The organism is Acinetobacter calcoaceticus (genome assembly GCF_900520355.1).
Classification (GTDB): domain Bacteria; phylum Pseudomonadota; class Gammaproteobacteria; order Pseudomonadales; family Moraxellaceae; genus Acinetobacter; species Acinetobacter calcoaceticus_C.
On the sequence record NZ_LS999521.1, the window covers coordinates 518,748 to 634,090 of the forward strand.

Sequence of the window (115,343 nt, forward strand, 5' to 3'; positions counted from 1 at the left end):
ATTCATTAATATGCAAAGCAACTTGATTTAGTTATATGTTTAGCTAAAATGAACAAAATTAAAGTAAGACTCAATCAGCCCATCTGTAAAGATTTGGAAAACGCATCGGCAACCAATAAGACCAATGCAAGTATCCATACCAGTTGTGCTGGCGACCATAGCAAGAGTGAACCACCTGATCCCTTCCCGAACTCAGAAGTGAAACCTCTTAGCGCTGATGGTAGTGTGGGGTTTCCCATGTGAGAGTAAGTCATCGCCAGCTCATTATTCTAAACACCCTCAACTGATGTTGGGGGTGTTTTTTTATGTGAAAATTAATCTAAAAATATAGGTAAGATTATAAATATAATTCAATTTATGATGAAATAGGATGAGTCTAAACTTATTTGTAAAATTTAAAATCTACTATGCAATGGATCTTGGTTGAAACATTCTCATTTTCTTATGAGGCGCAAATTGCAAAAACTCAATTAGAGGCTTTTGGAATTCCTGCACGTATTGAAAATGAACATACTATTAATATGGATTGGTTTTATTCCAATGCTTTAGGTGGGGTTCGTCTATTAGTCTCACAAAACTATGTTGATGAAGCAAAGTCTCTTCTTGAAAAGGATTTTAGTAATGAACTGGAACGAAAGTTTGGAGAGAATAAAGAGTGCTGCCCTAATTGTGGAGCTCAAGATATAGAAGCTTATACACAAGGGAAAAAATCAGCTTTTCTAGCGTTCATGTTCTTAGGGGTACCTTTGTTCTCTTTTAAAAATGGTAATAGATGTAAACGGTGTCAATATTTTTGGAACTAATTGTAAGGTACTAAAATATTATATTTATTCATTCTTTTAATTTATATGGCTATGTAATAAAGAAGCAATTAAACTCTACAAAGTGATAAAAAAATGAATTATTAGAAAGGGTATTATAAAAGTTATAAAGAATTATAAAAGGAAAAGAATATGGAATATAAGGGAAGTTGTCATTGTGGCCAGATTAAATTTGTAGCAGAAGGCGAGTTGTCAGAGGTTTTATCTTGCAATTGTTCCATATGTCAAAAGAAAGGTTCTTTACTTTGGTTCTTACCAAGTAAGCAAGTTAACATAACTTTAGAAACTCCCGAAATTTTAGCGAATTACACCTTTAATAAGCATGTGATTAATCATCATTTCTGTAAAATTTGTGGTATTCATCCTTATGCTCAAGGTACAGATGCAGAAGGTAATTCTATCTTTGCTATTAATGTTCGATACATAGATGACATAGATTTAAAAAAAATAAAAATAAATGATTTTGATGGGCGTTCAACTTAATAAATATAAGGATTTTCCAGTGGTAACTAAAAAGCAATTAGCTCCAAAGCAAATAGAAACACTGATTGAGTTACTAAAAGATAGATTTGAAAAGAATTCACATCGTCATAAAGAAATAGATTGGACTCATGTACAAGCTAAACTAATTCAATCGCCGAACAAACTGTGGTCATTGCAAGAAATGGAAAATACGGGAGGAGAGCCTGACGTAGTGGCTTATGACCAACAGAGTGATGAATATTTGTTTATAGATTGCTCTCCTGAAACACCAAAAGGCCGTAGAAGTCTTTGTTATGATAGTGAAGCTTTAGAGTCTAGAAAAGATCACCCGCCTAAAAATAATGCAATAGATGTGGCTAAGGGAATGGGAGTGAAGCTTCTGACTGAGGAACAATATCATCAATTACAAAAGTTAGGCGAGTTTGATCTTAAAACATCAAGTTGGCTTGCAACTCCAGATGAGATTCGACGATTAGATGGAGCACTTTTCGCTGATCGGCGTTATGGCCGTGTTTTTGTTTATCATAATGGGGCACAATCATACTATGCAGTTCGTGGATTTCGCTGCTGTTTAAGAGTTTGATCTTAAATTTGAATACAAAAAGATTTTATTTGATGTTTTCTGCCAAGAAATTGGAGGTTCTTGCAACTTTTGATTGATAGTAAACATGACAAGATATGCTCTGGAATTAAATAAAAACATCAGGACCTCTCTAAAAATGCAACCCAACCCAATTTACTATAATGAACAACACATTGCTTTTGCTGATAATGTTCGTCGATTTGTACAAAAAGAAATGGCACCTTTCGTTAATGAGTGGGATGAAGCTGAGACATTCCCGAGAGAACTATACAAAAAAGCTGCTGAGATTGGTTTATTGGGTTTAGGCTTTTCGGAAGAATATGGTGGTATTCCTGATGCTGATCCATTCTATTCATTGCTGGCTGGTATTGAGATGGCGAAGGCTGGCTCTGGTGGAGTACATATCTCATTGATGGTGCATACGATTGGTGCACCACCAATTCAGCATTTTGGTAGTGAAGAGTTAAAGGCAAAAGTTCTTCCAAGTATTATTTCCGGCGAAAAAATTTCTGCCTTAGCAATTACTGAACCAGGTGGTGGTTCAGATGTTGCTGCATTACAAACTAAAGCTGTTCGCGATGGTGATTATTATATTATTTCTGGTGAGAAGACATTTATCACATCGGGAATTCGTGCAGATTACTATACCGTTGCAGTGCGTACAGACCCGACTAAATCTGGTGCTGAAGGCATTTCAATGTTGTTAGTTGATGCGCACAGTGAAGGAATTACTAAAACGCCTTTAAAAAAAATGGGATGGTGGGCTTCAGATACAGCACATTTGCATTTTGACCAAGTACGAGTCCCTGCATCAAATCTTTTAGGTAAAGAGAATGCTGGTTTTAAAGTAATTATGAATAACTTTAATATGGAGCGTTTTTTCTTAGGTGTAGTGGCCTATGGTTATGCACAGGTATGTTATGAAGAAGCTTTAGATTGGGCTCAGCAACGTAAAACATTTGGTAAGCGATTAATTGATCATCAAGTAGTCCGTCATAAGTTGGTGGATATGGCAACACAATTGACTTCAACGCGCGCTTTACTTGAAGAAACTGCTTGGAAAATGACTCAACCAAAGTTACAGGGGCCAGAGCTCGTGGCTCAAATTTCAATGCTTAAAAATGTTGCTACCCGCACAATGCAATTTTGTGCAGATGCAGCTGTGCAAACATTGGGTGGTATGGGCTTTATGCGTGGAACTAAATCTGAACGTATTTACCGTGAAGTGAAGGTCAATATGATTGGTGGTGGCGCTGAAGAAATTATGAAAGATTTGATTAGCAAGCAATTGGGTTATTAAGTCTATTTATAAGGTGGCTTTTAATAAGCTGCCTTATCTCATTCTTACCTCATATAGATATTATGAGATTTCATTCCATGTTTCGTTTAAAATTGCCCAACGTTCATGATCTTTCCACTCTTTTCCACCTACTCGAAGATATTGTCGAGAAAAGCCCTCTTTGATAAAGCCTGCCTTGGCAATAAGACGAATTGAAGCAATATTTTCAGGTTGTATATTTGCTTCTAATCTATGTAAGTTTAGTTTTTCGAATGCTTCACTCAGTAATAATTTCAGGCCTGCTTTCATATATCCTTGGCGTTGATAGGGATGAAATACTTCATAACCTAAATAAGCCGAGTGAAAATAACCTCTGATAATGTTGGAAATATTAAATGTTCCTACAATTGCATGGTCTTTCTCTAGACAAACGAAATAGCGATGTTCTTGTGCTAGGTAGTGTTGAAAGTCGGCTGGTGGATAAGCCCAAGGTTGATGCAATTGCACACTATTTTCATATGCTATTTTAACTTCTGTTAGGTCATCCATTTGAGATTTACGTAAATACACTGAACTCATTTCAACGCCATCTCCCAAACCATTTCAGTTAATTCCTCAATTTTGACCTTTCCTTCAGATTTATACCAAGTCACTGTCCATGAAATCGCACCACCAACTAATCGGCGCCAAATAAAGGCATCATGCTTTATCTTGCCCTTTGTGCGTAATTTTTCAATAACATCTAACCAAATTTGTTCATACTCATTACGCATTTTCAAAAGGTAATCTTGTTTTTCTTTTGAAAGGGCAAACCATTCATATACCAAAACAGCCATCGCAGCACCTGTATCTCCAGTAATTGAGATAAGCTCTGCTTTAATGAGAGCCCGTAACTGTTGCTCTGGATCTGGAGATTGGGTTACGGCATCCTTTAAACGGGCAAGATTATAAGTGATGGTTTGTTCCATCACATGGGCAAGGATGTCATCTTTACTTTTGAAGTGATGGAATAAACTCCCCGATTGAATTCCAATAAATTGAGCCAGTTCACGCACAGTCGTTTTGTCATAGCCTTGCTTATGAAATAGGTACGCTGCACCTTGTAATAAACGGCCCCGTGGGCTGTCATCAAAGCAAGAGATATTTGGAATCTGTTCAATTGAAGTAGCAATCATGCGTGCAGTTTGACCCTTTAAATAAAAATGAATACTAAAAAATTTTGCTAAATCTCAACATTTTTTAGGGCTTATGTCGAGTTTGGAAGATTTAGTCACCATCAAGATAACATTTTGCTCTTTACAAACCAAGCGCTTGCTTGGTAGTGTTGAGTGTAATTTTTAAACAGAACAATGAGAAATAAGATGGCAAATAATCAGAAGGATGATGAGCGTGTCGTAAAAATAGGTTGCGCCTCTGGATTTTGGGGCGATACCAATACAGCAGCTTTCCAATTAGTGCATTTAACTGATATTGATTATTTGGTTTTTGATTATTTGTCAGAAATTACGATGTCGATTATGGCAAAAGCGAAAATGGTAGAGCCGAAACATGGCTATGCTTTGGACTTTGTTAGTCGAGTAATGGCTCCTCTGATTAAAAAAATTGCAGAAAAAAAGATTAAGGTGATTAGTAATGCTGGTGGGGTAAATCCGCTTGCTTGTCGGGATGCCTTACAAAAAATAATTAGTGAATATAGTTTAAACCTGAAAGTTGCTGTGGTTTTAGGTGATGATCTTTTAGCAAAGCAAGAACAGTTCAAACAACAAAATATTCAAGAAATGTTTAGCAGCCAGCCTTTGCCTGATCAGGTGGCGAGTAGTAATGCTTATTTAGGTGCTGTGGCCATTCGTGATGCTTTAAATTTAGGCGCAGATATTGTGATTACGGGTCGTGTTGTAGATTCGGCTGTGGTTCTTGCACCTTTGCTTCATGAATACCAGTGGTCTTTAGAGGATTATGACAAATTGGCGCAAGGCTCATTGGCAGGACACGTGATTGAATGTGGCGCTCAATGTACAGGCGGTAATTTTACTGATTGGCGCTTAGTGCAAGGCTTCGACAATATGGGTTTTCCAGTGGTTGAAGTCAGTGAGGACGGCTCATTTGTGGTCACTAAACCACAAGGTACAGGTGGTCTAGTTTCTACCGCCACAGTTGCAGAACAAATCGTATATGAAATTGGCAATCCACAAGCCTATTTATTACCAGATGTGATTGCTGATTTTAGTCAGGTGCGGCTAGAACAAGTCGGTGAGCATCGAGTGCATGTGACTGGTGCAACAGGGCAAGCACCTACAGCACAATATAAAGTGAGTGCAACTTATCCTGATGGCTATCGGGTTTTAGTCAGTTTTCTAATCGCAGGGCGTGAAGCACCACAAAAAGCGCAAGTCATTGCGGATGCCATTTTAACTAAATGTGAGCGTGTGCTGGCCATGCGTTCAGTACCTCCTTTTAGTGAAAATTCTGTTGAAATTTTAGGCATAGAAAGTACGTATGGAGCACATGCCCAAGCATTAAATAGCCGCGAAGTTGTAGTGAAAATAGCTGTAAAGCACATGTTTAAAGAAGCGTGTATGTTCTTTGCATCTGAAATTGCACAGGCTTCAACAGGAATGGCTCCAGCTTTGGCTGGTATTGTTGGCGGTCGGCCTAAAGCATCTCCAGTAATTAAACTATTTTCATTTTTAATTGATAAAAATCAGGTCAATGTCGAAGTCGATTTTGATGGGCAGCGCTATCCAGTTGAGGTTTCTCAAGGTTTTTCTAGAGAGCAAATTAATACATTAGAAGCTGGTGAAAGTTCAATTTATCAGGGAGATGAAATAGAAGTCCCTTTAATTGAAATTGCACATGCTCGTAGTGGTGATAAAGGCAATCATAGCAATATTGGGGTGATCGCCCGTAAAGCAGAATACTTACCTTGGGTTCGTGCAGCACTCACAGAGCAAGCTGTTACAAGCTATATGCAACATGTTTTGGATGCTGAGAAAGGAAGAGTGATTCGTTATGAGTTACCGGGTTTAAATGCGTTGAATTTTATGATGGAAAATGCCTTAGGGGGCGGTGGTGTGGCAAGCCTGCGTATTGACCCACAAGGCAAAGCATTTGCTCAACAATTATTGGATATGCCTGTAAAAGTTCCGGCAAATCTTTTAGAAAAATAAAATGAATGGATGAAATAAAGATGAGTTATCAATCAATTTTTAGACCTGATGCCTTTACCAATAAAGTCATTATTGTGACCGGTGGTGGTTCAGGAATTGGTCGCTGTACTGCACATGAGCTTGCCGCGTTAGGGGCTCAAGTCGTAATTACAGGACGCAAAATTGAAAAACTGGAAAAAGTAAGCCAAGAAATTACAGAAGATGGCGGACTCGTTCATTTTGTTGTGTGTGATAACCGAGAAGAAGAACAAGTGAAGAACATGATTGCTGAAGTGATTGAGAAGTTCGGCAAACTTGATGGTTTAGTTAATAACGCGGGCGGTCAGTTTCCTTCCGCATTAGAAAATATCTCTGCGAACGGCTTTGATGCAGTCGTGCGTAATAATCTGCATTCAACTTTCTATTTAATGCGTGAAGCTTATAACCAATGGATGGCAAAATATGGTGGCAGTATTGTCAACATGACTGCCGATATGTGGGGCGGCATGCCAGGAATGGGGCATTCAGGTGCTGCACGTTCGGGGGTTGATAACTTAACCAAAACAGCATCGGTCGAGTGGGGCAAATCTGGTGTTCGAGTGAATGCTGTAGCACCGGGTTGGATCGTTTCATCTGGAATGGACAATTATAGCGGTGATTTTGCCAAGGTGATTATTCCAAGTCTTGCTGGCAATGTGCCTTTAAAGCGTATGGGAACGGAGTCGGAAGTCTCATCAGCAATTTGCTATTTGTTATCTGATGCTGCGGCTTTTGTCTCCGGTGTGACCTTACGTATTGATGGTGCCGCATCGCAGGGAACCCGAATGTATCCGCTAAGCGATGTGACAAATAGCGAATCTTATAACGGTTTCCATCGTGCGTTTATCCCTGAAATTTTTAAAAAAGATAAGACTGAGGGAGAATGATAATGACCATTCTCCAATCCGAAATTGCTGTTGATAGCGAACAATATCAAAAAAATAAAGATGCTCTACTTGCTCAGTTGAGTGACATTCGTGCAATTCAGCAAAAAAGTATTGATAAATCTTACGCTGCCAAACCAAAGTTCGATAAAAAAGGCAAAATTTTGCCACATGAGCGTGTGCGATTATTATTAGATACCGATTCTCCTTTCATCGAACTTTGTGGTTTAGTTGGTTACAACATGCATGATGATAAAGATGGTTCGGAAGCTGGTGGCGGGGTGATTGCGGGCATTGGTTTTGTCAGTGGTGTGCGTTGCCTCGTCTCTGCAAGTAATAGTGCAATTAAGGGTGGCACCATGTCACCCATGGGTGTACAGAAAACCTTACGTTTACAAAAAATTGCCTTAGAACAAAAACTTCCGTTGATTACGCTAACCGAAAGTGGTGGCGCTAACTTAAATTATGCGGCAGAAGTATTTACCTACGGTGGTATGACCTTTGCCAATCAGGCACGTCTTTCAGCGGCAGGCATTCCGCAGCTTGCAGTTGTACATGGTAATGCAACTGCGGGTGGTGCTTATCAACCCGGTCTTTCGGATTATGTGATTGCGGTACGTAAACAAACCGAGATGTTACTTGCAGGTCCACCTTTACTTTTAGCTGCCACTGGCGAAGTGGCAACAGCTGAAGAGTTGGGCGGGGCAGAAATGCATGCGCAGGTTGCCGGAACCGCAGAATATTTGGCTGAAAATGATGCCGATGGGATTCGACTTGCACGTGAAATTTTTGAGCATTTGAACTGGAAAGAACAAATCAAACCAGTTGATGCGGTCTATAAAGAACCTCGTTACGATGCCGATGAATTATTAGGTGTTATCCCGAATGATCCTAAACAGCCATTTGATATGAAAGAGGTGGTTGCCCGAGTTGTTGATGACTCAGATTTTCTAGAATTTAAGCAGGAATATGATGATTTAACTGTTTGTGGCTGGGCAAAAATTGGCGGATTGCATATCGGTATTATCACCAATAATGGTCCGATTACTCCTCAAGGTGCGGCGAAAACAGCCCAGTTTATTCACCTGTGCGAACAGACGCAGCGCCCACTATTGTTTTTGCATAACACCACAGGTTTTATGGTGGGTACCGATGCAGAGCAAAACGGTATTATCAAACATGGTTCAAAATTAATTCAGGCTGTTGCCAATTGTACTGTGCCAAAAATTTCGATTGTGGTGGCTGGGTCATATGGGGCAGGAAACTACGCGATGTGTGGTCGAAGCTTATCACCCGATTTTATTTTTGCTTGGCCGAACTCGCATGTTGCCGTAATGGGTGCTGCTCAGGCTGGAAAAGTCTTACGTATTGTGGCCGAAGGTAAGCAAAAAGCATCTGGTCAGGAGCCTAATCCTCAAATGCTCGATTTTCTGGAGCAAAGTACAGCCATAAAATTGGAGCAGCAGTCTACCGCGCTTTTCAATACGGCTATGTTGCATGATGACGGCATTATTGACCCACGAGATACCCGAAAATTACTGATTTTCCTTTTACAAACCATTTATGAAGCACAGCAGCGGACATTGAATCCAAGCCGTTTTGGGGTGTCTCGCTTTTAAACAACTTTTACCGCAATTAAAAAAATTATCAGGAAGAATGTAATGAAATTTACTGCCGAACATGAAGCATTACGCCGTACAGCTCGTCAATTTGTTGAAAATGAGCTGAATCCGAATATTCCAGAATGGGAAGAGGTGGGGCGTTTCCCGATTCATGATGTATTTAAAAAGATGGGTGACCTTGGCTTATTAGGAATTTGTAAACCTGAAGAAAATGGTGGTTTAGCTTTAGATTATTCTTATAACCTTGTAGTTGCTGAAGAAATTGGACGTGCGACGTGTGGTGGAGTGCCTTTAGCCATTGGTGTTCAAACCGATATGGCAACACCAGCTCTCGCACGTTTTGGTCATAAAGAATTACGTGATGAGTTTTTAACACCAGCCATTGCTGGAGAATACGTGGCATCCATTGCAGTGTCCGAAGTCCATGCAGGTTCTGATGTGGCAGCCATTAAAACTACAGCCAAAAAAGACGGCGATGATTATGTCATCAATGGCAGCAAAATGTGGATTACTAACTCATTGCAAGCAGACTTCTTCTGTTTGTTAGCAAATACTTCTGACGATAAACCACACGTCAATAAATCGATGATTATTGTGCCGGCAAAAACTAAAGGCATCAGTTTTTCAGAACCGCTCAATAAATTAGGAATGCGTTCAACCACCACAGCACAAGTCTATTTAGATAATGTGCGTGTACCGCAACGTAATTTAGTCGGTGTCGAAGGCATGGGCTTTATGATGCAGATGATGCAATTTCAGGAAGAGCGTTTATGGGCATGTGCCAACTCTATTGGAGGGTTGGAAACGTTAATCCAAAAGACCATCGCCTATACTAAAGATCGTACTACTTTCGGTCAGCCACTCATTAATAATCAATATATCCATTTCCGCTTTGCTGAACTCATGACTGAAGTGGAAGCACTAAAAGCATTAACCTACCAAGCATGTGAGAAACACATTGCTGGTGAAGATGTCACGATGCTGGCTTCAATGGCAAAACTAAAATCAGGACGTTTAACCCGTGAAGTGGCAGATAGCTGTCTGCAATATTGGGGGGGCAATGGCTTTATGTGGGATAACCCAGCATCGCAGCTGTACCGTGATGGTCGCTTAGGGTCTATTGGTGGTGGAGCCGATGAGATTATGTTGGGGATTATTTGTAAGCTCATGGACATCTTGCCTAAAAAACAAAAATAAGGAGTAGGCAATGACACTTTCGGTTTCACTACAAACTTTAGCTATTGATGACAGCATTCAGTTAGAACAGGACGGTAGTATTTTATACCTCTGGTTAAATCGACCAGAGAGCCGTAATGCCATGAATTTGAATATGGTTAATGCTATTCAACAGGTCTTTACTGCTATTCGTGATGATCTTTCGATTCGTGCGGTCATCATCCGTGGTGAAGGCGGAACTTTCTGCGCAGGTGGTGACATTAAAGACATGGCAGCTTTGAGAGTTGAAGCGAGCAATGTTGGCAGCTTACAGCCTTATGCTGATTTTAACCGCCGTTTTGGTGCAATGCTTGAACAGATCGATGCTGCACCACAAACGGTTGTGGTGATTTTAGAAGGTGCGGTATTGGGTGGTGGTTTTGGTCTGGTATGTGTTTCCGATGTTGCCATTAGCCGTGACAATGCACAGTTTGGATTACCTGAAACTGGGCTAGGAATAATCCCTGCGCAGATTGCTCCTTTTGTAGTGAAGCGTATTGGGCTAACTCAGGCTAGACGACTTGCTTTGTTGGGGATGCGTTTTGAAGGACCTACGGCGCTCAGTGTCGGAGTAGTCCATCAGATTGCTCATAATGAATTAGAGCTAGAGCAAGAATTACAGGAAACTATTCAGCACATTAAACGTGCTGCACCACAAGCTTCACGTATGACCAAAGCACTATTACATCGAACACTCAATGAACCATTGAATCATTTGCTTGATGACGCAGCACAGCAGTTTGCTCAAGCGGTTGGTGGTGCTGAAGGGCAAGAGGGAACGATGGCTTTTATTCAAAAACGGTTGCCGAATTGGGCCGATGAGCAATAAAAGATAAGGATAAAAACAATGAAATTTTCAAAAGTACTAGTTGCCAATCGTGGTGAAATAGCAGTTCGGGTCATGCAAACTGCTAAGGCAATGGGCTATCAAACGGTGGCAGTTTATTCTGATGCGGACTGTAACGCTCGCCATGTACAAGAAGCTGATGAGGCAGTTTATATAGGAGCTTCTAAAGTATCTGAATCTTATCTTTCCATTGCTAAAATTATAGAAGCCTGCAAAAAAACAGGTGCTGATGCTGTGCACCCAGGTTATGGCTTTTTGTCAGAAAATACCGATTTTGCCCAAGCCTGTATCGATAACCAGATTACTTTTATCGGTCCGACAGCTTCTGCAATTGAGTTGATGGGAAGTAAGCGACTTTCAAAAATTGCCATGATTGAAGCAGGTGTACCTTGTGTGCTGGGCTACGAGGGAGATCGTCAAGACCTTGAATATTTGGCTACACAAGCAGAGCAGATTGGTTTTCCAATAATGGTGAAAGCTTCTGCGGGTGGTGGTGGCCGTGGTATGCGTTTGGTACAGCAGTCCTCCGAGCTTGTAGAGGCTTTACTAACTGCACGTTCAGAAGCTGAAAATGCATTTGGTTCAGGTGAGCTTATTTTAGAAAAAGCAGTGATTGCGCCGCGCCACGTTGAAATTCAGGTTTTTGGCGATACGCATGGCAATTATGTGTATTTGTTCGAGCGTGATTGTTCGATTCAACGCCGTCACCAAAAGGTTGTAGAAGAAGCACCGTGTCCGGTCATGACTCCTGAACTACGTCAGCAAATGGGCGAAGCGGCTGTGGCGGCTGCCAAAGCATGTGCTTACGTAGGCGCGGGAACTGTTGAGTTTTTGCTTGATGCATCGGGTGAATTCTATTTTCTAGAAATGAATACTCGCTTGCAGGTTGAGCATCCGGTTACTGAACTTATTACAGGATTAGATTTGGTTGAATGGCAATTGCGTGTCGCCAATGGTGAGCAGTTGCCATTGCAACAACATGAGTTAACTTTAAATGGACATGCAATTGAAGTCCGTTTGTATGCCGAAGATCCACGTCAAAATTTCTTGCCACAAACTGGTCAAGTTCTACGTTGGAAGCCCACAATTTTGCCAAATGTACGAATTGACCATGGCATGTTGGCAACAGATGAAGTTAGCCCTTTCTATGACCCGATGGTGGCAAAAGTGATTGCATACGGTAAAACCCGTGAAGATGCTATTCGTTTACTTGCTCGTGCTGTAGATGATTGTGTTTTGCTTGGTGTAAACAGCAATAAACAGTTCTTGGTTAATTTACTACGTCATCCAGTCATTGTCGCTGGTGATACCAATACGGCATTTATCCAACAGCATTTTCAAGATGATAGCAGCTTACATCATCAGGTTTTATCTTTAGAAATATTGGCTATTGCAGCAGCATTATTTAGCCAAAGTAAAGGGATTGTGGCATGGCAAACTGGGCTTGGTGTTCCATTACCTCTAAAACTTAAATATGATGATCAGCAAATCCAATTGCAGCTATCTTCTGAGAATAACCAGATTACTGTGCAGCTTTGTGACCAAACCATTTGTATTGAAGTCATTGAGAAAACAGCTGAGCAAATGATTTATGTAGTTGAGGGTGTACGCCGCCGTGTTCAATATGTATTAGATGGCGATCAGCTTTATTTAGATCGAGACAATGGCAATGTTACGATTCGCAATGTGAATTACGCTGCTCCAGAAACGGCTGATGTGGCTGGTGATGGTAAAATCCGTGCACCAATGGACGGTGCTGTGGTCAATATCTTGGTCAATAAAGGCGATCAAGTCGTGAAAGGGCAAACCTTGCTGATACTTGAAGCTATGAAAATCCAGCAACAGATTAGATCTGATGTGGATGGGGTAGTCGAAGATATTTTAGGTCAACAAGGGCAACAAGTTAAAAAACGGCAAATGTTATTTAGTATTCTGGTCTAATAAAAAAGCCACCTGTTATGGGTGGCTTTTAGTTGATTGCATAAACAAATTTTTAAGCAATGAATTGTGTATAAGCACAGTACAAATAGCCCAAAATTGCTAAAGCAACCACAGGGGCAATAATCTTTGACCATGTCGGTACAGAAATCTCAGCAGCTTGTTCTTCAATATGCAAGTCATCATGATGAGGTTGGGCTTGGTGAACCATTTGGTTGAACTCCTTCATTGTTGTATCCAATGATAGCTCTTCTTGTTCCACAGGTTTAGAACCAAGTAATTCTGTTAGATGGTTTGTTGACCAAACCCAATCTTCTGCCTGACCTGATAAATGTTCTACTTGACCTAAAATTAATTCTTTTAAGCCATTATGCCCAAAACCACCTGTTTCATCGAGCTGGTTAAGTTCTGCTAACTGCAAGGTTAAAATTTCAGAAATACTCTGTTCTAGTTCTGCATTTTTTAAAGCTGATTGATTATGCTTAGAAGTAGTTAAATGGCGAGCAACTTCCTGAATATAAAGTGGATCTGCCGCTTTAATTTCATGGTAAATTTTATTATCGTTCTGACGCCATAAACTAATCAGTTTTCCAAGCGTAAGAATATTCACTTCATCAATCAGCTTATTTTTTTCATTAACTGGATATTGATTTAAAAGCTGAGGCTTTTGAATTTTTATCTGCTCAGCAAAGTATTGGACTAAATCAAATGCCATGCTTTCTTCCTCTAAATTTAATCTAAAATTCTTAGTGATGGTTTTTTCTTGGTCGATGTTGATTCAGTTGTTTCTTCTACTTCTGACTCTACTGTATTTTCTACAGGTGCTACATTGGCATATTCTTCAGGATCAAAGAACAAACCTTGTCCATTTTCACGCGCATAAATACCTAAAACAGCTTGAATAGGGACATAGATATTTTTAGACGCGCCTCCAAAACGGGCAGAAAAAGTAACAGCTTCATTTGTAATAAGGAGTTGATGAACCGCATGAGGCACTATATTTAAAACAATTTGCCCATCTTTAACAAATTGCTGTGGCACATCGGTATGTGGCTGTGTCGCATCAACTAATAGATATGGAGTAAGCTGGTTATCACAAATCCATTCATAGATTGCACGAGCAAGATAAGGACGTGTAGGGGTTAAATCAATAGTTTGCTCAGACATATCATACTATTCCATATTTAATTGTTCATTGTAACGGTTTTTCTCTTGGGGCGTCATTGATTTAGCAAAAGAAGGTCGTTCAAAGATACGTTTACAATACAAAAGAATAGGTCGGCATTGCTGTTTTGGCAACTCGATTCCCATGCTATTAAGCCTGACGAAAATAGGGGCAAGCATACAATCTAAGATTGTAAAATTTTCAGACATAAAATAAGGAAAATGCTGAAATAAAGGAGTAAGTGAAATTAATGTTTCACGTAATTCTTTTTGAGCTTTTTGCTTTTGTTCGATATTTAAAGAATCTTCATGTTTTAACATGTGATCTGCTAGCTTAAACCAGTCGTTTTCGAGTCTCCATATATATTGACGTTGCTCTGCACGTAACATTGGAGCATCTGCGTAAAGTTTTCCTTGTCGATAACGGTCATCTAAATATTCAGCAATAATTGGCGCTGAAAATAATTTAAGATTTTGCTCGACCAACATAGGCAATTGGTTATAAGGATTTAAGCTCGCTAAATCTTCGTCTTCATGGTCAGTTACGATCAATTGATATTTGATTTGCTTTTCTGCTAATAAAAAACGAATCCAATGAGAACGGAAATCATCAGCATGACTGTAAAGGGTAATCCCCTGAATAGAGGTATTTTCGACCGACATATCACAAGACGACGTGGTTGAGTGAATCGATTAGGATACTAAAAATGCTGTAGGAAATCACGATTCTAAAGAGATACTTTGTTTATATTTATAAGTTTGCGTTTTATTGTTCTATTTTCATAATAAAAAAGCCTTGGGAAAATCCAAGGCTTTTTGTCCAACTCGGTAAACGAATTAACGTTTAGAGAATTGAGGACGCTTACGAGCTTTACGTAAACCAAGTTTCTTACGTTCAACTTCACGAGCATCACGAGTAACGAAACCAGCTTGACGAAGAACAGGTTTTAAAGTTTCGTCAGCAGCGATAAGCGCACGAGTAATACCGTGACGGATCGCGCCAGCTTGACCACCAATACCACCACCTTTAACAGTGATGTAAAGGTCAAACTTTTCAGTAACTTCTAAAAGTTCTAAAGGTTGACGAACAACCATACGAGCAGTTTCACGACCGAAATATTGCTCTAAAGTACGGTTGTTAATAACGAGTTTGCCTGTACCAGCTGACAAGAAAACACGTGCAGTTGCGGTCTTACGGCGACCTGTACCATAATTAGTAGCCATGTGCTGTATCCCTTAGATGTCCAAAACTTGTGGCTGTTGAGCAGCATGCGGATGCTCAGTACCAGCGTACACTTTCATTTTTTTGATCATTGCATAACCAAGAGGACCTTTTGGTAACATGCCTTTAACTGCTTTTTCAAGAACAGCTTCAGGCTTGTGAGCAATTAACTTCTCGAAGTTAGTCTCACGGATACCACCAGGGAAACCAGTATGGCGATAATATTTCTTATCAAGTGCTTTTTTACCAGTCACTTGAACTTGTTCAGCATTAATCACAACGATGTAATCGCCAGTGTCAACGTGAGGAGTATAAGAAGTCTTGTGCTTACCGCGTAAACGACGAGCGATTTCAGTCGCAAGGCGACCTAAAGTTTTGCCAGAAGCATCAACAACATACCAGTCATGTTGAACTTCAGCTGGCTTAGCGCTGAGAGTTTTCATTAAACCACTACCTATTATAGTTGGTTTGGACTATGGAATCTGTCCAAACAAAAGGAGCGAGCATTCTAAACGAGTTTGTTCAAAGTCACAAGAAAAATCCAGTTTAAGCCATATAATTTAATCCATAAACTGATGAATGCGGGATATGTTAAAATCAAACAAATTTTCGTTATGTGTCTGGGGTGATTGTGCTGCCTTTATATGTCACTTCTGGTGAGCCGGCTGGTATTGGTCCAGATATTTGCTTGAGCTTAGCTAAGCGAGTTGATGAACGCCCACTTGTTATTTTGGGTGACCGAAATTTATTAGAACAACGTGCCCGAAAACTTGGGATAGATATTCAATTTCTAGAATATACGGGACAAGCTGAATCGTCGTCTTCAGGTGAACTTTATATAGAGCATATACCTTTAGAAACGGTGGTTGTTGATGGGCAATTAAACTCAGCTAATGCGGCTTATGTATTAGAACAATTACGCCGTTCAGCTGATTATGCAATGTCTGGTAAAAGTGTGGGTGTAGCCACTGCTCCTGTGCAAAAGTCGGTCATTAATGATGCAGGTATTTTGTTTAGTGGCCACACTGAATATTATCAAGAATTTGCAGGGGTAGAGCGCGTCGTCATGATGCTTGCAACCAAAACTTTGCGTGTTGCCTTAGCGACTACACATTTGCCCTTAAGAGATGTTGCCGATGCAATTACTAAAGAGCGTTTGCATCAGGTCATTGATATTTTAATACATGATTTAAAAACTAAATTTAAAATTACAGATCCGCGCATATTAGTGTGTGGCTTAAATCCTCATGCGGGTGAAGATGGCTATTTGGGACGCGAAGAGATTGAGACCATTAATCCGGTGCTCGAAACTTATCGGGCGCAAGGAATTAAAATGAGTCTAAGCTTGCCTGCTGATACCTTATTTACCCCTGAGCATCTTAAAAATGCTGACGCTGTACTTGCCATGTACCATGATCAAGGTCTACCTGTGTTAAAATCACAAGGGTTTGGTGAGGCCATCAATATTACATTGGGTTTGCCGTTCATCCGAACTTCGGTCGATCATGGCACGGCATTGTCTTTGGCCGGGACCGGTTTGGCAAAAAGCTCAAGTTTAAATGTCGCTGTCGATTTAGCTTTATCTTTGGCAGCGAGCTAAATTTTTCATGTTGGAAATGTTCTATGTATCAAATTAATGCCCTAAACCCGAAAGATGAAGGGCATAAAGCTCGTAAACGTTTTGGTCAAAACTTCTTACATGATCAGCGAGTCATTGCCAAAATCGTGCGCTCGGTGAATCCGCGTGCAGGTGAAAATGTTGTCGAAATTGGACCTGGTTTGGCCGCATTAACATCTCCGTTAATTGGAGAGTGTGATGCATTAACAGTTGTTGAGCTAGATCGTGATTTAGCGGCAGGCTTACCAGAACGCGTTCCACATCCTGAACGTTTAACAATTATAGAAGCTGATGCATTAAAATATGATTTTAACGAGCTGGTAAAAGATGGTCGACCATTACGTGTGGTTGGTAATTTACCTTATAACATTTCAACTCCATTACTTTTTCATCTCTTGGAATTTGGCAGTAAAGTTAAAGACATGCACTTTATGCTCCAAAAAGAGGTGGTTGATCGTATTACTGCCGAACCAAACACAAAAGAATATGGTCGCTTGTCGGTAATGATTCAGTATTATTGCCAACCTACCTTTTTATTTGAAGTGCCAGCTGGTGCATTTAACCCGCCACCTAAAGTAACGAGTGCTGTTTTCCGCCTTGTTCCATATGAACAAAAACCAATTATTGCAAAAGATGAAAAAGCTTTAGCTCGTTTAGTTGGTCATGTATTTACCCAACGTCGTAAAACACTAAGAAATAGCCTTAAAGGTATGATCGCTGAAGATGGCTTTGAAAAAGCAGGCGTTGATCCGATGGCTCGTCCAGAAACTTTAACACTGACTCAATTTGTTGCTTTAGCCGATCAAATGGTGACATAAATGACTAAACGTTTTAATTATGTGATTGGCGATGTGCAAGGGTGTTTCGAAGCTCTGAAAGCCTTACTTAAAGAAATACGTTTTGATCCCGACCAAGATTTTTTATGGTTTGCGGGTGATTTGGTCGCTCGTGGCGAAAACTCAGTGGGTGCCTTACGTTTTGTTAAAAAACTTGCTGATCGTGGCGCTGCTGCAACGGTTCTTGGAAATCATGATCTGACTTTAATTGCTGGCGCGCGTGGTTTAAAAGAGATTAAAGAAAAAGATCGCACGCAGGATGTTATTGATGCAATTGATGGCGATGAGTTAATTGACTGGTTGCGTAAACAGCCATTATGTTTATTCCCAAACGAGCACACAATTCTTACTCATGCAGGCATACCTTGTATTTGGGATGCACAAAAAACTGCTACTTTGGCAAAAGAAGTTGAAGCGGTACTCGCAAATGAAGATTTAACTGTATTGGATGCTTTTTTAGCAGAAATGTATGGTTCAAAACCAGATTTGTGGGAAGACAACTTAACTGGTTCTGCGCGGTTACGTTGTATTACCAATTATTTGACCCGCATGCGTTTAACCAACGCAGAAGGGGCTTTAGAGTTCAGTTTTAAAGATGCTCTGGATGCGCCAATGCCAGAAGGCTATTTACCTTGGTTCGAATTTCCAAGTAAAGCTGCTCAGACTCATCAGATTATTTTTGGTCATTGGGCTGCGCTAGAAGGTAGAAGCATTAATGAGCAAATCCAGAATATTGATGGCGGCTGTGTTTGGGGCCGAAAATTAATGGCTTATCGCCTTGAAGATAAAGAAATCTTTGCTGTCGAAAATCCTGTGCAAGTATAGGGAAAGCAATGCTTTTCACGAGCGCAAGATGAGGGTTGTACCTAAGTTAAAATAAAAAAGCCGCATAAGCGGCTTTTTTTATTTTTAAATTTTATTCTAAGCGTAACCAAATTTGGTTTCGGCCTAATGCTGAAACGCCAAGATATCCACGCATATGAAGACGTTTACCAGTTGCGCTAAGTTTTGCTTTAAGCCCATAAACTTTGCCCGTATTCGGATCTAAAATTTTCCCACCTGTATAATTAAGCTCATCTGTCTTTTTTAAGCCAGTTGCAATATCCAAACCTAAAATAGGTTTATTGGTATATGGCGCAGGGCAGTTATCACAAATTTCTTTAGGCGTATAACCTGGACGTGGTGTAACTTTGATAATCTTTCCAGCATATGTCCCATTTGCTTCTTTTCGTATTTCTACCTGTGCTTTGGGCGCACCAGTCTTATCATCAATCGTTTGCCAAAGACCTGTAATGTCTGCTGCAAATGTGGCAGTATTAATCCCCAGTAAGAGCAAAGCTCCAATAAAAATTTTCCCCATCATTAAAAATCCTTTTAACATTGAAAGGTCATCTTATTTCGAATTTATATACCGTTCAATGTTTATTTAATAGGCTTGTTAATTATGGTGTTCCGAGTGACAACATTAATGTAGGTAGCCAAATTGCAGTAAATACGCCGTTCAAAGCCATACCAAATGCAGCGTAGCGGCCCGCAACTGATCCGCGCTGCCAAGCTTGAGCTGTTCCTATGGCATGAGCAGCTAAACCTAAGGCTAAACCGGAAGCACGCTCATCATGAATATGCTTAAGTAAAAATGGTGAAAATGCTGCCCCAATAACCCCGGATAAAATAACAATAAGGGTCACCAGTGTTTCAGGAGCATGCAATAACGTTGCGATATTTAGGGCAATTGGGGTAGTTACTGCACGTGTTGCAAATGCAAGAATGGTAGATTCCGACATATGCAACAAATAAGCGAGGCCCATAGGCAAAGCAACCGCGCTTATACTTGCAAAAAGTAAAATACCAATCACTGATTTAATTGGAAGGTCATCGTAACGCATTGCAGCTAAAGGAATGGCTAAGGCTACAGTCACATACCCCAATAAATGGCTAAATAACTCATTTACATAAAGACGATATTGTTCATAAGGGACTTGTAAAACTGAAAGTAACCCAATCACAATGAACATGCCGAAAACTAAAAGTGGAACTTGTGGAAAACGTCGGTTCAAAGGTTTTGCACACAGATAACCAATTAATGTGATTAAAAAACCATAGAAAATCGTAAACATTTTATTCTCCTTATAACCAACGTTTTGCCATTTTTGCATAGACCCACAAAGGTATAAGGGTGCTGACCACTAAAACAAAAAGGAACAGTGGAATTTCTTTACCCATATGCACCAACATAATTAAGGAGCCAGCACAAACGGGTAAAAAAGCAAATCCACTTTCTTTCATAATTTTATTATTGGTATCGACTATCCGAAGAGGGATTTTTTTGAACTTTCTCCAGAGAATCAAAATAGTGAGTAAGCTGATTAAGCCGACCAGATTACCTAATTCTGGATGACCAAAAGCACGCATGACGATGACAGAGCCTTCACGAAAACCAATAATGAGTAGTAAAGTTACTACCCATGCTGTCCAGTCTATACTTCTGATCTTATCCATATTTTTTTTCTCTAAAAGTTTACTTATCAAGTTTTAACTGATCTGACCCTTGATTTCAAACTCTTCCAAGGGACGGCTAAATTGACTAGCATGTTCTCCCAAGATTTCTTCCAAAGGTAGTTTTGCTTGGCGAATAAGCTTTTCTAGCTTATGTGGTGCAATCTTCACATCAATATGTAATAAGCCTGCATCATCATAATGTTCAGACTCAATCACATTTAAGGCATAAAGTTGGGTGCGAAATTTGCCATAAGCCGGTTTAAGAGTCAGTGAGAAATGTTGAATTTGGCCCATTAAACATTCTTGTACTGCTTGTTGCAGTAATTCTAGACCAAGGCCAGCATGAGCTGAAACATAAACTCGATCTGGGACATGTGGCTCGGCATAAATAATTTTGGCCTCTTCACCACTCAGGTCAATTTTGTTGTACACCCGAAGTACTGGAGCATCTGCACCAATTTCTTTTAATACACCTTCAACTGCTTCAATTTGATCAAGCATGTCATGGCTATTACTATCAATTACATGCAATAAAAGTGTGGCTTCTAGCGTTTCTTCAAGTGTTGCCTTGAATGATTCAACCAAATCATGCTGTAAGTTTCGTACAAAACCTACTGTATCTGCTAACACAACAGTACCGATCCCATCCCATTCTAAACGGCGTAATGTTGGATCGAGTGTTGCAAACAGTTGATCTGCTGCATAGACATCACTTTTCGCTAAAATATTAAATAGAGTTGATTTTCCAGCATTGGTATAACCAACGAGTGAAACAGTTGGAATAGCTGCCTTTTGTCTTGCAGCACGCCCTTGTATACGGGTTTGATGTACTTTTTCTAATTTATCTTTTAATTGGGCAATACGAACACGAATGAGGCGACGATCTGTTTCCAGTTGTGTTTCACCAGGACCACGTAAGCCAATACCACCTTTTTGCTGTTCAAAGTCGGCCGACCAACCGCGAATAAGACGCGTAGATAAATGCTTAAGCTGCGCAAGTTCGACTTGTAATTTACCTTCATGCGTACGAGCACGCAGCGCAAAAATATCTAAAATTAAACCAGTACGGTCAATAACTCGGCATTTTAATATTCTTTCTAAATTTCGTTCTTGAGCGGGTGATAAAGCATGGTCAAAAATCACCAGACTTGCTTCTAACTCCTGAACTCGCTCGGCAATTTCTTCGACTTTTCCTGATCCAATAAAAAATTTAGGATTGGGCTTATTTCGCTGAACCTTAATATGTTCAAGGATATCTGCACCAGCAGACTGTGCAAGTAGAGCAAACTCTTCGGCATCCAGATCATCTAATAATTGTACAGAAACACTCACTAAAATTGTGCGTTCACCGCCTTGATGCCGATCAACATATTCCACGTGGCTATAAATCCTGAAAATGGGAAAACTTTATTCTAGATGAAACTTAAGCAAAAGGGGAAAGCGTTTGTTCTTATCCTTTAGATTAGTTAAATGTAATTAGAGATGTTTGAATTTATTTTATTTCCCGTTCTCTATCATCAATGCAAGTTTATTCTGAAACGTATAGAATGCTCGAGATGGGTATAACAATGATTGATCGTTAGTGAAATTTTATGGCTCAAACGCAAAGTATAGTTAATTCAACGTTAAAGAAATTATCAAAAATAGGTTTATACGGAAAAAAAGTCACTTCTGCCACGGCTGCAATTAGTGAAGGTTTTTATTTAGTTTATCGATATGGCCTTTATAAAGATCCTAATAATCCGGTCAATACACGCTATGTTCAATATTTTTGCCGCCGTTTATGTCAGGTTTTTAACTTAGATGTAGAAGTACACGGAACAATTCCTAGAGAACCTGCCCTATGGGTAAGTAATCATATTTCTTGGCTAGATGTTGCTGTTTTAGGTTCAGGGGCTCGTGTTTTCTTCCTTGCTAAAGCCGAAATTGAGAATTGGCCCATTTTAGGAAATCTGGCTAAAGGTGGTGGAACTTTATTTATTAAGCGTGGGTCTGGGGATTCGGTTAGAATCCGTGAGCAAATTACTGAATTTTTAAAACAAAATATTCCTGTACTATTTTTCCCTGAAGCGACTACTACAGATGGGCATTCTGTTAAGAAAGTACATGGTCGTTTACTCGGGGCTGCTATTGAGGCTCAACGCCCAGTACAGGTATGTTTAATTTGTTATGTAAATCGTCATGGGCAATTAGATACAGTTGCTCCTTTCATTGGCGAGATGACATTTGCTGAACATATTCAACGTGTACTTGAAATGCCGAAAGTAACGGCTCATTTGCTAACGTTACCGCCAATTCCTGTAGAAGGACACGACGTGAAGAGTTTAACGCGCGAAGTTCAAGAAAAAATGGTAGAAGGATTGGCTCAACTACATCAGAAAGTACTTAAGCCAAAAAGTTAATTACATAAATCCTTCAAGTGGCAGCCATGAAAGAAATTTCATGCCTGCTTTTTGCCACCATTTCATCTCTGGTTCTTGTTTGTAAATTAAAGGACCGTTTGGAGTTTCTTGCTGCCAATAAATATGATTATTAGGATCTAGCTTTAGCTTATAAGCAAATTTGTTTAAATTTTCATCCATCGTGTGGTGAATTGTCTTAGCCAACGACGGGCTATCTAAAATTACGCCAATTTCAGTATTCAAATAAGCTGAGCGTGGATCAAAATTAAATGAACCAATAAAAACCTGCTCATCTAATGCCATAAGTTTAGTATGCAAACTTGAGCGACTTAATCCTTTCATGTTCACTTTCGCTTTAGTTGCAAGCTCATCTGTATTTTTATTTAAATCTCTTTTATCGGGTGTCGGTAAAAACTCATAAAGTTGTACGCCGTTTTTAAGAAGTTCTTTACGGTATTTCCCATAAAAGGCATGAACAACGGCAACGTCATTCGCTTTAAACGAGTTAGTTAAAACTCGCACTTCAACACCTTCTTTAGCAAGAGTACTTAAAATCTTGGCGCCTTGCTTCTCTGGAATAAAATAAGCTGAAATTAAGTCAACGTTACTTTCTGGTTTTTCTAAATGGTTAATTAACTGGAAATTTAGGTGTTCTTCTTTTTTAGCCTTTGACTTGATTTTATCAGGCGAGTCTTTTACAACTTCTGCTTTGACCCAGTCGAATTGAATATTACGATTTAACCATTCATCAAATGCATGTGATTTTGCGGTTAAGTTTAGAAAGTTTTGAACTGTCGCCTGTTGGTAGTGAGCTTCGAGTTGCTCTTTTAATCCTTCATAACGTAGACGATGTTGCTCTGGACTTACAATACTTTGAACTGAATATGCATATTCATGATTCCAGTAATCATCAAATGAATTCACAATGTCATCAACAGCAGCACCAACTAACATCACATCGACATCAGAGAATTGATAACTATCACTTACGTTGTAATATTGATTTGTCATGTTACGTCCGCCAATAAGAGCAACTTCATTGTCGGCAATAAAACTTTTATTATGCATACGACGATTGATACGTTTTAAATCAAGCACCATATCCATCGCGCGATATTTACGAAAACGGTAGGGGTTAAAAAGCTTAACTTCAATATTTTTATGCTGAGAAAGGGCGAGCAGAATCCCTTCTATTTTTTTTGCATTATTGTCATCAATAAGAAGTCGAACTTTTACCCCACGATCAGCTGCCCGAATAATCGCGTGCAAGGCTAAAGCACCAACTTTGTCGTTGTCCCAAATGTAATATTGTAAATCTAACGTCTTTTCAGCTTTATCAATTAATCTTAGGCGGGCTGCTAGAGCCTCCAACGGATCATTTAAGACATGATAACCCGTTAGCTTGGGATTCTGCTGACGTAAGGGAGTAATCAGTTTGGCAAGTGAGGTCTGAGAAGTATCAATATCTTTTGCATATTGTACTGGCTCAACACTATGTTTTGGCAGAGTACTACATCCTGTCAAACCCACAGCAAAACTAGAACATAGGACTAAAGAAGCTTTTATCAAAAAGCCTTTAGCTTGTTGATTCGTTTGAAGCTGTTTGGATCGAAAGGATTGTGCCATAATCAGTACATACGATAACGTGAGCTAGAGTATAGTTCGTGCATATTGAAAGATAAATATTGAATTTGATTACTAGCAATCAATATAAGATAAGTCGAGAATCGTAATGTGGAACCCAAATTCAATCATCTTTTGTTTTTACTTTATTTTTTCAATACTTGCTTTATGGGGAATTTCTGAAGCTTGGATTCATCAATCTCGAACCGAGACGATTCATCCATTTAAAGCTTTTGTCCATTTACTCGCATTTTATCTCTCTTATCTACTTATTCCTCTCTGGTTTTTTAATTTATATGCTGCTTGGATTGGTTACTATTCAATTCACCAAGGTATTTTTATCTTTTTCTTAAGTGGTGTTTTAATTTACGCCCGATTTATTGAACCTCATCTGGTGCGTGTCGATACTCATCAATATCGGTTAAATCCAGATCGTAGTTTTAATAAACCGGTAAAGGTAGCCTTAATTGCAGATTTACATATCGGTTTATTTTCAGGGCATGAGCGCCAACTCAAAACGATAGTTAGAAAATTAAATGAGCAGCAACCTGATTTAGTGGTTGTGGCAGGTGATTGGACATATGAACCAGAAGACAGATTAATTCAAGAATTGAGTGTTTTAAAAGAAATTCAGGCGCCTGTTTACTCTGTTCCTGGAAACCATGATGAGCAATATCCAGGACCACCTATTCAACAATTGTTAAAAGATGCCTTGTTTTATAATGAGGTTGTCGATATTGAAGGCAAAATAGTTGATTTTGAAGAATTCCGTCTGATTGGCATTGGCGATCTCTGGGCCGGAAAAACCGATATGCGTTCCATGCCCGATTTACCCCAAGATAAACCTTGGTTAATCCTTTCTCATAATCCTGATACAGTAGATATGGTGCCTAAATTGCCAAATCGTCCATTAATGCTATCTGGGCATACGCATGGTGGGCAGGTGGAGCTTCCATGGCTAACTAACTATATTATGAAAAAAGTATCAATTTTAGGGCATAAAAGAGGGCTTTATTCCCACGAACATGCCGATGTCTTTGTTACAGTTGGCACAGGAATGGTCGGAATCCCTTTACGTTTTAGAGTGCCGCCAACCATTGATATTATTGAGTTAGTTTAAAATAAAAAAGCCAATCACAAAGGATTGGCTTTTTTATAAATTGAAAATTATGGAATAACCACAATAGCAACACGTCGATTAATCGCACGATTTTCATTGGTTGTATTTGGGACATAAGGCTGAGTTGAACCACGACCAATCACGTAGATACTTTCTTTTTTAAATCCGCGCGCTAAGAAAAGATTTGCCACACTTTGTGCGCGCTCTTCAGATAGCTTTTGATTATAAGTTGCATCGCCAACATCATCAGTGTGCCCAACAATTTTCAATTTATTTAAATCATATTTATTCAATTGATTTGCTAGACGCGCTAACTCAGCTTCATGGCTCTGTTTTAACTCTGCATTATTAAAGTCAAATAACAAACGTTCTGGTAAACCCAGAGTCCATCCTTCATCAGTAAGAACAAAACCTTCTTTCTTAAGCAATTTTACCTGACGATATTTTAATGGACCAAAACTCAGGCACCCTGCAAGAGTAATGCATAGCAATGCAATAAAGGAGAGTTTTAAAGATCTTGTATTCATAGATTAGCCTAAATTTAATTTTCAGGTTTATAGATAAACCAGTGTTCATCCGAATTTTTAGCCTTATACATTGCTTGATCTGCTTGCATAATGAAATCTTCGGGGCTAGATGCAAATTGTGATAAAGCAATACCTACACTAAAACTGAAATAAATGGTTTGTCCATTCAGCTGCAAAGGTTCTTTACAGCTTTCGAGTAAATTTTCAGCAATAGATATTAAATGATCAGCATGGCTAATGGAATGCAAAATGACAGCAAACTCATCACCACCTAAACGTGCAATAAAATCTTGATGGCGTAAACGGGTTTGCAAGCGGTTGGCCATTTCTTTTAAAACTTCATCTCCAGCCAAATGTCCAAACTGGTCATTAATCGCTTTGAAGTTATTGTTATCTAGAAACAGTAAAGCAGACTTGTTATCAAATCCCTTATCTTCAAACATATCTAATAGAACTTGATAAAAATAATGTCTATTCGGTAATAATGTAAGCTGATCGTGATGAGCCTGAAATGATAATTTACGATTTTCTTTTTGTAATTGATTGTCCCATATCTGAATTTCTTCAAGTAACTCATTAAAAACAGTATTTAAATCTTGAAATTCTTTAATTCGGTTATAAGGAAACCGAAGATTATAAGCTTTTTGTTCACTTACAATTTGAGCAATATTGGTAAGTGGATAAATCGCCTGCATAATTTGGCGATAAGTTAAGTTTACTGACCACCACAAAGCGCAAACAATAAACAACATTGCAATTGCAAGTCCTACGATAATCATTTTGAGGAACTGCAATATTTTTTCTGAACTACCAAAAAGTGTTAATTCACCTACATTTTGTTCGTGATGATAAATTGTAAGATGAACGGGCTCATTTAAAAACCAATGATCAAACCAACCCTCCAAAATTGAGGTTTGACTTGATAATTTAAAACTTTGTGCAATTAAATGATGTTCTGAATCATAAATATGAATAGTACGAATTGAATGATCATTGGTGTATTCATTCAAAATTTGCTCTATCGTAATTTTATCATTAAATACAACTGCGGGCTGAATACGCTCTAGCAGAGTATGGCTGAGCAATTGCAAATTTTGTTTGGCGTAAGTTTCCATTGTAAAAACAGAAATCGATACAAACGTAAAAGAGCAGATAAAGAAAGTAATTGCAAAAATAGTAAATTGAGATTTTCTAAATAAAGCATGCAATGAAGTGGACTGATACAACTTTGATATCATGATCCTTACTCCGCATTCTTAGCCAAGAGCAATACTCTTGGATCAATATGAACTTTGGAGTGACTTAAAGCATCTAAGTTAACTTTAAAGGTAGTGTAATTATTTTGATTGTATAAACAAAAGATACTTCCTATTTCACATTCTGAATTATTAATGCTTAAAGAAAGTAAAGAACGATAAGGATAGTTCTGAATAAGGTTTTGTTGTTGCTGTGGAGAAGTAGTAGAAAAATAAACTGCCTGACAATGTGACCGAGCAAAATCTTTCGCGTTTACAGTTTGAACACGATAATTATAAGACATTTGCTGGATATAAGATTGAAAGGTAGATGTAATGGAGGGATTATCAATAACACAAAGAGTAGGAGTATTTACATTCTCCCACTTACTATAGCTTAGAATAGATAAAGTAAGCACATAGAAGTTATGTTTTGAATTGGCATAACAAGGCCCACTCGTAGCAAACACTACAAGTATGCAAACAAATACTTTCTTAGCGAACTGCCACATGGTGAGTTAATGCCAAACTATTGCACGAATAATCTATTCTACATGAAGTTGATAAACTAAAAAAAGTTTAATATCTCATCTAATGTTGACTGAGCTGCTTAAAAAAAAGGCATATATATCACTTTTTTCGTAAAATAGTAGAAAAAAACGGCACTCGATAGAAAAAGGCTGAAATACCCCTTGCAAAGGGTTTTTAATCCTCTATAATGCACATCCATCGGCGGTGATGCAGATAGAAACTTGTTGAAAAACAGTTACTTGGAATTGAGTAGATTGCTTTAAGTGATAGATTTGATGAGAAGTTGGTTTTGGAAATAAGTTTTAAAAATATCGAAATTACCTGTTGACTTTTAAGAGATTAAGAGTAATATAGCCGACCTAGCTTGCTGGTGACGAACCAGTAAGAAGATCATTAAGAGATTATGAAGAACAACTTGTGTGGATTTTTACTGATTGATTGATCGAAATATTATCATTGATTGATTGGTTTAAATTACTCGAAGTTTATTTGAGCGAAATTTAAGTCAGAAAATTGATGAGCCAGAATTGGCACCTTGTCTTTAATAAGGTGCAAAATGATTTTTAACTGAAGAGTTTGATCATGGCTCAGATTGAACGCTGGCGGCAGGCTTAACACATGCAAGTCGAGCGGAGTGATGGTGCTTGCACTATCACTTAGCGGCGGACGGGTGAGTAATGCTTAGGAATCTGCCTATTAGTGGGGGACAACATTTCGAAAGGAATGCTAATACCGCATACGTCCTACGGGAGAAAGCAGGGGATCTTCGGACCTTGCGCTAATAGATGAGCCTAAGTCGGATTAGCTAGTTGGTGGGGTAAAGGCCTACCAAGGCGACGATCTGTAGCGGGTCTGAGAGGATGATCCGCCACACTGGGACTGAGACACGGCCCAGACTCCTACGGGAGGCAGCAGTGGGGAATATTGGACAATGGGCGCAAGCCTGATCCAGCCATGCCGCGTGTGTGAAGAAGGCCTTATGGTTGTAAAGCACTTTAAGCGAGGAGGAGGCTACTGAAGTTAATACCTTCAGATAGTGGACGTTACTCGCAGAATAAGCACCGGCTAACTCTGTGCCAGCAGCCGCGGTAATACAGAGGGTGCAAGCGTTAATCGGATTTACTGGGCGTAAAGCGCGCGTAGGCGGCTAATTAAGTCAAATGTGAAATCCCCGAGCTTAACTTGGGAATTGCATTCGATACTGGTTAGCTAGAGTGTGGGAGAGGATGGTAGAATTCCAGGTGTAGCGGTGAAATGCGTAGAGATCTGGAGGAATACCGATGGCGAAGGCAGCCATCTGGCCTAACACTGACGCTGAGGTGCGAAAGCATGGGGAGCAAACAGGATTAGATACCCTGGTAGTCCATGCCGTAAACGATGTCTACTAGCCGTTGGGGCCTTTGAGGCTTTAGTGGCGCAGCTAACGCGATAAGTAGACCGCCTGGGGAGTACGGTCGCAAGACTAAAACTCAAATGAATTGACGGGGGCCCGCACAAGCGGTGGAGCATGTGGTTTAATTCGATGCAACGCGAAGAACCTTACCTGGCCTTGACATAGTAAGAACTTTCCAGAGATGGATTGGTGCCTTCGGGAACTTACATACAGGTGCTGCATGGCTGTCGTCAGCTCGTGTCGTGAGATGTTGGGTTAAGTCCCGCAACGAGCGCAACCCTTTTCCTTATTTGCCAGCGAGTAATGTCGGGAACTTTAAGGATACTGCCAGTGACAAACTGGAGGAAGGCGGGGACGACGTCAAGTCATCATGGCCCTTACGGCCAGGGCTACACACGTGCTACAATGGTCGGTACAAAGGGTTGCTACCTAGCGATAGGATGCTAATCTCAAAAAGCCGATCGTAGTCCGGATTGGAGTCTGCAACTCGACTCCATGAAGTCGGAATCGCTAGTAATCGCGGATCAGAATGCCGCGGTGAATACGTTCCCGGGCCTTGTACACACCGCCCGTCACACCATGGGAGTTTGTTGCACCAGAAGTAGGTAGTCTAACCGCAAGGAGGACGCTTACCACGGTGTGGCCGATGACTGGGGTGAAGTCGTAACAAGGTAGCCGTAGGGGAACCTGCGGCTGGATCACCTCCTTAACGAAAGATTGACGATTGGTAAGAATCCACAACAAGTTGTTCTTCATAGATGTATCTGAGGGTCTGTAGCTCAGTTGGTTAGAGCACACGCTTGATAAGCGTGGGGTCACAAGTTCAAGTCTTGTCAGACCCACCATGACTTTGACTGATTAAGGTTATAGACAGAAAGATACATAACTGATGATGTAAGCTGGGGACTTAGCTTAGTTGGTAGAGCGCCTGCTTTGCACGCAGGAGGTCAGGAGTTCGACTCTCCTAGTCTCCACCAGAACTTAAGAGAAGTTCGGATTACAGAAATTAGTAAATAAAGATTTAGATCTTGGTTTATTAACTTCTGTGATTTAAGTATCACGGTATTAAGCATGACCTGACGAAGGCATGTTTATTCATTAACAGATTGGCAAAATTGAGTCTGAAATAAATTGTTCACTCAATAATGAAAAGAGAAGAAGTAATTCTAATCTTGGAATTCATTGAGAACTAGCAAATTAACTGAATCAAGCGTTTTGGTATATGAATTAGATTGAAGCTGTACAGTGTTTAAATACACAGTACTTCAAACTGTAAGAGATTGATGAGGAATCATTGATCATGTCTTATTACTCCTTGTAGGTAATAACGACTGTTTGGGGTTGTATAGTCAAGTAATTAAGTGCATGTGGTGGATGCCTTGGCAGTCAGAGGCGATGAAAGACGTAATAGCCTGCGATAAGCTCCGGGGAGGCGGCAAATATCCTTTGATCCGGAGATTTCTGAATGGGGGAACCCACCTACTTTAAGGTAGGTATTGCAACATGAATACATAGTGTTGCAAGGCGAACGAGGGGAAGTGAAACATCTCAGTACCCTTAGGAAAAGAAATCAATTGAGATTCCCTTAGTAGCGGCGAGCGAACGGGGATCAGCCCATTAAGTTATGTGTGTTTTAGTGGAACGCTCTGGGAAGTGCGAACGTAGAGGGTGATATTCCCGTACACGAAAGGGCACACATAATGATGACGAGTAGGGCGAGGCACGTGAAACCTTGTCTGAATATGGGGGGACCATCCTCCAAGGCTAAATACTCCTGACTGACCGATAGTGAACCAGTACCGTGAGGGAAAGGCGAAAAGAACCCCTGTGAGGGGAGTGAAATAGATCCTGAAACCGCATGCATACAAGCAGTGGGAGCCGACTTGTTCGGTGACTGCGTACCTTTTGTATAATGGGTCAGCGACTTATATTCAGTAGCGAGGTTAACCGTATAGGGGAGCCGTAGAGAAATCGAGTCTTAATAGGGCGTTTAGTTGCTGGGTATAGACCCGAAACCAGGCGATCTATCCATGAGCAGGTTGAAGGTTGGGTAACACTAACTGGAGGACCGAACCCACTGTCGTTGAAAAGCCAGGGGATGACTTGTGGATAGGGGTGAAAGGCTAATCAAGCCTGGTGATAGCTGGTTCTCCCCGAAAGCTATTTAGGTAGCGCCTCGGACGAATACCATAGGGGGTAGAGCACTGTTTCGGCTAGGGGGTCATCCCGACTTACCAAACCGATGCAAACTCCGAATACCTATGAGTACTATCCGGGAGACAGACTGCGGGTGCTAACGTCCGTAGTCAAGAGGAAAACAATCCAGACCGCCAGCTAAGGCCCCAAAATCATAGTTAAGTGGGAAACGATGTGGGAAGGCATAGACAGCTAGGAGGTTGGCTTAGAAGCAGCCACCCTTTAAAGAAAGCGTAATAGCTCACTAGTCGAGTCGGCCTGCGCGGAAGATGTAACGGGGCTAAAACTATGTGCCGAAGCTGCGGATTTGACTTTTAAGTCAAGTGGTAGGGGAGCGTTCTGTAAGCCGATGAAGGTGTATTGAGAAGTATGCTGGAGGTATCAGAAGTGCGAATGCTGACGTGAGTAACGACAAAACGGGTGAAAAACCCGTTCGCCGAAAGACCAAGGGTTCCAGTCCAACGTTAATCGGGGCTGGGTGAGTCGACCCCTAAGGCGAGGCCGAAAGGCGTAGTCGATGGGAAATTGGTTAATATTCCAATACTTCTGTGTAATGCGATGAGAGGACGGAGAAGGTTAAGTCAGCCTGGCGTTGGTTGTCCAGGTGAAAGGAAGTAGGCATGCATCTTAGGCAAATCCGGGGTGCTCTATGCTGAGATCTGATAGCAAGCTGTACTTGTACAGCGAAGTGGCTGATACCATGCTTCCAGGAAAAGTCTCTAAGCTTCAGTTACACAGGAATCGTACCCTAAACCGACACAGGTGGTCAGGTCGAGTAGACCAAGGCGCTTGAGAGAACTCTGCTGAAGGAACTAGGCAAAATGGTACCGTAACTTCGGGAGAAGGTACGCTGTTGTTGGTGATGGAACTTGCTTCCTGAGCTGATGACAGCCACAGAAACCAGGCCGCTGCAACTGTTTATTAAAAACATAGCACTCTGCAAACACGAAAGTGGACGTATAGGGTGTGATGCCTGCCCGGTGCTGGAAGGTTAATTGATGGGGTTAGCGTAAGCGAAGCTCTTGATCGAAGCCCCAGTAAACGGCGGCCGTAACTATAACGGTCCTAAGGTAGCGAAATTCCTTGTCGGGTAAGTTCCGACCTGCACGAATGGCATAATGATGGCGGCGCTGTCTCCAGCAGAGGCTCAGTGAAATCGAAATCGCTGTGAAGATGCAGTGTACCCGCGGCTAGACGGAAAGACCCCGTGAACCTTTACTGCAGCTTGACATTGAACTTTGACCTTACTTGTGTAGGATAGGTGGGAGGCTTTGAAGTTGGAACGCTAGTTCCAATGGAGCCGTCCTTGAAATACCACCCTGGTAATGTTGAGGTTCTAACTCTGCCCCGTAATCCGGGGCGAGGACCATGTCTGGTGGGTAGTTTGACTGGGGCGGTCTCCTCCTAAAGAGTAACGGAGGAGTACGAAGGTGCGCTCAGCGTGGTCGGAAATCACGCGTAGAGTATAAAGGCAAAAGCGCGCTTAACTGCGAGACCCACAAGTCGAGCAGGTACGAAAGTAGGTCTTAGTGATCCGGTGGTTCTGTATGGAAGGGCCATCGCTCAACGGATAAAAGGTACTCTGGGGATAACAGGCTGATACCGCCCAAGAGTTCATATCGACGGCGGTGTTTGGCACCTCGATGTCGGCTCATCTCATCCTGGGGCTGAAGCAGGTCCCAAGGGTATGGCTGTTCGCCATTTAAAGAGGTACGCGAGCTGGGTTTAGAACGTCGTGAGACAGTTCGGTCCCTATCTACCGTGGGCGCTGGAAATTTGAGAGGATCTGCTCCTAGTACGAGAGGACCAGAGTGGACGAACCTCTGGTGTACCGGTTGTGACGCCAGTCGCATCGCCGGGTAGCTATGTTCGGAAGGGATAACCGCTGAAAGCATCTAAGCGGGAAGCCTACCTCAAGATAAGATTTCCCTAGGACTTTATGTCCTCTAAAGAGCCGTTCGAGACTAGGACGTTGATAGGTTGGATGTGGAAGCATAGTGATATGTGAAGCTGACCAATACTAATTGCTCGTGAGGCTTGACTATACAACACCCAAGCAGTTGTATATATGGCATCAATCGATTCATTAATATGCAAAGCAACTTGATTTAGTTATATGTTTAGCTAAAATGAACAAAATTAAAGTAAGACTCAATCAGCCCATCTGTAAAGATTTGGAAAACGCATCGGCAACCAATAAGACCAATGCAAGTATCCATACCAGTTGTGCTGGCGACCATAGCAAGAGTGAACCACCTGATCCCTTCCCGAACTCAGAAGTGAAACCTCTTAGCGCTGATGGTAGTGTGGGGTTTCCCATGTGAGAGTAAGTCATCGCCAGCTCATTATTCTAAACACCCTCAACTGATGTTGGGGGTGTTTTTTTATGCAGAAAGTAAACTGAAAATGATAGAATAATTTTGGGATGAATTATGATATAAACCAAATACCTTAAAATGATAACAAGAGTATGAATAATGAAATTTGTAGGATTAAAAATATTTGTGTGTATGCTAGCTATAATATTTGTTAGTAAATCTATCTATGCTAATGAAGCTGTAGAAAGTTTATTTAGCACAAAAGCTTTTTTAAATATTTGTGTTAGTTCTAGAGGAAATCCAGAAATAATAAATAAACAAGCAAAAAATATGGGTTTTACTCAAATGCCTGATGAATATGCTGCACATTTTTTAAAAGATGATAATGGGAACGCTTGGATGATAAGCTCTTCAGAAGGAAAGTTTGTTATTACTCAAATCGATAACGGCGTATGTTCATTATTTATAAATAAAGGAAACTCAACTGAAATTCAGAAGAGTTTAGAAAGTTGGTTGCCCCCAAAATCTACTGGTTTAACTTATAAAAAGGAAATATCTAAAGATAAAAATTTGACTACAACAAATTATATTATTTCTAAAGATGGAAAGGCTTTAGAGACATGGATATATACTAGTTCATCTGAAAAGAATGCTTCACTAGTTGCAGTTATTTCCCATCAAATGAATTAATTAAAACAATTTAATGTATAGAAGAGCCAACTTTTATTAAAGGAGCTCTTCTAAAATTGATCATTTCAACTGTCTACGAGCATGTTTTAAAGCAGTGCGAAGACCTTCTTCTAGAGTCGGGTGATAGAAAGGTTTCTCTAAAATATCATTTAAAGTTAAACCTTCACCTATTATCCAGCTTAACAGATGAGCCATATGCTCTGTTGCTTCTGTAAATAACTCAGCACCAAGAAGTTTTTCGCTTTTTCTTTCGATATAAATCTCAATGCCACCCTTATTTTTTCCAAGGACGATAGCTCTGCCTTGTCGTTCATAAGAGGCTTCGCCTGTAATAAAGTCTATACCAGTATCTTTTAGTTGTTTAAAACTTTGCCCAACAATCGCCATTTCTGGATCACTAAATACAATTCCTAATGAGGTAAGGGTTTTAATTGGATTGACTTGTGGGTAGTTCAAACAGTTATGAACAGCTTTTTTGCCCTCATGTGCAGCTTCATGTTGTAATGGCGTTGAAGTATAAGCATCACCGACAATAAAAATTGGATATTGTTCTAATTGCTTGGTTTTTGCATTTATAGGTAACAACTTAATATCTTCAAAAGAATCATCAATATTTTCTAGTTTTAAAGTATCAAGTAAACTTGAACGGCCTGTTGCAGCTAGAACATATTCAACTTTGAGAGTTTTCTCTTTTTCTTCAAATTTATAATTTAATATAACTCCCTCAGAATTACACTTAGCTTCACTTGGTAGAGTCTCGAATAGAATTTTTAACTCTTTCCCTAGTTCTTTTTGCGCAAGTTGTTGAAGTTTCGGGCTAGTCAGTACTCCAATTCGTTTACTGCGAGCAAAAATTGTAGTTTCTACACCTAAACGATGCATTGCTTGAGCAATCTCAAGGGCAATCACACCACTACCAATGACAGCAATAGATTTAGGGAGTGTTTTTAACTCGAATATTTGATCTGTTGTTATAAGCCGATTACCAAGTTCTTCTTTCCAAGCTTTATCGTAATTAGGAGTTGAACCAACTGCCAGAATAAAACTTTTTGATTGGTACTGTTGCCCATTAATTTCTATAGTTTGTGCATCAATAAAATGTGCTTTACCAGAAATTTTATGTTCAGTTGGCCATTGTTCTACATCTTTTAAAGTTGCTTGTGTAAAACGATCACGCAATGTTTGTACGTGCTGCATCACTTGATCAGTATTAATTTTTGCAGATACGTCCAAAGCAACCTCCTGAGCATTTTGAATGTCAAACATTCGATTTGCTGTAGAGATGAGGATTTTACTGGGCATACAGCCTACACGAGCACAAGTGGTATCCCAAGGGCCATCATTTATAATTAAAATATTATTGGTATGTTTAACGGCTTCTTTATATGCGCTAATACCAGCAGTACCTGCGCCAATGATAATAATATCGAACATTTTCATTAAGCTATTTTAATAGATATTTAGAATATATAGAAAAACCCTCTTGAGCAGAGGGTTTGATTCTAATTATTTAGCTTTAAAATGTAAATTTTTGCATAAAAGGTGTTTTTAAAGTGGTGGAAACAGTCCCATTTTGATTAGTAGATTGACCTTCGATGCTTATACCATTAATGACATGCTTAAAGTTTAATGTAGTTCCATTTAAGCTTTGTTTAAAAGTAAAAATATTTTGTCCTTCCAGATAAATACTGCCATTAAATTTTTGTGCATTCGTTGTTGAAGATTCATTTTCAACACGACTTCCTTCAAGGCTAGTAATACTTGGTAGACTTAATATTTGCTGATTACCTGATTTTACTTTGTATATCGCAATGTTCGTATTACCTGGAGTTGAGTTCACAACAAATGAAATTGGCTCTGCAAAAGGAACATTAGGGTTATCATTGATAAGTACGTTGAAGCCAGAACCACCTTGAACTACGTAGAGATCACCATCAGTTGATGTATTATCTTTATATACACTCATTGCACCGGTAGTCACTTCTTTTTCAGTTGGTTGGCCTGTCTCTGGATCTTGAACCATAGTAGTTGTAGTGATTTTATAATCACTTGTTGTGGAGTTGATTAATACAAATCTTTTTTGCTTGGTTTGTTCAAGTCCCCATGATTGTTGGAATGGATACGCAAAGGCCCCAGTAATTGTCACATCTTGGAAGTTCTTATCATTATTTTCATTTTGAAAAATATAGATTCTGGTATTTGATTGATAATCCTCTAAATTTGGAGATGTATTATCGCTTGCCAGTTTAATATTTTTTAAATCATCTGCTGTAATATCAAAGTCCCAGTCACTATAACCAGTGAGTAAAGTTTTAATTTCTTCACCTTTAAATACGTAGCAGGCGCGGTAGTCTGTAGTACTCTTAATGAAGCATTTCTCACGATAATGGTCAGAGTACTTGGTAAGATCTACTTTTCGAATATCTAATGTTAACTTGAGTGGACCTTGGGCGAAGGTGTCTAATGCGTGATCAATGTAACCTTTTGATAGATTTTCATTATTAATATCATAGGCACCAAATAAATATTTTCCTTCTTGTTTTACGCTATTTAAAACAGAAGTCGCCAACTCTTGATCTGTTGATGGTGTGGTTGGCGTTGTTGTAGAGCCAGAATTTGAATTTTGGTTATAGTAGCCATCACTGCCACCCCCACCACAAGCTGTCAAAAAAGCAGCCAAAGTAATCCCACATACCCCATGAGTAAGTTTCATCATTATCCCCAATTAAAATGATAAGTTATTTAAAATAATTTTTTAGATTTATAAAATAACATATATTTCATGAGGTTGCTCATTATATTTATGGGGAAGTTAGCTAATTAAATTCGTGTACCCATAGTTACTCCAACGGTAGGTTTTACTTGCATTGAAGAACACGCTGTAAGAATTAAACAACTTAAAAGAGCGAATATAAATTTATTCATAAAAATTAATAAATGATTCAAAAAGATTTAAATACTTTAGAGCAATATTATTTTTAGTTCTGTTGAATTCGTGCAGAGATATGCAAAATAAGTTATCAAAAACCCTATTTTAAAGAAGAAATAGGGTTTTATAGGATCTTAATTTCTTTAACTTAGTCGTCTAATAAATCCATTTGTTTTGCTAATTGATATAGATTATTTGAACGGTTTCCTGTGCGGCAAAACATAAGTACAGGCTTTGGCAACTCGTTGTAATGATTCGCGAAAGTACGTACATCGAGTTCTGTAATTTGCCCAGCTACAACAGGCTGATAAACATAGTCTAGTCCTACTTGGCGTGCTGCTTCTTCAATTTGAGCACTTGTAGGTTGTTCTGGGCCGCCTTCCATATCTGGTCGATTATTAATAATCGATTTAAATCCTTTTTCTACAACTTGGCCAACATGTTCTGGACCGATTTGACCTGCGAAACCAACATTCTCTGACATTTCGTCACTCCAAAATTTAACAAAACCTCTTATGCTGTATCATAGCATTAAGCTTAACCTGAGATACAAGACACTCGTGTGTTGTTCTGACTGAGAAAGTTATGTCTTATAGCTGAGCTGTAAATATTAAAATGATCATCAGGCTATTTTAAAATTGGTTATTCATATTCTATTTCAACGGAGCACATATGCACGCTTATATGGTTGAGCCTTTATATGTTCCATGTGGTCAGGAAACGATCGCAGCTGATTTTTATATTCCAAAAACAAATAAGAAATCTGCCGTTATTATTATGGCCCATGGTTTTGCTGCGTTGCGTCAATTTAAATTAGTTCAATATGCACAGCGATTTGCACAGGCGGGTTACGCTGTAATTTTGTTTGATTATCGATATTGGGGAGGGAGCACTGGCAAGCCCAGAGAAATGGTCTCTATTAATTCGCAGTTAGAAGATTGGAAGACAGTTATTCAATATGCTTCGACTTGTAAACTTGTGGATAATCGAAGGATTGTGCTGTGGGGGACTTCTTTAAGTGGGGGGTATGCGCTAAGTCTGGCTTCTGAATTAAAGAATATTCAGGCGATTTTAGTACAAATTCCTTATGTGGATGGGGCTGAAACTGCCAAGCTCTATCCTTTGCAACGCTATCCTCAAGCATTGAAGTTATCGAGTCAGGACTATATGGGATCAAAAATGGGGCTTAATCCCAAAAGATTACCTGTCGCTGATCAACATAATTTGTGTTTTATGCCTACCGCAGATAGTTATTATGGTTATTTATCGATTGTAAATCCTGATTATTATTGGAGTGGGGAAGTCCCTGCACGTGTCTTTTTTAATCTGATGCGATACCGCCCAATTCAAGTTGTACGGCAGATTAATATTCCGGTTTTATTTATTGCAGCTCAAAAAGATTCCCTTATTCCTATTGAATCAAGTCGTGAAGCTGCGACAAATATTGCGCCTTTTGTGAATTATCATGAGTGGGATATGAAACATTTTGATATTTATCACGGTTCATGGTTTGAAAAAGCAGTGATAACCCAATTAGAATTTTTACATCAGCATATAGGAGTGGTGTAAATGATTATTGTATGTGCATCGTGCGGTGCAAAAAATAGAGTTCCTGAAGAAAAAATTCCTGAGCAACCGAGCTGTGGGCAATGTCATCAGCCATTACTACCGCTTGCACCTATTGAATTAAATGAGCAAAATTTTAGTAACTACATCACGAATAGTGATTTACCTATTTTCATAGACTTATGGGCAGAATGGTGCGGACCTTGTAAAATGATGGCGCCACATTTTGCACAGGTTGCAAAACAGAATCCAGGCGTTATTTTTGCCAAGATTAATACCGAAGAATCTCCTCGCTTGAGCCAAGCTTTTCATGTGAGAAGTATTCCGACACTTGTCTTAATGAACAAAACGACAGAGGTTGCGCGTATTAGCGGCGCATTACGTGCGCCTGAATTGCAGCAGTGGCTTGATCAACAACTTCAAACGAATTTCGGGAGCTAAGGTGTCAGAAGCTTATACCAAACCAGAAGGGGTTTTATCCTTACAAACGATTGCCATGCCAGCCGATACAAACTGGAGTGGTGATGTATTTGGTGGATGGATTGTGTCACAAATGGACTTGGCTGGAGCAATTCACGCAGAACGTTTCAGTCGTGGTCGTTGTGCTACGATTTCCATTAATCAAATGACCTTTTTGGTTCCGGTAAAGGTTGGCTTTGTCATTAGCTGCTATACCAAAATCTTAAAAGTTGGAAATACTTCTATTCAAATGCAAATTGAAGTTTGGGATAGTCATGATGACTCTCGTGAGCCAATACGCATTACTGAAGGAGTCTTTACCTTTGTAGCAGTTGATGTAAAAGGTAATAAGCGTCAAATACCTGAAGAAGCGAGACAAAAGTTTTTAGCATCTTGTGCATAATAAAAAAGCCCAAATTCAAATTTGGGCTTTTTTATATCTTTATTTCTTACGTTTAGGTAACCATGCCCATAGCATTTGGCACTGGATTGGTTCATTGCCTGCATCATCAATGACAGTAACCGGAATCACAAGTTCACCTTTTTCATTATCCGCAATAAACTTTTGCTGTTCAGTGGATAGCGTTGCTGTAGCAGTCAAACCGCCTTCAACCACTTTTAAATAATCTACATGCAATGATTTGATTAATAAAATGCGGTTATCAGGAATGTGTAAACCCGTTAGAAAACCTGTTGCAGTTTCAGCTAAAAGAGCCATAGCAGCAGCATGGACTCCTTTAATATGGTTCTGCATATTTTTTTGGTTATCTAAGCGGACAGTAACGTGGTTTGAGTCTACTTCCAGATAGCGAATATTTGCTGTACCCACCATTGGCACGATACGACCAAACGCCTTGCTCCAAAGTGTACTCCGAATACCTTTAGGGAATTTTGAAGTCGCTTTTACCAGTTTTGATAGACGATTGGATTGAGACATGGAATTACCTTAGCTTTGAATGTCACGACAAGAGATTAATCTTTAAAGTTATTAAACTGTAATGGCACACCAAATTGTTGTTCACGTAAAAAGTTCATCACTTGTTGTAAAGTGTCACGCTTTTTATCCGTTACACGAATTTTGTCGCCTTGGATAGAAGATTGCACTTTAACGCCACTTTCTTTAATGGCTTTATTAATTTTTTTTGCAGTATCCGAGTCAAGACCGTCTTTAAGTTTAATTACTTGTACAAAATTTTTGCCTGAAGCAGCAGCTTTTTGCGGGTCTAGAGCTTGTACATCAATTTTACGTTTATAAAAATGATTTTCTAACATGTTGTAAACTTGTTCACACTGGAAATCGCTTTCGGTACTGATTTTAATTTCTTTATTTTTTTCGTTTATTTCGACTGAAACATCATGACCACGAAAGTCAAAACGTGTTGCAATCTCTTTTTGTGTGTTCTGTACGGCATGATTAACTTCAAAAATCTCTAATTCAGAGACAATATCGAAAGAAGGCATAGTTTAGACCTTTACAAAGGGAAAGAATATTTGAGATGCTAAGAGGGTTTTCTTCATTTGCCAAGTGTTGTTTACATCAAAGGAGTGCACAATGATCCGTAAACAAGAAATTACAACATTTGAATTCCCAGAAAATGCTGTTATCTGGGATGTCCGTGATACAAATGCTTATGCAGAAGGGCATGTTAAAGGTGCGGTAAATCGCCCGATTAATGATTTGAATGCTGATATTTTGAACCAGGTCTCTGCGGGTCAGCCGATTTATATTTTATGTGGTGGTGGTAGCAAAGCTCCTCGTGCAGCTGAGACACTAGAAGGATTCGATGCCTCGCGTGAATATGTCGTGCTGATGGGGGGGACACGTGCAGCTCGTGATGCCGGCTTGCCTCTAGAGCAGGGCGCATAAAAAAAAGCACCTTCGGGTGCTTTTTTATGGAATTAAACTACTGTGTTTTGAAATAAGGCTTTTTAGGTTTTACTTTTTTTTGGAATCGTTGCGGATTCAATTTTTGTAATAAGCGGTCCGGTACTGGACAAGCTTCTTCTAACATCTGGGCAATTAAGATCTCACTGCATAGCGGAGCAAATAAGAAGCCCTTAGAACCAAGACCAGCAAAAGTAGCAATTCGGCTATTCGCCTGCATTTTTCCAACGAGAGGAAAATAATCTAAGCTTTGTGCGCGGATAGATGCTCGGCCTTGCCAAGTAGTCGTAGGAGGCAATTGTTGTGCATATTCAGGAAATACGCTGTGGATTAATTCAAAGTTATGCATATGGTCGTCGGCAAGTACTTCTTGATCCTCTCGATTTGGATAAAAAGACGCACCTAAAATCATCTGTGAAGCATTAAGTTGCATACAGTAGCCGCCATAGCTATAAGCTTCCTGTAAAGGCAGCGGAGCAAAAGTATTATCAACCCAGCTTACTTGCCCACGTATTGGTTTTAACTGTGGATAGCTTTCAAAAAAAGTCGTGCTTTGACGCGCACAGCACACAACCACATGGTCTGCCTCTGCAATAACTTCATTGCTAGTCTGCAATTGAACTTTATTTTCAAAAGAAACCAGTGCTGTGATATTGGCAATTTTTAGATCAATTAAGGGATGTTGCAAAATTTCATCACGTAATTGATGTGGTGAAACAGAACCCGCTTCGGTAAGTAAAACACTTGAATATACAGTTTCAAGTGAGTTCGTTGAGTGAGTAACAACCTGAGCTGGATATTGATTTACAAGATCCAGAAGCTCATCTGCATTTTTCAAGGCGATTTGTTGTATTTTTAGTGGGCGAAATGCTTGAAAATTTTTATAAAAATTCAAGGCATGTTGCCAACTTAAGGTCATGAGATGTTCATGGCTTTGTTCAATTGGACATAGTTTTGGATTAAGTAATGCTAAAGGGTTTCCAGAAGCGCCAGATAATGCTTCTGTTTGCTCATATAGGGTGACTTTATGCCCACGTGCTGCAAATGCCCACGCTGTAGTTAAACCTGCTATACCAGCCCCAATAATCGCAATATGCTGTTGTCCCTTACTTAATGAGTGAACTAAGCCTAATGGAGAGGACTCATCATCAGATTGAGGTGGATTCCAGATTGCTTTGAGCATTTCCCGTTTATGCCGAAAACCACGTGGACGTGAAATACTAATGCCGTGTGCTTTTAGCCCACGTTTTAAAACACCCGCGACACTAAAAGAGGAAAATGTACTGCCATAGTCAGAAAGACGGACGATATGGTTTAAAACGTTTTGTTCCCACATGTCTGGATTGCAAGAAGGTGCAAAGCCATCTAAAAACCAAGCATTCACTGCTTTAGTTTTAGCCATGCTTGGGAAAATATCTTGTGCATCCCCTAGCCATAAGTCAATGCTAAAACGCTCTTCAGGGAAAGTTAAACGATGACACCCAGCAATCGGTAGTGGATATTGTTCAATTAACTGGTCTGCAAGTGGTTTAAGTTCATTCCAGACATTTAAAGCACGAATGAGGTCAGCTTTACTTAGCGGAAATTTTTCAACACTAATGGCATGTAAATGGCTTTGATTGTCTGGACGGACTTGTTGCCAAAGTTGCCAGAGTGCAAGAATGTTTAAACCCGTACCAAAACCAGTTTCTCCTACACTGAAATATTCAAAATCTTTTAGATTGGCTAAGCGTTCTGATAAGTCGTTACCATTTAAAAAAACATGCCGTGTTTCAAGTAGGCCATTATCTTTAGAGAAATAGACATCACCAAATTGTTTGGAAATGGGAACCTCGATACCATCGATTAATTCCCATTCCAGTTCTGCTGTTTGTATACGGTTTGATACGTTCATTTAGTTTAATAGATCGCTTGAGTTTACCACTGGCGTCGACGTTTTGTATGGATATAACTAGAGATAAAGAAACCCAGCAATACGCCACCAGCTAAGGTAACCGCGCCATATAAAAACATTTGCGCACTACGTTCGCTTTGTAAGACTTGAACCTGAACAGAGAGGCTATCATTTTTTAACTGTAACTCTTGGTTCTGAGCAAGTGCTTCAAGATTGGCATGTTCTAACTGTTTTAAACGAGATGCCTGATCTTGAACTAAAGCTTTGATTTTCGCATCTTGCTGTTGTTTATTCTTTGCAAGTTGCTCAGCCGTGAGTGGTTTTATTGCGGTCGACACCGTTGTACCAGCTGTTGGAACTGGCTTGTTCGCAGTCTGAGTTGAAGGCGCGCTTGGCGGCGGTGTTGCTGGTGTTGCAGCAGGTTCAACTGCTCCAGCAGTTGAACATATCAAACACAAGCCAAGAAAGCTTTTGATTGCAGGCTGCATGCGATTACCCTTTTGGAAATGCTTTATTAAACGGTTTTACATCAATATGGGCATAAATGCCTTCTTTGAGAAATGGTTCTTCTTTTAACCATTCATCTAATGCTTCGCGACTGTCGAATTCAACAATCATGGTGCTGCCATAAAAACCTGCTTGAGGATCATTAGGGTCTTTTGGCATAGCTCCCGCTGTAACAAGGCGGCCTTCATCATCAAGTTTTTGCAAACGTTCGATATGCTGAGAGCGTACTGCTAAGCGCTTCTCTAGAGTTCCTTCGTTATCGGTACAGCTTAGAACAAAAAAAGGCATGTAATCGTATCTCTATAATCAATCAGGAACCACTTTAAGCGTCTGGTGACTTAAAATGTTTACGTAAAATAATGAACTGAATAATGATAAATGAAAACATCACAATCATGTCACCAAATGCAGTGAATTCACCCCAATATTTTCCGCCGTGAAATAAAAATGCAAAGAACACATGCAAACAAGACATTACTACAAACATGGCTGCCCAAGCGAAGTTTAGATTTTTCCAAGCTTTTTCACTTAAGTCTAAAATAGGATCAAATAAACGTCGTATGAGTGGCTTACGGTCTTTACCAAACCAAGGTGAAACCAAGAATGCGCCTGCGAAAACCAAATTTAAAATTGCAGCTTTCAGACGAATATAGAAATCATCACTTAACATCAGGGTGATGCCACCAAAAATGACAGTCATAAACAGTACAAACCACTGTTGTTTATCTAGACGGAATTTTTGGAAAACAAATAGGGCACCATATACCACAAGCATTGAAATAATTAAGCCAGTAGTTGCTACAAGAATATTATTATTATCGACACCGCCAGCAGACCCGATCAGTTTAAGTAAAGGATGCTGTGTGTCAGTTGGATCAACTGTTTTATATAAATAGAAGAAAATAATTAATGGAACAAAGTCCAGAAGTGCTTTCATGTTAGAGTATCTGATCAGGTTTGGTGAATGGCATAGTATAAAAGATGCAAGGCATAGATTTACATACACATAGCAATATTTCTGATGGAACTTTGTCTCCGGAATTACTGGTGCAAGCTGCTATAGATGTGAATTTGCATACTTTGGCTTTAACTGACCACGATACAATGGATGGGTTGCAGCGAGCTAGAATTGCTGCACAAGGTCATGATTTAAAGATCATTTCTGGTACAGAGATTTCAAGTCAGTGGTCACGTCCAACAACCAAAAAGAGTTATGGTGTACATATTGTTGCTTTAAACATGCAAGATGAAGCGCCAATTTTAGAAGCATTAGAACAACAAAAAAGAGTACGAGCGCAAAGAGCTAAAGTAATTTGTGATTTATTAGAAAAATGTATTGGTTTTCAGATTTATGAGGATGTTCTTGTCACAGTAGAAGATCAGGCAGATCGGATCACCAGAACGCATATTGCTAAAACATTGGTCGAAAAGAAAGTTGTAACTCGTCCTCAACAAGCATTTGATCGTTTCTTAAAAGAGGGAAGACGTGCTTTTGTAAAATTTGAAGGATTAGGGTTAAAAGAAACAATTGACATGATTCACGAAAGTAAAGGGTTGGCAGTTTTAGCACATCCGACTCGTTATGATTTATCTGCAACTAACGTTCGATATTTAATTGAATTGTTCGCAACTTCAGGTGGAGACGCAATTGAGCTACCTCCACCGATGGAAACTTTATCTACTCGCCAGATGGTTGATCGGATGATTGAGCAATATCAGTTAGCCGTATCGATTGGCAGTGATTTTCATGGTGAAAATATGCCATGGATTAAACTGGGAAATACACCTAAACCCGCTGCTAATCAGCAAGGCATTTGGGAACGTTTCCTCTAAGACTTTACAGTAAGTTATTATCTTGAGCCTGAATGGGTGGCGGGGTAGGTTTTCCTAGCGTTCCTAAAAGTTCAATTTCGATACTACGTACCATGGCATCTAAAGGTAAATCATTACTTTGAGTACCGAACGGCTCTTCAATTTCTGAGCTTAGTGCATCAAGTCCTAAGAATGTATATGCCAAAATCCCAACCAGTAAAGGTGTTGCTAAACCAAGCAATGAACCAAGACTAAATGGCAACATAAAACAGAAAAAATAGACAGTGCGATTGAGCAAAACTGAATAGGCAAATGGAATGGGGGTATTGGCGATTCGGTCACAGCCAGTTTGCACAACACTTAAATCTGCAACATTTTTATTCATCTGTGCATAGATGATGTCAGAGATTTCACCTTCTTTAAGCGCTTGCAATAATTCCCAGTGAATGAGGCTTAAGGTGTATTGAGGGGCATTATTTTGCTGATAGAGCTGGGTGAGTGCTTGCTGGCTCATACCACTGGTTTGTATGAGCTCAGTTGGGTTCGCTGTCTGACGACGTAAACGATCACGTAACACGTTAGCAAAAACAATCACATGTTGAATGACACGCTCTCGACGGGCTTGAGTCAAAATCCGGCAGTCACGGTCAAAATGGCGTGAAGTTGCAATTAAAACGCCCCATAATTTTCGGGCTTCCCACCAACGGTCATAACACGCAGTATTTTTAAATCCTAAGAAGATAGAAAGCACGACGCCAATGAGAGTAAAGCCAACCAAAGGAATCTCTGGAAAGCGATACAGATTGATATATTCCACGCCACCAATGAGTGCAGAGATCAACATAACAAACCCTAAGGAAGGGAGAATTTTGGGTAAAATCGTCCCTCGCCAAGAGAATAAAACTTTGAAAATACTAGGTTGATCACGAACAATCATTTTATTTTAAGCATCACTATTTTTGTTTCGATCTTCTAGGCTTAGTTAAGCTTTGTCAATATTATTGAACTGATCTTGTTGCTGGGTTGAGCAGTTGTTGTTCAGCAAAAGAAAAGCTTCCTTCTGGGGAGATAATAAAATGATCTAGCAGGTGTATTTCGACAAGTTGACAGGCATGTTCCAGTTGCTGAGTTAAGGCAATATCTTCGGCAGAAGGCTGCGCTGAACCAAATGGATGATTGTGTGCAATAACGAGCTGGCAAGCATGTTGCTGTAAGGCGTAGCGTAGGGTTTGATTGACTGAGACAGCACAATGCTGCACTGAACCAAAGAATAGCTTTTTAAAATGAAGTTTTCTTAATTCTGGATCTAGACACAGCACTGCAAAGACTTCTTGTTTCTCACCTTTTAATTCATAGCGCAAATAATCTAAAACTAAATCAGAAGAGTGAAGACTAAGATTGTTTTTCTGAAAGTGATGATCGAGATAACGCCGCCCGAGCTCTTTGACTGCCAATAATTGTGAATATTTCGTCGCTCCAATTCCATTAAATTGAGTTAACTCACTTAACGATGAATCAAATACTGCATTTAGGCTACCAAAATGCTGAATGAGTAAACGTGATAGTTCGACTGCTGAATGTTGTCGTGAACCTGAGCGAAGAAAAATCGCGAGTAGCTCTGCATCTGATAGACTTTGCGGACCTTGTTGTAATAACCGTTCTCTTGGCCGCTCTTGTTCGGGCCAATTTTTAATAGAAGTATTCATATTCCCCAGCATAATTCGCTTAAAATTTTATTTTGTTTGCCCAATCAATCTTGGGTCTGCGCGTATTTAATGCTATTGTGAGCGCCACTGCAACAGTAAGGTATCCTGTTCGTGAGCTTTGATCTAAGTGTTATTCCTCATAAAAACATTGTTTTAGCTGTTACTGGCGGAATTGCTGCCTATAAAAGTGCCATTTTAGTCCGTCGCCTTAAAGATTATGGCTTTGACGTGCGTGTGGTCATGACACATGGTGCTCAGGCATTTATTACTCCACTAACTTTTCAGGCCCTTTCTGGTAATCCTGTCCATACTGAACTTTTAGACCCTGCGGCTGAAGCAGGAATGGGACATATTGAATTAGCACGTTGGGCTGATTTATTACTGGTTGCACCTGCAAGTTGCGATACTTTGGCAAAATTTGCGCATGGTTTAGCAGATGACTTGCTCAGTACAGTGTTTTTGGCAACAAAATCTCCTGTGTGGGTTGCACCTGCCATGAACCAGCAAATGTGGGCGGCCAAAGCAACACAACGAAATTTACAAACCTTGGTCGAAGATGGCGTACATGTGATTATGCCGGATGCGGGTGAGCAGGCGTGTGGTGATGTCGGTTTAGGTCGTATGCCAGAGCCAGAAGAAATTGCAAGGCAAGTGGCTGGCTATTTCCATCAAGCTCAACGTGCAATCGCTGAAAAATTTGGGTTGTTGGCTGGAAAGCGAGTTGTTGTTACCGCTGGACCAACGCGTGAAGCGATTGACCCTGTTCGTTATATCTCGAACCACAGTACTGGTAAAATGGGCTTTGCTTTAGCTGCTGCTTGTTATGCTGCTGGTGCACAAGTGACGCTAATTGCTGGACCTGTAAGTTTAGATACACCGAATGGTGTAAAAAGAGTAAATGTTGCCTCTGCAAGACAAATGTTAGATATCAGCATGAACTCGTTAGAAACAGGCTGTGATATCTTCATTGCAACTGCCGCAGTCGCAGACTATCGCGTAGCAGAAGTTGCCGAGCATAAGATTAAGAAGGCAGGGAATGAGTTGAATGTTTCCCTTGTGAAAAATCCAGATATTGTGGCAACCATTGCGGGTCAGGAAAAGCGTCCATTTATGGTGGGCTTTGCAGCCGAAACACAAAATGTTGAAGAATATGCGGCAGGAAAACTGGTCGCTAAAAAACTAGATATGATTGCATGTAATGATGTGTCACGTGCAGATATTGGTTTTGCTTCTGATGAAAATGCCATGACGGTTTTCTTTGCTGAAAACTACCACATGAAAAAGCGTGAGTTAGAGAAAGCATCTAAACAAGAAATTTCTCAACAGTTGGTTGAAGCAATTTCGGATGCATTGCGCCGTAAATAATATGTTTTAAATAAAAAAAACCGCGAATTAATCGCGGTTTTTTTATACGTCTTATTTTAGACAACTTAAGGAATTTCATCCTCAAATTCAGGTTTAACCTGAACGATGAAGTCCTGACGGTTTAGTCCACGCCATAAGGCAAAAGCTGTACCGATATAAATTGAAGAGTAAGTACCTACAAAGACACCAACAAACATTGCAACAGCGAACCAGTGTAGACCATCACCACCTAAGAACATCATTGCGAGAACTACAAGCAATAAGGTCATTGATGTATGAATGGTACGACGTAAAGTCTCGGTTAAAGCAATATCGATGATTTCACGAGGCGTCGCACCGCGAATTTTACGGAAATTTTCACGGATACGGTCTGACACTACAATGTTATCGTTAAGCGAGAAGCCAATAACAGCAAGTACCGCAGCTAAAACCGTAAGATCAAACGGCCATTGGAATAATGCAAAAGCACCAATAATAATGATGATGTCGTGGAATAAAGACATCACGGCACCCATTGCGAGTTTAAACTCGAAACGGATCGTCACGTAAATCAACATTAAAATAAGTGCAAGTGCAACCGCACCGGCAGAACGAACATAAAGCTCGTTACCAACTTGACCACCTACAGAGTCCACTTTATGAACTTCGGCAGCATTATTTGGTAACTGTACAGCTTGGGTGATGGTATTGGTGAGGTCTTCAACCTTAACTTCTTGTACAGGCATGCGCACAAGTAAGTCTTTATTACTACCCAGTGTCTGTACTACAGCATCTTTAAAGCCAGCTTTAGCAAGTGCCTGAATAACTTCAGACTGATTTGCTGGTTGAGCATAGTTAAGCTCAGCTGAAACACCACCTGTAAAGTCCAAACCGAGGTTAAGACCTTTAGTTGCAATAAAGAAAATACTCGCTATCGTAATAAGGATCGAGAAGATTGCCGCAGGTTTGGCAATCTTCATGAACGGGATGATTTTTGCATCATCCGGACGACCATATTGTTTTGAATCTTGTTGAGTCACTTTAGTCATCATCGATCTCCTTAAATGCTCAACTTTTTCAAATTACGGCGTTTACCATAAATGATTTGTACAATTGCGCGAGTCACTGTAATTGCAGTAAACATCGAACACACGATACCAATCATTAATGTTACGGCGAAACCTTTGATCGGGCCTGTACCAATTGCAAACAAAATGAAAGCAACAAGGAACGTTGTTAAGTTCGAGTCAAAAATGGTGTTATAGGCTCGATCATAACCGGCCACAATGGCCTGTTTGGGCGATGCGCCCCAGAGCATTTCTTCTCGAATACGCTCGCATATCAATACGTTCGCATCGACGGCCATACCAATGGTAATAACGATACCCGCAATACCTGGTAAGGTGAGGGAAGCCCCGATCCATGACATAACTGTTAAAATCATTGCCAAGTTAACAACAAGAGCAAAGTTAGCAATTAAGCCGAATACACGGAAGAACACTACCATCCAGATTGCAACAAGCAAGAAGCCGATTTGAGTTGATAACACACCTTTATCAATGTTTTCTTGACCAAGGCTTGGACCAACTACACGCTCTTCAACAAAGTACATTGGTGCAGCCAAAGCACCTGCACGAAGCATTAATGCAAGTTCAGATGCTTCTTGAGGAGAACTTAAACCGGTAATACGGAAAGTTGAACCTAAAACGGCCTGAACAGTTGCAGCATTGATGACTACAGATTCAGTGTATGGAGTACGAACTTCTGTTTGCGCACCAGTTTTAGGATCTATGACATAAGTAATTTTTTGCTTATTTTCGATGAACAATACCGCCATGCGTTTACCAACAGCATTACGAGTTGCATCGGACATAAGCTTGCCGCCAGCACTGTCGAGGGTAATATTTACCTCGGCACCACCAGAGTCTTGGCTAAAGCCAGAGCTTGCATTTTGAACGCGCTCACCAGTCAAGATACGGTTGCGTTGCAACAAAAGTTGACGACCGCTATCTAAGGACTCATAAGCAAAAACTTCTGTGCCCGGAGGCAAAGGTTGACTATTATATTTACCCGTATATGGGTCAATATATTGGTCATTTGAGTCAGACACTAAACGGAATTCGAGGTTTGCTGTACGGCCTAAAACACGTTTAGCTTCAGCTGTATCTTGCACACCCGGTAATTCAACAACAATACGATTGCTACCCTGACTTTGTACCAATGCTTCTGCAACACCAAGTTCGTTAATACGATTACGTAATGTTGTTAAGTTTTGATTCACCGCATATGACTGGATTTCTTGACGACGTACATCAGTATAAGAAAGCTTTAGAGTAGAACCAGTAGAGCTTGCTAACGCCTGTTGGGTATATTCATTCCCATTACGACGTAAAAAATCCATTGCTGCATCACGGTCAGCATTGTCAGCAAATTGAACAGTGATTACATTATTGGTTAATGCAAGACTATTAAATTTGATCTTGTTTTCACGGAACTGACGACGCAAATCGGTGGCAGAGGTTTCCATACGTTGGGCAACGGCTTTGTCCATATCTACTTCAAGTAAGAAGTGGACACCACCACGTAAGTCCAAACCAAGTTTCATTGGTTTAGCCCCAATCTTTTGCAACCATTCCGGTGTGGTTGGTGCAAGGTTTAGGGCAACAACATATTGATCACCTAAGTCACGACGTAATACTTCTTTTGCTTTTAATTGCGCTTCAGATGAACTGACACGCAAGAGGGCAGCATTATTTGTAAAAGTATTGTCATGGCTTGCAATATTTGCTGTTTTTAAAATTTGCTCTGCTTTTTGCACCACACTTTGATCAATTTGGGTACCAGCTTTGGCACCGGAAATTTGAACGGCGGGCTCATCCGGATATAGACTAGGCAGTGCGTATAATGTACTGATTACCAGAACAACCAGAATCAGTAAATATTTCCATGCAGGGTAACGCATTCGCTTTCTTCTTAAATGAAAAAGCCGTGCTAAAGCACGACTGTTTTATGATTAAAGGTTATTTAGAGTGCCTTCAGGTAATACTGAAATTACGCTGGCACGCTGAATTTTTACTTCTACACCACGGCTAAGTTCAACAACTGCATAGTCACCTTCAATTTTGGTCACTTTGCCCATTAAACCACCAGCGAACACAACTTCACTACCTACACCTAAGCTCTCGATTAAAGAACGGTGCTCTTTAGCGCGTTTTGCTTGAGGGCGCCAAATTAAGAAATAAAAGATTGCAACGAATACGACAATCATCAAGATGTTTGGCAAAATACCTGTAGTTGGGCCAGCTGCCGGTGCTGCATGTGCAGCAGAAATTAAAAAGCTCATTTTGATTTCCTAAAGTTAAAAATATGAGTCAGATACCTGACATAATCCTGATTCGTTTTGCAATTTACCTTGTCTTGAGGTTGAGCGCAAATCGGGCTTATTCATCAACCGGACATGGTGGAACTTCTAAACCACGGCGGGCATAAAAGTCCTGAACAAATTCATCAAATGTGCCATTCTCTAATGCATCACGCATACCTTCAGTTAAACGTTGGTAATAACGTAAGTTATGAATGGTACCGAGCATAGACGCTAACATCTCTCCACATTTTTCAAGATGGAATAGATAAGCACGGGTAAAGTTCTTACAAGTGTAGCAATCGCAATGTGGATCGAGCGGACTCTGATCATGGCGATATTTACTATTACGAATACGTACCAGACCATCAGTGACAAAATAATGACCGTTTCGCGCATTACGGGTTGGCATTACACAGTCGAACATATCGACACCGCGGCGCACCGCTTCAACGATATCTTCCGGCTTACCAACGCCCATCAAGTAACGTGGTTTGTCCTGTGGCATTTTGCTTGGTAGATAATCTAAAACTTTGATCATCTCATCTTTAGGTTCACCTACAGATAAACCGCCAATCGCATAACCATCAAATCCGATTTCAAGAAGGCCATTTAAAGACTCATCACGTAAGTCTTCATACATGCCGCCCTGAATAATGCCAAATAGTGCATTGTTATTTTTGAGCTCATCATGATGATGGGTTTTACAACGTTTTGCCCAGCGTAAAGAAAGCTGCAATGATTTTTGTGCTTCTTCATGAGTTGCAGGATAAGGTGTACATTCATCAAAAATCATGACGATGTCAGAGTTCAAAACCTGCTGAATTTCCATAGAAATTTCAGGTGATAAAAATACTTTTGAACCATCAATCGGTGAGCGGAAAGTAACACCTTCCTCTTTGATTTTGCGCATTGCGCCAAGACTAAAAACCTGGAAACCGCCAGAGTCAGTCAAAATTGGCTTATCCCATTTAATAAAGTTATGCAAACCGCCGTGTTCTTTAATCACTTCGAGACCCGGACGCAAATATAAATGGAATGTATTTCCTAAAATAATTTGTGCCTGAATGTCTTCGATATCACGCGGTAACATACCTTTAACTGTGCCGTAAGTCCCCACTGGCATAAAAACAGGTGTTTCAACAACACCATGCTCTAAAGTTAAACGACCACGACGGGCGCGCCCCGACTGACCTAATTTTTCAAACTTCATCTAAAAATCCTGAACACGAGCAGAGGCGAAGAAACAGTTCGCTGCTAAAAAGAGAACTATTTTCCTTGATTCTGCGATGTAGTTCTACTACTAAATGTAGCCGTTATATAAAAAGATGGGAGAAACTAAGAATAGCTTTTATCGCATCGATATTTTAATGAAGGAAATATCTAAAATTTAAACTTATAAAAATTCTAATTCACTGGGTAAAGCTGAACGATATTGCTAAACATATACCCCCTTCTATAGGGGAGATAGGTGTTTAAGAATATCGCTCAGTATTTTAATTTTAACCTTCTAATTTATCAATCAGCATTGCATCGCCATAACTAAAGAAACGATAGCGGCTTTTAACTGCATGTTCATAGGCAGCTAAAATGTTGTCTCGATTTGAAAGAGCTGACACCAGCATGAGCAGGGTAGATTCTGGTAAATGGAAGTTGGTAATTAAACGGTCTACGATGCAGAACTGGTAGCCCGGATAGATAAAGATTTGCGTGTCGCCAGTCCAAGCCGCAATTTTACCGCTATGGGCTTGAGCTGCGCTTTCTAAAGCACGTGTTGCAGTTGTACCTATGGCAATCACTTTATTTCCGCGTGCTTTAGTCGCCAAAATCAAATCTATTGTTTCTTGAGGAACATCACACCATTCACTGTGCATGATATGGTTAGTAATGTCATCAGTACGAACGGGCATAAATGTGCCTGCCCCTACGTGTAAAGTCACAAAAGTTTTTTGAACATTTTTTTGTTCTAACTTTGCTAATAATTCTTCGTCAAAGTGCAAGCTTGCAGTAGGAGCCGCAACACTGGCAATTTTTTCAGGATTATGGAAAACCGTTTGATAGCGTTCGGTGTCTATTTCTTCTGCTTCACGGTTAAAGTAAGGCGGAATAGGTAACTGACCATATTGCTCAAGGACAGGCAAGATTGGTTGTGAAAACTCAACCACAAATAAGTTTTCGTGACGACCACGGACAATCACAGGAATGTTATCTGCACCAACAAAAAGCTCAGCACCCGCTTTAGGTGAGTTGCTCGATTTAATATGACAATACGCTGTGGTGTGGTTCAGCATACGCTCAACCAAAATCTCAATAGCACCGCCTGTAGAACGTTTTCCTTTAAGTCGAGCTTTCATGACTTTGGTGTCATTAAGCACTAGCAGATCACCTTCTTCGAACAGGTCGATAATGCCTGTGAACATGTGATCGTGATATTTACCCTTTGAGTCTAAGTGCAATAACCGCGAAGCACTGCGTGATTCGAGAGGGTAACGGGCAATAAGTTCATCAGGTAATTCAAAGGAAAAGTCAGACAGTTGCATATTTAGAAAAAAACACCGCAAAAATTGCGCCTAGTATAAACTTTTTCGCTTTTTTATGGCTGTGCTTCTGGCTTAAATCATGAAAAATGTTTAAATGGTCTAAAAGTGAACGATAATATTCACTTAGGGTTTGACAAGTTTTACAAACACGCTAATATACGCAACACAAACATACTTCCTCTCCCGAGGTGGTGAAATTGGTAGACGCGGCGGACTCAAAATCCGCTGTCAGAGATGACGTGTCGGTTCGAGTCCGACCCTCGGGACCATATTCAGAATCGTAAGATTCTACGAAAACCCCTAAGCTAACGGCTTAGGGGTTTTTTGTTGGGCTAGAACAATATCGATAGAATTTAAGAAATTAATAATTTAGTTCCAAGGGAGGGACTCGAATCGTTATCTAAACTTAAGCTTCTAATAACCTTTCAATTTTAGGCTCAATGAAGTCCTTAACCAAATTCAACAAGAACTTCATTTATTAAAGTCGAATCAAGATAGATACTAAGCTCTTATTCAAACAATATTTTTAATGATCTTTACTCTATTTAGAACTCGCATTTCTAACATCTTACAATTCTCTCCCTTAAAACATTTGTTGTATTTTTCTAAAAACTACTCACTTTATGTATCTAAAAACCTTTAATTGAAACTTCACATTTCTATTTTGAAAAGAAAGTTGCTCTTTTAATGTACTGTGTTAAAGTTTGTAGTAGATCATAATGATTATAAGTAATTTTCTTTGAGAGCGGTTCCGACCCAAAACGACAAAATCTGTGAGGCGGGCAATGACATTCCAACGTTTAGAACTAAACCAAGTTGAGCAGTTAAGTGCTTGCAGAATATCTTTGTTGCTTGGATTAAATGCCGAGCAGAACTATATCGAGCAATTTTTCCGGTTTAGTCTTCGTCTTTTGAAGTGTAAAAAAGCCTTATTAACTTTTAATCAAGAACCTTACTTTTGGCATCGTTGCCCAGATGGTATGACCGCCATTTCGTTTAAACCTTCAAAACATTTAAAACAGTGCTTTGCTAAACAACAGGTGATTAATCACCTACATCCTTCCTATCAAAATTTAACCAACTATTTAAAAGAATTAAATATTGAATGTAGTCGGGCGTTAGCAGTACATCTTTTACACCCTGATAAAACCTCTATGGGCTTCGCTGTTTTCTTTGATGACGATGCAGCTACATTTGAAGATGATGATATCCAGTTGTTACTTGATTACTGTTCTACTTTTATGCAGCAGGTTGAGTTGAAATTTAACTATGAAGAGTTAAACGAACTTTATGAACAACAAGTTGCGATTAACTCAAGTAAAACTAAATTTTTCTCGATTATTTCGCATGATTTACGTGCACCTTTTCATGGACTGCTCGGTTTTTCAGAAGTACTCGCCAAAGAGCGTGAAACTTTAGATGAATCAAGCATTCAAAATATTGCAGACTATTTATACGACACTTCGCAATCGACCTATAACTTGCTCGAAAGTTTACTGACATGGGCGATGGCTGAGGGTGGGCGTTTTGTGTATCACCCGATTAATTTTAACCTTAGACAAGTCAGTAATATCGTTTTTGATGTTTTATATACCTTAGCTTTAAAGAAAAATATTGAATTGGTGAATGCTGTACCAGAAGATTTAAAAATCTATGCCGATATCAATATGATGACCTCGGTGATTCAAAACTTAGTGTCAAATGCGCTGAAATTTACAGATGTTGATGGTTCGGGCAAAGTCTTTATTGAAGCCAAACAATCTGGTGAAAATGTTGAAATAACAGTTCGAGACACCGGTCTAGGCATGACCAAGCAACAAATGGCGAATTTGTTCCATCCACGTATTACAGCCAGCTTTAAAGGAACCGCAGGTGAAAAAGGTGCAGGCTTAGGTTTAAGCCTTTGTAAGCGTTTTGTCGAGATTAACCAAGGGCAAATTGATGTCAGCTCTAAAGAGGGTGTAGGAACAACATTTAAGGTTTTATTACCTTCAGCTCAAGAAAGTCATGAGACTCATGTCGAGCATTACTCTTCAGCGGAAGCAAAATTAGTCTAATCCCTTTTCCTACCACTACTCGAACTGCTATAACTAAAAAGAGAGTACGAGGAAAAGAGCTTTTTATATGAATGCGGAGCAGTTACAAAAAACATTGCGTGCTAGTCAGTATGCAGAACAAGTTTTAGGCCTGCATCAGGCTGTTTTAGAGCAAGATTACCAAATAGATCAATTTACTGCACCGCTCTCAACTGAACAGATTTATCAATTTGTACAAACCACATTAGATGGAATTGGCGACGAAACATCTTGGATGCGCGCACTTCGTATTTTGCGTGGCCGTTTAATGTTCCGCTGGATCTGGCAGGATGCCAATCAACTGACCGATGTTGTAACACTCACTCGCGAACTTTCTGATTTTGCCGATGCCAGTATTTGTGTGGCAAAGGCTTTTGCACGTGTGGCACTTGCGGCCAAACACGGCGAACCTTTGAGTTATTCAGGCAAGGTTCAAGATTTGATTGTCGTTGCCATGGGGAAGCTTGGTGCACAAGAACTTAATCTATCGAGTGATATAGACCTAATTTTTGCCTTTGATGAACAAGGCGAAACCAATGGTCGTAAATGCATTGATGTACAGCAGTTCTGTATTTTATGGGGACAAAAATTAATTTATTTGCTTGAACACATTACCGCAGATGGTTTTGTATTCCGAGTAGACATGCGCCTGCGTCCTTGGGGAGATGGCTCGGCATTAGCAATTAGCCATGCAGCTTTGGAAAAATATTTAAGTCAGCATGGTCGTGAATGGGAGCGCTATGCATGGATTAAAGCGCGTGTCGTAACTGGTGGTAAAGAAGGGCAAGACTTGTTAGAAATGACGCGTCCTTTTGTTTTCCGTCGTTATGTGGATTACACCGCCTTTGCTGCTATGCGTGATATGAAAGCGATGATTGAGCGTGAAGTTCTGCGTCGTCATATTGAGGATGATATTAAACTCGGGGCGGGTGGTATTCGCGAAATTGAGTTTATTGTGCAGGTATTCCAGCAGATTTATGGCGGGTCTAAACGTGAGTTACAAGACCGCCAATGTTTAGTCAGCCTTGAGCACATTGGCGAAGCAGGTTTGTTAGAAAAACAGGCCGTTTTAGAATTAGAAGATGCTTATCTGTTTTTGCGCCGTGTTGAACATGCCATTCAAGCCCTCAACGATCAGCAAACTCAGCTATTGCCCGAAGAAGTAGATCTAAGACAACGCATTATAGATACATTGGGTTTTGGTAGTTGGGGTGAGTTTATTGAGATTTTGGATGAGAAACGTCAAAAAGTAAAAGTTCAATTTAAGCAATTGATTGAAGATACTAGCTCTAATGCTGCGACTGAAAATTTTGGGCAGTTAGAACAGCAGCTAGACGAAGTATTAGATGATAAGGCTAAAAATTTGATTCATGAGTTCTGGCACGGTCATGCACTTAAAAAACTACCTTCAAATGCAGTTCAGCGGTTAAAAACATTTTGGCCGCATTTAATTGAAGTCATCTTACAGTCCGAGCAACCTCAAACCGCACTTTTGCGCTTAATGCCGCTGATTGAATCGGTCATGCGTCGGACAGTGTATTTAGTGATGCTGATTGAAAGTAAAGGGGCATTGCAACGCTTAGTTAAAATGGCGACCGTAAGTCCATGGATTTGTGAAGAGCTAACACAATATCCGGTACTGCTTGATGAGTTTTTATCGATGGACTTTGAGTTGCCAAAACGCAAGGACTTGGAAGACTCATTACGTCAGCAGTTGCTTCGTATTGAGATTGATCAAGTTGAAGACCAAATGCGGGCACTTCGCCTGTTTAAAAAGAGCAATGTGCTCACTGTCGCTGCAAGTGATGTGTTAGCTGAAAGCCCACTAATGAAGGTATCCGATGCGTTAACCGATATTGCTGAAGTGAGTGTAAATGCAACCCTCCATTTAGCTTATCAGACTGTAGCAAAGCGTCATGGTTATCCATGTGATGTCGATGGTAAACGTTGCTCACTCGACTACAAGGCCTTTGCTGTCATTGGTTACGGCAAGGTAGGTGGCATTGAGCTGGGTTATGGCTCCGATTTAGATCTTGTCTTTATTCATTATCTAGATGAACAAACTGATACGGATGGAACAAAGTCTATTACTGGCTTTGAGTTTGCGATGCGTGTCGCTCAAAAGTTTATGTCTCTGATGACCACTCAAACGCTTGATGGCCGTGTCTATGAAATTGATACACGCTTAAGACCCTCCGGTGAGGCTGGTTTATTGGTCACAAGTCTTAAGGCCTATGAACACTATCAGTTGAAAAGTGCATGGCTTTGGGAACATCAGGCATTAGTTCGAGCACGTTCTATTGCTGGCGATGAGGTACTTTGCCAGAAATTCGAAATATTTCGCCGTGAGATCTTGACTCAATCTAGAGATGAGGCTTATGTTCGTGAAGAAGTGTTGAAAATGCGTCAGAAAATGAAAGACCACCTAGGTTCATCTTCTGAACAAAAAAAACATGGTATTTTTCATTTAAAACAGGATGCAGGTGGTATCGTCGATATCGAATTTATGGCACAGTATGCTGTACTTGCGTGGAGCGGGACGAACCCCGATCTCGCCCATTATTCTGATAATGTAAGAATTTTAGAAGATGCTGCTAAAGCAGACTGCTTATCCAGTGAAGATGCCACAGCATTAATTCGAGCCTATCTTAGTGAACGTGCCGAAAGCCACCGCTTAGCCCTTGCGAATCAATCCATGCAAGTAAGCGCAGCGGACTGGCGTAGTACCCGTGCGGTCGTTTGCAATTTATGGCAAAGATTAATAGACCCAACCGCCTCGGTTGAGTTGGATAGTGAATGATTTTATAACAATTTGGAGTGTTCCATGAATTTGGCTGATCGTGATGGTTTTATTTGGCAAGATGGGCAATTAGTTGATTGGCGTGATGCAAAGATTCACGTCTTAACGCATACTTTGCACTACAGTATGGGTGTATTTGAGGGTGTCCGTGCTTATGAAACCCCTAAAGGTACTGCCATTTTCCGTCTGCAAGACCACACAAAACGTTTGTTAAATTCAGCTAAAATTTATCAAATGAAAGTACCGTATGACCAAGCAGCGCTTGAGCAAGCACAAATTGATGTCGTACGTGAAAATAAATTAGCTTCTTGCTACTTACGTCCGCTTATTTGGATTGGTTCAGAAAAACTTGGTATTGCAGCAACAAATAACACCATTCATGCCGCAGTTGCAGCATGGGCATGGGGTGCCTACCTAGGTGATGAAGCAATGGCGAAAGGTATTCGCGTTAAAACTTCTTCATTTACTCACCATCATCCAAACGTGACGATGTGTAAAGCAAAAGCGTCTGGTAACTACACATTATCGATTCTTGCTCACCAAGAAGTTGCCCATTGTGGTTACGATGAAGCAATGTTAATGGACCCACAAGGTTATGTATGCCAAGGTTCAGGTGAAAACGTATTCTTGATTAAAGATGGCGTTTTACATACTCCAGATATTGCTGGTGGTGCGCTTGATGGTATTACACGTCAAACTATTATGACGATTGCTAGAGATCTTGGTTATCAAGTTGTTGAGCGTCGTATTACTCGTGACGAATTCTATATTGCTGATGAAGCATTCTTTACTGGTACTGCCGCAGAAGTGACGCCAATTCGTGAATATGATGATCGTCAAATTGGCGAAGGTTGCCGTGGCCCGATTACCACTGAAATTCAAAAGACTTTCTTTGATGCGGTTCAAGGTAAAAACCCGAAATATGAACACTGGTTAACTTACGTAAAATAAGTTAATCCGTTAACATAAAAAGGCGAACTTTGGTTTCGCCTTTTTATTTTTGGCTTATGGAGTTTTTATGCATATTGTCTATGTCTCTGATGGTAAGGCAGGGCATCGTTCACAAGCATTAGGCTTGTTTCAGGCGATGCAAAGACAACAGGCAGATACAACTTTTGAAGAGATCCTCATTACTGATTTACCTATTATTTCTCTAATTCAGGCACTTTTTTCTTCAAAAAACTCCTTATTTAAACAAGCCCCCGATTTTATATTTGGAGTGGGGAGTCACACTCATTTTCGGGTCTGGTTACTCGGTAAAATTTTTAGAAAAGCTAAAACTATTATTTTGATGAAGCCTAACTTACCCGTGGTTTGCTTTGATTATGCTGTTATTCCAGAGCATGACGGTATTCACGCCGATAGCCATGTGATTGTCACGCGTGGTGCATTAAATCCAATTCGTAATGAAAATCGTCATCAGGCAGCCAGAGTTTTAATGGCATTAGGCGGTTCATCTAAACGACATCAATGGAATCAAGACAAAGTATTAAGCAGTGTTCAAAAAATTGTTGAGCATAATCCAGACGCTGAAATTATTCTGACGACTTCACGCCGAACCCCAACAGAATTTATCGATATTTTAAGGCAGCAAAGCTTTGCCGAGCATTTAAAAATATTTCCGGTTGAGCAAACACCTCAAGGCTGGATTTTTGAAGAAATGCAAAAAGCAGAAGCTGTTTGGGTGACCGAAGACAGCGTATCTATGATTTTTGAGGCGCTGACAGCGGGTTGTCGAGTCGGGGTAATGGCAATGGACCGTTTGAAAGACGACCGCATTACCCACTCAGTTGATCAAATGTTAGAATCAAAGTTAATTTCACAGCAGACTTGTGTTGTACAGTTACCACAACCTTATGCTTTTAAAGAAGCAGACCGTGTGGCAACATATCTTTTAGCGAAAAATTAAATTTTTTATTTTGAGTAAATAAATGAAAATATTGCATATTGCGAATTTTGGCTTTAATAAACAAGGCGCCCATTTTTACTGCACAGACCGTAAAATTTCTGCCGGATTAATTGAAAATGGCCATTTCGTTTATGACTTTAGTTTTCGTGACATGGCTCGCATGGGAACCATTTTTAAAACAAAAAAACTGGGTGCCAGTTGGGCCAATAAAGAAGTACTAAAGGTCGTTAATAATATTGAACCTGATCTGGTACTCATCGGGCATAGTGATTTAATGAGTCCAGATGTTCTAAAACAGATTAAAGAATCTTACCCAAATACTAAAATTGCATTTTGGTATGTTGACCCGCTTTATCTCGAAAGCAAACTCGATTTCGTAAAAGCATTTTCGCCTTATCTGGATGCTATTTTCTGCACAACAGGCGGAGAATATCTACAAAAATTAAAGCAGCCTCATTTAAGCGTAGCCTATTTACCAAATGTGGGCCACCGTAATGTAGAAACGCTACAACAATTTTCAAACGCTAACACAGACAAGACTTTTATTTTCTGTGGCGTGGTCTATAAAGAACCTGAGCGAGAAAAATTCTTAAAAGATTTGGCAGATGCTCTGCAACAAGGCCATGTGAACTATCAATATTATGGTTGCTTTGAGCAACCAGGTGTTTACGGTAAAGGTTATTATAAGGTTCTGTCTGAAACAAAAATGGGACTCAATTACTCACGCCGTAATGATGTAACCTTGTATAGTTCTGACCGTATTGTACAGCTCACTGGTAATGGTTTACTCACCTTTAGCCCAAGAATTCCTGGCTTTGAAAAACTCTACACTGAGCAGGAAGTGGTCTACTTTGATGATCAGTTCGATTTGGCCAGAAAGATACAATTCTTTGATCAGAATCCAGAGCAAGCTAAAAAAATAGCGAAAGAGGGATGGGAGAAAACACGCAAATCTTTCAATGCTAAGCGCATCACCCAATTTATGGTTGAAGTGACATTTAAGCAGTCCCTTTCAGAAGATTATGAATGGTCACATGAGGTTTATGCATGATGTGGTTTTTGTACGTTGCTGTAGGCCTACTAGCACTTGCTGCACTATTATATGTGCTGGGTAATTATACTTTCTGGCTTCCGTTTCGTTCGAGCAAACTACCACGCATTGTGATGCTGCATCAGGTAACCCCTAAAGATGCGGCCTCTGGCATGAATATGCCTCCTGAAAAGTTTGAACGACTATTGCAGTTGTTGACGCGTAAAAAAACTACTTTTTGCTTTGTCTCTGAGCTTGAACAATATCGTGGTCAAAAGAACGTTGTTGCTTTAAGTTTCGATGATGGATTTATGGATAATTATCTATATGCCTATCCATTACTTAAAAAATATAATGCAAAAGCTACCATTTATTTGGCGACGCAAATTGAAGGAATCGAAAAGCTAACTCATGAGCAAATCCATGAAATGGCAAATTCTGGCTTCATAGAGTTTGGTGCGCATACACAACATCATGTGAACTTACTTAAGCTTGATGATCAAACCGCTTATGACGAAATGCTCCAGTCTAAACAAGATGTTGAAGCTTTGGTTGGAAAATGCCCTAGCTTTGCTTATCCGTTTGGTCGATTTAACGAAAAGCACCAGAAAATGGCGCAAGAGATTGGCTTTAAAAACGCAGTATCGACTCGTAAAAAAATCGAAGCGTATGAAGCAGTTAATCAATTTAATATTCCACGTGTCAGCACGCATGGTGCCATGAATGCTTTACAGATGCGTATCGCCCTTGCTAAAGGACGTTATAAGTTATGAATAAAATTCCATGTAGTGTCTATATTGTCACTTTAAATTGTGGCGCTTGGTTAGAGCAAACTTTGCAAAGTGTCAGTGAGTTTGATGAAGTTATTATTTTAGACTCTGGCAGTACTGACAATACTTATGAAATTGCACAGCGCTTTGAAAATACCCAAATTTCTCACCAAGATTGGCAAGGTTATGCTGGGCAAAAAAGTTTGGCTTTAGCAAAATGCCGAAATGATTGGGTACTCAATTTAGATGGTGATGAAGTCTTATCTAACGAGTTAAAACAAGAAATTGTTGAAACGATTCAACAGAATAAGCTTGATGCATTAATCACACCCATTAATGATGTTTTCTTAGGGGTTCCCAACAGTAAACATACTAAAAAACATGCAAAGGTGCGTTTTTTTCGCAAGTCTAAAGGGCATTATGACCTAGCCAATAAAGTCCATGAAAATGTGATTGTGGATGGTGAATCTCAGCGCGCTCAACATGATATTTATCATTATGGCGAGTCGAGCATTTTCGTGAAAGTCGAAAAAAATAACCAGTATTCCAACCTAAAAGCATTAGAGAAATACCAAAAAGGAAAGTCTCCAAGCATTGCAAAATTGGTTTTGGTGATGCCGGTGACTTTTATGAAGTCTTATTTTATTCGCCGTAGTTTCTTAAATGGTTGGCGTGGTTTCGTAAATAGTATGATTAATGCGTTTTATGCATTTCTAAAAGAAGCTAAGTTGTTTGAGCAGACTCTGAATAAAGATAAAAATAAGTAGGCAAGCTATGAAAATTGTTCAGGTATTGGCAACGAGCGGTGGAATTGGTGGATTAGAGCAGCACACTTTTAACTTGGTTAATGAGCTTGCTTTGAATCATGAAGTGCATGTGATTGCACATCCTTGCTATGTAGATAAGTTTAGCCAGAAGGTACATTTTCATGTTGTCGATTTTGCACGTAGCCGCTGGAATATTTTTTTACTTTGGCAACTTAAAAATCTGATCCAACAAATTCAACCTGCTATTGTTCATGCACAAGCTGGAAAGGCGGCTGAGTTGATTGCCCGAATTAAGCCATTTTTATCTGGCCCAAAGTTTGTTACAACCGTGCACGGCACTAAAAAAAATAAATCTGCCTATTTAGCCGGCGATGCGGTTATTGCTGTGAGCCAAGCACTCACACAAGGGATTCCAAAGTCGAAAGCACATGTAGTTTACAATGGGGTTTATCCTCAACCTGCTCTTACAGCTGAAAATAAAGAAAAATTACTTCAATCTATCCAAAAAGATTTTGCTGAGCTAGACCTTAACAAAAAAGTTGTCATGTGTATTGGACGTCTAGAACCAGTAAAAAATATCAGTTTATTGATTGAGTCGATGCAACAGATTGATGCCAATTTATGGATTGTAGGCGATGGTTCACTTCGAGCAAGTTTAGAGAAACAAGTCAGTGAACTTAATATGCAAAGTCGAGTCGCTTTTCTTGGGTTTAGAACTGATGCTCGAGATTTGGTTCAGTTGGCAGATGTTGTAGTTTTATCTTCTGACCGCGAAGGTTTTCCATTGGTGATGGTTGAGGCTTTACAGGCCGATAAAGCAATGGCTTCAACCAAAGTCAACGGTGTGATTGAGTGGCTGCCAGAACAATATCTGGCAGAAATTGGTGATGCACAAGGTTTAGCTAAAGCCATTCAAACTGCACTTAAACCAGCTGCACAAGATGATTTTAGCCCACTTTATACAAAAGCCAAGGCTGAGCTCACTGTGCCAGCCATGGCTGAGCAGACGCTTAATATTTATAAGCAGCTGTTAAAAACTTAATTATTTTTTGGTGTAAGACGAATGGCGTCAAGTACCACAAAGTTATCTTCGACATTAATAGTATGGCAACCGTCATCTGCCTGATTCCAGTCAGGCAAAACCACTTCTAGCAATTTTTCTTCATAAGCTGTTGGGCTGAGCTGAGTAATCGCCTTTAATTCGATATTCCCACCATAACGCTTTAAAGAATCTTGACTTGGTCGAACCAGTTGCCCTTTATAAATAAAAGGCTTGCCCGCCATACGAAACTGCTGATTGCCTCTGCACACTGGATTCATTGGGTGCTCTTGCCAGTTAGGATTCAAAATATCTTCGGTAAAGAAAAGATCTAAGCGGTCACCAAACTTCTTACAATCACGCCGCGTTGAAGTAAAAAGATACCATAAGCCTTCGTGATAAAAAGGTGTGCTGTCTACTGCTTCGATATTTTCGATTAGATTAGAATACTTTTCCCATTTCAGTGGAAACTCAGTACATGTCCAAAGCTCAATGGTTTTATTAGCCGAAGTCTCTGGAATCATGTACCAAGTGTCTTTTACTTTAAATATACAAGGATAAGAGAGGTGATAGTCGAGTTTTAAGATTGTCTCAGGTGATGTGTAGGTGCCATCCTTAAAGACTTCTAAAACAGAAAGAAAGCCGACAGGATGCTGATCATCGACTTCTTCAAAAAAAATAAAATGACGGCCATTTTCATAAGCATAAAAGCTATCTGCAAATGTAAACTTTTTAGGGGAATGGATCTCAAAGAGTGAATGTAATTGCTCAAGTGTTGTAAAGGGTTGTTCTAGCCAGCCGAAACGCATATACCAATGAGAGTCAAAAGATTTTGCTTTTTTTGCTTGTTGGTATTTGTACCATTTTTTTTGAATTGAACGAATCATGACAATACAAGAAAATAAAAAAGATATATTAACTCTATTTTACATTAGATATGATACTTGCTGTTTAAAAGGGGAATAGCTTAATGAAGATTTATGTTGTAACTATCGAAGATGAAAAATCACCTCGTTTAAGTAAATTCCTCGGCCAAAATTTTTTTGAAAAAGGAAATTTACCTATAACGAAGGTAGGAATTAAAGGGGGAGAACTTTCAGCAAAAGAATATTTTGAAAAAGCTGTAAAAGGACGCTCTAAACCATTAACTCCAGCAGAGTTAGGTTGTACCTTGTCTCATTTAAAAGCTTTAGAGCTTTTTCTTGAATTGGAAGATGAATATGCATTGATTTTTGAAGATGACGCTATTTTACCCCATGACTTAAATCTCCAAGATTTGGAAACAGAACTCAAAAAACTTAATTTGCCTAAAAATATTTTGCTTAGTTTAGGCGGTATACAGATGAAAGAAAGTTTAAAAGTTAGAGGAATATTAAAAAATGAGAAAATTTTTAATAAAGATATATTAGAAGTACATCCTCACTTTTATAATCGTGTAAATTATGCTGTCGCGTATATCGTTGATCGTGAAATGGCTAAAAATTTAATTGCTTATCATCATTTAATTAGAAAAGCAGATGACTGGAGTTATTTGTTTGACTTCAGTGAGAATTCTCATATCTTGATGACATATTTAGTAGATCATCCCGTAATTAACTTAGGTGAAAAGGATACGCAGTTAAGTGCAATCGAGGGAGAGCGTGCAAAATCTTTAGATTTACCTAAAAGTCGCTATGGTGAATCTATAAATTATAATTTTGCGAAATTAATATATAAAAAATATCCCTTAAATAAATAAGTTTAAAAATAAAAAGAGGTAATTAAATTACCTCTTTTTTAAAAATCCAAAAAAGAATTATTTTTAAATTTATTTTTAAGCACATAGGGAATTAAGAGTGCTCGATCAGATCCGATTAATTTAATGAGGAAGGGCATTTGATCAGGTCTATGTTTTAAAACTAAAGCTTCAATGAAATAAATATTACATTTCAAATCAATATTTTGATATAAAAAGGCATTTTTATCACAATTAATCAGCGAGATACTGGTTGGCATTTCTCGTAAGACTTTTTGACAAGCCACATAAGCGATTAGATACTCAAGTAGTCCTATATTTTGAAAGTATTCACAATAATTCGGTTTTGTATTTCTGATTTCAGAAATATAGTTTTTAACTCCAAGCTTTAAAGCATAAGATAATTCATCTAACCATTTTTTAAAGAAAATATTTCCTTTTTCTGAGGCAAGTAACCAATTCTCTATAACAGGATATTCTTTTACTGTCGTATTCGCAGCTCGATAATATGCAAAAGCAGATGTTTTATTGTTTTTACAAACATCGGTAATCCATTCAAGATTAGTATAGGTTATAATACTTGCATCTAGCCATATTCCTCCATAATAATAAAGAAGATAAAATCTTAATAAATCTGATTTTTGTTGGGGAGTTAAATTTTTGTAAGCTGAAAAATCAAAATCACAAAATTCTGATATGTTTTCAGAATTTAAAATATAAACTTGATATTCTGGATTTAATTGTCTTACTTGATTAAAACACCTTTTTACCAGTTCAGGTATTTCTGAGTCCCAATACATCCAAATTATCTTAGGTATAATAATTTGGGAATTAGCCAAAGGATTTAAAATAATAGGATCTGCAAAGTTTTCTGAATCAATATTCTTAAATCTTATATCTTTGTAGAACCTTAAATTAAATAATAAATAACGAAAAATTTTTCTTGTAGATTTTCGTAGACCCATAACAACCTCAAATGATAAATAGAAATATCTTTTTATTTATCGGCATTGCCTTTTAAAACCATATAAATCAGTGCAACAAAAATAAGCAATGCACCTGCTAGGCTGCTTATGCAGAAATAAAGAATACGTTGATTTGTATTGATATTAAATAATTCATTTGCAAGGATATAGCGCATGAAAAACCATTGCGCCAGAGAGAATACAATTACGATTAAAGCATGTCGACGTACATCAGAGCGCATTGCCATAATGAATTACCAAGGGAGAAAAAGTGGTGATATTATGCCACTGACCTGCCTATTCGCAAAGCATAGCTTACTTAAGTGAATTATGTTATTGATATTAATTGATAAAAAACCCTGCATAAGCAGGGTTTTTTAATTTGAAAATCTAAAAATTATTTAGATTCTTCAGCTTTTGGCTTTTCACGTAAGCGGATGCCCAAGTCACGAAGCTGATTTGCTTCAACAGGAGCAGGTGCTTGAGTAAGCGGACATTCAGCAGTCTTAGTTTTAGGGAACGCAATAACGTCACGAATTGAAGTCGCGCCAGTCATTAACATCACTAAACGGTCAAGACCAAATGCTAAACCACCATGAGGAGGGGCACCGTAACGAAGCGCATTTAGCAAGAAGCTGAATTTCTCTTCTGCTTCTTCATCAGAAATACCAAGCGCTTCAAAAATCGCTTTTTGCATTTCTAACGTATAAATACGAAGCGAACCACCACCAACTTCAGTACCGTTCAATACCATGTCGTAAGCAACAGAAAGTGCTTCGCCTGGATTGCTCTTCACTTCTTCTACGCTTGATTTTGGTAGCGTGAATGGATGGTGAACAGAAGTCCATTTGCCATCGTCAGTTTCTTCAAACATTGGGAAGTCGACAACCCAAAGTGGAGCCCACTCACAAGTTGAAAGATTCAAATCATGGCCAATCTTCACACGAAGAGCGCCCATTGCATCATTTACAACTTTAGCTTTATCTGCACCAAAGAATACGATATCACCATCTTGTGCACCGACACGTGCCAACAGTTCAAGTACGATCGGTTCAATAAATTTCACGATTGGAGATTGAAGACCTTCAATTCCTTTAGCAAGTTCATTAACTTTGATATAAGCCAAACCTTTTGCACCATAGATGCCAACGAATTTGGTGTATTCATCGATTGCACTACGTGGCAATGACGCCGCACCTGGAACACGTAAAGCAACAATACGGCCTTTAGGATCTTTTGCAGGACCCGCAAATACTTTGAACTCTACTTCTTGCATTAAGTCTGCAACATCGACGAGTTTCAATGGAATACGCATATCAGGTTTGTCTGATGCATAGTCACGCATTGCATCTGCATACGTCATGCGTTGGAATTTATCGAATTTAACGCCAAGAAGTTCATCGAACATCTTCACAGTGAGGACTTCCATTAAGTCCATAATGTCATCGTCACTCATGAACGATGTTTCAACGTCGATTTGAGTAAATTCTGGTTGACGATCAGCACGTAAGTCTTCGTCGCGGAAACATTTTGCGATTTGGTAGTAACGATCAATACCACCCACCATCAACAATTGTTTGAATAATTGTGGTGATTGTGGAAGTGCATAGAAACTACCATTTTGTACACGACTTGGTACTAAGTAGTCACGCGCACCTTCAGGTGTTGCACGTGTCAAAATAGGTGTTTCAACGTCCAAGAAACCATTATCTTCGAAATAATTACGAATAAGATTGGTCAATTTAGAACGGAAGCGTAAACGATCCAACATTTCAGGACGACGAATATCTAAGAAGCGATATTTCAAACGAATTTCTTCAGAAATATTGGTATTTTCATCATTTAATGGGAATGGTGGAGTTTCAGAAGCGGCAAGAACTTCGATGTCTTTACCTAAAACTTCAATTTGACCACTCACCATGTTGGCATTTTCAGTACCTTCATAACGGCGACGAACACGACCTGTAATTTTTAATACATATTCAGAACGTGCTTTATCTGCAGTTGCAAATGCTTCTGGAGTATCTGGGTCAATAACCACTTGAACGAGACCATCACGGTCACGCATATCAAGGAAAATAACACCGCCATGGTCACGGCGACGATGTACCCAACCGCATAGTGTAACGGTTTGGTCGATTTGGGCTTCAGTTAAAGAGCCACAGTAATGAGTTCGCATCATAATGAAGATTATCCAAACTATATTGGCTGAAAAGACGGATGCGTAAACCGCGCACCGTCAAAAAAAATAAGTTTTCGATTATGCCTTGTTGCATGGTTTGTCACAAGAAGTAGATCAAAAAACCGCAGAAATTAAGCGAAAAATGAGCAATTTGGCAGCAAGATTTCCAAATTATCCCAATCGTTGTTGTCTATCCAAAAATAGGAAAAGTAAGCAACCTAAACTAAATGTGCTGAGCCAACCTTGCATAAACTCATTAATAGAACGGCCAGTGAAATAGTAAGTGTCGGCGTGCCAAACCTCATGTGGAATGTAGCGGGCATAATCCCAAAAAGAAAATAAACCTAAGAGTGTAGATAGTATAAAAAGAGTCCACGCAAAAACTTTAATTTTTCTACTTACTTTCCAATGTTGTTTATAGCGTTGGTAATAGTGCAAACACATCCAAGCGAGAAAAGGCAAAGCAAGAGCAGAGGAGCCAAGTTGTAAAAGACGATGTAATGGATAAGGATGACCAAAAAGATGAACAGTCGTTGCTAATACATCTTTAAATGCAAAAGTTCGGAAGTCTGCATGCGTTAATCCATCCCAAATCAGATGAGTTGCAATGCCTAACGCTAGTGCAAGCAATGTTCCAATCACAAATATAGAAATACGTTTTAAAGAATTGAGCGCAAGATCATGTTGCACACCAAAAAAACGGTAAATCACTGGGCGATAAAGAAAATACCAAATTGCACAAAAGACGAGGCCTAACGTAAGGTTGGGATAAACCAGACCTTTCCATTGGTGAGTCAGCATGCTGGCATGAACTGTAAATAAGCGGTAAAGATCGGGTGTCATACTCCCAATTGCTAAAGCGGCAATTGGCAAAGTGTTTTGGCTAAGCTTGGATAGAGGCGGAGCTATAACGGCATGAGAGATTGTAAAAGGCATTAGAAATCAAAAATTACTCACATCATTCAAACAAACAGTCTAGCGAATCATCGGTTAATAAATGTTTTTTATTGCAAAAGAATTGAAATGTTATAATATAACAAAACAAGACGCGTAACGATTAGAGAATCACCTCATGTTGTTCTATAAAAATATTTTGACCTTATCCATTTTAGCTGTCATATCCGTTCCTTCGTTTGCAGCAGAAAATGAAAATGTTGAAAAGTTAGAAACTATTCGAATTAAGGCTCATCCACTTGAGCAAACTTCACAAGATTTTGCTGTCGCAGATACAGTCGTTGATCAAAAGCATTTATCGCAAGGTGCTGCCACCATTGGGGACGCACTCAGTAGCGAAGTGGGAATTTATGCTAATCAGTTTGGGGCTGGTTCGAGTCGTCCAGTCATTCGGGGACAAGATGGTCCACGTGTTAAGGTGCTTCAAAATTCATCAGAAAATATTGATGTCTCGACCTTGTCTCCTGACCACGCGGTAACTGTAGACCCTGTTCTTGCAAAACAAGTTGAAGTGATTCGAGGCCCATCTACTTTGCTATTTGGTGCTGGAACTGTCGGTGGTTTAGTCAATGTAATTGATAACAAGATCCCTACGCAAATGCCTGAAAACGGTTATGAAGGACAAGTTGGCTTACGTTACAACACTGGAAGTGATGAAAAACTAGCGAGCGCTGGTGTAACTGTCGGTTTGGGCAGCCAAGTGGCTTTACGCGTTGAGGGGCTAACACGTGATGCGAATAACTACATTGCACCAAACTATATTCATGAAGGTGAAAAAGAGCGTCGTGTAGACAATACTTTTGCTCAGGGTGATTCAGTTAACGTCGGGTTATCTTGGATTTATGACCGTGGTTATACAGGCATTTCTTATAGCAACCGTCGAGACCAATATGGTTTACCTGGGCATAGCCATGAATACGAAAGTTGTAGTGCTCATCTAACAGGAAGACCGCATTTAGATTGTGGCGATCATGACCATAATCATGAAGGCCATAGTGATGAAGAAGCTCACGACCATGGACATGAAGAAAATGAGCATGAACATGGCGGCCCATGGATTGACTTAAAATCCGAGCGTTATGATTTTAAAACTGAGTTAAATGATCCTTTTGCGGGCTTTCAAAAGTTACGTGCTCAGGCAAGTTATACTGACTATCAACATGATGAAATTGAAGAAGAGACAATTGCGACCCGATTCCAAAACAAGGGCTATGACGGACGTATTGAGTTAGTACATAACCCGATTGCTGATTGGGAAGGCGTCATTGGTGCACAGTTGGGCCAGCAAAAATTAGATTTAACTGGCGAAGAAGCCTTTATGGCTCCGACCACTACCAAAAAGTGGAGCGTATTTGCCTTAGAACATAAACAATGGAAAGACGTACATTTTGAGCTTTCTGCACGTGCAGATCAGCAAGAAATTGACGTAGATGATAACTCTAAACAAGATTTTGATGGTTCTGCATTTTCTTATGCTGGTGCTGCAAATTGGGAGTTTGCGCCAAACTATAAACTTTCTTTTGTCGCTTCACATCAAGAACGTTTACCTTTAGCTCAAGAGTTATATGCAAATGGTGGGCACTTTGCGACCAATACTTATGAGTTAGGAAACGATCAACTCAGTAAGGAAAAATCGAATAATGTTGAGTTAGGTTTGCATTATGACAATGACAAACTTGACTACCATTTTCATGTTTATCATAACTGGTTTGATGATTATATCTATGCGCAAACCCTTGACCGCTATAAAGACTTCCGTTTAGTTCAATACACCCAAGATAAAGCACGCTTCTATGGTGCAGAGGGTGAAATCGGTTATCAAATTACCCCAATGTACAAGATCAGTGCTTTTGGTGATTATGTACGCGGTAAAATTGATGCCGAAGGAAATGCACCACGCATTCCAGCAGGCCGTTTAGGGACTAAAGTCGATGCAGACTTCGGTGATGGTTTTAGCGGTTCTGCCGAGTATTATCATGTCTTTAACCAAGACAAAATCGCGGCATACGAGACTGAAACTGAAGGCTATAACATGCTCAATCTTGGTGTGGCATATTCTGGGCAATATGGTGTAAAAACAGATTATCGCGTCTATATGAAAGCGAATAACTTGTTAGACGACACGGTTTATCAACATGCATCGTTCTTATCAAATATTCCACAAGTTGGGCGCAATTTTACAGTAGGTGTTGATTTTAAATTTTAAGGCTTTAACACGAAACTAAACTTGAAAAATCAATCCAAAAGACCTAATTTGAAAGCATCAAGTTAGGTCTTTTTTATGCGTATTTTTCAGCGAATTCATCAAAAAATAAATTGGTCAGGGCGTCGTTATATGGCGGTATTACTTTGCGTTGTTGCTATTGCATATCTTGCATCGGCAATTTACCACACAGTAAAACCATTGCCACAAGGCATCAACTTTAGTGGCAAGCTTAGACATGCCGACGTTAAATTTTTAGCAGATAAAACCTATCTTGATGCAAAAGGCCAACAGCAGCTTGATCAGCATATCTTTAATGAAATCTTGAAAATGATTGATGAGGCGCAAACCACCATAGTCGTGGATATGTTCTTGTTTAATTCAGAAGTTGGTGATTCAAAAATAAAGCAAAGACCACTTATGCAAGAGTTAACCGATGCATTGGTAAGTAAAAAAAGACAAAATCGCCAAATTCAGATTGTAATGATTACTGACCCGATTAACTCGGTCTATGGGGGCTTAAAACCTGAAAATTACCGTCAGTTACGTCAAGCGGGTGTTGATGTAATTGAAACCAATTTAGGCCCATTACGTGCGTCTAACCCATTCTGGTCAGGTTTATGGTACATCTGCTGCCAGAATGTTGGAAATAATCCTGAAAAAGGTTGGTTACCCAATCCGTTCGGTGATGAAAAAATTACACTGCGTAGCTATTTAAACTTATTTAACTTTAAGGCAAATCATCGTAAAACCGTGGTCGTCGATACCGATGCGGGCTGGAAATCACTCGTAACTTCTGCAAACCCACACGATGGTAGTTCTAGACACTCAAATGTTGCGTTGGTTGTAACGGGAGCCATAGCAGCAGATGTTTTACAATCTGAAGCCGCAGTTGCACGAATGTCGGGAAGTAGTGCACCCTCGCTCATTTTAGGTGATTTTGAAAAAGACGTAACCAAACCTCAAGTCCAAGTCTTAACTGAAGGGGCAATTTATCAATCTGTATTGAAATTGATTAACTCGGCTAAGCCTAAAGAGCATCTTGATTTGAGTATGTTCTATTTATCTGAACGTAAGATTATTCAGGCTCTAAAAAGTGCTCAAGAAAGAAGTGTTATTGTCCGAGTTCTACTTGATCCAAATAAAGATGCTTTTGGCCGACAAAAGAATGGTATTCCAAACCGTCAGGTGGCTTCAGAGCTACATGCTGTGGGCATTCCAATCCGTTGGTGTGACACACATGGTGAGCAGAACCATAGCAAAATGATATTGAAATATAATGCTCAACAAGCTGAGTTGATTGTAGGATCGGCTAATTTTACAGCCCGTAATTTAAAAAATTATAACCTTGAAACTGACATGCTGGTCATTGGAAAAGTTCAAAATCAAGTCTTTAAAGATGCTCAAGATTACTTCAATACATCATGGTCAAACCTGCAAGGTAAACAGATGAGCTTGGACTATGCGAAGTATGCAGATGAGTCAAAAGTGAAATACTGGATTTATCGTTTTATGGAATGGTCAGGATTGTCGACTTTTTAATTCTATTTTTTATATAAACGGTAAGACTCTATATTCACGACGGAGTCTTACTTAGTTTCATCGTAAGCTTGAAGCTTATTCGTTGCCGTGATTTTGTACAAAATTGGCAAGATGATTGGCGACATGGATGTCGCCGTTTCACTGTGTGGCAGGGAAGCTACATCAGTGAAACAATGGTTTTTGTCACTTTTGACCTTTCAAAAGTGAGGCATTAGCCTATACAAAAGACATTAGAACATCACTGTAAGTAAAGGCTGTGCAATAAGAAGGATAAAACTAAATAATATGATTTTAAGGCGCTGGCGGAATCAATTGATCCAAAGTCTTATCATCTAACTTTTCTAATTCACTCAAATCAGTCTTAATTTTCCACTGTGACTCATCATCTACAGGATTTGGTAAACGTGCCTCAAGCCAGTCACAGACCACATCTGGAGAAAACTCCGGATGATTACATTGAATAATCCACGATAAAAAATCTTTTGCTTCACCGTTCATATAAGGCGGTGGAGAAACAGGAAAGAATAAGGTCGGTAGGCGTTCATTTGTTGATAGGTAGTTTAAAACATGCCCTAATTCTTGAACTGTTTGCCATGCAAGTGGGTGTTCTACATCAATACTGAACTTAAACCACCAAGCATGTTCGCCATCTGCTCCATGAGCCATGATACGGGCTTCTTGTACGGTTGGAACTTTGCAAAAAAATTGATGAAGACGTTCAAAACTGATTTCAGACACAGCAATTGACCTAGCTAGAAAAAAGCTAATGTTAGCATAGATACAGATTCTTCATATTTTCTTTATAGTCATTACAAACCTTAGCAATCTCATCTGTTTTATTCATGGTTTCTCCTTGACTGTCTTTTAATCTAGCTTCATATCAGGATAAAAAGGAAATGGGCCATGAAAAAGCCAATCGTTCTTGTACTTTCGACATTAATGTTGGGTATATCAGCTACCGCGATGGCCGATACAAATCATCGTTGGGATAATAATCATGGTAGAGACCATGACCGATATGAACATCGTGATCGCGATGACCGTCGCCATGATTACCGTAATGATCATCGAGCTCCACAGTGGTCAAATGCGGATCGTGGAAAGCACTATGGTCGTTATGTTGCATTCAAGCGTGGTGAACGTATTCCTACTCAATACCGCAATAACCGCTACTATGTTTCAGACTGGCGATCGCATCGCTTATATGAGCCACCACGTGGATATCATTGGGTTAAAACGCCTAACCAATATTTACTTGTAGACTCAAAACATCAAATTTATCGTGTTCGTTAATTTTGAAATAAAGAATATATAAATGGCCTCAATGTTGAGGCCATTTTTTTATGCTAATTCGTCATCTTGCGGTTGAGGGGGCTTTAAGGTTGTTGGTGTTTTTGCATGTTTTTCTTTCATCACAGAAGGATAATTCCAAGATGCAAAACGAACGACTAAGATCGAAAGCGCTAAAATAAGAATCGATCCTGTAATAATGACTTGGTCCATATCCGCTTTATGGTCGTGTTGAATATCTGAAATGAGTAGGCGGGTTAAAGCTGTAATCGCAACATAAATAAGGAAACGTACTGGCATATGATTGGTTTTAAAGTAAATGCCAACCATTGCCCCAAGTTCTAAATATATAAATAACAATAAAATATCATCAATTGAAGCATACTTTTTGATGGTCAAAATTTCAAAAACAGTATTAGCTGCGGACCAAGCTACCATACAGCCAATAATAAATAAGGCTAAATAGTGGAATGCTTCTACGGCATAGTGACCGAAACGGTCTAAAATCCGCTCGTATTTTTTAGGATCAGGCATAATGGGATCTTTTATTTGCTTCAGAATGATTAGAAATTAAAACAAATTCCATGCCAATGGAAATAGTTCGCTTAAAAAGTTTATCTTTATTTAATAAAAAGAAAAAAGTAGAGGAATAAGCTTTGTGTTCATTAATATGGTAAAAATAAATTAAATTTTACTAAGTATGAAAGGATAAAAAATGAAAGCGGTAAAGCTATATCGTTATGGAAATCCTGATGAACTTATTTATGAAGAAATAGAAAAACCACAAATAAAAAATGGGGAAGTTTTAGTAAAAGTTTCAAGAGCTGGAATCAACTTTTCAGATATTTATCAACGTAAAGGTGTAAATCCTTTGCCATCTTTACCTTATATTTTAGGACAAGAAGGGGCAGGTATTGTTGTTGAATCTTTAAGTTCAGAATTTAAAGTAGGCGATAGAGTTGCTTGGCTTGCTTCAAATGGGGCTTATGCTGAATATGTGAGTATTCCCGTAGATAAATTAATTCATATTCCAGAGGGTATTAGTGATGAGATTGCGGTTTCTAGTTTAATGCAGGGACTAACTGCCCATTATTTAGCTTATTCGACTTATAAGGTTAACTCTGAAACAGTTGCGTTGGTTCATGCAGGAGCGGGTGGCGTAGGTGCATTGCTCGTTCAATTATTAAAAAAACAGGGTGCAACCGTTATAACAACTGTATCTTCAAATGAAAAAGTAGTTCTAGCTCAATTTGCTGGAGCCGCCTTTGTAATTGATACGAGTAATCAAAATTTTGTGGAAGTTTGTAGAGAAGTTACGCAAGGCCAAGGTGTAGATGTCGTTTATGACTCTATTGGACTCGTGACTTATGAAGGAAGTCTTTCTGTTGTTAAGCCATTAGGGCTGTTGGTTTTGTTTGGTCAATCAAGTGGTAAAGTTCCACCTATTGATCCAATCGCTTTATCAAAACAAGGATCAATTTATTTAACGAGACCGACATTAGCTACCTATACTGCTACTAGAGAAGAACTACAAAAGAGAGCGCATGAGGTCTTTAAATTAATAGAAGAAAATATTTTAAAGGTAAATGTAAATAAGGTTTATGCCCTTGATCAGGCTTCGCTTGCCCACCAGGATTTAGAATCAAGAAAAACCACAGGAAAGTTACTTTTAGCGCCTTAGAAAATAATCTTTATAAATAAAAAAATGCCTGAAAGTTCAGGCATTTTTTATTCATTATTTAACTGAAATTGAGTTATAAATTAATCTTCACTAAAGCCTCTTTGCTCTATATTTGGAGCATGATAGCCAACAAAAAGTTATCTTAAGTTTGTATGTTGTTGGAGAATATCTTCAAGTGAAATATGACCTAAAAAGTTACCAGTACTCTCAATAGCCTGTTCTTGTTCGATAGCATGTGCAAATTTTACAGCTGCTTGATCTTGTAGTTGCTGATAAAGACGCTGGCAGTTCGGGAAATGATTAATATCAATTACATCATGATATTTCAACCAGCGTGCTATACCCGCGTAGTAGCCATCAACGAAAGACAATTGATCGCCCATTAACCATGTTTGCTCTGTCAAGCTATGCTCTAAAGCAGTAAATGCTTTTTTGACTTGTGTTGCTCCATATTCACGTAATGCGTGAGTGGCTTCTTCCGATGAAGAATGCTCAAGGCTATACCATAAGGGGCTAAATGCGTTGAATAACGTGGTATTTAAGAAAGCTAGCTTCTGATTGAACTGATTAAATTTTTCTGTTCCTTGTTGATAGTGAAAAGTAGTGTTTGAGCTTTTTGCCATGAGATAACTCAAGATCGCCATGCTTTCCGTTAAGACTTTACCATTGTCGTAGAGCAGGGCTGGTGTTTCACCTACAGGATTAATTCGGCGGTATGCCTCGGTATTGCATTGTACTGGCATCTCGATTCTACATAGTTGATAGGGTAAACCAGACCATTCCAATGCAACAATAGAGCCAAATGAACAACCAGAAGGGATACCATAAAATAAAGTGAAAGTTGACATGATGATTACTCTTGTGTGGTGTGTAGAATCATCTTAAGTCGGCAGAAAAGTTTCTAGTAGTCAGGTATTATGAAACTTATTGTCTACATATATGGACATTGAAGAATGCTACTTAGACAAAATTTGAATGACGTTTTTCTCTTTGTTGTGGCTGTAGAGCATCAAGGATTTTCTGCTGCAGCTAAACAACTCAATTTACCTAAATCCACGATTAGTAAGCGTGTGGCGATATTAGAAAATAAGCTAGGTTTAACCTTAATCCATCGTAGTTCACGTAGTTTTGTACTAAGTGAAGCTGGAAAGCTTTTTTATCAGCATGCTAAAAATGCGGTCGATGAATTTCGCTATGCTGAAGAAAATTTATTAATGCAGCAACAAGAGCCTAGTGGTGTGGTCAGATTGAGTGCTTCGGTGCCAATTGCTCAGTTTCTTTTATCTGATTGTTTACCTGAGCTTGCAGAACGTTATCCTAAATTATTATTACAAATAGAGGTAACTGATCGCTACGTAGATGTCATGAGTGAAAACTTTGATATTGTGATCCGTAGTCATTTTCAATCATTACCAGATTCTGGGTTAATTCAACGTGTGCTGACAAATGACAAGATTATTGCTGTTGCTGCACCTACTTATTTAATGAACACAGCCTCAATTAATTCACCACAAGATTTAGTGGACCATCAAGGATTATGGTCTGATCTGCAAATGAATCCTTGGTCCTTCAAGCATATGTCTGGAGAAAAAGAGATTGTACGACCAAATATTCGCTTTGTGGCAAATGAAGCAGAAGTTTTGAAAGGTGCTGCGAAGCGAGGAATTGGTATTACGCTTTTACCCGAAACATTTTGTGTGAATGAACTATCGAATGGAAGTCTAATTCATGTTTTACCAGATTGGTCTGCAGGTAATGTAACGACCAGTTTGCTCATGTTAACAAGACGAGGATTATTACCCAGTGTAAATATTACTGCTGATTTTTTAGTAGAGAAATTAAAAAGATAAGATTTTTTGAGCTTTTGTTGAATTAAAAAAAATGCCTAATTTCTCAGGCATTTTTTATTCAATAATTAATTAAGCTTGGTTTGTGAAGTAGTCTTCACTAAAGCCCATAACTAAGTCAGAACCTGCTTTGATTTTAGCAATACGCGCATCAATATCTGGCAAGATACGTTCAACAAAATATTGAGCTAAAGCAAGTTTGTTTTGATAGAAATCACCAGACTTATCTTTTGCTGCCCCTGCAATTTTCGCAAACATAAACGCAAAGCTGAGTAGGCCAACTGCATGTAAATAATCAACTGCCGCAGCATTTGGGAAATCTACGTTTTCAGCAGCTTGTTCAATAATGAACTGAGTAATAGCTTCAATTTCAGTTGCAGCATCTAAAGTTGCATCTTTAATGAAGTTTAAGTCTGTGTCTAAGTCGTTTGCAAAGTCACGAATTTCAGTGATGTATTCAGCAATGAACACGCCGCCACATTTAATGGTTTTACGACCAATTAAATCTTGAGATTGAACGCCGTTCGTTCCTTCGTAAATTTGAGCAATACGGAGATCACGGATACATTGTTCCATACCCCATTCACGGATATAGCCATGACCACCAAATACCATTTGAGCATCTAAAGTTGCTTGGAACGCTGTATCTGTGAGGTAAGCTTTAGCAATCGGCGTTAAAAGTGCAACGCGATTATTGGCTTTTTTTACAGCTTCTGCATCAGTTGAGAATTTAGTGATATCGAGCTGTTGACCTACATACACTGCAAAAGCACGAGATGCTTCATTGTTTGCGCGTACGTTTAACAACATACGACGTACGTCACCATGTACCAAAATGCTATCTGCTGGTTTGTTTGGTGATTGAACACCTGCTGCACTACGGCCTTGTAAGCGGTCAGTCGCATATTGTGCTGCATTTTGATATGCAAACTCAGATGCGCCTAAACCTTGAATACCCATTGATAAACGTTCGTAGTTCATCATGACAAACATGGCAGCAAGACCTTCGTTTTCTTTACCAACCAGGTAACCTTTTGCTGCATCAAAGTTCATCACACAAGTTGCAGATGCTTTGATCCCCATTTTATGCTCGATAGAACCTGGTCCAACTAAGTTGCGTTCACCTAATGAACCATCTTCATTTACAAGATACTTAGGTACGATAAAGAGCGAGATGCCACGTGAGCCAGCAGGGGCATCAGGCGTTTTAGCAAGTACCAAGTGAATGATGTTTTCTGCTAAATCGTTATCACCACCAGTGATGAAGATTTTAGTACCTGTAATGTTATAAGTACCATCTTCATTAGGTTCTGCTTTAGTTTTGATAATACCTAAGTCAGTACCTGCATGTGGCTCTGTCAAACACATGGTGCCTGACCATTCACCTGAATAAATCTTAGGTAAGTAAGTTTCTTTTTGTTCTTGAGATGCATAGCTGCTTAAAGCCATGCCTGCACCCACAGAAAGAAGCGGGTAGAGCATAAATGATGGGTTAGTTGCAAATAACATTTCATCAGAAAGAACGGTGAGCATTTTTGGCATGCCTTGACCGCCCCATTCTTCGTCGGCACCTAAGCCAATCCAACCGCCTTCTGCATATTGACGGAATGCATCTTTAAAACCAGCTGGTGTGAACACTTCGCCGTTTTCATAGCGAGCGCCTTCTTCATCACCGGTACGGTTTAATGGATGAGTCACGTTCTGAGCAAATTTAGCCATTTCTTCTAAAATTGCTTCAGCAGTTGCAGCATCTACATGAGCGAGTTTCTCATTAGACTGCCAAAATTGTTCTGCTTTGAATACATCATTTAAGATGAATTTCATATCAGCTAAAGGAGCATTGTAAATTGGCATAATCGTTCACCTTTTTTGTGCACATTGGCCTGTGCTAGATATCCTGTAAAACGAAATGGATATGGAATTTAAAGTGTAAATTTATCATTGATTTTATAAAAAAAGGACCGTCAAAACTGAGCAGTCCTTTTTCGTTTTTTAACATTGCATATCGCAACTAACTATGGTTAGAAAGCGAAATGTTCAGCATCTAATGACATTAATGGATCGAGACCACCCGCAATCACATCGACATGTGAGCGAACACGTGGCAAGATTTTTTTGAAGTAGAATCGAGCAGTTGTTACTTTTGCATTGTAGAAATCAACTTCACTATTACCTTCTGCTAATTTCTCTTGTGCAACAAGTGCCATACGAGCCCATAGGTACGCTAAAGTGATATAACCTGAGAAGTAGAGGTAATCTACAGCAGCAGCACCTACTTCATCTGGGTTTTGCATTGCACGCATACCAATTTGCATGGTGAGATCGCCCCATTCTTTGTTAAGTGCTGCAAGCGGCTCAACAAATTCTTTCATGGCAGCGTTGTCTTTGTTTGCTTCAACAAATTTGTGAACCATTTTGGTAAAGTCTTTCAGCATTGCACCTTGAGTTTGCAATACTTTACGACCTAACAAATCAAGTGCCTGAATTTCAGTTGTACCTTCATACAAACAAGCAATACGTGTATCACGTACGATTTGTTCCATGCCATGCTCAGAAATGAAACCATGACCACCGAAGACTTGAACACCGTGCTTAGCAGACTCAGAACCAGTTTCAGTTAAGAATGCTTTTGCAATTGGAGTCAATAAAGACAAGATGTTGTCAGCAAACTTACGCTCTTCTTCTGTTTCGCCTTTTTCAACGATGTCAGCGTATTGAGCAAGTAAGTAAACAAGTGCACGACCGCCTTCAGCAAACGCTTTTTGAGTTAAAAGCATATTACGTACAGCAGGGTGAACGATAATTGGATCTGCATCTTTTTCTGGAGCTTTCGGACCAGAAAGTGAACGCATTGCTAAACGTTCTTTCGCGTAAGTTAACGCACCTTGGAAAGATGATTCAGATGCTGCTAAACCTTGAACAGCAGTACCAATACGTGCTGTGTTCATGAAGGTGAACATACAATTCAAACCACGGTTTTCAGGTCCAATCAAATAACCTTTTGCTTGGTCAAAGTTGATGACACAAGTCGCGTTACCATGAATACCCATTTTGTGTTCGATAGAACCACAACGTACCGCATTACGCTCGCCCACAGTTCCATCTGCATTTACATGGAATTTAGGAACGATGAATAATGAGATACCTTTAGTGCCTTTTGGCGCACCTGGTAAACGTGCAAGAACGATATGAATGATGTTCTCAGCCATGTCGTGTTCACCAGCAGAGATAAAGATTTTCTCGCCAGAAATTGCATAGCTACCGTCAGCATTTGGTTCTGCTTTAGAGCGGATAATACCTAAGTCCGAACCTGCATGAGATTCAGTTAAGCACATCGTACCTGTCCAGACACCTGAAACAAGGTTTGGTAAATAAATATCTTTCTGTTCATCAGAACCATGATGTTCTAATGTACGTACAGCACCATGAGACAAGCCAGGGTACATACCCCAAGACCAGTTTGCTGTACCAACCATTTCAGAAATTGCAATACCTAGAGAGTTAGGTAAAGCCTGACCACCGTATTGTTCTTCTGCTGATAAAGACGGAAAGCCAAGTTCAATATATTTTTGATAAGCTTCTTTAAAGCCTGTTGGAGTGGTAACTACACCATCATTCCAAGTACAACCTTCGCGGTCGCCAACTTGGTTTAAAGGAGAAAGTTCATTTTCACAAAAGTCTGCCGCAGCTTCTAAATATTGATCAACCAATTCACGGCTTACGTTACCTTGGAAATCAGGTAATTTTGCATAGTGTTCTTCAGCATTTAATAATTCATGCAAAACGAATTGCATATCACGTAAGGGCGCTTTGTATTGTGGCATATCGGGTTCCTCAATACTGGTGAAACCAGAGTTATAATCTTAATCTATGATAATGTGCCATCAGGCACCTTGGACTATTACATCGTGCAACAACTTGCATAACTGCACAAGCACCTCAGGACCTTTACTTTGTGACTGCAAAGTCAAGAAAAAAATGCTTAAACTAGCTAAGTGCTTTGAGTGTAAACACTTTTGGTTATGTTTATATGATACAAATAGTCAAAATCGTAAATAGTTATGTATAAACAAAAGGCGCCAATCGGCGCCTTTTGTTTTATGATTTTTAGAATTATTTTGCTTGAGCTGATGTTGGAGCCGAGGCGTTAACTGGTGGTTGAGGACGTTTTGGTTCAAAACGAAGGTTACAGGTACCTTCAATTGTTTTATCGCCAACTTGCACATTTATATTCTGTCCATTGGCCTTGCCATCACATGCTTTTTGGATTTGTTCAAAGCGAGCTTTACGTTCTGAACGGTGTTGTTCCCATGCTGCTTTTTGTTCAGGTGTGAATTCGCGGTGCTTCATACGATGGTGACCCTCACGTGGGCCATCTTGCATCATGCGATGTTCTGGTTTTTGTGGCTGAGTCGTTGATTGACAAGCCGCTAAACTTCCCATAGTTACAATTGCCGCACTGAATAATGCAATTTTTGCCGTCATTTTCATATTTAAAGCCCTTTAATGCTGTGTTTTAAGATGGCTTAAAGATTAGATAATAAAGATGTAGAAACAATGGAGAGTTTTTCTTTTCGTTGTTGGTTACAATGCGAAATATAGCGTAAAAATGAGAGAGTGCTTTTGAACGTTCTACGTGTTCCCATTGCATTACGGTTATTTTTAACAGTCTTGCTCACCACATTGCTTATTGCGACTGCAAGCTTGAGCGTTTTGCACTGGACAATGCAAAAGAACTTCGCCAAATATGTAGCCGACGTTGAAATGCAAAAGCTCGACCGCCTCATTACCAATCTTGGCGATGTCTATACGGTGTACCATGATTGGGGGAATGCGATTCAGGCACAAATTTTACAAATTGAAGGGACCGCAGCTCCAGATGATTATGATCGTCTCTCGCAGTGGTGGCTTCGTCGCCAATATGATATTGCGATACAACAGCATTCTTTCGATGAACATGCCCTCATCAATATTTCACCTCAAGTTACGCCGACAAATAAAAATACTATTTTTAGTGATGAAGAGTTAAAAACACTTGAGCAAAATTTACCTTCTCAATATCAACCATTTGAAGGGTTGCGTTTCCCATTAAGTGCAAATCAGTTTCGGCCAAGTGATGATAAAAATAAGTCAAAGAAGGGCAGCTTAAAAGATATTGAAACTCAAAATGGTAAGAAGCGATTTATTGCTTTGCCTGACCGTTTAGGTTTAAGTTCTCGCTTATCTTTATATGATGCAAATCACCAGTTTGTGGTGGGTGAACCGCCTTCTTCAGATCAGATGTCGTTTCGCCCGATTATCTTAAACAATCAAGTCGTGGGATATTTGGGCTTAAAACCTGTTTTAGATAAAGAAGATGCTTTGAGTATTAATTTCTTTAGTAATCAAAAGCGTTATTTACTCTTAATTTATGCTTTAACCTTGCTTTCAAGTTTAGTTGCAGCGCTATTGATGGCGACTTATTTTAAGAAACCGATTCAGCGTTTATTAAATGCGACAAATGAATTAACGAAAGGAAATTATCAGCATCAAGTTGTTATTAAGCGAAATGACGAATTAGGTGATTTATCCACCCAATTGAACCATTTGGCAGAGATTTTACATCGGCATGAAGAATCACGTCGTCAATGGGTGGCGGATACTTCCCATGAATTAAAAACGCCATTGGCTGTATTGCAAGCACAAATTGAAGCGATGCAAGACGGTATTCGAAAAGCAACGCCTGAACATCTGGAGGCGATGATGCGTCAGGTTTCAAGTCTGAAAAAATTAACACAAGACCTTGCAGACTTGGCACAGGCAGATGCACAACAACTCAAGTGTTATTTGAGTTCTGTAAATCCGTGGGAAGTTGTATTACAAGAGGTTGAAAATTTTAAACCGAAACTTGAGCAAGCTGGTCTCGAAATTCAAGTTGAAGGAACAAGTTCTCCGCTATTATTAGACCGTGATCGGTTTAAACAGATTATTGTTAATTTAATTAGTAATAGTATTCGTTACACAGAAACAGGTGGCAAAATTCATATTCATACAGCACAAACTCCACAGGAGTGGACTTTGTATGTTGATGACAGTCCATTTGGTTTAAATGATGAGCAGTTATCTCGTTTAGGTGAACGATTCTATCGCGTCGATGATTCGCGTACGCGTAGTACAGGTGGAACAGGGCTAGGCTTGGCTTTGTCTTGTAAAATTGCGCAAGCGCTTGGTGGTACACTCAGTTTTAAACATTCACCATTAGGTGGTTTACGTTGTGTACTCACTTTTAAAAAGCAGAGTTAAATATAAAAGGAAAAATATCTCATGAAACATGTGATGTTGGTTGAAGATGAAGTCGAATTAGCGCATTTGGTGCGTGATTATCTTGAAGCTGCCGGTTTTGAAGTAAGTATGTTTCATGATGGTCAAGATGCCTATGCGAGTTTCCAGCAACGTAAACCTAATTTAATGGTTCTGGACTTAATGGTTCCACGAATGGATGGTTTGACCATTTGCCGTAAGGTTCGTGAACAGTCAGATTTACCGATTATTATGGTGACTGCCCGTACCGAAGAAATCGACCGCGTCTTGGGGCTGAATATGGGCGCTGATGACTATGTATGTAAACCGTTTAGCCCAAAAGAGTTGGTTGCTCGCGTACAGGCCGTTTTACGCCGTTTAGAACGTAAGGCAGAGCCCGAACAAAATGACTCTTTCCGAATTGATAAAGCACAGCAAAGAATTTGGTATCAACAAAAATCGTTGAGCTTAACCCCAACCGAATTTCGTTTACTTGAGCTATTTTTAGAGCATGTTGGACAAGTCTATTCGCGTGCACAATTATTGGATCATATTAATCCAGATAGTTTTGACGTTGCCGATCGTGTAATTGACAGTCATATCAAAAACTTGCGTCGAAAAATTAGTGAAGCGGCTGAAACTGGTAACCGCCATGAGTGGATTCAAGCAGTTTACGGCGTAGGTTACCGCTTCGAATACCCAGAAGAATAAGCACTCACAAAAGTTATTCTGTGGATAACCACAATGTTATCCACAGAAAATGTGGATAGTTTTAAAGATTTTATGGATAAATTATAATCTTTGTCTGATTCGGTACTAATTGCCAAATCTCGTCTATATCTACATTTCTAACGGCGATACATCCTAGTGTCCAATCCTTATGTGGCATATAAGTCGAGCTAAAAGGCATAGATAAAAATGATTTTGGAACTGATCCATGAATCATGATATCTCCACCAGTTGGTTGATTATGTTGCTTGGCATAAGCAATATCTTTCGCATCGGGATAGGAAATATGCAAAGATTTATAATAAGCACTTTGTGAGTTTCGCCAGTCTATAGAGTAAACCCCTTCAGGTGTTTTACCATCATTTTCAAAGTGCTTATGTCCTTCAGGGTTAAAGCCTAGACGAATAGGATAACGACGAATCACCTCGTTATTATTTTTAAGTAGAAGTAGGCGTTGATTTTTAAATACTTCAATTGAGGTGATGGGCTTGGTCTTGATTAGTTCTAATATTTCTTCGGTTGAAAGAGCTTTATGGGATGATGTAAAAGTCGGTAAATATTTTTCATAATTATAAAAAGCGATTCCCAATGGAATCATCAGAAGCGTACAAATAATGATAGGTTTAATTTTCATATATTATTCTTTGGTGTTTAAGAAACTCTCTTAAACTACCATTAAAGCAGCTTAAGAGAGCCTATTAAGAGAGTCTTAGTTCTTAAAGGATTAAGAAGAGCAGCTTACCGCTACATCTGGTACGTCACTTGGTAAAGGGCCGAGATCTTCTGGTTTTTCTAAATCTTGCTGTCTGGTATAGGGCTGGTTAAGTAGCTTGAATAAACGATCTACTTCGCTAAAATCATCTCGTTCTGCCGCATCAATAGCACGTTGAGCCATATGGTTACGTAAAATATAGACTGGATTAGCTTGTCGCATATTTACATCAAGCTCATCTGTATCTTGATGTTCACGAATGCTTTGATATTGGTTAAGAAACTCATCAAACTGTCGAATATCAAGGCAATCATCTCGTAGAGTTTTATATTCTTTATTTTGAAGTCGAAGAAAGCTCTGAGTGTAGTCGAGTTGTTCAGTTTGTAATATTCTTAAAAAGGCAAAACTACAATCAAGGCTGTCTTTATGGAAATGGGGAAGTCCCATTTTTTTACATAAGCCAGTTGTGTAATGTTCCATGAAAGTTGGTTCAAATTGTTCTAAGCAGGCTGCTAATTCCTCTTTGAACAGATCCTTTTGTTCAGGCTCAGCGAGTGGAATTAAGTTGTTTAACCAAGTCCATAAATTCCAATGGCCTATACTTGGTTGGTTTTGGTAAGTATAACGGCCTTGATAATCTGAGTGGTTATTAATCCAGTTCGGGCGGAAGCGCTCCATAAAGCCATATGGACCAAAATCTAAAGTTGAACCTGTAATATTTAAGTTATCGGTATTCATTACGCCATGAGCAAATCCCACCAATTGCCATTTTGCGATCATGATTGCCGTATTTCTAATAACTGCTTTGGCAAATGCTAAAATTGGTTGTTCTACTTCTTGGCATTCTGGATAGTGCCATTCAATACATTTTTGAGTAAATTCTGGCAGCAACTCTGGAGCGTATTGATTAATCCACTCAAAATGCCCTAAACGGATATGACATTCAGACGTTCTGAGTAGCATTGCTCCTGGTTCTAGTTTTTCACGCTGTACGCCTTGAGCTGAGCTTGTAAATCCTACTGCGTGACTAGAAGCCACTCCTAAAGCATTTAAAGCATGCCCAGCTAAATATTCACGAACGACAGAACGCAACACTGCGCGGCCATCTCCCATTCTTGAATAGGGCGTCGGACCTGCACCTTTAAGGTGTAAGTCTATAGTTTGACCTTTTGTATTTAGTATCTGAGCGATGAGTAAGCCGCGGCCATCGCCAAGTTGACCAGCCCATTGTCCAAATTGGTGGCCAGCATAGACCATAGCCAGAGAAGGGAACTCAGAGAAAGTGCGCTGTCCGCTACAGATTTCAACCCATGCATTTTTTTCGTCTTCTGACCATTGTAGTTCATCTGCCAAAGCGGTATTGAAATGGCCCGCTTTTGCACCACGTAAAGGCGATGGCTGCTGAACATGGAATAATTTAGACGGAAGTGAAGGATAGAGCGGATTAAATTGCATGGGCTTGGCAAAATAGAGAGAGCGGATTTAACTATACCATAGTTAAAAAGCGGGCATAAAAATAGCTCCCGAAAGAGCTATTTTAGATAAGAACTTATTCTAGTCTGATACTACGTTAGTGTTCTTTTTAATGTTACGCATTAAAGTTTCTAAACACTCACGATGATGACTTAAACGGTGTTCAAGCAATTGGAAATCAACTTTAAGCTTGTGATCCATTCTATGAATCTTTTCAGCCATTGCTGCTTTTTTCACTTGTAACTCTTGTTCTTTAAGTTTTGCCCAATCATTTAAAGTATGGGTAAATGCTTCGTATTCTTGTGCAATACGTTGCTTCATTTGACTAATGTCAGCATTTACATCATGACCATAAATAGCAAGGTCTTGTTCAGCGTATTTGAACTTCATCGCTAATTCTGCTTTTTTAATATTAAAGCTTGGAATACGACGTAAATTTTTAGCTAAACCAAGTTTCGAACATGACCAGATCAACCATTTAGTTGGGTCATATTGCCACCATTTCACGCCATTACGATAGTCGTACTGGAAGATATGGTGATAGTTGTGGTAACCCTCGCCCCAAGTAGCAATCGCTAACCAGAAATTATCACGTGCAGTGTTTTCGTCTGTATAAGGACGGTTACCCCACATGTGGCAAAGCGAGTTAATGAAGAAAGTGACTTGATGGCTAATGATTAATCGCAATAGGCCACCTATGAGGACTACACCCCACAAATCACCAGTTGCCCAACCAATTAAGCCTAAAATTCCAACATGAACTGCAACTACGAGTAAACCATAGTACTTATGTTGAAACATCACCAGTCTATCGTTTAATAAGTCTGGCGCGTTTTTAAAATCTGGCTCAGATGGTGAATGATCGCGGATCATCCAACCCATATGGGCATACCAAAAACCACGCTTAATTGAATATGGATCTTCATCAACATGATCAACATGTCGATGGTGTGTACGGTGACCAGATGCCCAGAACAAAATACTATTTTGCACGGCAAATGTTCCACCAATCATTAAAAGAATTTTAAGTGGTAACGACGCTTCATAAGCTCGGTGAGCCCACAGGCGGTGATAACCAGCAGTAATCCCCATACTACTTAGAGCTAAAAGAAAAAATAAGCTTACCCATGCGCTTACACTAAAATCATAATAATACGCATAAATCGGGATTATGATTGCAGCAAGAATTGGTAAACCAATTAAGGTAATGCTAGCGGTCCAGTTAATTGGGGCTTTGAGTGGGGCGGAAGTCATATCCGGCAGCGCTCCTAGAAACCTTGTCAGACAAGGTACAAAGACAAAACGACATAGCAAAACCAATCATCAAGATATATTGCTATTCTATCCTTCATATTAGCACGTGCTTAGTGAGAATCACTAACATTATTGTACAGATGTATTGAAAGAACGGTAACAGATTTAAACTATGTCACAGAGTTTTTCAAGTAGGAGAAGTTGTTTAATGAACGTACAACGATTGAAAAAAAAGAACAGCATTGATATTGCAAGAAAATTATCATTGAAGTGTATCTTGGTCACAATCAGTCTTGTATTAGCAGCATGTCAAAGTGCGCCCAATCAAAATACAAAAACAGTTCAAACAAAAAAAACAGTTCATCATGTTCAACCCCCAGTTATAAAAAAGAGAGTGAGTCCTGATGGCATTCAAGATATTGATTGGCAAATTACCCAGATTAATGGTCACAAGGCCAAGTTTTTTAACCAATGGCCAGTTCTTTCTTTAAATTCTGCTGTTAAAACAGTTTCAGGCCATACGGGATGTAACGGAGTGTTCGGTCGATATACATTTGATTTTAGTCAGCAAAAACTTGATATGCAGGTCAATGCAGGACATTCAAGTTGTGATGGTGCATTGGCTCAAGAAGCAGAATTGATTGATTCTTTACAGCGCATTCAAAAATTTCAGTTGGTAGGCAATACACTCTATTTGCTTGACCAAAGCGGTCAGCGATTGATTCAGGCACAAAAGAAATAATAAAAGGTGGTAAAACCACCTTTTTCATATCTAAAGCGCTTGTAACATGGTTGTTGGAATATCTGTAATTAGCCCTTGTACATCTAAATCTTTTAGCCTTTTAGCCCTTTCTACATCATTCACTGTCCAGACACTAATGTTCAAGCCAGCCTGTTGTGAAAGCTGAATCATTTCATCTGTTGCGAGTTGATCATGCCAACCAATATGACAGCAACCATATTGATGAGCGAGTTCAATTGCTGTTGCTCCAACTGGAAGTTCGACTAACAATCCACGTTTGAATTGAGAGTTTATGTCGCGTAAGGCAGTTAGAATTTGAAGATCGAAACTTGTGATGGTGACTACTTTCTCAAAACCTTGTAATTCAGTCTCAAGCTTTTTAACTAATTTTTCTGCTAAAGCCATGTCTCTTACCGCTTTAACTTCGACTTCAATATGGTCAAAGTTATCAAGTAAGTTTAAAACGCCCGTCAGTGTAGGTGTTGGTTCAGAGTTTGGCCAATTGGGCCAGTTTTGACGGTGATCAAATAACAATGCTTGAGCCAAACTCGATTGCTCAACAATTTGTTCGACCCCAGCTGTACGTAAAAAGTTGTCATCATGGATAACGACTAATTCTTGATCTTGAAGCTGACGAATATCAAATTCGACACCACGAATACCTAGATTTTTTAAGTGCTGAAAACCACCTAGCGTGTTTTCAGGAGCTTCTTTGCGTGCACCACGATGACCAATAATGCGCATAATTTTCTTCTATCAAGTATTTTTAAGAATGGTCCTTCAAAAGAACAGAGACCATTCTTAATCTAATCTATTTTTAAATAATCTCATTAATATTTTTTTGCCAAAGCACTTCTTGTCCACCCTCAGCACGTTGTAAAGCACGAGAAGCGACAAATAACCAGTCAGATAGACGGTTTAAAAGTTGGAGTGCCGTGGTTTGAATATTCTGGTCGCGTATTTGTACCGACAGCAGAGATCGTTCTGCACGGCGGCAAACCGCGCGCGCCTGATGGGCATAACTGCAAGTTAAAGAGCCAGACGGTAGAATAAACTCTTTAAGCATGGGTAAGTCTTCATTCATACGATCAATTTCTTTTTCAAGAAATTCAATGCAAACAGGCTGAAGTAAATTGTAGTTTGGAATACAAACCTCTCCACCTAAGTCAAATAACCAATGTTGAACTAAGCTTAGACTCTTATCCCAATTTGCTTTATCTATTACTTGACTTGCAGTGATTTGAGCTCGAAGTACCCCAATAATAGCATTCAGTTCATCGACATCCCCCAATGCTGCAATTCGTAAATCGTCTTTGGCAACACGAGAGCCATCGCCTAAACCTGTTGTGCCTGAATCGCCTGTGCGTGTATAGATTTTGCTTAAACGGTGTCCCATGATGGATATCCTGAACATAAAAAAGGGGATAATGTCGGTCAGAACATTACCCCGAAACTGGAGTTAAGAAAATATTTTTATAATTAAAGTGAGAAATTAATAACGGAAAGTTACGCCAACAGAAGCTTGGCGACCTGTATTAACATACCAGTCATTTGAAGGATACGTATTTAATACTTCACGATATTGAACATCGCCTACGTTTTGGATATTGGTAAATACTTTTACGTTAGGAATAATATTCCAATAAGCATTTAAGTCTACAGTTGCATAACCCTGTACTCGCATAGAATTTGCTGAGTCTGCATAAGATTTAGATCTTGCAATTAAAGAGGCACTAATTCCGTAAATTGCATTTTCTAAACCTGTACTTACAGTGATAGTCTGGCGAGGACGGTAAGCAATTTCTGTATTATCTTTTTCATTTTCTGTTTTTACGTAAGCATATTCAGTGGACAAGAATAGATCATCCTGATGCCACTTTATTCCAGCTTCACCACCTGTAAAGTTTGCTTTGGCTATATTTGTATTAGTACCAGCATTGTAGGCTATAAGATCTTTAATTTTTGTATGATAAACAGAAAAATTAGTACTCACATTTGACGTAAGATCATAGTTCATCCCCATTTCATAAGAGGTACTTTCTTCTGGTGCTAAGTTCTCATTTCCTCCCCATTGTGAATAAAGTTCATTTAAGGTCGGAGCTCTGAAAGCACTACCGATATTTGCATATATGCTAGCATTCGGTAGGAAATGATAGCGAATAGCACCTTGGCCAACAGTATGGGTACCAAAGCGTTGATTGTCTTCTAAACGAACGCCAACTTGCGTATCAAAAAGATCATTTTTGAGTTGATGCTGTAGATAATAACCTGTGCTATTTACACTTTTATCTGAATTTAGGATGGTATTACTTTTATAATTTGCATCGTTATAGGTGGCACCAACTAAAATATTTTGGTTCGGAGTGAATTTCCATTTCAGATTTAAATCACTCTCATTATTTTCAGTATTGTAATATGAGCCATAAGCAGGAACATTTTGTTTATCCCGAACATTTGCATAGTGTGCATTAATGATTAAATCAGGCAAAATATTATAAGCAACTTTTGTGTTGATAACTCGATTTTCAAATTGACGTTGTGCTGTATTGGTTATGTAGTCATTACTAAAAACATTCGTGCCTTTATTTTCACTAATTGAAGCAGAAGCATCTATTAAGTTTTCTTGGAAGAATCCTATTTTAGCGTGATAGCCTTTTTGATCATAACTGGCTTTTTCATTTTCTGGCTGGCTTTCAAAAATACGTGTTCCATCACTTTCTAAGCGTTGCCCGCCTACTTGTGCATAGAACCCTTGGTCAGTCACGAGATTGGTATTAACAATAGCCTTATAGGTATTATTTTCACCATAAATACCCGTTAACTCAGCACCTGTTTTCTCTGGTTTTTTAGAAATTAACTGGACGACACCACCAATAGCATCACTGCCATATTGAACTGATGCAGGTCCTTTTAGAATCTCAATTTGTTGAACATCTGTTGTATCTAAAAATGCCGGATATAATGGGCCAAGCTCATTTTGACTATTTAAACGAGCACCATCTTTAAGAACTAATGTATGAACTGATTTAGTGCCACGAAGGGAAATTTCAGAAATCTGACCTAGACCACCGCTTTGTTTTATATAAACAGAAGGATCGCGTTGGATAATATCCGAAACATTTAATAATGGATTCTGCCCAATTGTTTTTTCATCAATCACTGAAATACGTGCTGGAACTTCGCTCGCTTTTTCAGCACTTTTTGAAGCAGTCACTACAATTGGATCAAGCTGAGTTGCATTCGTTGTATCTTCAGCAAAAGTAATAGGTGAAAACCCCATCGCAATAGCGATAGCCCCTACCAGACGAGTAGGTTGAAAAGACTTAGACATAACATGCTCCATACATTCACCCCACGTGAATGATCGGGTAGATAGATGAAACAAGTAGGTCTCCGGACTTCAGCGCCATATTTAATTTATGGACATATTCACCTTCCCACAGAACTGCAGTGGTGTAAGTCAAAATTGACTTAAAAAATATGTTTTACATTGTTACCGTTGCGGGGGCAGTGCCGGACTTTCACCAGCTTCCCTAAAGCATGAGTTGCTTACACTTGCTTCCAATTTGACGCAGTATAAAGTGGCAATTTATTTCATACAATGTCATTTAGCCCAATTCCCAGAGAACTTTTACGCAAGGGACAAAAATTGCATTACAATGGCCCTTATTTTAAGAAATGGTTGTAGTTTAGGCAGATCATGAGCCCTTCAAACCAGAAACGTACACGAGCGAAAATCTGTGGAATTACTCGCCCTCAAGATGTCCAGTCAGTAGTTGCGGCTGGAGCAGATGCAATTGGTTTTGTATTTTTTCCGCCAAGTCCAAGACATGTCACACTCGAGCAGGCACAAGAACTAGTTAAACTTATTCCTCCTTATGTACAACTTGTTGGTTTGTTTGTGAATGCAAGTGCTACTGAGATTCAGTCAGTACTTGATTGTGTTCCCCTAGATGTATTACAACTACATGGCGACGAAACTCCAGAACAATGTCAGGAGATAGCTCGCCATTGTAAACGTCGCTGGTATAAAGCGATTCAGGTTAAGCCTTACCTTGATGTTATTGCTGAAATTCAAAAATATCAGGCGGCTGGAGCCAGTGCTGTCTTGCTCGATGCGTGGCATCCTGAGCTTAAAGGGGGCACAGGACATCAGTTTGACTGGTCTAAATTCCCAAAACTTGATATTCCTTTAATCTTGGCAGGCGGTTTAACTCCTGACAATGTCATTGACGCTATTCATACTACCGGTGCTTTTGCAGTAGATGTGAGCGGAGGCGTAGAGTCCGCAAAAGGTATAAAAGACCAACAACTCATTGAACGATTTATGCAAGGAGTCCAACGTGGATCAGCAAAACAATGTGATTGACTATACACAGTATCCAGATGCTGCAGGGCATTTCGGTATCCATGGCGGACGTTTTGTGTCAGAAACTCTAATGGCGGCATTAGAAGATTTAGAAAATCTCTATTCCCGCATGAAAAATGATGAACAGTTTCTGGCAGAATTCGACCGCGATCTCGCCTACTATGTAGGTCGTCCTAGTCCACTTTATTATGCTGAGCGATGGTCAAAAGAGTTAGGTGGTGCCCAAATTTATCTTAAACGTGAAGACTTGAATCATACAGGCTCACATAAGGTAAATAACACGATTGGTCAGGCATTATTGGCAAAGCTTTCTGGTAAAAAACGTATTATTGCCGAGACTGGTGCTGGGCAACATGGTGTGGCAACTGCAACAATTGCAGCGCGTTTGGGTCTTGAATGTGTAGTCTACATGGGTGCTGAAGACGTTAAGCGTCAAGCCATGAACGTTTATCGTATGCGTTTATTGGGTGCAACAGTTGTGCCTGTGCAAAGTGGCTCAAAAACGCTTAAAGATGCCATGAACGAAGCGATGCGCGACTGGGTAACCAATGTTGATAGTACTTACTATGTAATTGGTACGGTGGCAGGTCCTCACCCATACCCACAACTTGTACGTGATTTCCAGTCAATTATTGGGCGTGAAGCACGTAAACAGATTTTGGAACAAGCTAGTCGCTTACCAGATGCATTGGTTGCTTGTGTGGGCGGTGGTTCAAATGCAATGGGCTTGTTCTATCCATTCTTAAACGATGCCAATGTAAAAATGTATGGTGTTGAAGCAGCTGGTTTGGGTATTGAAACTGGTAAACACTCTGCGCCGTTAAATGCAGGCCATGTTGGTGTGTTACACGGTAACCGTACTTACTTGATGAGTGACGAGCAAGGTCAGATTATCGAAACACACAGTATCTCTGCTGGGTTAGATTATCCGGGTGTTGGTCCTGAACACAGCTTCTTGAAAGATATGAAGCGTGTTGAGTATGTGCCGATTAATGATACAGAGGCTCTACAAGGCTTCCGTGATTTAACCAAAATCGAAGGAATTATTCCTGCTCTTGAAAGCTCACATGCCATGGCTTATGTATCTAAGCTTGCACCGACTATGTCTAAAGATCAGATTATTATTGCGACCGTTTCAGGTCGTGGTGATAAAGATTTAATGACTGTTGCACGCATTGATGGCGTAGAAATGGTTGAGATGTAAGCGGGAATAAAAATGCCAAGTCTGTTTATGGTAATGTTGGGTGGGCGTCATGCCCGCGCTAATACAGAAGTTCATGATGTTGTCATGGCTGTAGGAGATACTTTAGAAGAAGTTTATCCTCAACTTAAACAGGCTTGGTTTGGTGAGACTCAAGGATTACATATTGATGCTTGGGCTAAGCTTTCGGGAGTGAAATCTCAAGAGCAAAATTATCAAATTCGTTTTACAGACGCTGCTCCACAACCAGATGACTTAAAATTATATTTAATTAATCTGGGCGGATACAATGCTCATGAATTTGGTGAGCTCCATCGTTATGAGTTTGTCGTTGCACCTAATGCAGTCATTGCAAAACAACTGGGTAAACAATTTATAGATCGGCAGTGGCAAAAAGCGCATACAGATCGAGTCATTGATATTGATGATTGCTTAGCAATAGATTGTGTAGCAGGGCGCTATATTCATTTAATAAAAGGCGATTTTGCTGCAACAGTTTGGGAAAATACGTATTTGACCGTGGTATAGGTCATTTGAAATCTAATATTCATATGGAAGTGGGTAAATGGATTTAATTCAAGAAAATGGACAGCCTCGTTATGGGCGTTTTGAATCTGTACCGTCAACCATTCATGTACAACATTATATTTATAAAACCCCTTATGGTAAGGTCTTAAAAGGCTGGCGTAAGCAATTAAAATATAAAAAATTTAAATTCTGCGGCATTCAACATAAACATTATAGTATTGGTCTGGCCATTGCGGATATTGGCTGGGTTGGGCACGGTTTTTTCTATATTTATGATCATGAAACCCAGCAGGTAATTGAATGGAATGCAATTCAGCCTTTGGGACATAAGACCAATCTAGATGAACAGCCGCTTTTTAACCAAAGCTATTTTTCTAAATCGCCTTATCAATTTGATATTCAGCATGCCAATGGTGTGCGGTACATTCGAGTCACTAAATATGGTGAGATTCAACTGAGCGCTCGAATTTTTTGTGCTGGCACCGATATATTAAGTTTATGTACACCGACAGGAATTAATGGTTGGACCTATACTCAAAAGCAGACCACGCTGGGTGTAGAGGGGATGTTTATTAATAAACAAAACCAAATTGTACAATTTGATGAAAAGACTTTTGCATCTTTAGATGATACTTGCGGTTTTTTGCGTCCTGAAACAGCTTGGTTTTGGCTTTCATGTAATTTCTGGGATGAACAAGGCAGACGTATTGGTCTAAATTTAGCTTCTGGTGTTAATGAAAGCTTTGGTAACGAAAACTGTTTATGGATTAACGGGGTTTTATTTCCCCTGACAGATGTTCTATTTGAAAAAGTAAGTGATGAACGTTGGCAAATTAGTTCTCTAGATCAAAAGCTTAATCTACAAATCCATATTGGTTGGTGTAGATACGAAAATATTAACTTAAGAATGATTGGAAGCCAGTTCAATCAGTGGCAAGCTAAAATTAGTGGCACGATTGAACATGAAATGAATGATGTCATCACTTGTAATGAGCAATACGGTTTACTAGAACAACATTATGCAAAGTGGTAACAAGCAGGTTATAAACCTGCTTGCCAAAATGCTTCACCCGCCGCAATTGGATCATTTGTTTTCTCTAATGTTTCAATCCAAACAGGATATTGACGAATTACCGGATGCTGACTTGGGTGGAAGTCTTTTTTAAACCAGTCCAAATATTGGGTTTTCATTGCAGTTAAAGTACCATTTTTACCAAAGAACCAGGGTAAACCCTTAAGGCTCATCAAGAGTCTTTCTCTAGAACTAAAACCATCACATTTCAACATGACATTGGTGCGATAGAGCGTAAAACCAAACATCAATACTGTTGTAGCAACTAATACAAAACGACGTGTTGACTCAGGCACTTCACCTACCTGCTTCATTACGTCAAATGCAACATCTCGATGCTCCATTTCTTCAATGGCATGCCATGCAAACAGTGCTCGAACATACGGATGTGCATTTTCCAATGTTTTTTTGTTGCTATAAAATGTCTCTGCCATTAAGGCTGTTAAATGTTCGGCAGCAGCAGTCATGGCAATGTTGTATTGAGGTGAGCGTTTTTTCAGTTCAAAACGGAAAATCTTTTTCAGCGTGGCCGTGAACTGGTCAACTGGCATGCCTTGCTCTTTCATGATTTGATTCATTTTGTCATGAGCAATACCGTGCTGAGCTTCTTGTTTAATAAAGTCCACAACTCGCCTTTGTAGTTCTGGATCATCAATTTTGTCACGGAACATACGAACGCATTCGATAAAATAACGCTCTCCATCTGGAAAGGTTAAGCTGAGTGCATCAAACATACGAGTCAAAAAAGGATCATTATTAAACCAAAAGCGAGGTGCTTCGTTTAAATGAAAATCTAAATCTTTACGAACCACTGGTTCGACCTGATAAGCAACATGTGCGTTCATATTTTTATTTCTCGCATCTAACATGTTCACTAGTATGTCGCGACTGGTCGGCTTTGTTTTGACAGTTATTGCCAATTTTTATACAGTTTGCGACAAGATGGCATTAGAAAAAGGATGAGCCATGCAGGATTTCACTATTTCAAATGGTTATTTTTACCTTTGGAATACGTATTTAAAAGAAAAGGGGATGGATTGGCGGTTATTAAACTTAACTGAAGCACAAGCTCGCCAAGTTCAAAATATCTTATCTGCTTCTATCGATGCTCAATCATCTTTAACTTTTTTTCTTGAGCTTTTAGAGCTGACCGAATCTCGACTACAAGTTTCCAATTTAGCTTTGGAAATGGCGACCTGTATTACACCTGCCAATTTTGGTGTGTTGGGTTATATGGCATCCCGAAGTGATAGCCTTGCGCAGGTGCTCGAATATGTCATGAAGTTTCATCGTCTGGTGATTGATGGTGAACAAGTTGTGCCTATGCAAGTTGAACAAGACGCTTCTAAAATTCGTTTATATTGGCCGTTGGTTGATGACAGTAACATCATACTTTGTGAATTGACCTTAGCGGCTATGGTACAGCTTGCCAAACAAATTGCGCCATTACATGATTTTCTTTTGCAACAAGTTGAGTTCGTGCACCGCGCACGTGGCCCATTAGTGCACTATCAGCGTTTCTTCCAATGCAAATTATCATTTGAAAAACCCTACTATGCATTAACTTTTGCAAGTGAGGGGCTAAGTATTCGTCCACAAGATGCAGACCCGACTTTAATGCAACTTTTGGTAAAACAGGCAGAAGAGGCGTTAGCTCAGCGTAAAATACATACAGATTTAGCTCAGCAAATCCATTGGATCGTACATGAATATTTTAAGCAAAGGCAGCAAGCCCCTAAAATAGAAGATATTGCCATCGAGTTGAATATTTCAGTGCGAAGCTTGCAGCGTCAGCTACAGTCATTAAACACTTCATTTAAATTAATTTTAGATGCAGAGCGCATGAGACGTTGTGAAATATTACTCAACCAAAATGCAAGCCTAACTTTAATTGCTGAACAATTGGGATATTCGGACCAGTCGGCACTTGCACGGGCCCATAAAAATTTGACAGGACAAACCTTACTCACAAGAAAAAGACAATTACAGCTAACCCATAAAAATGCAGTGAAATAGTCTTTTTATGGCGGTTTTCTATTTAGATGACGATCTAATAATGATTCGAAAATAGGAAGCTTTGATCATTGAGAAAAGTTTCAAAATATTGATAAATGTACGCCATGGGTTGTATGAATCATACAATCGAATATCGCCATAACGTTAGAGCTGTTCAATGGACAAAAAATAGCGTTAAAATGCGATGTTCTTGTATTTCTACAAACAACTCCTCAATTTTAAATAATTCAAGGAAAGCACAACCCTATGTCACGTCTTGCCACCCGTTTTGAAAAGCTTAAGTCCCAACAACGTAAAGCGCTTGTATCTTATGTTATGGCGGGTGATCCACAACCGCAAGTAACAGTTCCGTTACTGCATAAAATGGTTGCGGCAGGAGTAGATGTCATTGAGCTTGGTTTACCATTTTCAGATCCAATGGCTGATGGTCCGGTAATTGCGCTTGCCGCTGAACGTGCACTTGCAGCAGGGACTAACACATTAGATGCTCTTAATATGGTAAAGGAGTTCCGTGAACAGGATCAGGATACACCTGTTGTTTTAATGGGTTATTTAAATCCGGTTGAAGTGATTGGTTATGAGAAATTTATTTCTCACGCGAAACAGTGTGGTGTAGATGGCCTATTGCTGGTGGATTTACCGCCCGAAGAGTCAAAAGAGTTTGGTGCTGTGTTGAAGCAACATGACATGGATCAAATCTTCTTGCTCGCGCCAACTTCTACAGACCAACGCATTCAACATGTGGCAAATCAGGCAAGTGGATTTATCTACTATGTTTCACTCAAGGGTGTAACGGGAGCCGCAACACTAGATACGGCAGAAGCTGCTGCACGTATTCAGAAAATCAAAAATGCCACTGATATTCCAGTTGGTGTTGGTTTTGGTATTAGTGATGCCGCTTCAGCAAAAGCAATGGGTAGTGTTGCTGATGCTGTGATTGTGGGTAGTGCTTTCGTTAAAAATTTTGCAACGTTGGCAGCGGATGACGCTGTTGAACAGACGGTGAATAAAGTCAAGGAGCTTCGAGCAGCGCTCGATGAGTTAGTATGAATCAAGAAGTGAAATCAGGGAAAGTTCTTAACCCTGCGACCCCATGGACACAACGTCCGGTTCCAGGTATTGAAGTCGCAAATGAGCAACAAATTCTCAAAGCAACATTTACTGAGCCAACGATTGAATGCCCTGAATGTCATGCTCTCGTGACACGTACAGCAATCTCTTTTAATGCGTATGTTTGCCCGCAGTGTGATGAACACTTACGAATGAAAGCTCGTGATCGTTTGAACTGGTTCTTCGACAATGTAGTAGCAGAATTAGGACAAGAGTTTAGCGCGAAAGACCCGTTAAAGTTTGTCGACACCAAGCCATATCCAGATCGTATGCGTGAAGCACAAAGCAAAACTGGTGAAACAGAAGCTTTAATTGCAATGCAAGGCAATTTAAATGGCGTTGATTTGATTGCATGTGCTTTTGAGTTCGACTTTATGGGCGGCTCTATGGGTACTGTAGTGGGCGACCGTTTTGTTCAGGCTGCCGAACTTGCTATTGCAAAACGTCAACCATTAGTCTGTTTCGCAGCTTCTGGTGGCGCACGTATGCAAGAAGGCATGTTGTCACTTATGCAAATGGCGCGTACTTCAGCGGCGATCCAAAGATTAAAAGATGCAGGCTTACCTTATATCGTGGTGTTAACACATCCGGTGTATGGTGGTGTAACAGCTTCTTTAGCAATGTTGGGTGATATTCATATTGCTGAACCTAAAGCCATGATCGGCTTTGCGGGTAAACGTGTAATTGAACAAACTGTACGTGAAACATTGGAAGAACCATTCCAACGTGCAGAATATTTGCTTGATCATGGTGTAATCGATCAGATTGTTCATCGTCATGCTTTACGTGATACTGTATCTCGACTTGTATCGAAATTGATGAACTTACCTTGAATCAACAAGCTCCACTTTCAATAGACTCTTTAGATACATGGCTCAATTATTGGAGCCATGTTCACGTTACAGGGATAGATCTTGGTCTGGAACGTGTAATTCCTGTTGCAGAAAAGCTCGGTGTAACTCAGCCTACTGCTAAAGTTTTTACAGTAGCCGGAACGAATGGTAAGGGCTCAACGACAACCACACTAGCTGCTATATTAAATCAGCAGGGTTATAAAGTTGGGTTATATCAGTCACCCCATATCTATCGCTTTAATGAACGAGTCAAATTAGGTGGAGTCGAAGTCGATGATCGAAGTCTGATTGATGCTTTTGTTCAAGTCGATCAGGCTCGTCGCGATTGTGATTTAAGCTTATCTTTTTTTGAAGCAACCACTTTGGCTGCTTTTGTCATTTTTAAACAACAGCAATGCGATGTATGGGTGCTCGAAGTTGGTTTGGGCGGACGCTTAGATGTTGTTAATGTAATTGATCCTAACGTTGCGGTTATTACTAATATTGGCCTAGATCATACTGATTGGTTAGGCGATACCATTGAAAAAATTGCTTTTGAAAAAGCAGGAATTATTCGTCCACAAATTCCGGTTGTCTTTGCTGGCGAACAACTTTTACCTCAAGCAATTCAAGATAAAGCAGAAAGTACGCAAGCAATTTTATATACCGTTAATCGTGATTATTTTTATAAACTCGCCGATGATGGACAAAACTGGTACTTTGCCTCAGAAGGAACCACTTTAAAGCTTCCTTTAGGTCGTTTAGCCATCGAAAATATTGCGGGGGCGGTTGCAGCCATTTTAAATAGCGGACTTGAAATTTCTCAGTCTGCTTTAGAAAAAGGTATTCAAGCTGCACGCTTAGCAGGACGTTTTGAACAGCGCCAAGTGGAAGGCAAAACAGTAATTTTTGATGCCGGACACAATCCACATGGTGTTGAATTTTTGTTAAAGCAATTGCGAAATTTCTTAGAATACAATAAACAGTACACAGAAGTTGTCGCAGTATTTTCAATGCTGGCAGATAAAGATATAAAATCAGTAGTCGATTTATTGAAACCTACTGTTTTACATTGGAAAATTGCTGAATTGAATGTGCCGCGTGCTGCATCGATTCAGCAGCTCACTGAGGCCTTGCAAGGTCAGACAGTACAACAATATGGCAATATCAAAGAGGCATTTAAATCAGCGCTTGAGCAAACAAATAACAATCAGCTGATTTTGGCCTGTGGTTCGTTTCATACTTTAGAAGCGATTTGGGAGTATTTGGAAGAATGTCAATGAATAACAAACAACGCTGGATGGGTGGTGTTGTTTTACTGGGTGGTGGTGTTTTATTGGCAGCATTACTTCTAAAAGGAAATGAGGAAATAAAACAGGTTGAAGTTCAATCACCTGCATCCACATCACCAAAAACTCAAACTAAGCCAAAGCAAGCAACCGAAGGACAAATGGTACAACTACAACCTCTAGCGGTTGATGTTGAAACAGAAAAGCGTTTGCTAGAAGAACAGCGCCGTTCGCGTGAAAAAGCTGTTGCAGAACAGGAAGCACGTGCAGCAGAGTTTTTAGCAATGCAACAGCAAGCTGAAGCCGACGCTGCTCGTAAAGCAGCGGCAGAGTACGCTGCGATTAATGCGCGCCGTACAGCAGCTCAAGAAAGTTCAGATAATATTCCACCAGAGTTAGTGGGTGAGGCGAAAGCTAAAAACCAGCAAGCCAATGTAGCGAATAAAACAACTGATACTTCAAAAATAGATGCAGATAAAAAAGCAGCCGAAGCAAAACGACAAGCAGAAGCAGCCAAAAAAGCAGCTGAAGCAAAACGCCAAGCAGAAGCTGACAAGAAAGCAGCTGAAGCAAAACGTCAAGCAGAAGCTGACAAGAAAACAACTGAAGCAAAACGTCAGGCAGAAGCCGATAAGAAAGCAGCTGAAACAAAACGCCAAGCGGAAGCTGATAAGAAAGCAGCTGAAGCAAAACGTCAAGCAGAAGCTGATAAGAAAGCGTCAGATGCTAAACGCAAAGCCGAAGCTGATAAAAAAGCTGATGCTGAAAAAGCACGTGAACTGCTGGAAAATGGTGATAAAAAGTGGATGGTGCAAGTTGCATTGGCTGCTAACCAAGCAAATGCAGATTCAGTTGTTTCTAAATTACGAGCTAAAGGCTACAAGGTAACTACGAGCCAAACCAGCAAAGGAATCCGTATTATGGTTGGACCAGCGAAAGACCGTGATACAGCAGATGCAGCTCGTAAGAAAATTACTTCTGATTCAAGTTTAAATATGAAATCGGCTTGGGTCATTGACTGGGTACCGCTTGATCAGCGATAACGGCTGATCATCCCCTAAATCAAATCAGGAACACTTCAAAGGCTTTATTCTTGTGAGGAGTGTTCCATTCAATAGGGGATCTTGAAGATGAATACAACGATCAAAATATTAGAACAATTTGTTTTTGCACAAGATTCGGTGATTAGCGCACTGTCTGGAGTCGCTTGTGTGGGGGATGATGTTTACTTTGTTGGTGATAATCTCCCTTATTTATTAAGAATCAATCGAGCCCAGAACATGGCCGATGCAACGGTCTTTGAAAAAATTCCGTTATTTGAACCTTCAGAGCAAATACCGCTAAGTGCATTAAGCAAAGAACAGAAGCCTGATTTTGAAGCTTTAACCTCCATAAGTTGGAACGGACAATCACAGCTTTTGGTGATGGGCTCGGGTTCTACAGAAAATCGAAAACGAGCATTACTCTATAACCCCTCCAATGATCAGGTCAGAACTTTCTTGGATGCGGTTGATTATGATTTTTTGCAGCATCAGGTTGAATTAACAGGCGGGGCTGATCTCAATATAGAAGCCGTATGTTCAGACCATCGTTATCTCTATATCTTTCAACGTGGTAACATAAATCTCTATCATGGGGTTTTAGTCTTTGATTTAAACAAAATTCAAGCAGGAAAATCCTTAGCAAATGCATTTATACATTCGCTCAAACTGAGCTTAGCTGAGCTTGATGGTTCAGCAAGTGGTATTTCAGATGCTTGTTTTTTAGTGGATAAAAATTTGATTGTTGCTACAGCTACGGTCGAACAAACACTCAATACCTATGATGACGGTGCTGTCTTAGGAAGTTTTATCTTGGTGTTTTCGCCTGAGGGTAAAGCTTTAGCGGCTCATTTGATTCAAGATACGAACGGACAGACGCTGCCAATCAAGGTTGAAGGGATTACTTGGTTTGAGTCGAGATCTGATGGCGAAGTATTTTTATTAGTGACAGACAGTGATGGTGGTGATTCTGAAATTTTGAAGGTATTACTTAGCAACGCCACTTTGGGAAAATCATAAAGTTAAATCATATTTTTGATAATCATCTATCTTTACATGTATCTTTTTCGATGTAATTGATAATAATAAAAACAATAAATAAGTTGGTGATTGAGCCAACTTATTTGCCTAATAATCGTGTTTGCATACAAAAGCAATCCAGTCTTTAACTGCTAGAATTCGACAGTTGCTGTTGAGTCCATTTAACATTTTCAGGTGTAAATAGGCGGTCAATGTTCTTCCAGATAATATGATAGCCATAACCGCCTTGTTTCATTTCTTTAACCGCATCATCAATTGCCCAATTCTCAAAAATAATTCGATACATGGCAACACTAGCTCCTGTACGGTCTGAACCATGGTAGCAGTGCAATAGAACACGTTGATTATTCTGCTTGGCAATCTTAATTTGTTGCATGACTTCTAATAGATCTTGTCGGTCGATTGCCCATGTATTGATAGGAATATGTGCAAGGTTAAAATTTTCATTTTTAAAAACTAAATCATCTGAGGCTCTAGCTCTTAAATTAATAATGGTACTTATTTGATGACGTTTTAGCTCGGGAACCATCGTTGCATCGGGTTGTTCACTGCGAAAAACAGTATCACTAATCTGATAAAAGTTATGGGTCTCAGAGACTAAGGTCCCCCAGTCTTGGGGGCGATGCTCATGGGCAATACTTTCATGCTGCATACATCCCTGTAAATTTATACAGATGACAAGTGTAATGAGCGATAATTTTTTCATGTTTGGTACCGGTTAAGCTCATAAGGATCATGAGCACAAATTATTTCAATCGTTGGCTCATGTTGAGCTAAATGCTGTAAGCGTTTGAGATTAACAAGACGTTTCTCATTATCTTCTGCAAATGTTTTTTCCAGCAAACTAAGTGATCTTAATTTATTTTTAGGGTTTAACTCTAGATGTGAATAGTATGCATCTCCACAAAATAATAACCATCGATTTTGCTGCTTTATGGCAATGCCACAATGACCAGCTGAATGCCCTAATAGAGGCACCATTAAAATCTCATCTTGAAACAGAGGAAAGCCTTTTACTTTTTCAAGGTTAAACCATGCTTCGCCTTGCTGATATTCAATAAAGTTCCAGTAGCGATGATCTTTATATTGATTGGTTCTATAGCGAAGTTTTCCCTTAAAATTTGGAAGTTGGGCTGCATTATATTCTGCTGCTAAAACATGGACAGTGGCATGGGGGAAATCTGAAATTCCACCTGCATGATCAAAATCAAGATGAGTAACAAAGATGTGCTGTACATCCTTAGGATTAAACCCAAGCTTTTGGATTTGCTGGATGGCACTAAACTCAAGGTTAGTCTCAATTTTACCTAAACGTTGAACTAATGAACCTAGTCGCTGCTTCATGTGAAGGTAATCTTGCAATCCAAAACCTGTATCAATAAGTACAAGGCCGCGATCGGTTTCAACCAGAAGGCAATGGCAGACGACTTCAGCCCGGAAGCCTTTTTGTCCAAAGAGTGGGGCACAAACTGGGCACATGCTGCCGCACTTTAAATGATGGATTTTATAGATCATGATTTTTATTTTTTATACCGAATCGCTTCGAGTTATAACTGATCTGGGCAGTAAAAACCATGTGTATTCAATACATAAATAAAAAGCCATCACGTTGGATGACTTTTTAGGATGAGGATATTTACTTATTCCCCTTAGGATTTTTGAGGCTTACTATGCGCTTGGCTTATTTAAAGTTTATTGATGTTACCTATGTGCTTTGCTTGTCATGAACTTTTCAAATGTTTACCTACGCATTTCGCTTGTCTTGTAGCGAACTTTTCAAATGCTTGCCTACGCGCTACGCTTGTCTTGCGTTCGGAGCGAGCATTGCTCGCTTTATCCTCACTCAGGCTGTGGTGTTAAGCGTAAATAAGGTTTAACCGCTGTATAGCCTTTAGGGAAGCGCTGTTTAATTTCTTCTTCATCTTTAAGTGAAGGAACAATAACGACATCTTCACCTTGCTGCCAGTTCGCAGGCGTAGCGACTTTATGCTTGTCAGTTAATTGTAATGAGTCAATAACACGTAAGACTTCATTAAAATTTCGGCCTGTTGAAGCAGGGTAGGTAATGATTAAGCGAACTTTTTTATTAGGGTCAATAATCACTAAAGAACGCACTGTGAGCGTTTCACTGGCATTTGGATGAATGAAATCATATAGCTCAGATACTTTACGGTCTTTATCTGCAATAATTGGAAAATTTACAGTGGTATTTTGTGTTTCGTTAATGTCATTGATCCAACCCTTATGAGACTCTACATCATCTACTGACAGAGCAATCGCTTTAACATTACGTTTTTCAAATTCATCTTTTAATTTTGCTGTGTAACCTAACTCTGTTGTACATACGGGCGTATAGTCGGCTGGATGTGAAAATAAAATTCCCCAACTATCCCCTAGAAAATCATAAAAATTAATTGTGCCTTCACTCGATTCTTGTTGAAAATCGGGGGCTGTATCTCCTAATCGCAGTGTCATGGTCTTTCCTCAATTGGTCATAATTTGTTATTCGATCCAATGAATATGCAGCATTATCTTTATGATTAAAATTATTGTTTTTGTATTTTATTATGAGTTTTTTATATAAGTGTAAATATATATGACTAAAACTCACTATTTTATGTGCTTAATCAATGTAACTTTAAGGTAAATTTGCTAAATTAGATTTCTCGGAAGTTATGCTTAATAGATGAGCGTTAATGTTACGTTTTTAGGTGCAAGGCACATTACGGGGGACTAGGTGAATGATAAAACCATTCGTCTAACTATCAGATTTTTTTTAGGGGTTTTGTGCAAAACCCTTGTACTTCAAATTTCTGGCACCATAATAAACGACTGAGAAAAAGTTTATTCATTTGACCAAGCAAGATTTAGAGAGTTTATCCATGTTGGCAAGTCTGATCGGAGGTATCTTCGGTACAAAAAATGAGCGTGAACTCAAACGCATGCGCAAAATTGTTGAGCAAATCAATGCGCTCGAGCCGACGATATCAGCTTTAAGCGATGCAGACTTATCTGCAAAAACTCCAGAATTCAAACAACGTTATAATAATGGCGAAAGTTTAGATAAATTACTTCCAGAAGCGTTTGCAGTGTGTCGTGAAGCTGCCAAACGTGTAATGGGCATGCGTCACTATGACGTTCAGCTTATTGGTGGTATTACCTTACATGAAGGTAAGATTGCCGAAATGCGTACCGGTGAAGGTAAAACCCTGATGGGTACTTTGGCGTGTTATTTAAACGCATTAAGTGGCGAAGGCGTTCATGTCATTACTGTGAACGATTATTTAGCACAGCGTGATGCTGAGTTGAACCGCCCATTATTTGAATTTTTGGGTTTATCAATTGGTACCATTTATTCAATGCAAGGTCCATCAGAAAAAGCGGAAGCTTATCTTTCTGATATTACTTACGGTACCAATAACGAATTCGGTTTTGACTACTTACGTGACAACATGGTGTTTTCTTTAGCAGAAAAGAAACAGCGTGGCTTGCACTATGCCATTATCGATGAAGTTGACTCAATCTTGATTGATGAAGCACGTACACCATTAATTATTTCTGGTCAAAGTGAAGACTCTTCGCATCTTTATGCTGCAATTAACACAATTCCACCTAGATTACGTCCGCAAAAAGAAGAAAAAGTCGCAGATGGCGGGCATTTCTGGATTGATGAAAAGCAGCGTTCAGTTGAAATGACCGAAATTGGTTATGAAACTGTTGAGCAAGAGCTTATTCAGATGGGCTTGTTAGCCGAAGGTGAAAGCTTATATTCAGCAACGAATTTAAGTCTTGTTCATCATGTGTCTGCCGCTATTCGTGCACATTTCTTATTCCAACGCGATGTTCACTATATTATTCACGATGGTGAAGTGGTTATTGTTGATGAACATACTGGCCGTACAATGCCAGGTCGTCGTTGGTCAGAAGGTTTGCATCAAGCTGTTGAGGCAAAAGAAGGTTTGGAAATTCAGCCTGAAAACCAGACTTTAGCAACCACAACATTCCAGAACTATTTCCGTCTATATAAAAAGCTTTCAGGTATGACAGGTACTGCTGATACTGAAGCTGCGGAAATGAAAGAAATTTATGGCCTTGATGTTGTGATTATTCCAACTCACCGCCCAATGGTACGTAATGACCAAAACGACTTAATTTATTTAAACCGTAATGGTAAATATGAAGCGATTATTCAAGAAATTATGAATATTCGCCAACAAGGTGTTGCACCGATTCTTATTGGTACGGCAACCATTGAAGCCAGTGAAATTTTATCTTCTAAGTTAATGCAAGCTGGTATTCACCATGAAGTGTTGAATGCAAAACAACATGAGCGTGAAGCTGACATTATTGCTCAGGCAGGTAGCCCCAATGCGGTAACGATTGCAACCAACATGGCTGGTCGTGGTACTGACATTATCTTGGGTGGTAACTGGAAAGCAAAACTTGCCAAACTTGAAAACCCTACTGCTGAAGATGAAGCACATCTGAAAGCACAATGGGAACAAGATCATGAAGATGTATTGAAATCAGGTGGTTTGCATATCATTGGTTCTGAACGCCATGAATCACGTCGTATTGATAACCAGTTACGTGGTCGTGCGGGCCGTCAGGGTGACCCTGGTGTTTCTCGTTTCTATTTATCTCTTGAAGATGACCTTATGCGTATTTTCGCAGGCGACCGTGTCGTTGGCATGATGCGTGCGATGGGTTTAAAAGAAGACGAAGCGATTGAACATAAAATGGTGAGTCGTTCAATTGAGAACGCTCAGCGTAAAGTTGAAGCACGTAACTTTGATATTCGTAAAAACTTATTGAAATACGATGATGTGAATAATGAACAACGTAAGATCATTTATTCACAACGTGATGAAGTGCTAGCTGAAAATACTTTAAAAGAATACGTTGAAGAAATGCATCATGAAGTGATGAAAGGCGTGATTGCGAACTTTATTCCACCAGAGTCAATTCATGATCAGTGGGATGTTGAAGGTTTAGAGAATGCTTTACGTATTGATTTAGGTATTGAGCTACCAATTCAAGAATGGTTAGATCAAGATCGCCGTCTAGATGAAGAAGGTTTAGTTGAGCGAATCAGTGATGAGGTGATTGAACGTTATCGTCAACGACGTGTTCAAATGGGTGACGAATCAGCAGCAATGCTTGAACGTCATTTCGTTTTAAACTCTCTTGACCGCCATTGGAAAGATCACTTAGCTGCAATGGATTATTTGCGTCAAGGTATTCACTTACGTGGCTATGCGCAAAAGAACCCTGAACAGGAATACAAGAAAGAAGCTTTCAACCTGTTTGTAAATATGTTGAGCATTATTAAAACTGATGTTGTGACTGATTTGTCTCGCGTTCATATCCCAACACCAGAAGAACTTGCAGAAATGGAAGCTCAACAGCAGCAGCAAGCTGAATCGATGAAGCTTTCTTTTGAACATGATGATGTAGATGGTTTAACGGGTGAAGTTACACTTTCTCAAGAAACCATGAACGAGTCTGACGATCAGCAAGCTTTCCCTGTTCCAGAAAGCCGTAATGCGCCATGTCCATGTGGTTCAGGACTAAAATATAAACAATGTCACGGTAAGATCTAATCTGCCTGCACAAAAAAGCAGAACAATTGTTCTGCTTTTTTTACGTTTGTAGTAAGCCTGTGAATAATGTTTGCAGTTTTAAGCATTAAATGCTATTTACTTCTCATCCAGAGTGTATGTTGGAAAGACAATGAAAAAAGTATTACAACCTTTATTTTTAACTGTTCTTGCTGTGCCTAGTTTTGTTTTCGCAGCAGAAACAGCTTCGGCTCCTCAAACGACAACGGTTGATAAAGTCCTTGCAGCAAAAGGGCCAACTTCGGCTCAGGCTGTAGTGAAGCAAGAAAATACAACAGTGATTAGTCCACGTACAGGCATTCGCTATACGTTGGGTAACACAAATAATCGCCCAATTATTTTACAAACTACTGCGATTGCTCCGGCAAACTCAGCAAATATTAATCGTATTGTGGCAGCTAATCCTGCTTTATCTACGAAGAGCCAAGAAAAAGCAAAAGTGGCTTTAATTGGGGAAGCAGCAGTGGCAGGCCCAGCGGCAGTTGCAGCAAGCAATATGAGTGCACCTGCGAATCCAGCAACGATCAATTAAGTTGTATCTGTAAAAAAAGCCGGTCAATGATGAACCGGCTTTTTTTATATAAGAATTTCTAATTTTAGATCTGATTATTCACATCATCATTTTTTGTTTCACGAATGAATAAGAAAGCGATGAGTGATAAAAGTGATGCCGCAGTAAGATAATAACCAACTGCATATAAACCATAGGTTTCAGCAAGTTTAGTGGCAATGAGTGGAGCAAATGATGCACCAAAAATGCCTGCCAAGTTAAACGTTAACGCTGAACCTGTATAACGAACTGAAATTGGGAAAAGTTCAGAAAGAACTGTACCAATCGGACCATAAGTCAATCCCATAATCGCCAAGCCTGTACATAAGAAAAGGAAGACAATTAATGTATTTCCTGACTCTAACATACTAGAGAAGAACAAACCGAAAATAGCAGCAGCAATACAAACACCAATCGAAGTGGCTTTACGTCCAAATTTTTCTGCAAAAATAGCCGATAATGGAATAAACGCAGCAAAGCATAGTGTGGCAAAGAGTTGAAGTTCCAAGAACTCACCGCGTGCATAGCCTAATTTGGTGGTTGCCCAGTTTAAGGCAAATACGGTGGTAAGATAAAACACGACAAACGTACAGATTGCTGCAATCGTACCAAGTACAAGTTTGCCTGTATGTTTAGTTAAGACTTCTTTAAATGGAATATTGACTTCTTTTTGCTTATCCAAGACCTTTTGAAATGCTGGAGTCTCATGGAGTTTTAAACGGATATATAAGCCAACAATCACTAATACAGCACTTGCAATAAACGGAATACGCCAGCCCCATTGCATGAATTCCTGCTCAGGAATGACTGCACCCAATAATAAAAATGAACCTGTTGCCAAAATAAAGCCAATTGGAGCGCCGAGCTGTGGGAACATGCCATACCAAGCTCTTTTACCTTCTGGGGCATTTTCGGTCGCGAGTAATACTGCACCACTCCATTCACCACCCAACCCCAAACCTTGCCCTAGACGACATAGAGCCAATAGTAAAGGCGCGGCAAGACCAATTTGTGCATAGGTTGGAAGTAAACCAATACATACAGTTGAAACGCCCATGGTCAGTAAAGCTGCAACTAGGGTGGCTTTACGACCAATACGGTCTCCTAAATGACCGAATAACGCTGCACCGATAGGGCGAGCAATAAAGGCAATGGCGAAGGTTGCTAAAGATTGTAAGACTGCGGCACTACCACTACTAGCAGGGAAAAACAGGTGAGGAAAGATAATTACGGCAGCTGTTGCATAGATATAAAAGTCGAAGAACTCAATGGTTGTACCGACTAAGCTTGCAAACAAAACCCGCGCTTTTGAATTAGTGGCTACTGCCGGAGCAGCAGTCGCAGAAGTTGACTCCATATAAGACCTTATATCAGTTAAAATTTATTTTTGGTTTACTATTCTTTTTAAAGACGTATTTTTCTCAAAGAATAGCGTGAAAGAACATCATCCATGACTCTTTCAGGATCACTGAATAAGAGTGAAAAATGAACTAAACAATGTACCAATAGATAGCAAGAAAATGTGCTCCTGCACCTAAAAGCACAAAAATGTGCCAGATCGCATGGGTATATCTTACCTTTTTTAACGCGTAAAACAATGCTCCAACCGTATAAGCTAATCCGCCAATGATCAAGAAAATCAATGCGTCTTTACTTAAATAAGTGCGCATATCATCCATGACGAACACGGCAAGCCATCCCATTAATATATAGGCAAGCAAAGAAATTTTTTGAAAGCGATGAATAAAAACTAACTTGAAAAGTGTACCAATTGCAGCAATGCTCCATAGAGCAATCAGCAGAATATGAGCTTTTGTAGTAGGTATAGCGATGCTTAAGAAAGGGGTATAGGTCCCAGCAATTAAATAATAAATAGCAGTGTGGTCTAGTTTCTTATACCAGTAACGTAGATTTTGTGTTTGAGCAAAGTGATAGAGTGTAGAGCTGGTGAAAACCAGAATCAGACTAAATGAGTATACCCATAAACCAATCCACTGAGCAGTTGAAAGATAAGATCCCTTCATAATTAAAAAGATAGAAGCAATAACAGCCATAATGACACCAGCTCCATGGCTGTAGGCGTTAAATAGCTCTTCTTTAGGATCGTAAGTTTCCAGTACAGATTTACTCATAAGTTTAATTTTTTTGATTAAAAATACGAATGTATAGAAATACAAAACAGTCGTAAAGTTATTTTATTTTTAATCCTAGACCCTTTAAACTTCTATTTCATATGAGTCTTCATTTTTAGGTATATCCGTGTCGGTTTTTTCCTTTGAGCAAGAACAGCAATTCTTCCATGAAATTAAGCAAATGCTTGATCAACAAACTTTTGAGCGTTTGATTTTGAGCCAATATAAGGGAGATTTGGAACAACTGGAAAAAATCACTTTCCGTATTGTTGAGTTACATGGGCAAAAACAGCTTTCAGCTTTATATCACCATACTACTCAGGATATGACCAAAAACTATTCATTTGAAGAGGGCTTACAGCAGATTGAGCAATTAATCATACAGTGTAAGCAAGCGAATTTATTTTCGGCTACTCAAGAAATTCAACTCAAAAAGAATAAGAAAAAAGCCATGTTAAATATGGGTAAAAAACAGGCGGCAAATGCGACGCAAATGGTTCAGACACATGATCGTGAGAAGCAACGCTATGTACAGCAGGGCAATGCATTTCTAAAGGAGCTTGGTATTACCGATGAAAAAGGCCAAATCATTCCAAGCATGGCGCGTAAATGGAAACAGATTAATAAATTTATAGAAATTTTTGCGAGTGCTTATGAGCAAATTGATGCATCTCAGCAAGAACTACGGATTGTAGATTTTGGCTCAGGTAAAGGTTATTTAACTTTTGCGTTATATGACTATTTGCAAGAACAGCAGAAAACACCTCTAATTACAGGTGTTGAATTACGCCCGAATCTGGTTGAGTTCTGCCAAAAAGTTGCAGACAAAGTTGATTTTAATCATTTAGATTTTTTTGAAGGTGATGTACGTAGTTATCAACCGGAAAAACTTGATGTCATGATTGCCTTGCATGCTTGTGACGTTGCGACCGATTTTGCGATTCATACAGGCATTCGTTTAAATGCTTCTATGATTATGTGCGCGCCGTGTTGTCATAAAGAATTACGTCCACAATTACATAGTCCAGAAGTTTTACAGCCAATGCTGCAATTCGGCATTCATGCAGGACAACAAGCCGAAATGTTGACTGATACATTACGTGCATTGCTTTTAAAGGCATATGGCTATGAAACTAAAGTTTTTGAGTTTGTGTCGCTTGAACATACCAGTAAAAATAAAATGATTTTGGCGACGAAACGTAAAAATGTTACTCAGCCTGATGCCAAGATTATGGCTCAAATTCAAGCTTTGAAAGAAATGTACGGCATTCAAAAACATACTCTAGAATTGTTATTACAAGACCAGTTGCCTATCGAAAATATTGGCTGTAAATGCTAAGCAGGTGAATAGATGTTTAGAATTATAGCGGGTGATTGGGAGCAGTTTGGACAAGATGCCAAGCTCATTCGTGAGCAGGTTTTTATTCAAGAGCAGGGAATTTTCCCTGAAGATGAATGGGATGATCTGGATGCCACAGTTCTGCACTTTATGGTGTATGACAGCGATCAGCCGATTGCCACAGCACGCTTGTTGTCGCAGCATAGCGTAGGACGGGTAGCTGTTTTAGTACCTTATCGCAAGCGAGGGATCGGCAAAATTTTAATGCAGCATATTATTGAGTATGCACGTCAGCAAGAATTACCTTATCTAAAGCTTTCAGCTCAAACTTATGTGACCGCGTTTTATGAAGCATTGGGCTTTGTCGTTCAAGGCGAGGAATATCTAGATTGTGGCATCCCACATATTGATATGATTTTAGAGTTAAGTTGAGACTTCTTTTTAGAAATCTCAACTTATGTTTACTTCATTGCATTCCAGCTTTCAATTGCTTGTAGACCTGTTTCTAAACCGACTTCATAGCTATAGCGAAGCTTTTTCGGATTAGTGCTTAAACGGCCCGCCATATTTTTAAGTGGCGGTGGACAAATTTCTAAAATTTGCTGGTCTGGGTTAGGACCACGGACAAAATCGACCGAAGCGTTATAGCGAGCACAACGGCTACGTAAGCTGTTTGCAAAACTATAATGATGTTTAAACGCATATTTCGCGAGGAATTGATCACCGCGACTACTGGCCTTAAAGTAGTTTTTCGGGCGAGTGCGTAAAACTAAGAGTTTTTTGACGTCACTTTGCTGAGCCGTCCAGCGAACGGGTAGTGCATCCGCAACACCGCCATCAAAATAAGGTTCACCCATAATTTCAACAGGATGACGTGTTAAAACTGGAATCGAGCTAGATGCACGAAGTGCATTTAACAAGTTGTCTTTACCTGCACGAAGATATTCAGCATGCCCAGTTTTGGCATGCGTCAATACCATATAAAAATCA

At 39.5% G+C, this 115,343-nt stretch carries 109 protein-coding genes, 3 tRNA genes, 4 rRNA genes and 1 riboswitch (1 of these 117 only partly in view); of the genes, 60 read left to right on the plus strand and 56 right to left on the minus strand.

All coding sequences use genetic code 11. The annotated features are described in order from the left end of the window. Window positions 1-147: 147 nt before the first annotated feature. The 5 genes from rrf (AC2117_RS02505) (at window position 148) to AC2117_RS02525 (ending at window position 3,187) form a co-directional block, all read left to right on the plus strand. Window positions 148-262, plus strand: a 5S ribosomal RNA gene (gene rrf, locus AC2117_RS02505). A 145-nt stretch (window positions 263-407) separates the two neighbouring features. Continuing rightward, the gene (locus tag AC2117_RS02510) at window positions 408-803 is read left to right on the plus strand and encodes a DUF2007 domain-containing protein (protein WP_133971694.1); all 396 of its coding nucleotides are present in this window, start codon (window positions 408-410) and stop codon (window positions 801-803) included. Window positions 804-953: 150 nt separating this feature from the next. Then, window positions 954-1,304 carry a GFA family protein gene (locus tag AC2117_RS02515; RefSeq protein WP_133971695.1) on the plus strand — a complete coding sequence of 117 codons (351 nt, stop codon included), beginning with the start codon at window positions 954-956 and terminating at the stop codon, window positions 1,302-1,304. A gap of 19 nt (window positions 1,305-1,323) precedes the next feature. Next, a complete protein-coding gene (locus AC2117_RS02520) occupies window positions 1,324-1,887 on the plus strand; it encodes a DUF4256 domain-containing protein (RefSeq protein WP_133976141.1) in 564 nt (187 codons plus the stop codon). 136 nt (window positions 1,888-2,023) lie between these two features. Then, window positions 2,024-3,187 (plus strand): acyl-CoA dehydrogenase family protein, encoded by a 1,164-nt coding sequence (locus tag AC2117_RS02525; RefSeq protein WP_133971697.1) that lies wholly within the window; start codon window positions 2,024-2,026, stop codon window positions 3,185-3,187. A gap of 60 nt (window positions 3,188-3,247) precedes the next feature. Here AC2117_RS02525 and AC2117_RS02530 read toward each other — a convergent pair whose 3' ends face one another. Both AC2117_RS02530 and AC2117_RS02535 read right to left on the minus strand, forming a co-directional pair. After that, window positions 3,248-3,745, minus strand: a complete 498-nt coding sequence (locus tag AC2117_RS02530; RefSeq protein WP_133971699.1) for a GNAT family N-acetyltransferase — start codon at window positions 3,743-3,745, stop codon at window positions 3,248-3,250. After that, entirely contained in the window at window positions 3,742-4,341 is a 600-nt protein-coding gene (locus tag AC2117_RS02535; protein ID WP_042898314.1) for a TetR/AcrR family transcriptional regulator, read from the minus strand. Before AC2117_RS02535 ends, AC2117_RS02530 begins: the two co-directional genes overlap by 4 nt. 186 nt (window positions 4,342-4,527) lie before the next feature. Here AC2117_RS02535 and AC2117_RS02540 point away from each other — a divergent pair, with 186 nt between their 5' ends. The 6 genes from AC2117_RS02540 to AC2117_RS02565 are packed head-to-tail and all read left to right on the plus strand — an operon-like array spanning window position 4,528 to window position 12,860. Further along, window positions 4,528-6,333, plus strand: coding sequence for an acyclic terpene utilization AtuA family protein (locus AC2117_RS02540; protein WP_133971701.1), 1,806 nt, complete (start codon window positions 4,528-4,530; stop codon window positions 6,331-6,333). Between the two features lie 20 nt (window positions 6,334-6,353). Then, window positions 6,354-7,238 carry an SDR family oxidoreductase gene (locus AC2117_RS02545; RefSeq protein WP_197730972.1) on the plus strand — a complete coding sequence of 295 codons (885 nt, stop codon included), beginning with the start codon at window positions 6,354-6,356 and terminating at the stop codon, window positions 7,236-7,238. Between the two features lie 2 nt (window positions 7,239-7,240). Further along, window positions 7,241-8,854: an acyl-CoA carboxylase subunit beta gene (locus AC2117_RS02550; protein ID WP_133971705.1), complete on the plus strand. Its 1,614-nt coding sequence runs from the start codon at window positions 7,241-7,243 to the stop codon at window positions 8,852-8,854. Window positions 8,855-8,896: 42 nt separating this feature from the next. Then, on the plus strand, window positions 8,897-10,054 hold the full coding sequence (locus tag AC2117_RS02555) for an acyl-CoA dehydrogenase family protein (RefSeq protein WP_133971707.1): 1,158 nt from the start codon (window positions 8,897-8,899) through the stop codon (window positions 10,052-10,054). 10 nt (window positions 10,055-10,064) lie between these two features. After that, on the plus strand, window positions 10,065-10,901 hold the full coding sequence (locus AC2117_RS02560; protein WP_133971709.1) for an enoyl-CoA hydratase/isomerase family protein: 837 nt from the start codon (window positions 10,065-10,067) through the stop codon (window positions 10,899-10,901). 18 nt (window positions 10,902-10,919) lie between these two features. Continuing rightward, window positions 10,920-12,860: an acetyl/propionyl/methylcrotonyl-CoA carboxylase subunit alpha gene (locus tag AC2117_RS02565; RefSeq protein WP_133971711.1), complete on the plus strand. Its 1,941-nt coding sequence runs from the start codon at window positions 10,920-10,922 to the stop codon at window positions 12,858-12,860. Between the two features lie 52 nt (window positions 12,861-12,912). On the opposite strand, the gene AC2117_RS02570 is transcribed toward AC2117_RS02565, so the two are convergent. The 5 genes from AC2117_RS02570 to rplM form a co-directional block, all read right to left on the minus strand. After that, window positions 12,913-13,572: a hypothetical protein gene (locus AC2117_RS02570; protein WP_042898320.1), complete on the minus strand. Its 660-nt coding sequence runs from the start codon at window positions 13,570-13,572 to the stop codon at window positions 12,913-12,915. Window positions 13,573-13,589: 17 nt separating this feature from the next. Further along, the gene (locus tag AC2117_RS02575) at window positions 13,590-14,024 is read right to left on the minus strand and encodes a ClpXP protease specificity-enhancing factor (protein ID WP_133971713.1); all 435 of its coding nucleotides are present in this window, start codon (window positions 14,022-14,024) and stop codon (window positions 13,590-13,592) included. Between the two features lie 6 nt (window positions 14,025-14,030). After that, entirely contained in the window at window positions 14,031-14,684 is a 654-nt protein-coding gene (locus tag AC2117_RS02580) for a glutathione S-transferase N-terminal domain-containing protein (RefSeq protein ID WP_075431053.1), read from the minus strand. Window positions 14,685-14,858: 174 nt separating this feature from the next. After that, window positions 14,859-15,245, minus strand: coding sequence for a 30S ribosomal protein S9 (gene rpsI / locus AC2117_RS02585; protein ID WP_002048725.1), 387 nt, complete (start codon window positions 15,243-15,245; stop codon window positions 14,859-14,861). Window positions 15,246-15,257: 12 nt separating this feature from the next. Beyond that, the gene (gene rplM, locus AC2117_RS02590; RefSeq protein WP_003656097.1) at window positions 15,258-15,686 is read right to left on the minus strand and encodes a 50S ribosomal protein L13; all 429 of its coding nucleotides are present in this window, start codon (window positions 15,684-15,686) and stop codon (window positions 15,258-15,260) included. 173 nt (window positions 15,687-15,859) lie between these two features. Here rplM and pdxA point away from each other — a divergent pair, with 173 nt between their 5' ends. Genes pdxA through AC2117_RS02605 form a run of 3 tightly spaced genes read left to right on the plus strand, consistent with a single transcriptional unit; the run spans window position 15,860 to window position 18,522 of the window. Next, window positions 15,860-16,843 carry a 4-hydroxythreonine-4-phosphate dehydrogenase PdxA gene (gene pdxA, locus AC2117_RS02595; protein WP_133971715.1) on the plus strand — a complete coding sequence of 328 codons (984 nt, stop codon included), beginning with the start codon at window positions 15,860-15,862 and terminating at the stop codon, window positions 16,841-16,843. Between the two features lie 23 nt (window positions 16,844-16,866). Then, on the plus strand, window positions 16,867-17,679 hold the full coding sequence (gene rsmA, locus AC2117_RS02600; RefSeq protein WP_133971717.1) for a 16S rRNA (adenine(1518)-N(6)/adenine(1519)-N(6))-dimethyltransferase RsmA: 813 nt from the start codon (window positions 16,867-16,869) through the stop codon (window positions 17,677-17,679). Then, window positions 17,680-18,522, plus strand: a complete 843-nt coding sequence (locus tag AC2117_RS02605; RefSeq protein WP_133971719.1) for a symmetrical bis(5'-nucleosyl)-tetraphosphatase — start codon at window positions 17,680-17,682, stop codon at window positions 18,520-18,522. Window positions 18,523-18,613: 91 nt separating this feature from the next. Here AC2117_RS02605 and AC2117_RS02610 read toward each other — a convergent pair whose 3' ends face one another. The 4 genes from AC2117_RS02610 to hflX form a co-directional block, all read right to left on the minus strand. Further along, window positions 18,614-19,057 (minus strand): DUF2147 domain-containing protein, encoded by a 444-nt coding sequence (locus tag AC2117_RS02610; protein ID WP_133976143.1) that lies wholly within the window; start codon window positions 19,055-19,057, stop codon window positions 18,614-18,616. A gap of 82 nt (window positions 19,058-19,139) precedes the next feature. Further along, window positions 19,140-19,814 carry an LrgB family protein gene (locus AC2117_RS02615; RefSeq protein ID WP_133971721.1) on the minus strand — a complete coding sequence of 225 codons (675 nt, stop codon included), beginning with the start codon at window positions 19,812-19,814 and terminating at the stop codon, window positions 19,140-19,142. Window positions 19,815-19,824: 10 nt separating this feature from the next. Further along, window positions 19,825-20,196: a hypothetical protein gene (locus AC2117_RS02620; protein WP_042898326.1), complete on the minus strand. Its 372-nt coding sequence runs from the start codon at window positions 20,194-20,196 to the stop codon at window positions 19,825-19,827. A 33-nt stretch (window positions 20,197-20,229) separates the two neighbouring features. Beyond that, window positions 20,230-21,573 carry a ribosome rescue GTPase HflX gene (gene hflX / locus AC2117_RS02625; RefSeq protein ID WP_133971723.1) on the minus strand — a complete coding sequence of 448 codons (1,344 nt, stop codon included), beginning with the start codon at window positions 21,571-21,573 and terminating at the stop codon, window positions 20,230-20,232. Window positions 21,574-21,788: 215 nt separating this feature from the next. On the opposite strand from hflX, the gene AC2117_RS02630 reads away from it, so the two are divergent. Beyond that, complete coding sequence (locus AC2117_RS02630) at window positions 21,789-22,598, plus strand: lysophospholipid acyltransferase family protein (RefSeq protein ID WP_133971725.1); 810 nt, start codon at window positions 21,789-21,791, stop codon at window positions 22,596-22,598. Here AC2117_RS02630 and AC2117_RS02635 read toward each other — a convergent pair whose 3' ends face one another. After that, window positions 22,599-24,224 (minus strand): phospholipase D family protein, encoded by a 1,626-nt coding sequence (locus AC2117_RS02635; RefSeq protein ID WP_133971727.1) that lies wholly within the window; start codon window positions 24,222-24,224, stop codon window positions 22,599-22,601. Window positions 24,225-24,330: 106 nt separating this feature from the next. On the opposite strand from AC2117_RS02635, the gene AC2117_RS02640 reads away from it, so the two are divergent. Next, complete coding sequence (locus AC2117_RS02640; protein ID WP_133971729.1) at window positions 24,331-25,341, plus strand: metallophosphoesterase; 1,011 nt, start codon at window positions 24,331-24,333, stop codon at window positions 25,339-25,341. 47 nt (window positions 25,342-25,388) lie between these two features. Here the strand turns inward: AC2117_RS02640 and AC2117_RS02645 are convergent, their stop codons facing one another. The 3 genes from AC2117_RS02645 to AC2117_RS02655 are packed head-to-tail and all read right to left on the minus strand — an operon-like array spanning window position 25,389 to window position 27,615. Then, window positions 25,389-25,868: an OmpA family protein gene (locus tag AC2117_RS02645; protein WP_133971731.1), complete on the minus strand. Its 480-nt coding sequence runs from the start codon at window positions 25,866-25,868 to the stop codon at window positions 25,389-25,391. A 14-nt stretch (window positions 25,869-25,882) separates the two neighbouring features. Then, window positions 25,883-27,106, minus strand: a complete 1,224-nt coding sequence (locus AC2117_RS02650) for a diguanylate cyclase domain-containing protein (protein ID WP_197730973.1) — start codon at window positions 27,104-27,106, stop codon at window positions 25,883-25,885. 5 nt (window positions 27,107-27,111) lie between these two features. Beyond that, complete coding sequence (locus AC2117_RS02655; RefSeq protein ID WP_133971733.1) at window positions 27,112-27,615, minus strand: YfiR family protein; 504 nt, start codon at window positions 27,613-27,615, stop codon at window positions 27,112-27,114. Between the two features lie 583 nt (window positions 27,616-28,198). Between AC2117_RS02655 and AC2117_RS02660 the strand changes: the two genes are divergently transcribed. The 6 genes from AC2117_RS02660 (at window position 28,199) to AC2117_RS19205 (ending at window position 34,231) form a co-directional block, all read left to right on the plus strand. After that, a 16S ribosomal RNA gene (locus tag AC2117_RS02660) occupies window positions 28,199-29,736 on the plus strand. A 59-nt stretch (window positions 29,737-29,795) separates the two neighbouring features. Next, a tRNA-Ile gene (locus AC2117_RS02665) sits at window positions 29,796-29,872 on the plus strand. A gap of 56 nt (window positions 29,873-29,928) precedes the next feature. Continuing rightward, a tRNA-Ala gene (locus AC2117_RS02670) sits at window positions 29,929-30,004 on the plus strand. 370 nt (window positions 30,005-30,374) lie between these two features. Next, window positions 30,375-33,268, plus strand: a 23S ribosomal RNA gene (locus AC2117_RS02675). A 183-nt stretch (window positions 33,269-33,451) separates the two neighbouring features. After that, window positions 33,452-33,566 (plus strand): 5S ribosomal RNA (gene rrf / locus AC2117_RS02680). Together the 16S, 23S and 5S rRNA genes with 2 tRNA genes alongside form the textbook arrangement of a ribosomal RNA operon. A 134-nt stretch (window positions 33,567-33,700) precedes the next feature. Beyond that, complete coding sequence (locus AC2117_RS19205) at window positions 33,701-34,231, plus strand: NMCC_0638 family (lipo)protein (protein WP_413773096.1); 531 nt, start codon at window positions 33,701-33,703, stop codon at window positions 34,229-34,231. Between the two features lie 60 nt (window positions 34,232-34,291). Here the strand turns inward: AC2117_RS19205 and AC2117_RS02695 are convergent, their stop codons facing one another. The 4 genes from AC2117_RS02695 to AC2117_RS02705 form a co-directional block, all read right to left on the minus strand. Further along, a complete protein-coding gene (locus tag AC2117_RS02695; protein ID WP_133971735.1) occupies window positions 34,292-35,665 on the minus strand; it encodes a dihydrolipoyl dehydrogenase in 1,374 nt (457 codons plus the stop codon). A gap of 82 nt (window positions 35,666-35,747) precedes the next feature. After that, window positions 35,748-36,944 carry a hypothetical protein gene (locus AC2117_RS02700; protein WP_133976147.1) on the minus strand — a complete coding sequence of 399 codons (1,197 nt, stop codon included), beginning with the start codon at window positions 36,942-36,944 and terminating at the stop codon, window positions 35,748-35,750. Between the two features lie 107 nt (window positions 36,945-37,051). Next, complete coding sequence (locus tag AC2117_RS19210; protein WP_371864353.1) at window positions 37,052-37,156, minus strand: lipoprotein; 105 nt, start codon at window positions 37,154-37,156, stop codon at window positions 37,052-37,054. A gap of 152 nt (window positions 37,157-37,308) precedes the next feature. Beyond that, window positions 37,309-37,644 (minus strand): TIGR01244 family sulfur transferase, encoded by a 336-nt coding sequence (locus tag AC2117_RS02705; RefSeq protein ID WP_005036085.1) that lies wholly within the window; start codon window positions 37,642-37,644, stop codon window positions 37,309-37,311. A 188-nt stretch (window positions 37,645-37,832) separates the two neighbouring features. Here AC2117_RS02705 and AC2117_RS02710 point away from each other — a divergent pair, with 188 nt between their 5' ends. Genes AC2117_RS02710 through AC2117_RS02720 form a run of 3 tightly spaced genes read left to right on the plus strand, consistent with a single transcriptional unit; the run spans window position 37,833 to window position 39,588 of the window. Next, a complete protein-coding gene (locus tag AC2117_RS02710; RefSeq protein ID WP_133971737.1) occupies window positions 37,833-38,729 on the plus strand; it encodes an alpha/beta hydrolase in 897 nt (298 codons plus the stop codon). After that, window positions 38,730-39,167 (plus strand): thioredoxin TrxC, encoded by a 438-nt coding sequence (gene trxC, locus AC2117_RS02715; RefSeq protein ID WP_075431551.1) that lies wholly within the window; start codon window positions 38,730-38,732, stop codon window positions 39,165-39,167. Window position 39,168: 1 nt separating this feature from the next. After that, on the plus strand, window positions 39,169-39,588 hold the full coding sequence (locus AC2117_RS02720) for an acyl-CoA thioesterase (RefSeq protein ID WP_133971739.1): 420 nt from the start codon (window positions 39,169-39,171) through the stop codon (window positions 39,586-39,588). 39 nt (window positions 39,589-39,627) lie between these two features. On the opposite strand, the gene AC2117_RS02725 is transcribed toward AC2117_RS02720, so the two are convergent. Next, the gene (locus AC2117_RS02725) at window positions 39,628-40,122 is read right to left on the minus strand and encodes a DUF4442 domain-containing protein (RefSeq protein ID WP_133971741.1); all 495 of its coding nucleotides are present in this window, start codon (window positions 40,120-40,122) and stop codon (window positions 39,628-39,630) included. Window positions 40,123-40,157: 35 nt separating this feature from the next. Then, the gene (locus tag AC2117_RS02730; protein ID WP_004638746.1) at window positions 40,158-40,646 is read right to left on the minus strand and encodes a YajQ family cyclic di-GMP-binding protein; all 489 of its coding nucleotides are present in this window, start codon (window positions 40,644-40,646) and stop codon (window positions 40,158-40,160) included. A 91-nt stretch (window positions 40,647-40,737) separates the two neighbouring features. Here AC2117_RS02730 and AC2117_RS02735 point away from each other — a divergent pair, with 91 nt between their 5' ends. Beyond that, the gene (locus AC2117_RS02735) at window positions 40,738-41,052 is read left to right on the plus strand and encodes a rhodanese-like domain-containing protein (protein ID WP_004638747.1); all 315 of its coding nucleotides are present in this window, start codon (window positions 40,738-40,740) and stop codon (window positions 41,050-41,052) included. A 37-nt stretch (window positions 41,053-41,089) separates the two neighbouring features. Here the strand turns inward: AC2117_RS02735 and mnmC are convergent, their stop codons facing one another. From mnmC to AC2117_RS02755, 4 genes are read right to left on the minus strand one after another with little or no spacing between them, the layout of a single operon-like run. Next, complete coding sequence (mnmC, locus tag AC2117_RS02740) at window positions 41,090-42,964, minus strand: FAD-dependent 5-carboxymethylaminomethyl-2-thiouridine(34) oxidoreductase MnmC (protein WP_133971743.1); 1,875 nt, start codon at window positions 42,962-42,964, stop codon at window positions 41,090-41,092. Between the two features lie 23 nt (window positions 42,965-42,987). Then, window positions 42,988-43,452 carry a hypothetical protein gene (locus tag AC2117_RS02745; protein ID WP_133971745.1) on the minus strand — a complete coding sequence of 155 codons (465 nt, stop codon included), beginning with the start codon at window positions 43,450-43,452 and terminating at the stop codon, window positions 42,988-42,990. Between the two features lie 4 nt (window positions 43,453-43,456). Then, window positions 43,457-43,759, minus strand: coding sequence for a YciI family protein (locus AC2117_RS02750; RefSeq protein WP_133971747.1), 303 nt, complete (start codon window positions 43,757-43,759; stop codon window positions 43,457-43,459). A 34-nt stretch (window positions 43,760-43,793) separates the two neighbouring features. Continuing rightward, entirely contained in the window at window positions 43,794-44,408 is a 615-nt protein-coding gene (locus tag AC2117_RS02755; protein ID WP_133971749.1) for a septation protein IspZ, read from the minus strand. 44 nt (window positions 44,409-44,452) lie between these two features. Here AC2117_RS02755 and AC2117_RS02760 point away from each other — a divergent pair, with 44 nt between their 5' ends. Beyond that, window positions 44,453-45,304, plus strand: a complete 852-nt coding sequence (locus AC2117_RS02760) for a PHP domain-containing protein (protein ID WP_133971751.1) — start codon at window positions 44,453-44,455, stop codon at window positions 45,302-45,304. A gap of 4 nt (window positions 45,305-45,308) precedes the next feature. On the opposite strand, the gene AC2117_RS02765 is transcribed toward AC2117_RS02760, so the two are convergent. Further along, window positions 45,309-46,220: a bestrophin family protein gene (locus AC2117_RS02765; RefSeq protein WP_133971753.1), complete on the minus strand. Its 912-nt coding sequence runs from the start codon at window positions 46,218-46,220 to the stop codon at window positions 45,309-45,311. A gap of 61 nt (window positions 46,221-46,281) precedes the next feature. Beyond that, window positions 46,282-47,001 (minus strand): RadC family protein, encoded by a 720-nt coding sequence (radC, locus tag AC2117_RS02770; RefSeq protein WP_133971755.1) that lies wholly within the window; start codon window positions 46,999-47,001, stop codon window positions 46,282-46,284. A 99-nt stretch (window positions 47,002-47,100) separates the two neighbouring features. Between radC and coaBC the strand changes: the two genes are divergently transcribed. Next, window positions 47,101-48,354, plus strand: coding sequence for a bifunctional phosphopantothenoylcysteine decarboxylase/phosphopantothenate--cysteine ligase CoaBC (gene coaBC, locus AC2117_RS02775; protein ID WP_133971757.1), 1,254 nt, complete (start codon window positions 47,101-47,103; stop codon window positions 48,352-48,354). Window positions 48,355-48,419: 65 nt separating this feature from the next. Here coaBC and secF read toward each other — a convergent pair whose 3' ends face one another. The 5 genes from secF to queA form a co-directional block, all read right to left on the minus strand. Beyond that, the gene (gene secF / locus AC2117_RS02780; protein ID WP_133971759.1) at window positions 48,420-49,385 is read right to left on the minus strand and encodes a protein translocase subunit SecF; all 966 of its coding nucleotides are present in this window, start codon (window positions 49,383-49,385) and stop codon (window positions 48,420-48,422) included. An 8-nt stretch (window positions 49,386-49,393) separates the two neighbouring features. Further along, on the minus strand, window positions 49,394-51,295 hold the full coding sequence (gene secD / locus AC2117_RS02785) for a protein translocase subunit SecD (protein ID WP_133971761.1): 1,902 nt from the start codon (window positions 51,293-51,295) through the stop codon (window positions 49,394-49,396). 51 nt (window positions 51,296-51,346) lie between these two features. Further along, entirely contained in the window at window positions 51,347-51,676 is a 330-nt protein-coding gene (gene yajC / locus AC2117_RS02790; protein WP_003655131.1) for a preprotein translocase subunit YajC, read from the minus strand. A gap of 97 nt (window positions 51,677-51,773) precedes the next feature. Continuing rightward, the gene (gene tgt / locus AC2117_RS02795) at window positions 51,774-52,907 is read right to left on the minus strand and encodes a tRNA guanosine(34) transglycosylase Tgt (protein WP_133971763.1); all 1,134 of its coding nucleotides are present in this window, start codon (window positions 52,905-52,907) and stop codon (window positions 51,774-51,776) included. A 289-nt stretch (window positions 52,908-53,196) separates the two neighbouring features. Continuing rightward, window positions 53,197-54,234, minus strand: coding sequence for a tRNA preQ1(34) S-adenosylmethionine ribosyltransferase-isomerase QueA (queA, locus tag AC2117_RS02800; protein WP_133971765.1), 1,038 nt, complete (start codon window positions 54,232-54,234; stop codon window positions 53,197-53,199). 182 nt (window positions 54,235-54,416) lie between these two features. Between queA and AC2117_RS02805 the strand changes: the two genes are divergently transcribed. From AC2117_RS02805 to AC2117_RS02845, 9 genes are all read left to right on the plus strand, one after another. Beyond that, window positions 54,417-54,503: transfer RNA gene (locus AC2117_RS02805), tRNA-Leu, on the plus strand. A 516-nt stretch (window positions 54,504-55,019) separates the two neighbouring features. After that, complete coding sequence (locus AC2117_RS02810; protein ID WP_133971767.1) at window positions 55,020-56,291, plus strand: sensor histidine kinase; 1,272 nt, start codon at window positions 55,020-55,022, stop codon at window positions 56,289-56,291. Window positions 56,292-56,358: 67 nt separating this feature from the next. Then, window positions 56,359-59,109, plus strand: coding sequence for a bifunctional [glutamate--ammonia ligase]-adenylyl-L-tyrosine phosphorylase/[glutamate--ammonia-ligase] adenylyltransferase (gene glnE / locus AC2117_RS02815; RefSeq protein ID WP_133971769.1), 2,751 nt, complete (start codon window positions 56,359-56,361; stop codon window positions 59,107-59,109). A gap of 24 nt (window positions 59,110-59,133) precedes the next feature. Next, on the plus strand, window positions 59,134-60,060 hold the full coding sequence (locus AC2117_RS02820; protein ID WP_042897555.1) for a branched-chain amino acid transaminase: 927 nt from the start codon (window positions 59,134-59,136) through the stop codon (window positions 60,058-60,060). Between the two features lie 67 nt (window positions 60,061-60,127). Then, window positions 60,128-61,018: a mitochondrial fission ELM1 family protein gene (locus AC2117_RS02825; RefSeq protein ID WP_133971771.1), complete on the plus strand. Its 891-nt coding sequence runs from the start codon at window positions 60,128-60,130 to the stop codon at window positions 61,016-61,018. Between the two features lie 22 nt (window positions 61,019-61,040). Next, complete coding sequence (locus AC2117_RS02830; protein WP_042897553.1) at window positions 61,041-62,069, plus strand: glycosyltransferase; 1,029 nt, start codon at window positions 61,041-61,043, stop codon at window positions 62,067-62,069. Next, entirely contained in the window at window positions 62,066-62,821 is a 756-nt protein-coding gene (locus AC2117_RS02835) for a polysaccharide deacetylase family protein (protein WP_133971773.1), read from the plus strand. The genes AC2117_RS02830 and AC2117_RS02835 overlap by 4 nt, the downstream gene beginning before the upstream one ends. Beyond that, window positions 62,818-63,585 (plus strand): glycosyltransferase family 2 protein, encoded by a 768-nt coding sequence (locus tag AC2117_RS02840; RefSeq protein ID WP_133971775.1) that lies wholly within the window; start codon window positions 62,818-62,820, stop codon window positions 63,583-63,585. Before AC2117_RS02835 ends, AC2117_RS02840 begins: the two co-directional genes overlap by 4 nt. Window positions 63,586-63,592: 7 nt before the next feature. Further along, a complete protein-coding gene (locus tag AC2117_RS02845) occupies window positions 63,593-64,627 on the plus strand; it encodes a glycosyltransferase (RefSeq protein WP_133971777.1) in 1,035 nt (344 codons plus the stop codon). Here AC2117_RS02845 and AC2117_RS02850 read toward each other — a convergent pair. After that, window positions 64,624-65,511: a hypothetical protein gene (locus tag AC2117_RS02850; protein ID WP_133971779.1), complete on the minus strand. Its 888-nt coding sequence runs from the start codon at window positions 65,509-65,511 to the stop codon at window positions 64,624-64,626. The two genes, AC2117_RS02845 and AC2117_RS02850, sit on opposite strands and share 4 nt — an antisense overlap. An 83-nt stretch (window positions 65,512-65,594) precedes the next feature. Between AC2117_RS02850 and AC2117_RS02855 the strand changes: the two genes are divergently transcribed. After that, the gene (locus AC2117_RS02855; protein WP_133971781.1) at window positions 65,595-66,362 is read left to right on the plus strand and encodes a glycosyltransferase family 25 protein; all 768 of its coding nucleotides are present in this window, start codon (window positions 65,595-65,597) and stop codon (window positions 66,360-66,362) included. A gap of 38 nt (window positions 66,363-66,400) precedes the next feature. On the opposite strand, the gene AC2117_RS02860 is transcribed toward AC2117_RS02855, so the two are convergent. The 4 genes from AC2117_RS02860 to AC2117_RS02875 form a co-directional block, all read right to left on the minus strand. Next, on the minus strand, window positions 66,401-67,324 hold the full coding sequence (locus AC2117_RS02860) for a glycosyltransferase family 32 protein (protein WP_133971783.1): 924 nt from the start codon (window positions 67,322-67,324) through the stop codon (window positions 66,401-66,403). Between the two features lie 32 nt (window positions 67,325-67,356). Beyond that, window positions 67,357-67,572, minus strand: coding sequence for a hypothetical protein (locus AC2117_RS02865; RefSeq protein WP_042897543.1), 216 nt, complete (start codon window positions 67,570-67,572; stop codon window positions 67,357-67,359). A gap of 149 nt (window positions 67,573-67,721) precedes the next feature. Further along, the gene (aspS, locus tag AC2117_RS02870; protein WP_017392427.1) at window positions 67,722-69,506 is read right to left on the minus strand and encodes an aspartate--tRNA ligase; all 1,785 of its coding nucleotides are present in this window, start codon (window positions 69,504-69,506) and stop codon (window positions 67,722-67,724) included. 171 nt (window positions 69,507-69,677) lie between these two features. Next, window positions 69,678-70,442: a DUF4184 family protein gene (locus AC2117_RS02875; protein WP_133971785.1), complete on the minus strand. Its 765-nt coding sequence runs from the start codon at window positions 70,440-70,442 to the stop codon at window positions 69,678-69,680. A gap of 136 nt (window positions 70,443-70,578) precedes the next feature. Between AC2117_RS02875 and znuD the strand changes: the two genes are divergently transcribed. Beyond that, window positions 70,579-72,666, plus strand: coding sequence for a zinc piracy TonB-dependent receptor ZnuD (gene znuD, locus AC2117_RS02880; protein WP_133971787.1), 2,088 nt, complete (start codon window positions 70,579-70,581; stop codon window positions 72,664-72,666). A 75-nt stretch (window positions 72,667-72,741) separates the two neighbouring features. Beyond that, window positions 72,742-74,205: a phospholipase D family protein gene (locus AC2117_RS02885; protein WP_133971789.1), complete on the plus strand. Its 1,464-nt coding sequence runs from the start codon at window positions 72,742-72,744 to the stop codon at window positions 74,203-74,205. A gap of 291 nt (window positions 74,206-74,496) precedes the next feature. Here AC2117_RS02885 and AC2117_RS02890 read toward each other — a convergent pair whose 3' ends face one another. After that, window positions 74,497-74,943 (minus strand): hypothetical protein, encoded by a 447-nt coding sequence (locus tag AC2117_RS02890; RefSeq protein WP_133971791.1) that lies wholly within the window; start codon window positions 74,941-74,943, stop codon window positions 74,497-74,499. A 165-nt stretch (window positions 74,944-75,108) separates the two neighbouring features. On the opposite strand from AC2117_RS02890, the gene AC2117_RS02895 reads away from it, so the two are divergent. Further along, a complete protein-coding gene (locus AC2117_RS02895) occupies window positions 75,109-75,498 on the plus strand; it encodes an RcnB family protein (RefSeq protein ID WP_133971793.1) in 390 nt (129 codons plus the stop codon). 48 nt (window positions 75,499-75,546) lie between these two features. Here AC2117_RS02895 and AC2117_RS02900 read toward each other — a convergent pair whose 3' ends face one another. After that, window positions 75,547-76,029 (minus strand): phosphate-starvation-inducible protein PsiE, encoded by a 483-nt coding sequence (locus AC2117_RS02900; protein ID WP_133747719.1) that lies wholly within the window; start codon window positions 76,027-76,029, stop codon window positions 75,547-75,549. A gap of 181 nt (window positions 76,030-76,210) precedes the next feature. On the opposite strand from AC2117_RS02900, the gene AC2117_RS02905 reads away from it, so the two are divergent. Beyond that, on the plus strand, window positions 76,211-77,176 hold the full coding sequence (locus tag AC2117_RS02905; protein ID WP_133971795.1) for a quinone oxidoreductase family protein: 966 nt from the start codon (window positions 76,211-76,213) through the stop codon (window positions 77,174-77,176). A 137-nt stretch (window positions 77,177-77,313) separates the two neighbouring features. On the opposite strand, the gene AC2117_RS02910 is transcribed toward AC2117_RS02905, so the two are convergent. After that, window positions 77,314-78,024 (minus strand): glutathione S-transferase family protein, encoded by a 711-nt coding sequence (locus AC2117_RS02910; RefSeq protein ID WP_133971797.1) that lies wholly within the window; start codon window positions 78,022-78,024, stop codon window positions 77,314-77,316. A gap of 123 nt (window positions 78,025-78,147) precedes the next feature. Here AC2117_RS02910 and AC2117_RS02915 point away from each other — a divergent pair, with 123 nt between their 5' ends. Continuing rightward, the gene (locus tag AC2117_RS02915; RefSeq protein WP_133976149.1) at window positions 78,148-79,026 is read left to right on the plus strand and encodes a LysR substrate-binding domain-containing protein; all 879 of its coding nucleotides are present in this window, start codon (window positions 78,148-78,150) and stop codon (window positions 79,024-79,026) included. A gap of 69 nt (window positions 79,027-79,095) precedes the next feature. Here the strand turns inward: AC2117_RS02915 and AC2117_RS02920 are convergent, their stop codons facing one another. From AC2117_RS02920 to AC2117_RS02930, 3 genes are all read right to left on the minus strand, one after another. Then, on the minus strand, window positions 79,096-80,877 hold the full coding sequence (locus AC2117_RS02920; protein WP_133971799.1) for an acyl-CoA dehydrogenase C-terminal domain-containing protein: 1,782 nt from the start codon (window positions 80,875-80,877) through the stop codon (window positions 79,096-79,098). A gap of 167 nt (window positions 80,878-81,044) precedes the next feature. Next, window positions 81,045-82,847 (minus strand): acyl-CoA dehydrogenase C-terminal domain-containing protein, encoded by a 1,803-nt coding sequence (locus AC2117_RS02925; protein ID WP_042897530.1) that lies wholly within the window; start codon window positions 82,845-82,847, stop codon window positions 81,045-81,047. A 289-nt stretch (window positions 82,848-83,136) separates the two neighbouring features. Beyond that, entirely contained in the window at window positions 83,137-83,514 is a 378-nt protein-coding gene (locus AC2117_RS02930; protein ID WP_133971801.1) for a hypothetical protein, read from the minus strand. A 132-nt stretch (window positions 83,515-83,646) separates the two neighbouring features. On the opposite strand from AC2117_RS02930, the gene baeS reads away from it, so the two are divergent. Continuing rightward, window positions 83,647-85,305: a sensor histidine kinase efflux regulator BaeS gene (gene baeS, locus AC2117_RS02935; RefSeq protein ID WP_133971803.1), complete on the plus strand. Its 1,659-nt coding sequence runs from the start codon at window positions 83,647-83,649 to the stop codon at window positions 85,303-85,305. A gap of 21 nt (window positions 85,306-85,326) precedes the next feature. Next, window positions 85,327-86,013, plus strand: a complete 687-nt coding sequence (locus tag AC2117_RS02940) for a response regulator (protein WP_003655179.1) — start codon at window positions 85,327-85,329, stop codon at window positions 86,011-86,013. Between the two features lie 70 nt (window positions 86,014-86,083). Here the strand turns inward: AC2117_RS02940 and AC2117_RS02945 are convergent, their stop codons facing one another. From AC2117_RS02945 to AC2117_RS02955, 3 genes are all read right to left on the minus strand, one after another. Continuing rightward, the gene (locus tag AC2117_RS02945; RefSeq protein ID WP_133971805.1) at window positions 86,084-86,665 is read right to left on the minus strand and encodes a L,D-transpeptidase family protein; all 582 of its coding nucleotides are present in this window, start codon (window positions 86,663-86,665) and stop codon (window positions 86,084-86,086) included. 90 nt (window positions 86,666-86,755) lie between these two features. Continuing rightward, a complete protein-coding gene (locus tag AC2117_RS02950) occupies window positions 86,756-88,198 on the minus strand; it encodes a protein adenylyltransferase SelO (protein ID WP_133971807.1) in 1,443 nt (480 codons plus the stop codon). 99 nt (window positions 88,199-88,297) lie between these two features. Further along, window positions 88,298-89,470, minus strand: coding sequence for an acyl-CoA desaturase (locus AC2117_RS02955; RefSeq protein WP_133971809.1), 1,173 nt, complete (start codon window positions 89,468-89,470; stop codon window positions 88,298-88,300). Window positions 89,471-89,678: 208 nt separating this feature from the next. Here AC2117_RS02955 and AC2117_RS02960 point away from each other — a divergent pair, with 208 nt between their 5' ends. Further along, a complete protein-coding gene (locus AC2117_RS02960) occupies window positions 89,679-90,212 on the plus strand; it encodes an META domain-containing protein (protein WP_133971811.1) in 534 nt (177 codons plus the stop codon). A 30-nt stretch (window positions 90,213-90,242) separates the two neighbouring features. Here AC2117_RS02960 and AC2117_RS02965 read toward each other — a convergent pair whose 3' ends face one another. The 3 genes from AC2117_RS02965 to AC2117_RS02975 form a co-directional block, all read right to left on the minus strand. Beyond that, on the minus strand, window positions 90,243-90,956 hold the full coding sequence (locus tag AC2117_RS02965) for a glycerophosphodiester phosphodiesterase (protein WP_133971813.1): 714 nt from the start codon (window positions 90,954-90,956) through the stop codon (window positions 90,243-90,245). Between the two features lie 73 nt (window positions 90,957-91,029). After that, complete coding sequence (locus AC2117_RS02970; RefSeq protein WP_133971815.1) at window positions 91,030-91,608, minus strand: cob(I)yrinic acid a,c-diamide adenosyltransferase; 579 nt, start codon at window positions 91,606-91,608, stop codon at window positions 91,030-91,032. 96 nt (window positions 91,609-91,704) lie between these two features. After that, window positions 91,705-93,555 (minus strand): TonB-dependent receptor plug domain-containing protein, encoded by a 1,851-nt coding sequence (locus tag AC2117_RS02975; RefSeq protein WP_133971817.1) that lies wholly within the window; start codon window positions 93,553-93,555, stop codon window positions 91,705-91,707. A gap of 23 nt (window positions 93,556-93,578) precedes the next feature. Further along, window positions 93,579-93,786: riboswitch (cobalamin riboswitch) on the minus strand. 126 nt (window positions 93,787-93,912) lie between these two features. Between AC2117_RS02975 and AC2117_RS02980 the strand changes: the two genes are divergently transcribed. Genes AC2117_RS02980 through AC2117_RS02995 form a run of 4 tightly spaced genes read left to right on the plus strand, consistent with a single transcriptional unit; the run spans window position 93,913 to window position 97,343 of the window. Further along, window positions 93,913-94,581, plus strand: a complete 669-nt coding sequence (locus AC2117_RS02980) for a phosphoribosylanthranilate isomerase (protein ID WP_133971819.1) — start codon at window positions 93,913-93,915, stop codon at window positions 94,579-94,581. Continuing rightward, the gene (gene trpB / locus AC2117_RS02985; protein WP_133971821.1) at window positions 94,556-95,785 is read left to right on the plus strand and encodes a tryptophan synthase subunit beta; all 1,230 of its coding nucleotides are present in this window, start codon (window positions 94,556-94,558) and stop codon (window positions 95,783-95,785) included. The genes AC2117_RS02980 and trpB overlap by 26 nt, the downstream gene beginning before the upstream one ends. A 12-nt stretch (window positions 95,786-95,797) precedes the next feature. Continuing rightward, a complete protein-coding gene (locus AC2117_RS02990) occupies window positions 95,798-96,310 on the plus strand; it encodes a DUF1543 domain-containing protein (RefSeq protein ID WP_133971823.1) in 513 nt (170 codons plus the stop codon). 37 nt (window positions 96,311-96,347) lie between these two features. Beyond that, window positions 96,348-97,343 carry a DUF2804 domain-containing protein gene (locus tag AC2117_RS02995; RefSeq protein WP_133971825.1) on the plus strand — a complete coding sequence of 332 codons (996 nt, stop codon included), beginning with the start codon at window positions 96,348-96,350 and terminating at the stop codon, window positions 97,341-97,343. Between the two features lie 8 nt (window positions 97,344-97,351). Here the strand turns inward: AC2117_RS02995 and AC2117_RS03000 are convergent, their stop codons facing one another. Continuing rightward, entirely contained in the window at window positions 97,352-98,227 is an 876-nt protein-coding gene (locus AC2117_RS03000) for a metal-dependent hydrolase (RefSeq protein ID WP_197730974.1), read from the minus strand. A gap of 121 nt (window positions 98,228-98,348) precedes the next feature. Here AC2117_RS03000 and AC2117_RS03005 point away from each other — a divergent pair, with 121 nt between their 5' ends. The 6 genes from AC2117_RS03005 to AC2117_RS03030 all read left to right on the plus strand — a co-directional run bounded on the left by AC2117_RS03005 (window position 98,349) and on the right by AC2117_RS03030 (window position 104,690). Further along, window positions 98,349-99,398 (plus strand): AraC family transcriptional regulator, encoded by a 1,050-nt coding sequence (locus AC2117_RS03005; protein ID WP_133971827.1) that lies wholly within the window; start codon window positions 98,349-98,351, stop codon window positions 99,396-99,398. Between the two features lie 246 nt (window positions 99,399-99,644). Continuing rightward, a complete protein-coding gene (gene trpA, locus AC2117_RS03010; RefSeq protein WP_017392444.1) occupies window positions 99,645-100,448 on the plus strand; it encodes a tryptophan synthase subunit alpha in 804 nt (267 codons plus the stop codon). Then, the gene (gene accD / locus AC2117_RS03015; protein ID WP_133971829.1) at window positions 100,445-101,341 is read left to right on the plus strand and encodes an acetyl-CoA carboxylase, carboxyltransferase subunit beta; all 897 of its coding nucleotides are present in this window, start codon (window positions 100,445-100,447) and stop codon (window positions 101,339-101,341) included. The genes trpA and accD overlap by 4 nt, the downstream gene beginning before the upstream one ends. Then, window positions 101,338-102,624: a bifunctional tetrahydrofolate synthase/dihydrofolate synthase gene (gene folC, locus AC2117_RS03020; protein ID WP_133971831.1), complete on the plus strand. Its 1,287-nt coding sequence runs from the start codon at window positions 101,338-101,340 to the stop codon at window positions 102,622-102,624. The genes accD and folC overlap by 4 nt, the downstream gene beginning before the upstream one ends. After that, window positions 102,615-103,673: an SPOR domain-containing protein gene (locus tag AC2117_RS03025; RefSeq protein ID WP_133971833.1), complete on the plus strand. Its 1,059-nt coding sequence runs from the start codon at window positions 102,615-102,617 to the stop codon at window positions 103,671-103,673. The genes folC and AC2117_RS03025 overlap by 10 nt, the downstream gene beginning before the upstream one ends. Window positions 103,674-103,760: 87 nt before the next feature. Continuing rightward, window positions 103,761-104,690 (plus strand): DUF6929 family protein, encoded by a 930-nt coding sequence (locus tag AC2117_RS03030; RefSeq protein ID WP_133971835.1) that lies wholly within the window; start codon window positions 103,761-103,763, stop codon window positions 104,688-104,690. Window positions 104,691-104,835: 145 nt separating this feature from the next. On the opposite strand, the gene AC2117_RS03035 is transcribed toward AC2117_RS03030, so the two are convergent. The 3 genes from AC2117_RS03035 to AC2117_RS03045 form a co-directional block, all read right to left on the minus strand. Next, entirely contained in the window at window positions 104,836-105,417 is a 582-nt protein-coding gene (locus AC2117_RS03035) for a dual specificity protein phosphatase family protein (protein WP_197730975.1), read from the minus strand. Next, on the minus strand, window positions 105,414-106,226 hold the full coding sequence (locus tag AC2117_RS03040; protein WP_197730976.1) for an MBL fold metallo-hydrolase: 813 nt from the start codon (window positions 106,224-106,226) through the stop codon (window positions 105,414-105,416). Before AC2117_RS03040 ends, AC2117_RS03035 begins: the two co-directional genes overlap by 4 nt. Before the next feature lie 324 nt (window positions 106,227-106,550). Continuing rightward, window positions 106,551-107,186 (minus strand): peroxiredoxin, encoded by a 636-nt coding sequence (locus AC2117_RS03045; protein ID WP_133971837.1) that lies wholly within the window; start codon window positions 107,184-107,186, stop codon window positions 106,551-106,553. Between the two features lie 407 nt (window positions 107,187-107,593). On the opposite strand from AC2117_RS03045, the gene secA reads away from it, so the two are divergent. Beyond that, window positions 107,594-110,314: a preprotein translocase subunit SecA gene (gene secA, locus AC2117_RS03050; protein WP_133971839.1), complete on the plus strand. Its 2,721-nt coding sequence runs from the start codon at window positions 107,594-107,596 to the stop codon at window positions 110,312-110,314. A gap of 130 nt (window positions 110,315-110,444) precedes the next feature. Further along, window positions 110,445-110,864, plus strand: a complete 420-nt coding sequence (locus AC2117_RS03055) for a hypothetical protein (protein WP_133971841.1) — start codon at window positions 110,445-110,447, stop codon at window positions 110,862-110,864. A gap of 64 nt (window positions 110,865-110,928) precedes the next feature. On the opposite strand, the gene AC2117_RS03060 is transcribed toward AC2117_RS03055, so the two are convergent. Both AC2117_RS03060 and trhA read right to left on the minus strand, forming a co-directional pair. Beyond that, window positions 110,929-112,239, minus strand: a complete 1,311-nt coding sequence (locus tag AC2117_RS03060) for an MFS transporter (RefSeq protein WP_133971843.1) — start codon at window positions 112,237-112,239, stop codon at window positions 110,929-110,931. Between the two features lie 133 nt (window positions 112,240-112,372). Beyond that, window positions 112,373-113,014 (minus strand): PAQR family membrane homeostasis protein TrhA, encoded by a 642-nt coding sequence (trhA, locus tag AC2117_RS03065; protein ID WP_133971845.1) that lies wholly within the window; start codon window positions 113,012-113,014, stop codon window positions 112,373-112,375. A 127-nt stretch (window positions 113,015-113,141) separates the two neighbouring features. On the opposite strand from trhA, the gene AC2117_RS03070 reads away from it, so the two are divergent. Both AC2117_RS03070 and AC2117_RS03075 read left to right on the plus strand, forming a co-directional pair. Continuing rightward, complete coding sequence (locus AC2117_RS03070; protein ID WP_133971847.1) at window positions 113,142-114,353, plus strand: class I SAM-dependent methyltransferase; 1,212 nt, start codon at window positions 113,142-113,144, stop codon at window positions 114,351-114,353. Between the two features lie 12 nt (window positions 114,354-114,365). Then, complete coding sequence (locus tag AC2117_RS03075) at window positions 114,366-114,785, plus strand: GNAT family N-acetyltransferase (RefSeq protein WP_133971849.1); 420 nt, start codon at window positions 114,366-114,368, stop codon at window positions 114,783-114,785. A 29-nt stretch (window positions 114,786-114,814) separates the two neighbouring features. On the opposite strand, the gene AC2117_RS03080 is transcribed toward AC2117_RS03075, so the two are convergent. Then, window positions 114,815-115,343 carry the 3' portion of a patatin family protein gene (locus AC2117_RS03080; protein WP_133971851.1) on the minus strand. It continues 332 nt past the right edge of the window, so 529 of the gene's 861 nt are visible here — the last part of the coding sequence; its start codon lies beyond the right edge, outside the window; it ends in the stop codon at window positions 114,815-114,817.

Excerpts from the sequence above, each read along its gene's own strand:
- AC2117_RS02510 (WP_133971694.1), top strand. The coding sequence starts at position 408 with ATGCAATGGATCTTGGTTGAAACATTCTCATTTTCTTATGAGGCGCAA.
- AC2117_RS02515 (WP_133971695.1), top strand. The coding sequence starts at position 954 with ATGGAATATAAGGGAAGTTGTCATTGTGGCCAGATTAAATTTGTAGCA.
- AC2117_RS02525 (WP_133971697.1), top strand. The coding sequence starts at position 2,024 with ATGCAACCCAACCCAATTTACTATAATGAACAACACATTGCTTTTGCT.
- AC2117_RS02530 (WP_133971699.1), bottom strand. The coding sequence starts at position 3,745 with ATGAGTTCAGTGTATTTACGTAAATCTCAAATGGATGACCTAACAGAA.
- AC2117_RS02535 (WP_042898314.1), bottom strand. The coding sequence starts at position 4,341 with ATGATTGCTACTTCAATTGAACAGATTCCAAATATCTCTTGCTTTGAT.
- AC2117_RS02540 (WP_133971701.1), top strand. The coding sequence starts at position 4,528 with ATGGCAAATAATCAGAAGGATGATGAGCGTGTCGTAAAAATAGGTTGC.
- AC2117_RS02545 (WP_197730972.1), top strand. The coding sequence starts at position 6,354 with ATGAGTTATCAATCAATTTTTAGACCTGATGCCTTTACCAATAAAGTC.
- AC2117_RS02550 (WP_133971705.1), top strand. The coding sequence starts at position 7,241 with ATGACCATTCTCCAATCCGAAATTGCTGTTGATAGCGAACAATATCAA.
- AC2117_RS02555 (WP_133971707.1), top strand. The coding sequence starts at position 8,897 with ATGAAATTTACTGCCGAACATGAAGCATTACGCCGTACAGCTCGTCAA.
- AC2117_RS02560 (WP_133971709.1), top strand. The coding sequence starts at position 10,065 with ATGACACTTTCGGTTTCACTACAAACTTTAGCTATTGATGACAGCATT.
- AC2117_RS02565 (WP_133971711.1), top strand. The coding sequence starts at position 10,920 with ATGAAATTTTCAAAAGTACTAGTTGCCAATCGTGGTGAAATAGCAGTT.
- AC2117_RS02570 (WP_042898320.1), bottom strand. The coding sequence starts at position 13,572 with ATGGCATTTGATTTAGTCCAATACTTTGCTGAGCAGATAAAAATTCAA.
- AC2117_RS02575 (WP_133971713.1), bottom strand. The coding sequence starts at position 14,024 with ATGTCTGAGCAAACTATTGATTTAACCCCTACACGTCCTTATCTTGCT.
- AC2117_RS02580 (WP_075431053.1), bottom strand. The coding sequence starts at position 14,684 with ATGTCGGTCGAAAATACCTCTATTCAGGGGATTACCCTTTACAGTCAT.
- rpsI (WP_002048725.1), bottom strand. The coding sequence starts at position 15,245 with ATGGCTACTAATTATGGTACAGGTCGCCGTAAGACCGCAACTGCACGT.
- rplM (WP_003656097.1), bottom strand. The coding sequence starts at position 15,686 with ATGAAAACTCTCAGCGCTAAGCCAGCTGAAGTTCAACATGACTGGTAT.
- rsmA (WP_133971717.1), top strand. The coding sequence starts at position 16,867 with ATGTATCAAATTAATGCCCTAAACCCGAAAGATGAAGGGCATAAAGCT.
- AC2117_RS02605 (WP_133971719.1), top strand. The coding sequence starts at position 17,680 with ATGACTAAACGTTTTAATTATGTGATTGGCGATGTGCAAGGGTGTTTC.
- AC2117_RS02610 (WP_133976143.1), bottom strand. The coding sequence starts at position 19,057 with ATGGGGAAAATTTTTATTGGAGCTTTGCTCTTACTGGGGATTAATACT.
- AC2117_RS02615 (WP_133971721.1), bottom strand. The coding sequence starts at position 19,814 with ATGTTTACGATTTTCTATGGTTTTTTAATCACATTAATTGGTTATCTG.
- AC2117_RS02620 (WP_042898326.1), bottom strand. The coding sequence starts at position 20,196 with ATGGATAAGATCAGAAGTATAGACTGGACAGCATGGGTAGTAACTTTA.
- AC2117_RS02630 (WP_133971725.1), top strand. The coding sequence starts at position 21,789 with ATGGCTCAAACGCAAAGTATAGTTAATTCAACGTTAAAGAAATTATCA.
- AC2117_RS02635 (WP_133971727.1), bottom strand. The coding sequence starts at position 24,224 with ATGGCACAATCCTTTCGATCCAAACAGCTTCAAACGAATCAACAAGCT.
- AC2117_RS02640 (WP_133971729.1), top strand. The coding sequence starts at position 24,331 with ATGTGGAACCCAAATTCAATCATCTTTTGTTTTTACTTTATTTTTTCA.
- AC2117_RS02645 (WP_133971731.1), bottom strand. The coding sequence starts at position 25,868 with ATGAATACAAGATCTTTAAAACTCTCCTTTATTGCATTGCTATGCATT.
- AC2117_RS02650 (WP_197730973.1), bottom strand. The coding sequence starts at position 27,106 with ATGATATCAAAGTTGTATCAGTCCACTTCATTGCATGCTTTATTTAGA.
- AC2117_RS02655 (WP_133971733.1), bottom strand. The coding sequence starts at position 27,615 with ATGTGGCAGTTCGCTAAGAAAGTATTTGTTTGCATACTTGTAGTGTTT.
- AC2117_RS19205 (WP_413773096.1), top strand. The coding sequence starts at position 33,701 with ATGAAATTTGTAGGATTAAAAATATTTGTGTGTATGCTAGCTATAATA.
- AC2117_RS02695 (WP_133971735.1), bottom strand. The coding sequence starts at position 35,665 with ATGTTCGATATTATTATCATTGGCGCAGGTACTGCTGGTATTAGCGCA.
- AC2117_RS02700 (WP_133976147.1), bottom strand. The coding sequence starts at position 36,944 with ATGAAACTTACTCATGGGGTATGTGGGATTACTTTGGCTGCTTTTTTG.
- AC2117_RS19210 (WP_371864353.1), bottom strand. The coding sequence starts at position 37,156 with ATGAATAAATTTATATTCGCTCTTTTAAGTTGTTTAATTCTTACAGCG.
- AC2117_RS02705 (WP_005036085.1), bottom strand. The coding sequence starts at position 37,644 with ATGTCAGAGAATGTTGGTTTCGCAGGTCAAATCGGTCCAGAACATGTT.
- AC2117_RS02710 (WP_133971737.1), top strand. The coding sequence starts at position 37,833 with ATGCACGCTTATATGGTTGAGCCTTTATATGTTCCATGTGGTCAGGAA.
- trxC (WP_075431551.1), top strand. The coding sequence starts at position 38,730 with ATGATTATTGTATGTGCATCGTGCGGTGCAAAAAATAGAGTTCCTGAA.
- AC2117_RS02725 (WP_133971741.1), bottom strand. The coding sequence starts at position 40,122 with ATGTCTCAATCCAATCGTCTATCAAAACTGGTAAAAGCGACTTCAAAA.
- AC2117_RS02730 (WP_004638746.1), bottom strand. The coding sequence starts at position 40,646 with ATGCCTTCTTTCGATATTGTCTCTGAATTAGAGATTTTTGAAGTTAAT.
- AC2117_RS02735 (WP_004638747.1), top strand. The coding sequence starts at position 40,738 with ATGATCCGTAAACAAGAAATTACAACATTTGAATTCCCAGAAAATGCT.
- mnmC (WP_133971743.1), bottom strand. The coding sequence starts at position 42,964 with ATGAACGTATCAAACCGTATACAAACAGCAGAACTGGAATGGGAATTA.
- AC2117_RS02745 (WP_133971745.1), bottom strand. The coding sequence starts at position 43,452 with ATGCAGCCTGCAATCAAAAGCTTTCTTGGCTTGTGTTTGATATGTTCA.
- AC2117_RS02750 (WP_133971747.1), bottom strand. The coding sequence starts at position 43,759 with ATGCCTTTTTTTGTTCTAAGCTGTACCGATAACGAAGGAACTCTAGAG.
- AC2117_RS02755 (WP_133971749.1), bottom strand. The coding sequence starts at position 44,408 with ATGAAAGCACTTCTGGACTTTGTTCCATTAATTATTTTCTTCTATTTA.
- AC2117_RS02760 (WP_133971751.1), top strand. The coding sequence starts at position 44,453 with ATGCAAGGCATAGATTTACATACACATAGCAATATTTCTGATGGAACT.
- AC2117_RS02765 (WP_133971753.1), bottom strand. The coding sequence starts at position 46,220 with ATGATTGTTCGTGATCAACCTAGTATTTTCAAAGTTTTATTCTCTTGG.
- radC (WP_133971755.1), bottom strand. The coding sequence starts at position 47,001 with ATGCTGGGGAATATGAATACTTCTATTAAAAATTGGCCCGAACAAGAG.
- secF (WP_133971759.1), bottom strand. The coding sequence starts at position 49,385 with ATGATGACTAAAGTGACTCAACAAGATTCAAAACAATATGGTCGTCCG.
- secD (WP_133971761.1), bottom strand. The coding sequence starts at position 51,295 with ATGCGTTACCCTGCATGGAAATATTTACTGATTCTGGTTGTTCTGGTA.
- yajC (WP_003655131.1), bottom strand. The coding sequence starts at position 51,676 with ATGAGCTTTTTAATTTCTGCTGCACATGCAGCACCGGCAGCTGGCCCA.
- tgt (WP_133971763.1), bottom strand. The coding sequence starts at position 52,907 with ATGAAGTTTGAAAAATTAGGTCAGTCGGGGCGCGCCCGTCGTGGTCGT.
- queA (WP_133971765.1), bottom strand. The coding sequence starts at position 54,234 with ATGCAACTGTCTGACTTTTCCTTTGAATTACCTGATGAACTTATTGCC.
- AC2117_RS02810 (WP_133971767.1), top strand. The coding sequence starts at position 55,020 with ATGACATTCCAACGTTTAGAACTAAACCAAGTTGAGCAGTTAAGTGCT.
- glnE (WP_133971769.1), top strand. The coding sequence starts at position 56,359 with ATGAATGCGGAGCAGTTACAAAAAACATTGCGTGCTAGTCAGTATGCA.
- AC2117_RS02820 (WP_042897555.1), top strand. The coding sequence starts at position 59,134 with ATGAATTTGGCTGATCGTGATGGTTTTATTTGGCAAGATGGGCAATTA.
- AC2117_RS02825 (WP_133971771.1), top strand. The coding sequence starts at position 60,128 with ATGCATATTGTCTATGTCTCTGATGGTAAGGCAGGGCATCGTTCACAA.
- AC2117_RS02830 (WP_042897553.1), top strand. The coding sequence starts at position 61,041 with ATGAAAATATTGCATATTGCGAATTTTGGCTTTAATAAACAAGGCGCC.
- AC2117_RS02835 (WP_133971773.1), top strand. The coding sequence starts at position 62,066 with ATGATGTGGTTTTTGTACGTTGCTGTAGGCCTACTAGCACTTGCTGCA.
- AC2117_RS02840 (WP_133971775.1), top strand. The coding sequence starts at position 62,818 with ATGAATAAAATTCCATGTAGTGTCTATATTGTCACTTTAAATTGTGGC.
- AC2117_RS02845 (WP_133971777.1), top strand. The coding sequence starts at position 63,593 with ATGAAAATTGTTCAGGTATTGGCAACGAGCGGTGGAATTGGTGGATTA.
- AC2117_RS02850 (WP_133971779.1), bottom strand. The coding sequence starts at position 65,511 with ATGATTCGTTCAATTCAAAAAAAATGGTACAAATACCAACAAGCAAAA.
- AC2117_RS02855 (WP_133971781.1), top strand. The coding sequence starts at position 65,595 with ATGAAGATTTATGTTGTAACTATCGAAGATGAAAAATCACCTCGTTTA.
- AC2117_RS02860 (WP_133971783.1), bottom strand. The coding sequence starts at position 67,324 with ATGGGTCTACGAAAATCTACAAGAAAAATTTTTCGTTATTTATTATTT.
- AC2117_RS02865 (WP_042897543.1), bottom strand. The coding sequence starts at position 67,572 with ATGGCAATGCGCTCTGATGTACGTCGACATGCTTTAATCGTAATTGTA.
- aspS (WP_017392427.1), bottom strand. The coding sequence starts at position 69,506 with ATGATGCGAACTCATTACTGTGGCTCTTTAACTGAAGCCCAAATCGAC.
- AC2117_RS02875 (WP_133971785.1), bottom strand. The coding sequence starts at position 70,442 with ATGCCTTTTACAATCTCTCATGCCGTTATAGCTCCGCCTCTATCCAAG.
- znuD (WP_133971787.1), top strand. The coding sequence starts at position 70,579 with ATGTTGTTCTATAAAAATATTTTGACCTTATCCATTTTAGCTGTCATA.
- AC2117_RS02885 (WP_133971789.1), top strand. The coding sequence starts at position 72,742 with ATGCGTATTTTTCAGCGAATTCATCAAAAAATAAATTGGTCAGGGCGT.
- AC2117_RS02895 (WP_133971793.1), top strand. The coding sequence starts at position 75,109 with ATGAAAAAGCCAATCGTTCTTGTACTTTCGACATTAATGTTGGGTATA.
- AC2117_RS02900 (WP_133747719.1), bottom strand. The coding sequence starts at position 76,029 with ATGCCTGATCCTAAAAAATACGAGCGGATTTTAGACCGTTTCGGTCAC.
- AC2117_RS02905 (WP_133971795.1), top strand. The coding sequence starts at position 76,211 with ATGAAAGCGGTAAAGCTATATCGTTATGGAAATCCTGATGAACTTATT.
- AC2117_RS02910 (WP_133971797.1), bottom strand. The coding sequence starts at position 78,024 with ATGTCAACTTTCACTTTATTTTATGGTATCCCTTCTGGTTGTTCATTT.
- AC2117_RS02920 (WP_133971799.1), bottom strand. The coding sequence starts at position 80,877 with ATGCCAATTTACAATGCTCCTTTAGCTGATATGAAATTCATCTTAAAT.
- AC2117_RS02925 (WP_042897530.1), bottom strand. The coding sequence starts at position 82,847 with ATGCCACAATACAAAGCGCCCTTACGTGATATGCAATTCGTTTTGCAT.
- AC2117_RS02930 (WP_133971801.1), bottom strand. The coding sequence starts at position 83,514 with ATGAAAATGACGGCAAAAATTGCATTATTCAGTGCGGCAATTGTAACT.
- AC2117_RS02940 (WP_003655179.1), top strand. The coding sequence starts at position 85,327 with ATGAAACATGTGATGTTGGTTGAAGATGAAGTCGAATTAGCGCATTTG.
- AC2117_RS02945 (WP_133971805.1), bottom strand. The coding sequence starts at position 86,665 with ATGAAAATTAAACCTATCATTATTTGTACGCTTCTGATGATTCCATTG.
- AC2117_RS02950 (WP_133971807.1), bottom strand. The coding sequence starts at position 88,198 with ATGCAATTTAATCCGCTCTATCCTTCACTTCCGTCTAAATTATTCCAT.
- AC2117_RS02955 (WP_133971809.1), bottom strand. The coding sequence starts at position 89,470 with ATGACTTCCGCCCCACTCAAAGCCCCAATTAACTGGACCGCTAGCATT.
- AC2117_RS02960 (WP_133971811.1), top strand. The coding sequence starts at position 89,679 with ATGAACGTACAACGATTGAAAAAAAAGAACAGCATTGATATTGCAAGA.
- AC2117_RS02965 (WP_133971813.1), bottom strand. The coding sequence starts at position 90,956 with ATGCGCATTATTGGTCATCGTGGTGCACGCAAAGAAGCTCCTGAAAAC.
- AC2117_RS02970 (WP_133971815.1), bottom strand. The coding sequence starts at position 91,608 with ATGGGACACCGTTTAAGCAAAATCTATACACGCACAGGCGATTCAGGC.
- AC2117_RS02975 (WP_133971817.1), bottom strand. The coding sequence starts at position 93,555 with ATGGAGCATGTTATGTCTAAGTCTTTTCAACCTACTCGTCTGGTAGGG.
- AC2117_RS02980 (WP_133971819.1), top strand. The coding sequence starts at position 93,913 with ATGAGCCCTTCAAACCAGAAACGTACACGAGCGAAAATCTGTGGAATT.
- AC2117_RS02990 (WP_133971823.1), top strand. The coding sequence starts at position 95,798 with ATGCCAAGTCTGTTTATGGTAATGTTGGGTGGGCGTCATGCCCGCGCT.
- AC2117_RS02995 (WP_133971825.1), top strand. The coding sequence starts at position 96,348 with ATGGATTTAATTCAAGAAAATGGACAGCCTCGTTATGGGCGTTTTGAA.
- AC2117_RS03000 (WP_197730974.1), bottom strand. The coding sequence starts at position 98,227 with ATGAACGCACATGTTGCTTATCAGGTCGAACCAGTGGTTCGTAAAGAT.
- AC2117_RS03005 (WP_133971827.1), top strand. The coding sequence starts at position 98,349 with ATGCAGGATTTCACTATTTCAAATGGTTATTTTTACCTTTGGAATACG.
- trpA (WP_017392444.1), top strand. The coding sequence starts at position 99,645 with ATGTCACGTCTTGCCACCCGTTTTGAAAAGCTTAAGTCCCAACAACGT.
- accD (WP_133971829.1), top strand. The coding sequence starts at position 100,445 with ATGAATCAAGAAGTGAAATCAGGGAAAGTTCTTAACCCTGCGACCCCA.
- AC2117_RS03025 (WP_133971833.1), top strand. The coding sequence starts at position 102,615 with ATGTCAATGAATAACAAACAACGCTGGATGGGTGGTGTTGTTTTACTG.
- AC2117_RS03030 (WP_133971835.1), top strand. The coding sequence starts at position 103,761 with ATGAATACAACGATCAAAATATTAGAACAATTTGTTTTTGCACAAGAT.
- AC2117_RS03035 (WP_197730975.1), bottom strand. The coding sequence starts at position 105,417 with ATGAAAAAATTATCGCTCATTACACTTGTCATCTGTATAAATTTACAG.
- AC2117_RS03040 (WP_197730976.1), bottom strand. The coding sequence starts at position 106,226 with ATGATCTATAAAATCCATCATTTAAAGTGCGGCAGCATGTGCCCAGTT.
- AC2117_RS03045 (WP_133971837.1), bottom strand. The coding sequence starts at position 107,186 with ATGACACTGCGATTAGGAGATACAGCCCCCGATTTTCAACAAGAATCG.
- secA (WP_133971839.1), top strand. The coding sequence starts at position 107,594 with ATGTTGGCAAGTCTGATCGGAGGTATCTTCGGTACAAAAAATGAGCGT.
- AC2117_RS03055 (WP_133971841.1), top strand. The coding sequence starts at position 110,445 with ATGAAAAAAGTATTACAACCTTTATTTTTAACTGTTCTTGCTGTGCCT.
- AC2117_RS03060 (WP_133971843.1), bottom strand. The coding sequence starts at position 112,239 with ATGGAGTCAACTTCTGCGACTGCTGCTCCGGCAGTAGCCACTAATTCA.
- trhA (WP_133971845.1), bottom strand. The coding sequence starts at position 113,014 with ATGAGTAAATCTGTACTGGAAACTTACGATCCTAAAGAAGAGCTATTT.
- AC2117_RS03075 (WP_133971849.1), top strand. The coding sequence starts at position 114,366 with ATGTTTAGAATTATAGCGGGTGATTGGGAGCAGTTTGGACAAGATGCC.